Here is a 111,546-nt window from a genome sequence, read left to right as displayed (position 1 = left end):
ATCATTTCCTCGTGCGTGGCGTCCATCGGTATCGGAATGGCGCCTTCCAGAAGTCCACGAAACTTTGCGCGGGTGCCTTCTGACAGGCCGAGAAGGTCGGAGATCACGAGGGCACCGTAAGGGCTGCCGTACTGGCGTACGATATCGACGCGGCCATCCTTGTGGAACCCGTCGATCAGTCCCTCCGCTGTCGCGGCGAGTTGAGGCTGGAGCTGCTTCAACCGGCTGGGCGTGAACAGCCGCGAAAGGATCGAGCGCAGGTCGGCATGGCGAGCGCCCTGCTCCGCCACGATCTGGTCGGCAAACGCGATCTGCTTGCGGTGGGCTTCCAGTTCCGGTCCGATGTCGTCCCCCTCCGGTATGAAAGGCAGTTCGACCATCCCGCCCGTGACCGCGTTGATCTCGGAGAAGTGTTCGGTATCGAGCAGAAGCTGCACCGTTTCCTCGTAGCCGACCACGGCCACCGCCCCCCGGTGAGGCAAGGGAACGACGGAGCCCTTTTGCCGCAGGTGGTCGAAATAGGCGTGTGGATCATCCACAAGCGACACGTCGCTGTACCAGTCGGCAGTCTCGTAGTTCATGCGGCCCGCTCCACTCTTATGATCCGCTGTGTATCGTAAATTGGATGTGGGTCAAGTGCTGCTCGTCATGCTACCAGCCCGGCCATGATCCCGCCCTCGCCCGCCCTGCCACCGGCCCTCGACTTGCTCGGTATCGCTGTCTTTGCATTGACGGGTGCACTTGCGGCGGCACAGCTGCGCCAGACGTTCGTGACGGTCGCCTTCTTTGCACTGATCACGGGCGTGGGTGGTGGATCGCTGCGTGACCTGCTCATCGGCGCCCCGGTGTTCTGGGTTCACGACCCGCTGGTGGCCCCCGTCTGCCTTGCCGTGGCGCTCCTCGCCTGGTTTACGCCTGTTCGCTGGTGGCGCGGGAAGATACTGGAATGGGCGGACGCGCTCGGTCTGGCGGTCTATGCCGTATTCGGCACGATCAAGGCCCTGCACTGGGGCGTACCGCCCGTCCCCGCCGTGTTGATGGGGGTCATCACCGGCTGCATTGGCGGCATCGTGCGCGACGTTCTGGCCGGGCAACCCTCGATCCTGATGCGACCGGAGCTTTACGTCACTGCCGCCGCGCTTGCCGCCAGCCTTGCCAGCCTCGGCATCGCGCTCGGTCTCTCAGCGCAGCTGACGTGGGCCATAGCGGTACTTGCCGGCTTCAGCCTGCGCGGAGCGGCGATACACTGGTCGCTCGGCCTGCCCGCTCACCAGGGCGACGACGACTAGCCGGCGCGTCAGGCTTGACCGTCCTGTCGGTCAAGCCGCTCCGCCAGCATCCGTGCAAGCTCGCGGCGCGCCACCTTGTTGGAATGCAGCAGAGGCACCTCTTCGCGCTCAAGTTCCAGATAGGCGCGAGGGACCTTGAAGCTGGACAGGCGCTGTCGCAACTCGCCCTCGATCACGACGAAGTCCAAACCGGCACCATCCCGCGCGACGACGCCCGCCACAAGGCGATTACCGCGTTCCCGGTCAGGCAGGCCGACGACATAGGCGGCGTGGATGGCGTCGAACGTCTGAAGCTCCATCTCGACCTCCGCCGGAGAGACGTTGGAGCCGGATACCTTGATCATGTCTCCGCTTCGTCCGACGAAATGAACGCGGCGGCCCTGCGGACGATCCTCCACAAGGCACATGTCGCCCGTCCGGTAGTATCCATCCGGCGTGAAGTGCTCTGCCCGCTCGATCTTGTGCAGCCCGAGTGCAACCGGATAGCCGCGCACCTGCATCTCGCCAGTCTCCCCCGGGGTGACCGGCCGGTTATCGGCGTCCGCGATGCGGATATCGTAGCCCGGTGCGAAATGATCCATCGGCGCACAGACCGGCCGGCCGGGCGCCCGGAAATCGTCTCCCCAGGAGTACGGCCCCAGCGTCTCGCTCATGCCGAGGCCCCACCAGGGCTTTGGCCCGCGAATAGCGGCAAGGTCCTCCTCCGCCAGCACCGACCCCATCGCAAAGCGGCTGTCGGAAAGCGTCCGCTCCGTACACACCACGGTCGCGCCGGCTTCGAGCCCGGGCACAAGGTACATCATCAAGCCACCCACCCAGAACATCGGCAGCGGGCATTGCACGCGCTTGCCCGCAACATGCCCCATCATCTTCCGCAACGTGTGGCTGCGCAGGCACACCGCCCCATGGCCGTGCCGCACACCCTTGGGCAGCGCCATTGATCCCGAAGTATAGATCTCGATCATCTGGTCGGTCGGATGCACTTCCGCTTCGACGGAACGAAGCAGGTCGTCGCTCACGCTTCCGGCCGCGTCCGTCAGGAAGGTCGACTTCCCCACGCAGGCGGGCAGTGCTGTGCCTGCCGATACGATCCAGCGCAGGTAAGGCACCGAAGGGAGGCGCAGCCTACCCTGCTCCTGCCCTTCGAGTTCCGGCAGCGCCTCCATCAGCCGCTCGATCAGATCCTTGCCGAGCATCGTGCGCTGCACAACAAGGCCCTGGATGTCCGATTGCCTCAGCACCCGCACCAGTTCATTCGCCCGGATCATCGTGCTGATCGGAATGGCGATCGCTCCAATCCGGCTGATCGCTGCAAGCCACACGGCAAAGCCAGGCCCGTTGCCGTGGATGAACCCCACCCGCGATCCCTTGCCGACCCCCTGCGCCAGCAGCCCTCGTGCAAGGAGCGCGGACCTTTCGCCAAGCTCCCGGTACGTCAAGGACGCAAGCACCTCACCCCCGTCCTCCAGTGTCACGGCAGGCGCATCACCATAGGCTGCGGCCACGGCGTGGATGAATTGCGCAAAGGTCGCCGCAGCCTCCGGAAGACCGGAGCCGCGCTCAGCACATTGCACCTCCCGCGATACGCCCTGGCTGCTCACGTCCTCGCCCTCACCCATCCTCATCTACCCCCGCACGCCGTCAAGCGGCGCCTCCGCTGCCGCAAAGCCGATCGGGAAATAAGGAGAGGCTGCCGGGCCCGCGCAACAGCTATGTCCGCCGCAGCACCGATACCGCTCAGGCGTTTAGGGACTGTGCTCCGCGCGGGCGGCGCGGGCGAACTCCACTTCGGCCTTTCCCACGCAAAAGCGGCCGCGAACCGAAGTTCACGACCGCTTCCGTAGATCCTGTAAGGACGCCGCCGGGCTTAAGCCTCGGCGTATTCCTCGACCTCGTTGTTCACCGGACCCGAGTCCTGGCCCTTGGCCGCAACGTCGCGGTCAACCAGTTCGATGATCGCAACCGGAGCCGCGTCCGAGGCGCGGTAACCGGCCTTGATGATGCGGGTGTAACCACCGTTACGACCAGCATAGCGCTCGGCGAGAACTTCAAACAGCTTCTTTTCCTGCGCTTCGTCCATGAGACGAGCGTGGGCCAGACGGCGGTTCGACAAGCCGCCGTGCTTGGCGAGCGTGATCAGCTTCTCGACATAGGGGCGCAGTTCCTTGGCCTTGGCCGTGGTCGTCTGGATCTGCTCGTGCTTGATGAGCGCGGCCGCGAGGTTGCGCAGCAGGGCGGCGCGGTGGCCAGAGGTGCGCTGCAGCTTGCGCTGGCCATACTTGTGACGCATGTTCTCTTCTCCGTTCGTCAGACAGCCGTTCAAGGTACTGCCTGCCGGGCGATGCAATACGGCCATCGCCCAAAGCCGGTTCACCTATCGTGAAGCGCTGCCCTCAACCCGATTTCGGGCAAGGAGTCAAGCTAAAGAAAAAGGCCCCGCGATCTCTCGCGGAGCCCTCTTCATGTCAGCCTCGGGACGTCCGATCAGCCGAGCAGTTCCTGCTCCAGCTTCTTGGCCATCTCTTCGATGTTTTCGGGCGGCCAGCCCGGGATGTCCATGCCGAGGCGCAGACCCATCGACGAAAGCACTTCCTTGATCTCGTTGAGCGACTTGCGGCCGAAGTTCGGCGTGCGCAGCATCTCGGCTTCGGTCTTCTGGACCAGATCGCCGATGTAGATGATGTTGTCGTTCTTGAGACAGTTCGCCGAACGCACCGACAGCTCCAGTTCGTCGACCTTCTTGAGAAGGTAACGGTTGAGCTGGTTGGTGTCGCTTTCTTCCGCGGTCGTCGTGCCGCCGACAGCGACGCCGATCATCGGCGAGGCGCCAACCGGAGCGATATCCTCGAAGTGGACGAACAGCGCGAGCTGGTCCTGAAGAATGCGGGCGGCGTAAGCAACCGCGTCCTCGGGGGTCACGGTGCCGTCGGTCTCGACAGTCAGGTTCAGCTTGTCGAAGTCGAGTTCCTGACCGATGCGGGCGTTCTCGACCTTGTAGCTCACCTGGCGAACAGGCGAGTACAGCGAGTCGACCGGGATCAGGCCGATGGGCGCGTCAACTGGACGGTTCGACACCGCAGGGACGTAGCCCTTGCCCGTGTCGGCGGTCAGTTCCATGTTGAGCGTCGCGCCCTCGTCGAGGTGGCAGATCACCAGGTCCTTGTTCATGACCTCGATGTCGCCCGAGACGGCAATGTCGCCAGCCGTGACGGCAGCCGGACCGGTCGCCGAAAGCTGAAGACGCTTCGGGCCGTCGCCCTGCATCTTGAGAGCGATCTGCTTGACGTTCAGGACGATGTCCGTGACGTCTTCACGCACGCCGGCAAGCGACGAGAATTCGTGAAGTACGTTCTCGATCTTGATCGAGGTGATCGCCGCACCCTGCAGGGACGAAAGGAGCACGCGACGCAGCGCGTTTCCGAGCGTCAGACCGAAGCCGCGCTCGAGAGGTTCGGCGACGAAGGTCGCCTTCAGCTTGGGGTCTGGTCCCGGCTTGACCTCAAGGCTGTTCGGCTTCTTGAGTTCCTGCCAGTTCTTGATGTTGACAGTCATGGACTTCCCCTGGGAGTGATGGCGGTTACGCCCCGAAGGCCTGGTGGAGAGGCCCGGGACGTTCCGAAGACGGGCGACGACCGGTCGTCGCCCGCATTAGCTCGATCAGACGCGGCGGCGCTTCGAGGGACGAACGCCGTTGTGCGGAATCGGCGTGACGTCGCGGATCGAGGTAATCGTGAAGCCGACAGCCTGGAGGGCGCGCAGCGCGCTCTCACGGCCCGAACCCGGGCCCTTGACTTCGACTTCGAGGGTACGGACGCCGTGTTCGGCGGCCTTCTTGCCGGCGTCGTCCGCGGCCACCTGAGCGGCATACGGCGTCGACTTGCGGCTGCCCTTGAAGCCCATCATGCCTGCCGAGGACCACGAAATCGCGTTGCCCTGGGCGTCGGTGATGGTCACCATGGTGTTGTTGAAGCTTGCATTCACGTGGGCAATGCCGCTCGTGATGTTCTTGCGCTCGCGGCGCTTAATGCGCTGAGGTTCGCGTGCCATGTTCGTCTATCCTGTCGAAATATCGCTGCGGGAAACCGAAAGCCTGTACGGCTCCGCGGCTTACTTCTTCTTGCCGGCGATCGGCTTGGCCTTGCCCTTGCGGGTGCGCGCATTGGTGTGCGTGCGCTGGCCGCGAACCGGGAGACCCTTGCGGTGACGCAGGCCGCGGTAGCAGGCCAGGTCCATCAGACGCTTGATGTTCATCGCGGTCTCGCGACGAAGGTCACCCTCAACGGTGTGATCCGCGTCAATCGTTTCACGGATCTGCAGCACTTCGGCGTCCGACAGGTCCTGCACGCGGCGGGTATGATCGATACCGAGCTTGTCGGCGATTTCGACGGCCTTGGTACGACCGATGCCGTGGATATACGTCAGCGCGATAATAACGCGCTTGTTGGTGGGGAGATTTACCCCTGCAATACGAGCCACTTAATTCTCCTGCTCCACAGGGGCACGACCGCGCACCCCCATCTCAACGCTGTCACACCCGGAAAAGTCAAATGGCAAAAGGTCCGGTGGGCGGTAACTCGCGGGTGCATTGAACACGCGGTATTGGCCTTCCGGACTTGCCGTTGCTGTCGAGTGAAGGGGGCGCATAAGATGATTCGGCGTCAAAGTCAACGCCCGCAGCGCCGACGGCCGGCAGCACCCGGGACCGGTGCGTAACGCCTGACGGAATGCAGTTATGCTTAATACAGATCCGCACAGCCGTCAAAGGCCACCCGCCGATCCTCGACGCCGGAGGTGCGCCGGGACGATCGATCAGCGACCTATAGGCGCGCCGGTCGGCGGAGCGGGGGACTCCGAAAGCGGCAGCAACCCGGGAGGAACGGCCGTATTCAAGCCCGGCGCTTCCTCTTCGGTCGGTTCGACATTCTCGGCGGCTTTCCCGGCGTCGATGCCCGTATCAATGCCTGAAAAAGCCTCCGCGAAACTGCCCCCCAGTTTTTGGGCAAGTCGCTTCATCTGGTTCGCCAGGACGCCGTCGACCGCAGGTGCAAGTTGGTTGAAAGCCGTACGGGCGTACCCGCCGACCACATACTCGAGCAGGATCTGCGTAGAGGTGCCGCTGGGATCAGGCTTGAGCTGGAACGTCAGGGTTCCGGTCAGAGCTTCCGACTGCAACGGACCAAGCGCGCCCATCATTCGCAGGGCCCGCCCGGGCTCCGCGTAGATGACGCGAAGGTGCTCGACACTCCCGCGCCCGCCCGCCTTGTCCCCCGACTTCGCCGGCAGGATCTCGCAGAAGCAGCCCCCTGCCCGCGCGTCCAGCGACAGGTTCGCAGCCTCGCCGGACCATGTGTGTTCGGCGTCCCACCAGACCGAGGGCCTGGTAAGGACCGCCCAGGCCTCTTCGGGGCTGGCGGTGACCTGGACGATATGCCGCACGACGAAGCCGGCGCTCGCCACCTGCGCGACCTTGGCCACCGCCGGCATCGGCTGCAGAGCCAGTCCGGCCGTCAATAACGCGGCAGCTATCGCCATCCTCATAGATACTGCCCCGTTTGTCGCGAGATACCCGTGGGCGTCAGCCCGCCACGATGCTTTCGATGGCGGCGGTCACCTCGTCCATGTCCGCCATGCCATCGACCTTAGCGACGATGCCCCGCGCTTCGTAGATCGGCAGAATCGGTGCGGTCTTCGCGCGATACTCCGCCATGCGGGTGCGCACGGTCTCCGCGTTGTCGTCCGGACGCCGCTTGAACTCGTGGCCGCCGCACCTGTCGCAGGTGCCCTCGACCTTCGGCTGCTCGAAGCTGTCGTGATAGCCCTTGCCGCAGCTGGCGCACGTGAAGCGGCCGGTGATCCGCTCGACAAGAGCGTCCTCGTTCACCTCCAGCTCGATTACGTGGTCAAGCTTGCGGCCGCGCTCGGCGAGGATCGCATCGAGTGAAATCGCCTGCGCCTCAGTCCGGGGATACCCGTCGAAGATAGCGCCCGTGCCGGACCCCATCGCGTCGAGCTCGTCGCCAATGAGGGCAGAAACGATGGTATCGGAGACCAGTTCGCCTCGCTCCATCACGGCCTTTGCCTCGAGCCCGGTCGGCGTTCCCGCACGCACTGCGGCGCGCAGCATGTCGCCGGTCGAAAGCTGCCGCATTCCGTGCTTGTCCACCAGGCGCTGTGCCTGGGTGCCCTTACCTGCCCCGGGCGGCCCCAGAAGGATGATATTCACGCCGTAAACCCCCTCACTACTTCGGTATGGTCAGACCCTAGCGCGCCTCAGCGCAGCCGACCCTTCAGCTTGGCCTTCTTGATGAGATCGCCATACTGGTGCGCCAGCAGGTGCGACTGGATCTGCGTGATCGTGTCGACGGTCACGTTGACCACGATCAGCAGGCTGGTGCCACCCATGAACAGCAGCGGCAAGCCCGTCAGCGACATGAAGTATTCCGGAACCGTGCAGACGATCACCAGGTACGCAGCGCCGAGGACCGTGATGCGGGTCAACACGTAGTCCAGGTACGTTGCGGTGTTCTTGCCGGGCCGGATACCCGGGATGAAGCCGCCGTTCTTCTTCAGGTTCTCGGCCGTCTCCTCGGGATTGAACACAACCGCCGTGTAGAAGAAGCAGAAGAAGATGATGCCGGCCGCGTAGAGCAGCATGTACAGCGGCTTGCCATGCGCAAGGTACTGGTTGAGAGTCACAACGATCTTGCCGATCGTCGAGTCCGGCGTCAGCGAATTGCCCGCGAACTGGCTGATGGTCAGCGGCAGCAGCAGCAGCGAACTGGCGAAGATCGGCGGAATGACGCCTGCCGTATTCAGCTTCAGCGGGAGGTGGCTGCGATCCGCCTGCATCATGCCACGCTGGGTCGCACGCTTGGGATACTGGATCAGGAGGCGGCGGGTCGCGCGCTCCATGAAACAGATCATCAGGATCATCGCTACAACAAGCGCGATCAATGCGATGATGAGGATCGAACCCGTGTCGCCGGCCGCGTAAGCCGCGCCCAGATTGCTGGCGAACGTCGGCATCTGCGCGACGATACCCGCCATGATGATGAGCGAAACGCCGTTGCCGATCCCCCGCGACGTGATCTGCTCACCAAGCCACAGGAGGAACATCGTGCCGCCGATCAGCGAGATCACCGCGCCGATACGAAACATCATGCCCGGATCAACGACAGCCGTCAGGCCGCGCGAGGTCGACAGGGCTTCCAGACCAGTGGCGATCGCATAACCCTGCACGATGCAAAGCAGGACCGTGCCATAGCGCGTGTACTGGTTCAGCTTCTTGCGACCGGCCTCGCCTTCCTTCTTCAGCGCGATGAGCGCCGGGTGAAGGGACGCGGCGAGCTGCACCACGATGGAAGCAGTAATGTACGGCATGACACCCAGAGCGATGAGGCTCATGCGCGACAGAGAACCGCCCGAGAACGTGTTGAAGAGATCGAGAATGCCGCCCTGGGTCTGCAGGTAGAGGTCGCGCAGCGCGATCGGATTGACACCCGGCAGCGGCACGAAGCTCAGGAAACGGAACACGATCAGGGCGCCGATGGTGAACCAGATGCGGTTCTTGAGCTCGGTGGCCTTGGAGAAGTTGGCCAGGCTGAGCGTGCTGGCGATGTTGTCGGCGCGTGAAGCCATGACGTTCTAAAAAGCCTCGAAGAATCTGATCGGATTCGCCCTTAGCCGCTCATGCCGGCGTTGTCGAACCCGGGAAAGGAACTGGCCATATAGACATTGGAACAAGCTCTGAAAGCCCCTGTCCCGCAGCATACGCGCTGGTGTGATGTGCGTGCATCACTTCCCGGCAGCCCCCGAAAGCAAAGAGAGGGCAAAGCGCCCGGCGCCCGCCCTCTCCCTTGATCTGCTCTCCGTACCCCGGAACTTAGGCCGCAGCCTCTTCCTTGGCGGGAACGATCACGGAGCCACCGACCTTCTCGACGGCGGCCACGGCGCCGGCAGATGCGCCGGCAACGTTGAAGGTCACCTTGGAAGTCAGCTCACCCTTGGCGAGAAGGCGCACGCCGTGCTTGCCGCCACGCGCAAGGCCGGCTGCCTTCAGCGCCGCGTGATCGACGACGCCAGCAACGTCGAGCTTGCCGGCGTCGATCGCCTTCTGGACGAGGCCCAGGTTCACTTCTGCGTAGTCCTTGGCGAACTTCTTGTTCGAGAAGCCACGCTTCGGCAGACGCATGTGAAGCGGCATCTGACCGCCTTCGAAGCCGTTGATGGACACGCCCGAACGCGCCTTCGCGCCCTTCTGACCGCGGCCGGCAGTCTTGCCCTTGCCCGAGCCGATACCACGGCCTACGCGGATGCGGCGGTGACGGGCGCCGGCGTTGTCACGGATGTCATTCAGTTTCATGTCTTGCACTCGCTTTCGCTTTGAGTCGCGCTGATAGGAAGTGGCGCCCTTAGAGGACGCGCCGCCGATTGTCACGCCCCAAACCGTACTCCTGCGCTCTGCCCTACCGCATGGCAGAAGGGGCCCTCGATCTGTCGGCCACCGTCAGTTGCCCCCGCCGAAGCCGACAAGCAGCTTCGCGGTTTCCGGCACCCGGGTACCGAAGGCGTCGCGTGCCGGAGCCCAACGCACGATCTCTACGGCCAAGCCGCACAGTTCCCTGTCGAACGCAGGTGAACCCGAGGCGGGTTCCATCACGCACTCCAGTGTGTTGCCCTTTTCGTCGACTTGGAAGTTCAGGTCATGACGGCTGAATCGCTGTCCGCGAAGAACCGTGCGGTAACGCTCCTTCAGCTCCGTCAGCGCATGATTGAACTCGATCAGGCTGGCATCGTCCCAGCGCGGTTTTTGGCGAAGGCTCGCGAACTCTTCCTCGGTCACCAGTGGCCGCATCGCGCGAATGACGCCGTACCACCGCATGATGCGGGCGATCTGCAACGGGGACTGCCGGTCGATCGTCGTCTGGCAGGTGCCGCCCGTCGGGCTTGCCTTCGCGCGCAGCAGGGCCTGCGCAGCGGGCCATCGGTGGTAAGCGACGGCCCAGGCCAGAGGCGTGAGGCCGAAGAGGTCCGGACGATCCAGCGCTGCCGGATCCCGCTTCAGCAGCACCGCGATGTCACGGATGGACCCCCGGCGGGCTGCCGCTCCCAAGCCGTGCTCCATCCGCGCGACGCCGAGTTCCGCGAACCCGAACGGCTGCTCGACCCCCGCATCCGGGCTCTCCGGAAGGCTCGGTGCGGGTCCGGCCTTGTCCACGGCCCGGCACACGTCACCGTAGGGATACCGCGGATCCGCCAGGACGGCCGCGTTGTACCGCCGCCCGAAGCCCGTCACTGTGTCGTCGGGCTTCATCTGACCCTCGTCGATCTTGCCGTCCGGGACGAAAGCCACCGCCCGTACCGACCACGGCGAGAGCCCGCCGAGCACCCGGCACTGTACACCGTACGCTTCAGTCGAGATGCCAGAGGGCGTCGTCGCCGCGATCAGGCGGTAGTCGCCCCTGTCCAGCGCCTTATGCGCCTCGGCCACGGCGTTGGCATCCCCAATCGCGAGCTTGCGGCGCAGCGACTTGTCGCTTTTGCGCAGCGCCGCAAGAAAGCCCGTATCCGCGCGCCGATCGCCGCACTGGCTGACCGCAGCCCCCTCCACTGTCAGGTTCGTCTCAGGAGCCTTCTGCGAGCAGCCAATCACCCCCAGCACTCCGAGAGACAGAAGAGAAGCTGCACAAAGCCGCCTGCCGATCAAGACTAGTCCCCGAATGGAAAAAATGGCGCCGTCATGCGCCCATCATGCCGGCGCGAATAGCACAGCCATGCCTTGTTGGAAGGCCTTTCCTGTAGCCGCCTCCGCCCGCATACGACAAAAGGCCCCGGCGTTTCCACCGGGGCCTTTCGAACTTCGCGGGCAAGGCCCGTGATGCTCAGTCGACGATAGCGACCATGTGGGGCAGCTTGGCAATGGCACCGCGCACTTCGGCGGTGTCTTCCAGCTCCACGACGCGGTGCATCTTGCCGAGGCCAAGACCGATCAGGATCTTCTTCTGGCTCTCGGGACGACGGATCGGCGAACCGATCTGCTTGATCTTGATCTTCGCCATGCCTGTTACTCCGCGATCGCTTCGGCGGCGGCTTCAGCCTCCGCTTCGCTGGCGCCACCGCGACCCAGCAGGTCTGCGACCTTCTTGCCACGACGCTGGGCAACCGACTTCGGCGAAGTCTGGTTGGTCAGCGCGTCGAAGGTGGCGCGGATCATGTTGTACGGGTTCGAAGTGCCGACCGACTTGGTGACGACGTCAGCGACGCCCAGGCTCTCGAACACGGCGCGCATCGGACCGCCGGCGATGATGCCGGTACCCGAAGGAGCGGTACGCACGTTCACGCGGCCCGCACCGAAGTGGCCCTTGCCGTCGTGATGGAGAGTACGACCCTCCTTCAGCGCGACGCGGATCATCTTCTTCTTGGCCGAAGCGGTCGCCTTGGTGATCGCTTCCGGCACTTCGCGTGCCTTGGAGTGACCGAAGCCTACGCGGCCCTTGCCGTCACCCACGACGACCAGAGCTGCGAAGCCGAAGCGCTTACCGCCCTTGACCGTCTTCGACACGCGGTTGATGTGGACGAGCTTCTCGATGAGCTCCTCGCCCTGTTCTTCCTCGTTGTTGCCACGGCCGCGACGGTCGTCGCGGCGGCCACGGCCACCACGATCGCCTCGGTCGTTGCCGCCACGGCCACGGCCGCCACGACCACGACCGCCGCCTTCGCGACCTTCGTGAGGAACGCCACCCTGCGGGTGCTCAGCCGCGATCGGCTGTTCGGTGATGTTTTCGTCGGCCATGATCAGAACTCCAGCCCGCCTTCACGGGCGGCTTCGGCCAGCGCCTTGACGCGACCGTGGTACAGGAAGCCGCCGCGGTCGAACACGACCGAGGTGATGCCCGCCTTCTTGGCGGCCTCGGCGAGTTCCTTGCCAACGCGGGTCGCGGCGTCGAGGTCGGTGCCCTTGGCGCCAAGCGTGTTGGCTGCGGCAACGGTGTGGCCCTGCGCATCGTCGATGATCTGCGCATAGATATGACGGCCGGTGCGGTGCACCGACAGACGGGGACGACCACCCGAACGGGCCTTGAGCGCGGTGCGTACGCGGCGCGCGCGGCGATCGAAGAGAGACAGCTTTGCCATTACTTCTTCTTCCCTTCCTTGCGGAAGATGTACTCGCCACGATAAGCGATACCCTTGCCCTTGTAGGGCTCAGGCTTGCGCCAGCGACGAATCTCGGCCGCGATCTGGCCGACCTTCTGCTTGTCGATGCCCGAAATTTCGACCGTGGTGTTATCCGGGGTCTTGATCTCGATGCCTTCCGGCACTGCGATGTCAACGTCGTGCGAGTAGCCGAGCTGAAGCTTCAGGGTCTTGCCCTGCGAGTTCGCGCGGTAGCCGACGCCCTTGATCTCGAGGACCTTGGTGAAGCCGTTGGTCACGCCTTCGATCAGGTTCGAAACCAGAGTGCGCTGCATGCCCCAGTGGCTGCGGGCCTGCTTCGACTGGTTGACGGGCTGCACGGCGATCGAACCATCTTCCACCGCGTAGGTGACCTGGTCCGACAGGCTGAGGGTAAGCGTGCCCTTAGGGCCCTTTACCGACAGAACGCCGTTGTCGATGTTGGCGGTGACGCCGCTAGGAACGGCCACCGGCTTCTTACCGATGCGGCTCATTAGAACACCTCCGCCAGCACTTCGCCGCCGACGTTCTGCGTGCGGGCTTCGGCATCCGAGAGCACGCCGCGCGGGGTCGAGACGATGGTGATGCCAAGACCGTTGCGCACGATCGGAAGTTCCTTGGAACCCGAATAGACGCGGCGGCCCGGCTTGGAGACGCGAGCGATGTGCTTGATGGCGGGTTCGCCCTCAAAGTACTTCAGCTCGATGCGAAGCTGCGGGTGAGCGCCGGTCGCTTCGTCGGAGTAGCCACGGATGTAGCCCTCCCGCTGAAGCACTTCCAGGACGCGCGCACGCAGCTTCGAGGCCGGCGAAAGAACGGAATCCTTCTTCGCCTGCTGGCCGTTGCGGATGCGGGTGAGCATATCACCCAGGGGATCGGTCAATGCCATTGCTTCTAACCCTTACCAGCTCGACTTGGTCACGCCGGGGATCATGCCCTTGTTGGCAAGATCACGCAGCTCGACGCGGCACAGGCCGAACTTGCGGTAGTAACCGCGCGGACGGCCGGTCGTGGCGCAACGGTTGCGAACCCGGGTCGGGTTGCCGTTGCGCGGGATTTCGGCCAGCTTCAGGCGAGCAATGAGGCGCTCGGTTTCATCGAGCGATTCATCAGCAGCGACCGCCTTGAGGCGCTCGTACTTGCCTGCATACTTCTTGACGAGCTTCTTGCGACGCTCGTTCTTGTTCACGGAACTCAGTTTCGCCATGGACTTAAGCTCTCTTCCTCAGCGGCTCACGCCGCTTCCTTCTGTTCCGACTCTTCAGCCGGGAACGGGAAACCGAACAGACGCAGCAGCTCACGCGCCTCGTCGTCGGTCTTCGCGGTGGTGGTCACGATGATGTCCATGCCACGCACCTTGTCGATCTTGTCGTAGCTGATCTCCGGGAAGATGATCTGCTCCTTCAGGCCCATGGCGTAGTTGCCACGGCCGTCGAACGACTTCGGGTTCAGGCCACGGAAGTCGCGGATGCGGGGCATCGCGATCGTCACGAGGCGATCGAGGAACTCGTACATGCGCTCGCGGCGGAGCGTCACCTTGCAGCCGATCGGCATGCCTTCACGCAGCTTGAACTGCGCAATCGACTTGCGAGCCTTGGTGATGACGGGCTTCTGACCGGCGATGGCTTCCATCTCGGCTGCAGCGGTCTGGACCTTCTTCTTGTCCTGGCTCGCTTCGCCCACACCCATGTTAAGGGTGATCTTCTCGATCTTCGGCACTTCCATCGCGTTCTTGTAGCCGAACTTCTCGGTCATCGCCTTGACGATTTCCGCATCGTACTTCGAACGCAGACGGGGGGTGTACTTGTCAGCCATCGATGGTCTCCCCGGACTTCACGGCCACGCGGACCTTGACGCCGTCCTTGGTTTCGAAGCGAACGCGGGTCGGCTTGCCGTCCTTGTCCGCCACGGCGACCTTGCAGATCGGCATCGCAGCCGGCGTGCGGTCCATGCCACCCTGCGGGTTCTGCTGGGTGGGCTTGCGGTGCTTGGTGGCGACGTTCACGCCTTCGACAACGACCTTGCCGTCCTTCGGCAGGACCTGCAGAACCGTACCGGTGCGACCCTTGTCCTTGCCGGACAGGACGACGACCGAGTCACCCTTCTTGATCTTCGCGGCAGCCATTACAGCACCTCCGGAGCGAGCGAGATGATCTTCATGAAGCCACGGCCGCGCAGTTCGCGCACCACGGGGCCGAAGATACGGGTGCCGATCGGCTCCTCGTTCTTGTTGATCAGCACGGCAGCGTTACTGTCGAAACGGATCACGCTACCATCGGTACGACGCACGTCCTTGCGGGTGCGCACGATAACGGCGCGGTGCACGTCGCCCTTCTTGACGCGAGCGCGGGGCTGCGCCTCCTTGATCGACACCACGATGATGTCGCCGACGCCTGCGAAGCGACGCTTGGAGCCACCCAGTACCTTGATGCACTGGACGCGCTTTGCGCCGCTGTTGTCCGCCACGTCGAGATTGGATTGCATCTGGATCATCGATCCGAGTCCTTCTCATCTGGCTTGCCGGAACCAGTCCGGCAGTTCCTAAAAATACAGGCCCCCGAAGAGGCCCGAGTCGCCCTGCGGGGGCGAAGGCGGCGCTTTGCCGCATTCATCCGCACAGGTCAACACTCGTGTCAGGCAAGGCCAAAGCCGGGAACCGAAGTCCCCGGCTTCGATCTCAGCGGAGGATCAAACCTCGGCCTCGAGTGCCGTACCCTTGCTCGCCTGAAGACGGTCAAGAACCTTCCAGGTCTTGGTCTTCGAGTAAGGAGCCGTCTCCTCGATCCGGACGCGCTCGCCGGTCTTGAAGGCGTTGTCCTCATCGTGAGCGTGGTACTTCTTCGAGCGGCGGATGATCTTCCCGTAGAGCGGGTGCTTCACCTTGCGCTCAACGAGCACGGTCACGGTCTTGTCCGTCTTGTCGGAAACGACGGTACCGGTCAGAATACGCTTGGGCATCGTTGTTTCTCCTTACGCCTTCGCCGCTGCCGAACGCTCAGCCTGGAGCGTCTTGATGCGGGCGATGTCGCGACGGACTTCCTTGATGCGCGCCGGGGCCTCGAGCTGGCTCGTGGCGGCCTGGAAACGCAGGTTGAACTGCTCGCGCTTCAGCTCGACGAGATCAGCGGTGAGCTGGTCGTCGGTCTTGGCGCGAAGGTCTTCGATCTTGTTAGCCATGATGGACTTCCTTACTCGCCGCCAAGGTGCGAGGTATCGCCGAGGCGAGCAACGACCTTGGTCTTGATCGGCAGCTTCATCGCAGCGCGGCTGAAGGCTTCGGCTGCGAGCGGGCCGGCAACGCCGTCCAGCTCGAACAGGATGCGGCCCGGCTTCACGCGAGCTGCCCAGTATTCAACCGAACCCTTGCCCTTACCCTGACGGACTTCAGCAGGCTTCTTCGAAACCGGCACGTCGGGGAAAACGCGGATCCAGAGACGGCCCTGGCGCTTGATGTGACGGGTGATTGCGCGGCGTGCAGCTTCGATCTGACGGGCGGTAACCCGCTCCGGCTCGAGGGCCTTGAGGCCGTACGAGCCGAAGTTCAGATCGGTGCCGCCCTTGGCGTCACCCTTGATCCGGCCCTTGAAGGCCTTGCGGAACTTGGTCTTTTTGGGTTGCAGCATGGTGCTTCTCTAATCCTGGGATCAGCGGGCCGGACGGACGCCGGAGGTCTGAGCCTCCACCATCAGTCGGTCTTGCGCCGTCGGGTCATGGCCCAGGATCTCACCCTTGAAGACCCAGACCTTGATGCCGATGATGCCATAGGCGGTCAGCGCCTCGGCGTCGGCATAGTCGATGTTCGCACGCAGGGTGTGAAGCGGCACGCGGCCTTCGCGGTACTGCTCGACACGGGCGATTTCCGCACCGCCAAGACGGCCGCCGCACATGATCTTGATGCCTTCGGCACCCAGACGCATGGCGGACTGCATGGCGCGCTTCATCGCACGGCGGAACGCCACGCGGCGGATCAGCTGGTCGGCGATACCCTGTGCGATGAGCTTCGCATCGACTTCCGGCTTGCGGATCTCGACGATGTTCAGCTTCACTTCGCTCGAGGTCATGGCCGAAAGCTGCTTGCGCAGCTTCTCGATGTCCGCGCCCTTCTTGCCGATGATGACGCCCGGACGAGCCGCGAAGATCGAGATGCGGCACAGCTTGGCCGGACGCTCGATCACCACCTTCGAGATCGCTGCCTGCGGCACCGTCTCGATGATGAACTTGCGGATCTTGAGGTCTTCCTCAAGCAGCTTGCCGTAGTCCCGGCCTTCCGCGAACCAGCGGCTGTCCCAGGTACGGTTGATCTGCAGACGCAGACCGATCGGATTGCTCTTATGACCCATGGATCAGGCCTCCTCGACTTCGCGAACGACGATCCGCAGGCGCGAAAACGGCTTGAGGATGCGGGTGGACTTGCCGCGGCCACGAGCGTGGAAACGCTTCATGGTCACCGACTTGCCGACCGACGCCTCGGCGACGACGAGAGCGTCGACGTCGAGGTTGTGGTTGTTTTCCGCGTTGGCGATCGCCGAAGCGAGAACCTTGCGGGCATCGACCGCCATGGCCTTCTTAGAGAAGGCCAGGACGTTCATGGCGTCTTCGGCGCGCATGCCGCGGATCAGGGCAGCGACCAGGTTGAGCTTCTGAGCCGAACCACGAATGTTCGTGTTGACCGCGAGAGCTTCCTTGTCACCTACGCGACGGGGTGCTGCTGGCTTGCTCACTTGCGCTTGCCCTTCTTGTCGGCGGCGTGGCCGGGGAACGAGCGGGTGGGCGCGAACTCACCAAGCTTGTGACCGACCATGTCCTCGTTGACAGCAACGGGGATGAACTTGTGCCCGTTGTAGACCTGGAAGGTCAGACCAACGAACTGCGGGAGAATGGTGGAGCGACGCGACCAGGTCTTGATCGGACCAGCGCGGCTGCCGGCATCCTGCGCGACTTCGGCCTTCTTGAGAAGGTAGAGGTCGACGAAGGGGCCTTTCCAGACGGAACGTGCCATCGTGACTTACCTCTTCTTCTTGGCGTGACGCGAACGGATGATGAGCTTGTCCGTCTGCTTGTTGTTGCGAGTGCGGGCGCCCTTGGTCGGCTTGCCCCACGGCGTGACCGGATGACGGCCACCCGAGGTGCGGCCTTCACCACCACCGTGCGGGTGGTCGACCGGGTTCTTGGCGACGCCACGAGTCAGCGGGCGACGACCCAGCCAGCGGCCACGACCGGCCTTGGCGAGGGTCTGGTTCGAGTTGTCGGGGTTCGAGACCGCGCCAACCGTACCCATGCAGTCACCACGCAGGTAGCGCTGCTCACCCGAGTTCAGGCGAACGATCACCATGCCGCGGTCACGACCGACGACCTGGACGTACGTACCGGCCGAACGGGCGATCTGACCGCCCTTTTCAGGCTTCATCTCGACGTTGTGGCAGATCGTGCCGACCGGCATCTGCGACAGAAGCATGGCGTTGCCCGGCTTCACGTCGGTCTTTTCGCCAGCGACGACCACGTCGCCGACAGCCAGACGCTGCGGAGCGATGATGTAAGCCTGTTCACCGTCGGTGTACTTCACCAGCGCGATGAAGGCCGTGCGGTTCGGGTCATACTCGATCCGCTCGACGGTGGCTTCCATGTCCCACTTGCGACGCTTGAAGTCGATGAAGCGGTACTTCTGCTTGTGACCGCCCGCGATGCCGCGCGAGGTCACGTGACCCTTGTTGTTGCGACCGCCGGTCTTGCTCTTGCCTTCGGTCAGCGCCTTGAGGGGCTTGCCCTTCCAGAGCGACGACTTGTCGACGAGGACCAGGCCGCGGCGAGCGGGGCTGGTCGGGTTGTAGTTCTTGAGTGCCATCGGAAATTAACCCCGCGCGCCTTCGGTGATGTCAATCGACTGGCCTTCTGCCAGCGTGACGATCGCCTTCTTCACGTCGCTGCGGCGGTAAGCCTTACCGCGCCAGCGCTTGGTCTTGCCCTTGGTCACGAGCGTGTTCACGCCGGTTACCTTGACATCGAAGAGTGCCTCGACGGCAGCCTTGATCTCGGGCTTGGTCGCCTTGTCGGCAACCTTGAAGACGACCGCATTGTTCTCCGAAAGGAGGGTCGACTTCTCGGTGATATGCGGAGCGAGAATCACGTCGTAGTGACGGATATCCACGGTCTTAGCCATTGAAACGCGCCTCCAGCTTCTCGACCGCGGCGCGCGTCAGCACCAGCGTATCATGCTTCAGGATGTCGTAGACGTTCGCGCCGACAGCCGGGAGCACGTTCACGCCGACGATGTTGCGGGCAGCGCGGGCGAAGCCCTCGTTGACCTGCTCATCATCAACAACGAGCACCTTCTTGCCAAAGCCAGCCTTCGCAAGCTGACCGGCGAGCGCCTTGGTCTTGGCGTCGGCTACGTCGAGGGTGTCGACGATGACGAGGCCGTTCTGTGCCTTCGACGACAGGGCCATCTTCAGGCCAAGCGCACGAATCTTCTTGTTCAGCGAGATGTTGAACTCGCGGCGACGAGCACCGTGAGCCTTACCACCGCCGATGAACACGGGAGCCGCACGGTCGCCGTGACGGGCCGTGCCGCCACCCTTCTGACGACCGAACTTCTTGCCGGTGCGCGCGACGTCCGAACGCTCGCGGGTCGCACGGGCGATGCCGCGACGGTTCTCGAGCTGCCAGGTGACGACGCGGTGCAGGATGTCCGCGCGCGGCTCGAGGCCGAACACGTCGTCCGAAAGCTCGATGTCGCCCGTGCCGGCGGAACCATCGATATTGAGGACCTGAACCTTCATGATTAGCCCTCCTGGCCTTCGGTCGCTTCGGGAGCCGCGGTCTCAGCGGGCGTCTCGGCAGCGGCCGTATCATTGGTGTTGGCCACCGACTTGATGCCGGCGGGGTACGGAGCCTCGGCGTGACGGTTCACCTTGACGGCGTCCGAAACGGTGAGCCACGAGTTCTTCGCACCAGGGACAGAGCCCTTGACGAAGATCAGGCCGCGCTCGTCGTCCACTCGGACGATTTCGAGGTTCTGCTGAGTGCGCTGACGGTCGCCCATGTGGCCGGCCATCTTCTTGTTCTTGAACACCTTGCCCGGATCCTGACGGTTACCCGTCGAACCGTGCGCACGGTGCGAGATCGACACACCGTGAGTGGCGCGCATACCGCCGAAGCCCCAGCGCTTCATAGCGCCCTGGAAGCCCTTGCCCTGCGTGTGGCCACCCACATCGACGAGCTGGCCGGGGACGAAGTGCGAAGCCGCAATCGTCGCGCCAACTTCGAGGAGAGCGTCGTCGGCGACGCGGAATTCCGCGACGCGCATCTTGAGGGGAACCTGAGCCTTCGCGAAGTGCTCACGCTGCGGCTTCGCAACGTTCTTCTGCTTGGCTTCGCCGGCACCGAGCTGAACCGCGACATAACCATCGCGCTCTTCGGTGCGGACAGAGACGACCTGGCAATCCTCCAGCGCCAGGACGGTGACGGGCACGTGGCGGCCGTCCTCCTGGAACAGGCGGGTCATCCCGACTTTCTTTGCGATCACGCCGGTACGCATGACCTTACTCCTTACAGAGGCGTACGCAGGACCATCCCTCGCACGCATGTCCAACCCTATGTGTGATACGCACCCCGTCCGGGTCAGGTGTTCCCTGCAAGGCCTTTGAAGGCCTCGCGGAAACGAGACGGGGGACGCATTCCCGAACAAGGCCCGAAGGCGTTGCCGGAGGTATCCCTTGTGTCCCTTCGGGCTTTTCCCTCAGGGCTCTGTCTCTGCGGGTTTCTCCCCGCAAAGCCGGCGTCATCGAGCCGACAAGATAATCCTCGGTCTAGTTAGGGTCCGACCGGAAAGGACCATCGGGGCAATCGTGCGACTACCCCGGTAAACCAGCTCAAGCGAGCTTGATCTCGACGTTCACGCCAGCAGCCAGGTCCAGCTTCATCAGAGCATCGACAGTGGCAGCATTCGGCTGCACGATGTCAAGCAGGCGCTTGTACGTGCGGACTTCGAACTGCTCACGCGACTTCTTGTCGATGTGCGGACCACGGTTCACCGTGAACTTCTCGATCTTGGTCGGCAGCGGAATGGGGCCACGAATCAGAGCGCCGGTGCGGCGGGCCGTGTCAGCGATCTCGCCAGTGGCCTGGTCGAGCACGCGATGGTCAAACGCCTTCAGGCGGATACGGATGTTCTGAGCTTCCATTACCTACTACCGATGAGAAAGAGCCATAGGACCGAAGCCCCGTCAAATTCGAGCCGCGCCCCTACAACGGCGCGGCGAGTCGATCAACCCCTAGTTTTCCGGGAATCGTCGCCCCTACCCTTTTTACGCGAAAAGCCCGGCCTTCCAAACGGAAGGCCGGGCCAATCACTTCAGCCTGAGATCAGCGAATTACTTCGTGATCGCGCTGACAACGCCCGAACCAACGGTGCGGCCGCCTTCGCGGATTGCAAAGCGCAGACCTTCGTCCATGGCGATCGGAGCGATGAGCTTGACCGACAGGGCAACGTTGTCGCCCGGCATGACCATCTCGGTGCCCTCGGGGAGGATCACTTCGCCGGTCACGTCGGTGGTGCGGAAGTAGAACTGCGGACGGTAGTTCGCGAAGAACGGGGTGTGACGGCCGCCTTCTTCCTTCGACAGAACGTAGACCTCGGCCGAGAACTCGGTGTGCGGAGTCACGGTGCCGGGCTTCGCCAGAACCTGGCCACGCTCGACGTCTTCACGCTTCAGGCCACGAACCAGTGCACCGATGTTGTCGCCGGCTTCACCCTGATCGAGCAGCTTGCGGAACATTTCGACGCCGGTGACGGTGGTCTTCTGGGTGTCGCGGATGCCGATGACTTCGACTTCCTCGCCAACCTTGATGATGCCGGTTTCGACGCGGCCGGTCACAACCGTACCACGGCCCGAGATCGAGAACACGTCTTCGACGGGCATCAGGAAGGGCTTGTCGGTCGGGCGCGGCGGCTGCGGGATGAACTCGTCAACGGCCTTCATCAGCTCAAGGATCTTTTCCTTGCCGATGTTGTCGTCACGACCTTCAAGAGCGGCCAGAGCCGAACCCTTGATGATCGGAATATCGTCGCCCGGGAAGTCGTACGACGACAGCAGTTCGCGAACTTCGAGTTCGACGAGCTCGAGAAGCTCTTCGTCGTCGACCTGGTCAACCTTGTTCATGAACACGACGAGAGCCGGAACGCCGACCTGACGTGCGAGCAGGATGTGCTCGCGGGTCTGCGGCATCGGGCCGTCAGCAGCGTTCACAACCAGGATCGCGCCGTCCATCTGGGCAGCACCGGTGATCATGTTCTTCACGTAGTCGGCGTGACCCGGGCAGTCGACGTGCGCGTAGTGGCGAGCGTCGGTCTCGTATTCGACGTGTGCGGTCGAGATCGTGATGCCGCGCTCGCGCTCTTCGGGAGCCTTGTCGATGTTTGCGAAGTCAACCGCTTCACCACCGAACGTTTCCGACATCACCTTGGTGATGGCGGCGGTCAGCGTGGTCTTGCCGTGGTCAACGTGACCGATGGTGCCGATGTTGCAGTGCGGCTTGTTCCGCTCGAATTTTGCCTTGGCCATTTTCAAACCTTCTTTCGTCTTGAATTTGAATCCGCGGGTATCGGAGCGGCTCCCATGGAATCAGGCGCCGCCCCTAAAACCTTTCTTGCCCTCAGGCAAGCTTCTCCTTGACTTCGGCCGCGACGTTCGCCGGAACCTCATCATAGTGGGAGAAGATCATCGAGTAGTTTGCGCGGCCCTGCGTGAACGAGCGGAGCTGGTTCACGTAACCGAACATGTTCGCCAGCGGCACCATGGCTTCGACGACCTGGGCGTTGCCGCGGCTGTCGGTGCCCTGGATCTGGCCACGACGGCTGTTCATGTCGCCGATGACGTCGCCCAGGTACTCTTCCGGGGTCACGACTTCGACCTTCATGATCGGCTCGAGCAGCTTGATGCCAGCCTTCTGAGCGACTTCGCGCATCGCACCGCGGCCGGCGATTTCGAACGCCAGAGCGGACGAGTCGACGTCGTGGTACGCACCGTCGTAGAGGACGATGTCGAAGTCGATGATCGGGAAGCCGACCAGCGAGCCCGAGGCGGCGGTTTCACGCATGCCCTTCTCAATGGCGGGGATGTATTCCTTCGGAATGTTACCGCCCTTGACTTCGTCCTTGAAGGTGATGCCCGCACCGCGCTCGCCCGGCGTGACCTTGACCTTCACACGGCCGAACTGACCCGTACCACCCGACTGCTTCTTGTGGGTGTAGTCGATGTCAACCGGCTTGCCGAGGTATTCGCGGTAAGCCACCTGCGGCGCACCGACGTTCGCTTCGACCTTGAACTCGCGACGCATACGGTCGACGATGATGTCCAGGTGAAGTTCGCCCATCCCCTTGATGATGGTCTGGCCCGACTCGTGGTCGGTGCTGACGCGGAACGAAGGATCCTCGGCCGAGAGACGGTTGAGCGCGACGCCCATCTTCTCCTGGTCGGCCTTGGTCTTCGGTTCCACCGACAGCTCGATGACCGGCTCGGGGAATTCCATGCGCTCGAGGATGATCGGGGTCTTCTCGACGCAAAGCGTGTCGCCCGTCGTCGTTTCCTTCATGCCCGCCAGAGCAACGATGTCGCCCGCGAAGGCTTCTTCGATGTCCTTGCGCTCGTTGGCATGCATCTCGAGGATGCGGCCGACCTTTTCCTTCTTGTTCTTCACCGAGTTCAGGTAGCTGCCCTTCGAGAGCGTACCCGAGTAGATGCGAATGAAGGTGAGCGAGCCCACGAACGGGTCGTTCATGACCTTGAACGCAAGGGCGCTGAACGGTGCGTCGTCAGCGGTCTTGCGGGTGTCCGGCTCGTCCGTGTCGGGGTTCACGCCCTGGACGTCGGCGATGTCGAGCGGCGACGGCATGAAGTCCACGACCGCGTCGAGGAGCGTCTGCACGCCCTTGTTCTTGAACGACGAACCGCACAGGACCGGAACGAATGCCTGAGCGAGCGTGCCCTTGCGGATCAGCGCCTTCAGTTCGTCGGCCGTGGGGATGGTGCCTTCGAGGTAGGCTTCCATCACAGCGTCGTCCTGCTCGACCGCCAGCTCGATGAGCTTTTCGCGGTACTCGGCAGCCTTTTCCTTCATGTCTTCCGGAATGTCGACGTACTGGAATTCAGCGCCGAGGCTCTCGTCCTTCCAGACGATGCCGCGCTCGTTGATCAGGTCGACGAGGCCGACGAATTCGGACTCTGCACCGATGGGCAGGTAGAGGACAGCCGGAACGGCGCCGAGACGGTCGATGATCGTCTGGACGCAGTAGTAGAAGTTCGCGCCGGTGCGGTCGAGCTTGTTGATGTAGCACATGCGGGGCACGCCGTACTTGTCGGCCTGGCGCCACACGGTTTCCGACTGCGGTTCGACGCCCGCGACGCCGTCGAACGCGGCCACGGCACCGTCGAGGACGCGCAGCGAGCGCTCCACTTCGATGGTGAAGTCGACGTGCCCGGGGGTGTCGATGATGTTGAGGCGGTGGTCGTTCCAGAAGCACGTCGTTGCGGCCGACGTGATGGTGATGCCGCGCTCCTGCTCCTGCTCCATCCAGTCCATGGTAGCAGCGCCGTCATGGACTTCGCCGATCTTGTAGGACTTGCCGGTGTAGTAGAGGATACGCTCGGTCGTGGTGGTCTTGCCGGCGTCGATGTGCGCCATGATACCGAAGTTGCGGTAGCGGTCGAGCGGATGGCTGCGTGCCATGGGATGAGTCCTTAGCGAGGGTTTCGGGAGCGAGAGCGGCCTTCAGATAAGACCTCGCCCCCTGAAATAAAAGTGTGACGCCCGGATGACCTTCCACCCGGGCATCACCACCCACATTACCAGCGGTAGTGCGAGAAGGCGCGGTTCGCGTCCGCCATGCGGTGCGTGTCTTCGCGCTTCTTCACGGCGTTGCCGCGGTTGTTGGCCGCATCGAGCAGTTCGCCCGAGAGACGCGCCGCCATGGTGGTCTCGGGACGGTTGCGCGCGGCGGTGATGAGCCAGCGGATGGCGAGGGCCTGGGCGCGCTCGGGGCGCACTTCGACGGGGACCTGGTAGGTCGCACCGCCGACGCGGCGCGAACGCACTTCGATCTGCGGCTTCACGTTGTTCAGGGCATCGTGGAACAGCTGGACCGGATCGGCCTTGGCGCGCGTTTCCATGGTGGTCATGGCGCCATAGACGATCGATTCCGCGACCGACTTCTTGCCGTCGAGCATGAGGTTGTTCATGAACTTCGACAGGACCAGATCACCGAACTTGGGATCAGGCAGGATTTCCCGCTTCTCGGGACGACGACGACGTGACATCGCTTGTATTCCTTGTTCTTTCGGGCGGGAGCGTGAGCGTCACCGGCCGGTAATTCCATCACCGTGCGAGCCGTGAAGGGTCAGCACCCCCGGCCCGCCACCAGCTTACTTCGGACGCTTGGCGCCGTACTTCGAGCGGCTCTGCTTGCGATCCTTGACGCCCTGCGTGTCGAGCACGCCGCGCAGGATGTGGTAGCGAACGCCCGGAAGGTCGCGAACGCGGCCGCCGCGGATGAGCACGACCGAGTGCTCCTGCAGGTTGTGGCCTTCACCCGGGATGTACGAGATGACTTCGCGCTGGTTCGTCAGACGCACCTTGGCGACCTTGCGGAGAGCCGAGTTCGGCTTCTTCGGGGTCGTGGTGTACACGCGGGTGCAGACGCCGCGCTTCTGCGGGTTCTGCTCCATGGCCGGGACCTTGGACTTGGCCTTCTGCGGCTCGCGGCCCTTGCGGACCAGCTGGTTGATAGTGGGCATCTATACTCTTCTTTCAAATGGGAGTGCGATGGATCGAAACCGACGCATCGGCGTCGACCCGTCGCACCCCGGCAGGATCACCGGGCCGGGAGGGCTGCTGCAGCGATGTTCGGGAGAAGAGTAGTCGATCACGGGGCCTTGCGGCTTGAGGAAGCCCCGAAACCGCCATCCAGGAAAAGGACGGACCGCCGGTGGCTGCCCCGCCCCCTTTTTCACGAAAGGAGGCCGCACCCGTGAGCCGAAAAACACTCCACCCGGTCGCCACAGAAGCGCTGCCGGATTACTTTGCCGCCCGCCCGCCGAATGCCCCCTCGCCCGATTCGGGTAAGGAAAACCGTCCGAGATCACTGGCCCGCCGGGCCTGAAAGCCGCGGAAAAGCCGGAGAAACGCGCTGAAACGGCAATGTTCAGCTCTTTAGTATCCACCGCGAGCACGCCCGCAAGGGATGCGCGCCTTTAGGGGATTGGGGGTTTGGGGTCAAGAGAGAGTAGCAGGGGACGGCTTTGAGCCCATTGTCGCCGTTCGGAAACTAGCAATCCGGACCACGAAGCGGACGCCGCGCGCGTGCCTTGATCGTTTTGCCGTAAGCCTTATGGTGTTTGCGCAACGAGGAGCCGTCATGAAGCCAGAAGACCTACAATTTCAAAATTTCTCAAGTAATCACCTCCGGTATTACGACAACCGCGCTGGAGATTTTTCCGGGAAATTTTTGAGATGGTTTCTCGAACATATTTTTCGGCTCGACCCTCTCGAGGCAGACGATGCAGCAGTAGATGCAAAGCACGACAAAGGGATAGATGCTATATATGTCGATGATGTTTCAGAGATTGTCTATCTGATACAGGCTAAGACGAAGACCAGTGATAAGGCCACTTTAGGCGACGTGGATCTTAAGTCTTTTGTAGGCGCGCTTGCTCAATTTGATAGCGCAGAATCTATTGGGGATTTAATATCCGAGACAAAAAATGAGAGATTGAAACAGGCTCTGACGCGAAATGCGGTCCAACCTAAGGTTGAAGCCGGATATAGTATCAAACCAGTTTTTATAACAAATGTTCCATCCAACTCCGACGCTGACACGTATCTCAAGAAAAAAGATGGAATTGTTTTATATGATGCAGATGTCATAGCGACCGAGTACGTTGACCTTGAGGTGAACGGTGGCATTCAGGCGGATTTCTATTTCGATGTTTCTGATACCGACGTGATCGAATACGATGCGGGTGGCGCTGCGGCCCGGATTTTTCTTGCTCCGGCGCTAAATCTTCTGAAAATGAAGGGCATCTCTGACGGAAGTCTCTTTGAGCAGAATGTAAGATTGTCATTAGGCAACACGAAAGTAAATCGTGGCTTGCGGGAGAGCATCCGGCGCAAAAACGAGCATAGCAACTTTCCTCTTTACCATAATGGAATAAATGTCCTTTGCGAGGAAATCACGAAAGAGACTGACCAAAAAATTAGCATTAGAGATTACGTAGTCGTTAATGGCGCGCAAAGTTTGACGTCTCTTCTGGCTGAAAAATCAAAAATATCTGACGATCTTAAAGTTTTAGTGAAATTAATAGAGGTCAAAGGGGACATAGTTCTTTCCCAGGCCATTACTCGCAACAGCAATAATCAGAATGCGATTAAAGCGCGTGACCTTAAGTCCAATCACAATATTCAGCAGAGACTTAAAGTTGAGATTGAAGAGTGCAGCCATGGTACGTCTGCGTATGAGATTAAGCAGGGTGAAAATAACAAGGGAAAGCGTGTAATATCCAACGAAATGGCTGGACTAGTGATACTTGCGATGGACTTGGAGCAGCCATGGAATTGTCATCAAAAATATAAAGTGATGGATGATCTTCATTCCGACATTTTTGGCAGGCCGAGTGTAACAGGTGGTCGAGTTCTTGCGTTTTGGGAAAGTTTTCAAGCGTTAGGTGCTGCTCTCGAAGAATTGGATAATGAATTATTTGGTCAATATACCCTTACGAGATATTTTCTCGCATACGCTGTAGTGAGCATCATCCGCGCAGATGAGCTGGGTGCAGAGGTTTTAGCCAACCTCGACACGATCGCCGCGAATGGCAAACTGAACAATTTTGTTGCTGGTTTTGAAAATTTAGCAGTGGCCGCAGCCAACGATCTAAATGCTGAGATTTCGGACGATGAAGACGATCATTTCGATTACAAGAATGATCTAAAAAGTTCAAAATGGTGCCGGCAGACTGCGGCGCGGCTTCTTGCTCAATACAAAAAAGATGTACGACGCAAAAAGGCGGATCCGATAGCGGAAATGTTTGACGGTTTGCTGTGATTTTTGCCGAGGGCTGTGCGCCTATTTTGGTTGGCGACTATGCTCTGCAGCACATGACAGCTATCTCGGCTGTGCTCGGATGACCAGACTGTCCGCATTCGGCCAATCCCCTCCCCAACAAACCATTTTCCTACACACCCCGGCCTGCGATACACAGGTCCGCCATGAGGGGCATTCACTCCAACATTCATGGAGTTCCCAGCCATGTCGGACCCGTACGATCCTCCCGCCTTCGGGTGGGACGATGACCCTTTTGCGTCCTCGCCCTCCAGCCTGAACCCTTACGATGCCGCGCCGCAGGGCGCTCCGGACTGGCGGGCGCTTCCGCCCGATGTCGGGGACGGCTTCGGCCGCTTCGACGATCCCTTGCTGCCGCAGCCGGAGGGGTCGGGGGCGGGATGCCGGTCCGCCCGGCCGTCGCGGCGGACCTCGGCGGTGGCCTTCTTCGAGGAAGAGCCGGCGGCGGACGACCCGCTGCTCGGCTTTGCGCCCTATATTCACGCGGTGCCGCGTCGCAATTCGATCACGCCGGAGCGGCAGCGCGCCTTCATCGCCGCGCTGGCCGGGTGCGGCATCGTCACGCAGGCGGCGCGCTCCATCGGGGCGAGTCTGGAAGCGCTCTATCGCCTGCGCCACCGCAAGGGTGCGGAAGGCTTCGCGGCGGCGTGGGAACGCGCGCTCGATCGCGGCGTGCTGCGGCTTGAGGACTGCGCCCTCGAACGCGCGATCCGGGGCGAGGAGCGCCCGGTGGCGAGCCAGGGCAAGGTTGTGGCGACGTACTTGCGCCACGACACCGCGCTCATGCTGTTCCTGCTGCGCCACCGGCGGGCGCAGCGTTATGCCGAGGGCGGCGGCGGCGGGATCGGCGGGCGGCGCGATCCGCAGCCGGGCTCGGCGCTCTACGAACGGATCGTCGCGGACTACAAGGCACGCCAGCCCTCCTCCGAAGAGGTGATCGAAAGCATCAACGCCAAGATCGAACGCATCCGCCAGCGCCGCCTCGCCCATGCCGCCGAACTGGCCGAGGAGCAGGAGCGGATCGCGCAGGAGGAGATGGAGGGCTACTGGGGGACGTGACGCCCCCCTCCCGTTCCCGCGGGCTCAGACGTCCAGCTTGGTCGGCGCGCCGCGCCCTTCCATGAAGTTGGCGAGGTTGCGGTGCAGGTTGATGACCTTCTGCTCCTGGTGCGGGTTGGGCAGCGGGCCGCGAAAGCCGCTGGACTTCATCCCCTTCTGCACGAACTGCATGTTGGAGAAGTCCTGCGCCAGGACCGAGCCCCAGTTCTCCCCGATGGGATCGGCGTAGGTCCACTGCGTCTCCGGCTCCTCCCCTTCGGGGAAGCGTTCAAGGGCGTAGCTTTCGAAGATGCACTTGTCCGGGTCGTCCTTGTAGGGGCGCACGCGGTAGCACAGGGCGAACGTCTCTCCGTGAAGGATGTTCTGGTTGGGGAACAGGCCCCAGGCAAGGCCGCCCTCCTTCTTGACCTCGGGCGGGACCTCGGGCCAGATCACCCCGCGCGCGGCATCGTCGGCCTTGGCGGATTTCAGCCAGTGCGCGATGCACTCCTGCGGCGTCGCGTCCTCGGGCAGCTCGTCCTGGAGGCGGGAGGCGGCCTTCACCAGCGTTTCGGTGGAGGCGGAGTAGTTCACCGTCTCGTAATTCTCGCGGATGAGTTCGTAAGTGGAGACGCGGGGGTCATCTCCCTTTCCGGCGCGGGTGGTGCCGGCGCTCTCGCTCATCGCGAACTTGGCGTCGCGCGTGTCGTAGCTGGAGACGGAGTGCAGGCCGTACTGCTTCGACAGGGCGTAGTAGTCCCCGTAGGCCAGCAGCTGCGTGTGCGTGCCCGCGACGTGGTAGGGTTCGAGGAACGCCTCGATCGCGGTCTTCCAGTTGCAGTCGTAGATCGCCCACTGGCGCCACTTGTAGCGCATCTTCTCCAGCTGGAAGTGATCGAGGATCTCCCCGGCGCGGCCCATCCACTCCTTCAGCGGCACGGCCTCCGGGTCCATGGTGATGTAGATGTACCCGCCCCAGGTATCGACCTGCACTTCGGACAGGCAGGTCATTTCGGGCGTCAGCTTGTTCTGCCAGTCCTGCGGGTCGAGGATATAGGTGTTCTGCCCGTCGAGGTCGAAGGTCCAGCCGTGAAAGCCGCAGATGAAGTTGCGCCGGTTGGAGCCGCGCACGTCGTGGACCTTACCCGGCAGCATGTCCGGCACGGACACGAGCTGGCGGCCCCGATGCGGGCAGACGTTGTGGAACGCCTTGAGCGAGCCGTCGTCCCGGCGCAGCACGATGATCGATTCGTCGGCGACGTCGTAGGTCATCCAGTCCCCGGGGTTTGGCAGGTCGCTCTCCCGCTCGACCATCTGCCAGACCTTCGGCCACAGCAGCCTCTTCTCGGCCTGGAGGTAGTCCTTCGAGAGGAACGCTTCGGTCGGGTATGTGGCGAGCACTTCGGCGTCCATGTCGGCGGCGGTCAGGCGGCCAGTGTCACGGCGGTCGGCCTCGCAGGCTCCGGGCTTGGTCACGCAGTCTCTCCCATGCGCGCTATTCAACAGGCCTGTCTATTAAGCCACCCGGCGCGCAGTTCCAAGGCGCTTGCGCGTGCAACGCGGGAGCGATGAAGCGGCCATAAATCGCATTCTTCACTCACGCAGGCAGCAATCATCGCCTGGAGTGATAACTCTCATCGGTGAAGCGCGCTTCAGCCGCGACAAGACGTGCCGTAACGCCGGTGGGCCCGCCTGAGGGCAGAGATACAACAGGAGGAGGACAGCATGTCCCGCAAGATTTCACGCACGGCCTCCGGCCGCTCCATCATGCTGCTGCTGAGTGCGGCATGCTGCGCGCTCAGCGCCCCCGTCAACGCGGCGGAAGAGGCCAAGGGCAACAAGGGTGCGACCGAGGCCGAGACCGTCACCGAACAGGGCGCCGCTCCCGAGACCAAGCCGGGCGGCATGTCCAACCGCGACTGGTGGCCCAAGAAGCTCGACCTGACCGCGCTGCGCCAGCATGAGGCGCAGTCGAACCCCTATGGCGCCGACTACGACTACGCCAGGGAGTTCGCGAGCCTCGACCTCGAAGCGGTGAAGGCCGACATCCGCAAGGTCCTCACCACGTCGCAGCCGTGGTGGCCCGCTGACTACGGCCACTATGGTCCGTTCTTCATCCGCATGGCCTGGCACAGCGCCGGAACGTACCGCGTGGGCGACGGCCGCGGCGGTTCGGACGGCGGCGAACAGCGCTTCGAACCGCTGAACTCCTGGCCCGACAACGTCAGCCTCGACAAGGCCCGCCGCCTCGTCTGGCCGATCAAGCAGAAGTACGGCCGCAAGATCTCCTGGGGCGACCTCATGGTGCTGACCGGCAACGTCGCACTGGAGGACATGGGCTTCAAGACCATCGGTTTCGCCGGTGGCCGCGTCGACGCCTGGCAGCCGGACCTGGTGTTCTGGGGCCCGGAAACCAAGATGATGACTGACAAGCGCCGCGACGCGAAGGGCAACCTCAAGGGCCCGCTCGCCGCCACGCAGATGGGCCTCATCTACGTCAACCCGGAAGGCCCGAACGGCAACCACGACCCGATTTCGGCAGCCGCCGACATCCGCCGCGCCTTCGGCAACATGGCGATGAACGACGAGGAAACGCTGGCGCTGATCGCGGGCGGCCACACCTTCGGCAAGGCGCACGGCGCGCATGACCCGAACAAGTGCATGGGCGCGGAACCGTCAGCCGCAGGCATCGAGAAGCAGGGCCTGGGCTGGGACAACAAGTGCGGCAAGGGCAACGCCGAGGACACCATCACCAGCGGCCTCGAAGGCGCATGGTCGGCAAACCCCATCAAGTTCACCACGCAGTACCTCGACAACCTGCTCGACATGGACTGGGTGAAGGCCAAGAGCCCGGCCGGTGCGACGCAGTGGATCCCCACCGATCCGGCGGCCGCCAGCCTGGTTCCGGACGCGCACGTAAAGGGCAAGACTCACGCGCCGATCATGTTCACCACGGACATCGCGATCAAGGAAGACCCCGGCTTCCGCAAGATCGCCGATCGCTGGCACGCCAACCCCGAGGAATTCGCACAGGCCTTCGCCCGCGCGTGGTTCAAGCTGACGCACCGCGACCTCGGTCCGCAGGGTCGCTACCTTGGCAAGGATATCCCGAACCAGACGTTCAGCTGGCAGGATCCGCTCCCGCAGGCGACCTTCGCGCCCCTGAACGACGCCGATCAGGCGGCGGTGAAGGCCAAGGTTCTCGCCACCGGCCTGACCACTCCGGAACTGGTGCGCACGGCCTGGGCCTCGGCCGCAAGCTTCCGCGGCACCGACATGCGCGGCGGCGCCAACGGCGCTCGCCTGCGGCTTGAACCGCAGCGCAACTGGGCGGTGAACGACCCGGCCGAACTGGGCAAGGTCCTCACCAGGCTGACGAGCGTGCAGAAGGATTTCGCCAAGGCTGGCAAGCCCGTGTCCATGGCCGACCTCATCGTTCTGGCGGGCAACGCCGGCATCGAGCAGGCCGCCGCCAAGGCCGGCTATCAGGTCAAGGTGCCCTTCACCCCCGGCCGCGTCGACGCCACGCAGGAGCAGACGGACGTCGCCTCCTTCGCCTACCTGGAACCCAAGGCTGACGGCTTCCGCAACTACTACGCGCCCAACGCCGACCTCGATCCCGCTTCGGCGCTGATCGACAAGGCCGACGCGCTGAACCTCACGGTTCCGGAAATGACCGTCCTCGTCGGCGGCATGCGTGCCCTTGGCGCGAACTCCGGCAAGTCCGCCGCCGGTGTGTTCACCGCCAAGCCGGGCCAGCTCGACAACGCCTTCTTCGTCAACCTGCTGTCCATGGACACGGTCTGGGCGAAGAGCGCGACGCCGGGCCTCTACGAAGGCAAGGACCGCGCCACGGGCAAGCTGCGCTGGACCGCCACGCCGGTCGACCTGGCCTTCGGTTCGAACTCCGAACTGCGCGCCGTGTCGGAGGTCTACGCCTCCAACGACGCCGGCCAAAAGTTCGTCGACGACTTCGTCGCCGCCTGGACGAAGGTCATGAACGCGGACCGGTTCTGATCCGCACGGGGTTCTGAGCCGCAAAGGTTCTGATCCCCGGGGGTGGGCGAAAGCCCGCCCCGGTCGGTCCGGCAGCGCGGCCCCGCCCCCTCCGGTCGCGCTGCCGGTACCGCCACAGGATTGACACCAAGACGAAGGGAGGCGCCTGCAAGGCGCCTCCCTTTCGTGTGTCGGCGGCGCAACGCGAAAGGGAGGAGACGCCGCGCGGCGCCCCCTCCCCTGCACTGTTCCGGCGAACGCAGGGCCCGATCAGAGGCCGATCACGCCGCCGTCGTTCTTGGTGATGACCACCAGTGCCGAGCGCGGGCGGGTCGTCGCCGTCGGCGTGGTGCCGTCCTGGCCGGCTGGCCAGTGACCGCCCGGAGCGGCGATGGTGCCGCTGTCACCCGGGTGCTGGACGCCCACGAACATGGTGCGGCCGTCCGGCGTGGTGTCGATGCCGGTGATCTCGCAGTCCACCGGGCCGACGAGGAAGCGCCGCAGGTTGGCGCCGGTCGCCTTGGTGCCGACAATCGTGCCCTGCGTATTGCCGCCGCCGTTGTCGATGGTGACAGCACCGCCGTCACCGACGTGACCCGGAAGCGCGGCCAGCAGCATGCAGTTGGTGCGGTCGGTCATCGCGCCGTCATCGGTCTCGATCCACAGGAGCGGGTTGATCTGCCCGCCCACGTTGGTCGCGCGCGAGAAGAAGGCGCCGTCCGGGCTCGAGAAGTCGTTCGCGGGCGTCAGGCCCGAGACGTTGACGTTCGGGTTGCTCGGGTAGTCGGTCGAATCGACGCCGAACATGTAGATGTCCCACCGGAAGGTCAGTGCGCTGGTCGTGTCGCCGTCCTCGCGGATGCGGACGATATGGCCGTTCGGGTTGCCCTGGCTGCCGGTGCCCGGGTTGTTCTGGTAAGAGCGCGGGTTGGGCGCGTTCGTCGTGGTGGGCGAACGACCGCTGTTGTTGGTGAGGGTGAGATAGATCTCGCCGGTCACCGGGTTGCCGGTCGTCCACTCGGGCCGGTCCATCGGCGTCGCGCCGACGGCGTCACCGGCGAAGCGGGTGTTGACGCAGATGTCGGCCTGATCGGCGAAGGTGTAACCGTCGGGGTAGCTGGTGCTCGGTGCGCGCGGCGGAACCTGGCCATAGACCAGCGGCTTCCACGCACCCGTGCCGTCCGGGTTGAACACGGCGGCATAAAGCGTGCCGTTGTCCATGTACTTGTCACCGATGGCGAGACGGTCGGCGGCGTTGGCGTCGGCGGCGGCCCAGGTGGCGGCCGAGACGAACTTGTAGAGGTACTCGCCGCCTGAATCGTCGCCCATGTAGAAGCCGACCTTCTGGTCGGCAGCCACGCGGACGAAGGCGCCTTCGTGGCCGAAGCGGCCGAGCGCGGTGCGCTTGCGCGGGGTCGAGTTCGGGTTGTACGGGTCGATCTCGACCACCCAGCCCATCTGGTTCATCTCGTAGCGGTAGTCGTCCGCCGAAGTGGCGGTCGCGCTGCTGATGGTGGCGTTCCAGCGCTTGATGGCGGTGTTGGTGGTGTTCGCGCTCGACCACGAATAGCTGCCCGTACGGCTGGCCACGCCGTTGCGGCGCAGCGAGGCCAGCTCACGCGGGGTGCGCAGGGCATCGTCCGAAACGTCGCGGCGGAAGTAGCCGGCGTAGTTCTCCTCGCAGGTGAGGTAGGTGTTCCAGCCGGTCATGCCGTTGGCGCAGTTGTTGATGGTGCCGCGGCCCCGGGTGCCCTCGGGCGAATACTGCGTGCGCAGCATGGCCGAACCGGCTGCCGGCCCGTGAAAGTCCATCGGCGTGAAGGGCGTGATGCGGCGGTTGAAGGCGCTGTTCTGGTTGTAGCTCCACTTGCGGCCGCCCGCGTCGTTGTACTCGACGATGGAGACGCCGTGGCAGTTCATTTCCTTCACGACTTCCGCTTCGAGGCGGGCGCCGGTCGAGGGTGCGGCGGCGTGGAGGTACTTCTGCGTGATGTTCTCGTGGTTCTGCACGAGCAGGCCGCGCGTCGAGCTGGCCGCATCGACGCCGCCCGCTGCCGAAAGGCCGAAGTAGACGAGGCCGTCGTGATGGTCGCCCACGCGCTTGTCGAAGTCGGTGTCGGTGCCGTCGTTCTTGTAGGCGGCAAGGCCTTGCGCCAGCGGGTCGCCGAGGCGGGTCACGACGGTGACGGTGTAGCCTTCCGGAACGACCACGGCGTCGCCCGTGAAGTGCGCGACGGCAGCGAAGCCGAGCGCCGCGGGCGACACGCGAATGGTGGTGGTGGCGCTGGCGCTCTCGCCAAAGGTCGAGACGGCGGTGTAAGTGAAGACAAGGTCAGTCGCGGTGGCGACGGCCGGGGCGATGAAGCTGACGCTGCTGCCGGTGCCCATGAGCGTGGCGCTGGGGCCGGAGGTCTGCTTCCAGGAAGGAGCGGTGTCCCCGACGAGACCGGTGACGGTGCCGGTCAGGTTGACGACGCGGCCCGAACTGGTCGCGGCGTTCTCGCCGGCCGTCACGCTGATCTGGCCACGATCGTCGTCATCGTCACCGCAGGCGGCGAGCAGGCCGGTGCCCATGAAAGCCATCGTCGTGGCGCCCGCACCGCGGAACATCGCCTGGCGGCGCGAATACCGCTCGGCTGCCATGCTCTCCAGAGTGCGCTGGGTGGAATCGTTCACATCAACTTCGCCGTCGGTGTAGGTAACGGCGGGATCTGCTTCATTCATGGTGTAGCCCCTGCGGTTGATCGCGGGGGCGACAGCTAGGGGCGCTTCATGACAGCACCGCGCAAGAACGATGGCGGCTTGATTGCCGTTTCATGACCGAATTCCGACCATCACGCCGAACGGTTCGCCGCATCGGCGGATTACCGCGGGTTGACGGACGACGAGCGCACAGGAGGGCGGAGAACTTTTTTATGTGATGCCGGCGCGTCTGCGAAGGCGAAGCCCCCGCCCCGCCTAGCTTTCGTGCGGGTAGACGCCGCCCAGCACGCGGTGGAAGTGTTCCTCGACCTGGGCGTTGCAGGCGCAGGCGCGGCCCCTCAGCCCCTCGCGGTCCAGCACCTCGATGCCGCCGCGCCGCGTGCGCACCATGCCGTCGCGCTTGAAGCGCTGGAGCACGCGACTGGCGTAGCTGCGGCCGATTCCCATCATCGAGGCCAACTGTTCCTGCGTCATCGTCACGTCGTTGCGGCCGATGCGGTCGACGGCGGCCGAGAGCCACTTGGCCGCGCGCTCCTCGATCGTGTGGACGGCGTTGCAGGCGATGGACTGGAAGACCTGCGCCATCACGCAGTCGGCATAGCGCGCGAAAAGGTGGGAGACGGCCGGGCACCGCTCCTTCACGGCCTCGAGGTCGCGAACCGAGATGCGCAGGAAGGCCCCGTCGTGAAGAACGTTGGCGCGCGCGTAGGCCGGCAGCGAGCCATGGCTGACGATGCCGCCCAGCGCGCCTTCCCGGCCGACGAGGATCGTTTCCACCGCCGTGCCGTCCTCCATCTCCACGAAGTAGGAGCACAGGGCGCCGCCCGTCGGGAAATAGCAGTATTCGACCTCGTCGCCCGGCTGGTAGATGATGTCGCCCGAGGACAGCCGGCATTCGCCGAGCCGGGACTCGAGCAGCGCAAGGTCATCCTGGCGCAGGGCCGACAGCAGTTCGCTGCCCGCGACGGTGGCAGCGGATACCGGGCTTGTCTGCGGGATGGTGCTCATTGTGCGTCCTTGGCCGAGACTGGGGTAAGCGCGCGAACGACGCCGTCGCGAACGACAACCCAGATGAGCCGTTGCGGTTCCATGCTCCTGCGGTCATAAGTGAACAGACCGAACCACACGGACCTGTTACTGTGTGACTCCGGAACATTCCAGGAGCCTAAGTGTTCCCGGATCCAGGCGCACCAGCCGGTTCGCTTGTTACAGCCCAATGGGCCTCTACTGCGGGACCTCATGCAAGCCGACTGCGGATCGCCTGAAATGCCAGACGTGCTGACTCTACTACGCGAAGCAACCGGCCCGTCCCATGAGCGGCTCGACGCGGCATTCGGCTCGCTCGACCTGTCGAAGCGCGCCGACCTCGCGGGCTTCCTGTCGGCCCACGCCATTGGGCTGGAACCCCTCTTCCCCGCCTTCCGCGCGTTCGTCGAGGATGAACTCGGCCTTGAATGCCCCGACTATCCCGCCATGCTGCGGGCGGACCTCGACGCGCTGGGCGTGGGCGCGCTGCCGTCCATCGCCGCGCGCCCCGGCATCGGCGACGAAGCCGGCAGGGCCGGTGTTGCCTACGTTGTCTCCGGCTCGCGGCTCGGCCTCGTGGTTATCCGCCAGCGCGGCTACTGGGGCGAGGCGCAGGGCTTCCGCTCTGCCTACATGAGCGACGGACGCGGGCACGAAGCGTGGAAGGCCCTCGTGCCGGTGCTGCGCAGCCGCACTCGTCCGGGAATGGACGTGGACGCGGTGCGCACGGCCGCTCTTGCCGCCTTCGATACCTTCGCCGATGCCTTCGCCACCGGCGCCGGGGTCAAGGCACCTGCCAATGGCTGATTCCGCCCCCACCGTCGACCTGACGACGTGTGATCTCGAACCGATCCACATCATCGGTCGTATCCAGAGCTTCGGCTGGCTGCTGTCCTTCTCGAGCGACTGGATCATCAACCATGTCTCGCTGAACTGTCAGACGCTGTTCGGCCGCGAGGCGCGGGACCTCATCGGCTTTTCGGCGGTGGAGTTCCTCGCCCCGGAGGCCATGCACGATATCCGGACCCGGCTGCAGATCCTTGGCAGCGCCGACACGGTCGAGCGGCTGTTCGAACTCGACCTGCTCGGCGACGGCCGCCTCTTCGATGTCGCGGTGCATGTCTCGGGCCGCTCGTTCGTGCTGGAGATCGAACAGCACGACGCCACCAGCCGGCGCGACTTCGTCTCCTACGTGCGGCCGATGATCGAACGGCTGCGCCAGTCGGCAAGCGTGGAAAAGCTCTGCGCCAGCGCGGCGCGCCACCTGCGGGGCCTTACCGGGTTCGACCGCGTGATGGTCTACCGCTTCGAAGGTGACGGTGCGGGGGAAGTGATCGCCGAAAGCCTGAACGGCATGGTGGACAGCTTCAAGGGGCTGCACTTCCCCTCATCGGACATCCCGGCCCAGGCCCGCAAGCTCTACACCCGCAACCTCCTGCGCATCATCAGCGACGTCGACGACCCAACGGTCCCGATCTACCCGACCACCGGGCCGAACGGCGATCCGCTCGACCTTTCGATGTCCGGGCTGCGCGCCGTCTCGCCCATCCATATCGAGTACCTGCGCAACATGGGGGTCAAAGCCTCCATGTCCGTGTCGATCATGCGGCGCGGCAAGCTGTGGGGGCTGATGGCCTGCCACCACTATTCGCCATTGACGTTGTCCTATGCGGTCCGCACCGCCAGCGAACTGTTCGGGGAATTCTTCGCCTACCTGCTGGAGCAGAAGGAAACCGACTTCGCGCTGGAGAAGCGGGACCAGTCCACACGCCTCCACGACGAGATCATGGCTCGCGTCGCCAGCGGCGGTTCGCTGCTGGAGGCGTTCGACGAGTTCACCGAATCAATTGGCCACGTCATCCCTTTCGACGGTGTCGTCGGCTGGGTGGACGGCCGCTTCCTGTCGCACGGCTCCACCCCCGGTAAGCAGGAGTTCGCAGGGCTGGCCCGGTTCCTCAACACCGCCGGGGCCAGCGCGATCTGGGCCACCGACAATATTGGCGCGCTTTACGAACCGGCGCGCGAATGGGTGGACAAGGCCGCAGGCCTCCTTGCCCTGCCGGTCAGCCGCAGGCCGCGCGACTACATCGTTCTCTTCCGCAACGAGGCGCTGCGCGAGGTGCGCTGGGCCGGCAACCCTGAAAAGCCGGTCGAGCTCGGCCCCAACGGCGCCCGCCTCACGCCGCGCAAGAGCTTCGAGATCTGGAAGGAAGAACGCCGTGGCCATGCGCGCCCCTGGACGGATGAGGAAATCTCCGCCGCCGAGGCGCTGCGCGTCACCCTGCTCGAAGTAGTCCTGCGGCTCTCGGACGCCGCTCACGTGGAGCGGCAGCAGGCCAGCCAGCAGCAGGACATGCTGATCGCCGAGCTCAACCACCGCGTCCGCAACATCCTTAACCTGATCCGGGGGCTCGTCTCGCAGAGCAAGGAAGGCGCGCGCACCATCGACGAGTTCGCGCAGATCGTGGGCAGCCGCATCCACGCCCTCGCCCGGGCGCACGACCTCGTCACCCGCAAGGACTGGTCGCCGTCACCGGTCTACGAACTGATCCGGACCGAAGCGGCCGCCTACACCACGATCGACATGGACCGCGTCGTCATCGAGGGACCGGACGCTCTTGTCGCGCCCAGCGCCTTCACCACGCTCGCGCTGGTGTTTCACGAACTGATGACCAACTCGTGCAAGTATGGCGCGCTTTCGGTTCCGGAAGGGCACGTGAAGGTCACGCTGGAACGTTCGGACGACGGCTCGCTGGAGATCGACTGGCGCGAGGAAGGCGGCCCGCCGACCCATGAACCGACCAGGCGCGGTTTCGGCTCGACCATCATCGAACGCACGATACCGCACGAACTGAACGGTTCCGCCTCGGTCATCTTCCCGAAAGAGGGGCTTCACGCCCTGTTCCTCATCCCCGGCGATCACGTCTCCGGCTTCGAGACGCCCGGCGTCCCCTTGCACGAACCCGCGGTTGAACCGCCCGCGCCGAGCGACTTCAGGAGCGAACTTGCCTCGGGTGCCGCGCTGATCGTGGAAGACAACGTCATCATAGCCATGGAGGCGGAGGACGTCCTGCGCGGGTTCGGCTTCACCGACTGCCGCATCGCCGGCTCGGTCGCGTCGGCCCTTGGCGTGCTGCAGGATGCCGACGTCACTTTCGCGATGCTGGACGTGAACCTTGGCCAGGGTACGAGCGAGCCTGTGGCGCACGCGCTCAGGGAACGGGGCATTCCGTTCATCTTCGCCAGCGGCTACGGCGACCGCGCCCTTCAGAGCGGCGCCTTCAGCGGGGTTCCGGTGGTGACGAAACCTTATGGCGAGCGCGACGTGCGCTCCGCGATCGGCCGCGTTCTCAAGAAGCCCGCCTGACCTGCGCGGGGGCCCGGAGGCCCCCGCCAGTCAGCAGGCACCTTCCAGCAGGCGCCGGTCAGCGGGCGACGAACTTGCCCGCCTCGCGGTCCTTGCGAACCTTCAGCCCGTCAAAGACGGTGCCGCTCATGGTGATCCACACGCCGGGGCTTGCGGACTGGCAGCAGCCGAACGCCATGCCAAGGTTGAACGCCGCGTCGCTTTCGGCGAAGCGGGCCGGTGCCAGCGCGCCGCACAGCACGATCGTCTTGCCTTCGATATGAGCGAGCGCCGCCGCCGTTTCCGTCATCGTGTCCGTCCCGTGCGTGATGACGACGTGCCTTTCCGGTGCGTTGGCAATGGTCGCGGCGATCAGGGCGCGGTCCTCGTCCGTCAGTTCGAGACTGTCCTTGCGCAGCAGTTCGATGACGCGGAACGGGTGCGCGACGCGTGAAGTCTTGAGCATCTTGTCGATGACACTCTCGGCGATCTGGTATTCGCTGAGAGCGTCGAAGTACTGCTTGTCGATGGTGCCGCCGGTGGTGACGACGAGAATGGGTGCCTGGGTCATGCCCTGCCCATACTGCGCCCGGAGCCGGTTTCCAACACGCTCAGGCACAAGGTTTGCCTTAGCGCTGTTCCCGCCCGCCGATCAGCCGTTCTTCTCCAGGAACAGCAGCAGGCCGCGCTCTTCGCGTGTCATCCAGCGCGTCTTGCGCGGCAGGGTGGCCGGCAGCTGCGGCGCGTCCGCTCCCCCCTTCGCCGCCGCGAGGACGAGGGGGTGGATGTAGGACTTGCGGGCGATCGCCGGCGTGTTGCCGAGGCGCTGGGACACCTCGTCCAGCATCGCCTTCAGCGTGAGCCCCGGGTTGCGGTGCAGCAGCGTAAAGGCCAGCGTGCTCGCCGCCCAGGTGCGAAAGTGCTTGGCGGTGAAGCCCGCCCCCATCGTCTCGGCCAGGTATTCGTTGACGTCATGGCTGTCGACCGGAACGGCCTCACCCGCCTCGTCGACATACTGGAACAGGTGCTGCCCGGGCAGGTCCTGCATCTTGCGCACGCAGCGCACCAGCCCCGGATCGTCGCAGGCGATCTGGTGCAGCTTGCCGGACTTTCCCTTGAAGCGCAGCATCAGCGTGCCGCGCTCGATCTTGGCATGGCGGTTGCGCAGGGTCGTGGCACCGAAGCTCTTGTTGGTCTTTGCATAACATTCGTTACCCACGCGAATGGCGCCCGTGTCCAGCAGAGCGACGACGGAGGCGATCGCTCGCGTCCGGGTCAGCCCGCGCGACTTGATGTCGGCCGCCACCCGCGCCCGCACCGCTGGCAGCGCCTCTCCGAAAGCGATGCAGCGATCGAACTTCATCTCCTCGCGCGACTGGCGCCAGTCGGGGTGGTAGCGGTACTGCTTGCGGCCCTTGGCATCGTACCCGGTGGCCAGCAGATGCACGTCGGGATCCGGTGAAAACCAGCAGTTTACATAAGCGGGCGGCATGGCGATGCGGTTGAGCCGGTCGATCTCGTCGCGTTCGGTAATGCGCTCGCCGTCGGGGTCGAAGTAGGCCCATTTGTTCCCGCGCACCGGTTTGCGAACGATGCCCGGCGCGCTGTCGTCAGCGAACTTGAGGCGCGGTGTCGTGGAACGCGTCATCAGCATTGCGGCTTTCCCGAAAGATCCTGCCCTGTTCAACGCGCGGCCGGTGATCTGGTTGTCGGGGCCGTCAGGAAACCGGAAGCCCCCGGCACCGTTCCTTCAGGCAAGGCAAGACCAATCCACAGGAGCATACCATGGCAGATGCGAAGATCTTCCGGGATCTCAAGGCCGATCACGACACCCATCGCGCGCTTCTGGAGAAGCTGGGCGCGACGGAGGCCAAGGGCGAGGAACGCGCCACTCTCTTCGAGGAGCTGCGCAAGGAGCTTCAGGCCCACGCCGCCGCCGAGGAGGAATCCCTCTATGCCACGATGCTCGGCTGCCCGGAGCTGCGCGACGAGGCCCGGCACTCCGTCTCGGAGCACAAGGAGATCGACGACTTCCTGGGCGAGCTGGTGGAGATCGACACCGCCTCGTCCGAATGGATGACGAAGTTCAAGGAGATGCGCCACCGCTACCTCCACCACATCGACGAGGAGGAAGAGGACATGTTCCCCTCCGCCGCCGAAATCCTTTCGGAAGACGCCGAGAGGAAGCTTGCGGAGATCTTCGAGAACCGCAAGCCGAAGGAACTCGAGATCGCCGAGAAGGAATTGCCCGGCGACGCGCGGGAGTGAGCCCTGCCCGGCCGGTCTTGCGCCGGCCGGGAAAACGCGTCCGGGCGACACGTCGGAACGGGGGAACAGTGAGGCCAGGCGGTGCGTTGCCTCCCAGATAGTCACAACAAGGAGACGGACCATGGATAAGGACATCCGTGAGCACTTCTGGAAGTCATTCCAGGCCAGCCCCTTCATCATGATGAAGCTGCGAGGCGCTTCCGGTCACGCCGAGCCGATGACGGCCCAGCTCGACAAGGACGCCCATCACGCGATCTGGTTCTTCGCCAAGCGCGACAACCGCATCGGCGGCGGCGGCAAGGCGATGGGTCAGGTGATGACCCGAGGGCACGAAGTCTTCGCCTGCATCGAAGGCACGCTGGTCGAGGAAACCGATCCTGCCGTGCGTGACAAGCACTGGGACAACTCCGTGGAAGCGTGGTTCCCGGAAGGGAAGAACGATCCCTCAGTCCTCATGCTGCGTTTCGACATCGAGGATTCCGAGGTCTGGACTTCCGACATGGGCGTGAAAGGCGCGTTCAAGCTGATGACCGGCAAGCCGATGAAGGACCATGATGCGGGAGAGCACGCGCTCGGGCGGGTCTGAACCCTCTAGGACCCGCGACTGGGCAGCGGGGGCGCGGTGGCCATGCCACCGCGCCCTTTTCGCATCGGCGCCCCGTCTGAAGCCTCCCAGGCGTCAGGCGTTTTGGCGAGGTCGCTTGGAGAGAAGGTAGCGCCACACGCCCAGGCAGTTGATCACGAACAGGACCATGTTCTGCACACCGATCCCCTCCGCCTCACCGCTAAGGAAACCCCAGGCGATCAGCGTGATGGAGCTGGTGACGAAGATCACGAACCCGGCCCCCGTCCAGCGCCGCCCAAGGTCCAGCGACACGATGAGCGCCGCCACGGTTCCCGCGGCGGCGCCATAGTACTGCAGACACTGAAGGACGAACTCGCTCATCCGCGAACCGATGCCTCGGGGTGTTCAATCTTCTTCATCGTCATTGCCCTCCGCCTCGCGGCTCTCTCAAGGATATGGACCGCTCAGGCGTGCCGCAGCGGTTCCAGTTCTCTGGGCCGGTCGGTCTCCGGGCAACCGGAGAGGGCGTACGAAATCGCGGAAAGGATGGCCTGTCGCGTGAAAGGCTTCTGAACGATCCCGACCGCAGTCGGCGCGGGAGTGTCAATCTGTCCGGGGTTCGCGGTGACATAGATCACCCGCACGCCGTAGCGGCCGGAAAGATCCCGCGCGATCGCGGGGCCTGTCAGTCCGTCCCGGAGGTTGAGATCCACCAGCGCGATGTCCGGTATCTCGCCCAGATTGCCGAGCGACGCCATGTCGGGAACCGTGCCGATGACGGCGTGCCCGCCATCGGCCAGTATGTCTTCAAGTTGCAGCGCAACCAGGAATTCGTCCTCGACGATGAGGACTTTTCCGGCGCCGTTGGCCTTTACACCCAAGGACGCAGTTCCTGTTCAGGCCGCGAGGCTCTGGTCGGCGTCGACGTTGGCGATCTTCACCAGTTCGGCGAAGAACGCGTCGATAGCCTCGCCACCGAGCACGAAGTTGTGACGGAAATCCGGAAGCTGGCCGGATTCGATGATCTTGGACAGCATGGCGCGGGCCCGGCAGATCCGGCTCTTCACAGTGCCAAGAGCGATGCCGCAGATGTCGGCGATTTCCTCGTACGAGAGGTTGCCGGCGGCAACCAGCACGAGGGCTTCGCGATAGGTCTCGGGAATGGCGGTCAAAGCGCGCAGGACGTCCGCCAGCTCGATGGCACTTTCCTGGCTCGCTTCGGCGCGCAGGATGCGCTCGGCGGCCACTTCGTCATATTCGCCGTGGAAGCGGGCGCGGCGCGCTTCGGAATAGAAGTGGTTGCGCAGGATGGTGAAGGTCCATGCCTTGAAATTGGTGCCGGCGGCATACCGCTCACGAGCAGCCCAGGCGCGCAGCATGGCTTCCTGAGCCAGATCGTCCGCGCGATCGCGGCAGCCGCACAGGCCGCGCGCAAAAGCGCGCAGGTGCGGGGCGACCTCCGCGAGAGCCCGACGAAAATCGCGATCGCTCAGGGCGACTTTTTGTTCGGGCTGGACCCCTTCGACGCGTGCTTCGACCAGAGTCGACATTGCGGTTACCCTCCATAAGAAACCAGTGGGTAGCTAACGGCGCGCGAAGTCATTTAGTTCCCGGACCGCGCCACTTCGTTCCACGGATGCGCATATTTGCGGCGAACCGCGCGCAACGAAGGACCGGATGCCAGATTTTCTCGCCGGTCGGGAACAAACCGGCCTTTAAAAAAATTGAGGCCCCGTCCACCTTTGAAGGTGAGCGGGGCCTCCGGGATCGGATCACCACTGGTTTGCGGGGGGGGTGGGGGAGCCAGTGGTGATACAGTGGGAACGTAGTCGCCCGCCGTTGGTTCCCCGGAAAGCGTCCTGCCGCGAAAAATTTTCCGGTTGCCCTAAACGCGCCACGGAGTCAGACAAACGACACCGGCCTTATGGCGCAAGGGCGCCTATCGACGTACAATCGGGAAGCCCGCTTCCCCATTAGGCCTGAGGAACTTGAATGTCCGTCTCTGATCAGATCGCGATCCAGCTGCCTTACCTGCGCCGCTATGCGCGCGCCCTTACAGGCTCGCAGCACTCGGGCGACGCCTATGTCCGCGCGACGCTGGAAGCCGCGCTGGCCGACCGTTCGCTGCGCGATGCCATAGCCCGCAGCCGCGCCGCGCTCTACGAAGCCTTCACCCGCATCTGGTCCACCAGCCATGTGGAGGAACCGGCAGGCGACATCGACGCAGGCACGCACGAGCAAGCGGCCCAGGAACGCCTCTCGACCATAGCACCCACGCACCGGCAGGCTCTGCTCCTCACCACGGTCGAGGAATTCTCGCGCGAGGACACCGCGACGATCCTTGGCCTTGAGGTGGAGGAGGTCGACGCCCTGGTGAGCCAGGCCATCCGCGAGATCGAAGGCGAAAGCACCACGCGCGTCCTCATCATCGAGGATGAACCGCTGATCTCGATGCAGCTGGAAGGCCTCGTCACCGATCTCGGCCATACCGTCGTCGGCACCGCCGCCACGCGCAAGCAGGCGCTGGAAATCTTCGAGCGTCACCCCGCCGGGCTGGTGCTTGCCGACATCCAGCTGGCCGACGGCAGCTCCGGCATCGATGCGGTCGAAGATCTGCTGAAGTTCGGCGAGGTTCCGGTGATCTTCATCACCGCCTATCCGGAACGCCTGCTTACCGGCGAACGCCCTGAACCCACGTATCTGGTGACGAAGCCGTTCCAGGAAACCACCGTTCGGGCGACGATCAGCCAGGCTCTGTTCTTCAACTCCACCCATCCGCAGGACTGATCCCGCAAGCCACCCGCTCGTCGCCGCTCCTCACCGGAGCGGTGGCTGGGCGGGCCTCGCCCGGGCTATCGCCGCTTCCTGTCCGGGACTGACTCGGACCCGCTGACCGGCTCGAAGCCGGGAACCTGCGGGGCGAAGCCGTGCCGGCGCACCGCCGTTGCGCAGATCGGCACCTCAAAAACAGACTGCCGCAGAGGTCTTCCTGCCAGACGACCTGCCCGCCCATGGCGCGAGCAGCGGCGAGCGCGAACATGCCAGTCGACCTGGCGGCAGATTGCCCGCGGCCCTTCTTCTACCCCTCAAAGTGTCCCGGAGTTGCAACGGCACGCTTCAGTCATCGATGAAGGGAGGGACGGATCCGGCTGCCTGTCGGCGGCGGGTGTCACTTGCGCTCGTTGCGCAGCACGAACTCGCGCGAGGCGCGCACGGGAACCTTGAGCCGGCATTCGACGCCGCCCGGCTCGAACCGCAGGTCGACTTCGGATTTCAGTTCGTGCGCGACGATCTTCTCGATCAGGTCGCGCCCGAAGCCGCGCTTGCTCGGTTCGGCCACGGGCGGGCCGCCCTCTTCGCGCCAGTGGAGTTCGGCGAGGTCGGGCGAGAGCAACTGCCAGTTCACGTGTATCCGCCCCTCGATGGTGCTGAGGGCGCCGTACTTGGCCGCATTGGTCGCCAGTTCGTGTATGGCGAGGCCCAGCGACATCGCATCGTTCGGGGCCAGCTTGATCGTCGGCCCGGACATCGAGACGTGGCTTTCATTGCCGTCCATGTAAGGGGCCAGTTCGGACTGCACGATGTCACCGAGCGCCGCGTTGCCCCAGTCGGACTGCGAGAGCAGATCGTGCGTGGCGGACAGCGCGCGGATGCGTGCGGTCAGGCTCTCGGTGAAATCGTCGATGTCGCGCGAGCGGCGCCGGGTCAGCGCCGCGATCGACAGGACGTTGGCGAGCGTGTTCTTCACGCGGTGATTGAGTTCGCGCGTCAGCGAGTTGCGGATCGAGGCCTGGCTCGTCAGCCACTCCAGCACCATGCGATCCTCTGCCGCGCGCTTGGTAATCAGGCGGCCGATCGCCATGACCATCAGCGAGGCCAGCGCGCCGAAAAACAGAGTGAGGCGTGACAGCGGCGAGAGGGTGTTGGACTTGCGGTCCCGGACCTGCACCACCCAGACGCGGCTGCCCACATCGATGCGCCGCTCCAGCGTGCGACCGTCGGCGGATTCCGCCCGGCGCTCCGCCAGGAGCGTCTCGCTGTCGACATGGTCGTCATATATCGCCATGTCGATACTGTCGTCACGGTACAGCTCGCTTGCGGACTTGAGGAAGGTTCCGGCGCGGAACGGACTATAGACGAAACCGCGGGTGACCCGGCGGCCCTGTTCCATGGCGATGACGGGCATATAGATCAGGAAGCCGGGCGGACCCTCCGCCTCCTGGTCCTGTATCAGCCCGACCTTGCCCGAAACGATCGGCCGGCCGAGCTTTCGCGCCTTGTCGATCGCCTCCCGTCGCACGGGTTCCGAATACATGTCGTAGCCGAAGGCAAGCTGGTTGCCGTTGCCGTGTTCGGGCTCGAGATAGACGATGGGGACCGCCAGATCCCGCTTGGTGCCGGGCTGGGGATGGACGAAGTAGTTCGGCACGCCGGATTCGTAGATCCGCTCTTCCAGATTGGGAATGTCGCGGGCACGCACCAGCGGCGCCCAGCCCATTCCGAGCGACCCGTAAAGCCGTCCATCACCCTGAAGCTCGCTGCTGAGTTCGGCGAACTGCTGGCGGCTGACGGAGGACTGCCCGGCGAACATGGCGGACGCGGCGCGCAGGAGCGCGGTGTTCTCGGTGATGCGGCGCTGAAGGGCGGACGCCGCCTCGGTGAGACTGCGGTCCAGTTCAACCGCGCGCGTCTGCTTGTCGGCGCGCTCGATCGCCATGACCGATACCGCCGTCGTTATGCTCGCGATCAGGAACAGCAGGAACGGCCAGCCACGCGGATACTTATGGAACCACGCCTGCTTCTGCACCCTGTCGAGCAGCGCCTGGTTAATCACCCCGCAACGTCCTGTACCCTCAAAATCCGTGACTTGCGATCACATCTGACCACAGGCACCGCGCTATGCCAACACTTTCAGAAAAGGGGAACTATGCATTGCGTCGATTGTTCCAGTTTTCAAAGGACGTCCGTTTCGCTTGCAGATCGGACGGGGCCCGTGCAGCGCCGTGACTTAGGCTGTTAGCCATAAGGATAATCGCCGCGCTCCGGGCTTGACCGGCTTCCGGTCTCGCCGCAAGTGTACTCGGGAAAGGGAGTTCGTGTTGAGTCAGCCCAATGGACGTGGTGCACCCGGCCAGATGATGCCGGGCCTACCGCCTGAAGTCCGCAAGGACGGTGAGCCCGGCTGGGCCGGGGGGTTGAGGAAGCTCTATAACTCCGTGGTGGAAGAACCGCTGCCGGACAGCTTCAAGGATCTCCTGAAGAAGCTGGATGACAGCGACGATGCCTGAGCGGATCACGCCGAACTCCACTGATGAAGGTTTCCGCAAGGAACTTCTCGCCGTCCTCCCTCACCTTCGCGCCTTCGCCCGCGGTCTCTCCGGCCGCTCCGACTTTGCAGACGACCTCGTACAAGAGGCCGCGATCAAGGCGTGGACCGCGCGGGAGCGTTACCAGGCCGGCACGAACATGCGCGCCTGGACCTTCGCGATCCTGCGCAACCACTACCTCTCCGAGCTGCGCCGGTCCAAGCGCCAGACGGACCTTGACGAAGGCGCGGTCGAGCGAATGCTTGTCATGGAAGCCGACCAGGAAGGCCCGTTGCACCTGGGCGACATGGAATCCGCGCTGCAGAAGCTCGCTCCGGAGCGCAGGGAGGCTGTGCTGCTCGTCGGCGCCTCCGGCTTCAGCTACGAGGAAGCGGCGGAGATCGCCGGCTGTCCGATCGGCACCATGAAGAGCCGCGTTGCCCGCGCCCGCGCCGATCTGGCCCGGATGCTCGATGGCGACCAGCCGCCGCAGCCCGTCGAAGTCCAGGCACGCAAGGCGGGCTGACCACCGGCTGCTCCTGCTGGAACGGGAGAGCGGCCGCCACGATCCTCGCACAAACGAATGAAGCACAGGCGCCGCGCCCGCGAGGATGCGGCGCCTTGCCTTGCACGCGGCGCCTTTACGCGAAAGCCCCCGCAGCCTTGCGGCCGCGGGGGCTTCAACGATCTTCAGGCCATCCGGCTTACGAAGGGTAGACCCAGTCGGTGCCGCGGTCGAAGTTCTCGGACGCGAACTTCCAGTTCAGAATGTTCTCGAGAACGGCCTTCACGTAGGCGGGGCGCTTGTTCATCTGGTCGATGTAGTAGGCGTGCTCCCACACGTCCACGGTCAGCAGCGGGTTCACGTCCTTGACGAGAGCGCTGTCGGCGTCGTGGGTGGAAATGACCTTGAGCTTGCCGCCATCCACGACGAGCCAGGCCCAGCCGTTCGAAAAGTGATTGATCGCCTCGTTGGAGAGCGCTTCGAGCAGCGCGTCCATCGAACCGAAGTCGGCCGTGATGGCACCGGCAAGCGCCTCGCTCGGCTCGGTCTTCTCGGGGCTGAGCGAGTGCCAGTAGAAGCCGTGGTTCCAGGTCTGCGCAGAGTTGTTGAACAGCGGGCCCGACGAGTTCCTGGCGATTTCCTCGACCGGCTTGCCTTCGTTCTCGGTTCCCGCGATCGCGGCGTTCAGCTTGTCGACGTACGTCTTGTGGTGCGCGCCGTGGTGGATTTCCAGCGTCTTGCTCGAAACGTGCGGTTCGAGCGCGTCCTGCGCGTAGGGCAGCGGCATCAGGGCAATGGTCATGGCTTGTTTTCCTGTTCAGGTTATCGAAGCTTGGCTGCACCCCCGGCCTGCGCCGGAGCTGGAGAACGTACGCGCCTATTTCTGACGAGCGGCCCCACAATTCAAGCGTGCAATAGTGCCATTTTCACATTGGGCACAATTAGTCAGGCGGCAGACGCGAAAAAGGATGGCGGGGTTACCGCCATCCTCTCCCGTGGTCGTCCTCGTTCTGCAAGGGGGTGGCGAACGAGGGCAAGCCAACCTTGGCCGGCGTTGAAGCGCAGCCTTGGCAGGATCAGGGGTTCTGCTTAGCCTCGTCGGCCGCTTCCTCGAGGGCGTCAGCCTTGGCTTCGCCGGCATCCTCAACGGCATCAGCCTGGTTCTCGAGGGTATCAGCGGCAGCACCACTGGTGGCGGCGGCCTGGGTCTCAAGCGCGTCCGCAGCAGCGTCCGACCGTGCCTCCACCGCGTCTGCGGCCTGTTCCGTGGCGTCGTCCGTGGGATTGTTGCAGGCGGCGAGTCCGAGAGCCGCCGACGCGACCGCGATCATGGCCAGACGCGAGGTGGTATTGGCTTTCATGGCTAGAGATCCTTTGTCCCTGTTACAGTTTCAGACGCGTTCATTCAGATCAAGGGCAACGCGCGTACCCCAATAGGCCGGGCAGCGATGCTGCCCGGCCCTTGCCGTGGGGCTCTTAGCGAACCGAGCCGCGACGGAAGAGGTTGACGATCGCCAGCAGGATCACGGCGCCGAGGAAAGAGGCAAAGAGCGACAGGATGTCGAACGAGCCACTGGTGATCGGCGCGCCGCCGATGAGCGGAGTGATGATGAAGCCGGCGATCACGGCGCCGACGATGCCGACGACGATGTTCAGGAAAACGCCCTGCTGGGCGTCGGTGCGCATCAGAATGGATGCGAGCCAGCCGATGATACCGCCGACAAGCAGAATAAGAAGGAGGGTCATGGGTTCGTCTCCGGGATAGCGTGTTCTGAACCCATAACAAGCAGTGGAACGCAAGGTTCCGCCCTCCCCTCCACCGCTTGTCGCAACGCAGTTCCATTACGCTGCGGCGATTGAGCGTATGGCGATTGAAACCCTGAAGGTGCTTAAAAGGCCGAAGGAAAGCTGAAGGTGGGCAGGAGACGCGGAAATTACCAGTAGCGGTGGAAACGACAAAGGTGTTAAAATACACTCGCGCCGCGCAAAGGTCCCGCCCAAGAGGAGACCGGCAGGCTGGAGAAGATGCGTCTATGCTCGATAACACTCCCCGAAAGTGGGACGCCGAAACCGATTTCGTGTCGATTGGGTCCGGAATCGCCGGTCTCTCCGCTGCCATAACGGCCCGCGACCAAGGCCTGGAGGCGATGGTGCTGGAGAAATCCGCACTCCTTGGCGGCGTGACGGCCCTGTCGATGGGTGAGGTCTGGGTGGCCGGCAACCACCACGCCGCCGATCTTGGTCTGGAGGACAGCGCGGAAAGCGGCTTCCGCTACCTCCAGCGGCTTTCGATGGGATACGGCGCCGGCCTCGCGATCCTCAACAAAGTCGTTCACGCCCGCGAGGCGCTCTCCTATTTCGAGGACCGCATCGGCCTCAGGATGGAGGTGATCCGCGACTGTCCGGATTACTACTACGGCCACAGCAACGATGCCGTGGCCGAGGGCCGAATGCTGGAGGTGGAGCCGTTCCCGGCCGCAACGCTGGGGGAGTGGCAGGCAGGCACCCGTATTTCCCCGCAGATGCCCTATGGCCTGACCCACTGCGACATGTTCGCCGCAGGCGGTACGGCCAATATCGTGAAGTGGGATTTCGGCCGTATGGCGGACCGCCTGACGAAGGATGAGCGCTGCCTCGGACCCGGCCTGGCCGCCTACTTCGTCAAGGGCGCCATCGATCATGGCGTCACGCTTATGACCGAGACCGGCGTGGAGGAACTGATCGCCGACGGCTCGCGCGTCGTCGGTGTGCGGGCGGTGCGCGACGGGCGGGACATCTTCGTCAGGGCACGGCGGGGGGTTCTCGTCTCGGTTTCCAGCTACGAACGCCATCAGGGATTCAACCGCACGCTGGGACAGCAGCTGGAGCTTGGATCGATGGTGTTCTCGACGGTGGACGGCGCGAACTTCCGGCTTACCGGCCCGCTCGGCGCCCGCATCGCGCGCGTGCCGGACATCACTTCGTTGGGTTTCACCATCCCCGGGACGGAGGGGGAGGATGGCCAGCCCCTCTGGAACAGCGCGCTGCCCGTAATCGGCCAGCCGCACACGATCGTCGTCAACCGGGCGGGAAAACGCTTCGGCAACGAGGCGTTCTACCGCAGCTTCTACTACACCATCGACCAGATCGACGGCTCGGACCAGACGCACCCCAACTTCCCCTGCTGGGCGATCATCGACAGCCAGGCGCGGGAGAAGTACCCCTTCGGCTCGATCATGCCGGGCTCGGACTGGCCGGAAGGATTCGGAGCGCAGGCCGATACGCTGCGCGAGCTGGCACAGGTCATCGGCGTCGATCCCGACGGGCTGGAAGAGACCGTGGCGCGGTTCAACCCGAATGCCGAGCGCGGGGTCGATCCGGACTACGGGCGCGGCACGCATCCATGGAGCACCTGGATGTGCGGCGATCCCTACCACAAGCCCAGCCCCGTGCTCGCTCCGCTGCAAAAGGGCCCGTTCCACGCCGTCCGGCTGGAGCGGATGGGCGGAACCGCGATCAGTTCGTCGGGCATCCTCACTGACATGCACGGGCAGGCGCTCGACTGGAACGATGCGCCGATACCGGGCCTCTACGTCGCCGGGAACTCGCAGGCCCGGATGGAAACGGGCGCGGTCATGCAGTCGGGCATCTCCAACGCCCGGGGCATGACCTACGGCTGGCTGGCGGCGCAGCACGCGGCCGGCAGACCCAGCGACCGGCTGGCGCGCGAGGCGGAGCGAATGGGCCTGTGATCGAGACAAGCCAGAGCGTCCGGGTCGCCGCCCCCCTCGTGCTCGCCTGGAACTATGCTCGCGACGTAGATCGCTGGGCGCAGATCATGCCGGGCTACCAGGCCTGCGAGATCACCGATGCGGACAACTCTGTCTGGGCGCTCAAGGTCGGGGTCGGCGGGCTCGTGCGGACGGTGAAGGTGGCGGTCCACGTCACCCGCTGGGCGGGCCCGCAGGAGGTGGACTTCGCGTTCCGCCTGCTGGGCGATCCGGTCGAGGGGGCCGGCTCCTACCGTGCGGCGGCCGACGGAGACGGCACGGCGATCACGCTGGCCGTGCAGGTGCGCGGGTCGGGGCCGATGGCGCCGATGTGGGAAGCGATGGGCGGCCCCGTGCTTCCCCGTTTCGCCCGCAGCTTCGCCGAGGACCTGAAGGCGCGCATCGAGGCGGAGACAGGCGCAGCCGGAGCCGCCCCGCGATCAGCCGGTGACGATGCGCGGGCCAGCGCCTCCGGGCCTTCGGTTTCCCTGATCGCGCGCATGCTGGCCTGGCTGCGTCGGCTCTTCCGGTAGCGCGCAACCAACCCGCCGTTCTTCGGGTTCTCCTGCCGAGGAGACCCGAGAAGTGTACACGTCCGCCCGCGACCGCGTGGTATCCGCGCTCGCATCACTGCTGATCGTGGCAGGCGGCGTGGCCGCGCTGGTGGCCGGGCTTGCCGCTCAGATGACGCCGAAAGAACGGCGCGAGGCGCTCGCCGCCGTGCTGCCGCTGCGCAACGAACCGGAGGAGCCTCGCCCGAAGGAGACCCCGGCCAAGGCGCGCTCCACCGCCGCGAAAGGGCGCCCTTCGCCCCCGAACCTGCGCAACAAGGCCACGCAGGTCGTCGCCCCTCCGGCCAGGGTGCCCCCGCTCATCGTGCCGCCGCCCGTCGTCACCGCGCCCAGGGCCGGAACCGGCGCAGCCGCGCAGAGCGGCGCCGCGGATCGCGCCGGCCCGGGACAGGGGGCCGGCGGCATCGGCGACGGCGATGGTGGCGGGGGTGACGGGAACGGCGACGGCGAGGGTGACGACGCCCTCACCCGCCCGGAGCAGATCCGCGGACGCCTGCGCTTCTCCGACCTTCCGCGCGACCTGCGCGAGGGCAAGACCGGCGGCGAACTCAAGCTGCGCTACCGCATCGGCGTCGACGGCCGGGTGAGCGACTGCCGCATCCTGGTGTCCAGCGGACGCCCCTCGCTCGACGCCACGACCTGCCGGCTCATCACCGAACGCTTCCGCTTCAGGCCATCCCGGAACAGCCGCGGAGAGCCGGTGCCGGCGATTATGGTGGAAACGCACGGCTGGTACTTCGATCCGGAGGAAGATCTGCCCTGAGGCGCCGTGCACCGCACTGTTGACGGTTTACACAGGTTCGGGATTGGCGCACACTGTACACCTGTACAGCACCCGGCAATCGGGGCCTGCGGAGAGGAGCCTTTCGTGACCATCAGCGTGAACGCCATCAAGCCGCACATCGGCGGCATTATCGACGTTTCCCCCGATCGCCTTCTTGACGACGAGACAATCGAGGCCGTTCGCCGGGAACTGGAAATGCGCGGCGTGCTGGTGTTCCCGCAGATCAACGTGTCGGACGAATTGCAGCTCGCCTTCACCGACCGGCTGGGAGACCGGGTGAACTTCACGCGTCAGGTGCCCGGTTCGGACGCGGAAACGCCCGACGTCTACAAGATCACGCTGGACCGCAGGCTCAATTCGGAGCCGGACTACGTGCTCGGCACTTTCTTCTGGCATATCGACGGCATCACGATCGACCAGCCGCTGCCCAAGGCCACCGTGCTGTCGGCGCGCAGGCTGTCGGACACAGGCGGTGCCACCGAGTTCGCCAATCTCTACGCCGCGTGGGACCACCTGCCCGACGACGAGAAGCGCGAGTACGAAGGGCTGACGGTCATCCACTGCGTCGAGGCTGCTGTCCGCCCGGTCCACGGCCACCCGAGCGAGGAGCGCCGCGCCCGCTACAAGGCCATGGCCGCGGTCATGGAACAGCCGCTCGTCTGGACGCATGACGACGGACGCAAGTCGCTCCTGCTCGGCACCCATGCGGACGGGATCGTCGGCATGCCCGGCGCGCATGGACGTGCCCTCCTCGCCCGGCTTCAGCAGTGGGCCGCGCAGCCGGACTTCGTCTACACGCACAAGTGGCAGGAGGGCGACCTCGTGATCTGGAACAACCAGGGCCTGATGCACCGCGTCGTCCCTTACACGGACGAGGGCCGGGTCATGCACCGCACCACCATCGCGGGCAAGGAGCGCCCCGGCGTCGCCGCCGACCCCGCAAAGGTCGATCGCATCTATCAGGTGGCGTGAGCCAGACCGCCTGAAGGGCAGGCGGCCGGCGGCGGCACAATCCACCGGCCGCCGCCCGGACCGGCGGCGGTCCGGGTTGACGGCGCGACGGAGATTGGAGCAAGTGAGGGCCCCCCACCCTTGCGAGTGATGCGCCGATGCTTTCGCAGAAGACCCGATATGCGATCCGCGCCATGCAGCACCTCGCGGACAAGTACGGCCAGGGGCCCATACCCCTGACAGACATTGCCGAGACGCAGAACATCCCGGCCAAGTTCCTCACCGTCATCCTTTCCGAACTGTCGCGCTTCGGCATCGTCGCCTCGCAGCGCGGCAAGGATGGCGGATACTGGCTGGGGGTTCCGCCGATCGACATCACGTATGGCGACCTCATCCGGATCATGCGCGGCTCGCTCGCGCTGGTGCCCTGCGCCAGCCGCTTCGCTCACGAGACATGCAAGAACTGCGTCGAGGAGAAGGACTGCCGCACCCGCGCCCTGATGCTTCAGGTGCGCGACGCCACCGCCAGCCTGCTCGACGGCGTGCGCCTGTCCGACCGCATCGACCCCGTGCCGGCGGCCGAAGGGCTGGAAAGCGCCACGGGCCCGGACATGGGCTGAACTTTCGGACCTGAAAGTAAAGCTTCGTGCTTCTCCCCATTGTCAACCTCCCAACTTGACAATAGGCATGGGGCATTCGTCCCGCAGGAGAGGAGATGCGCATGCGAATAGCAAAGCCGAACGAGCCGAACGTCACTGAGCATCCGCTGCTCAACGAAGGCGTGCAGCACGTCATCGAGGCGCTGCAGCAGCTACGCTTCGGTGTCATCCAGCTCACCGTCCACGATGGCAAGCTCATGCAGGTCGATGTGACCGAGCGCCGCCGCTTCAACCACTGAGCCGTTGCAGGGGTGCCGATACCGCCGGTCCACCGGCGGATCCTGCCCCGGTTGGCGGCTTGCCGCTCGCCTCGCCATCGAATGCACCGGCCGGCGCCTTCTGCTCGGCAACAGCCAGGCCACCAAGGTCGAGACCTGATCCAACCCTGCCCCGGGAGGAGTACGAATGCTAGATTCGCTGCCGACACTGGCTGAAATCGCCCCCTTCATCGCCATCGGTTTTGCCGCACAGATCGTTGACGGTGCCCTTGGCATGGCCTTCGGGGTGATCACCCAGACCCTGCTGGTCAGCGTCGTCGGCGTGCCCCCGGCCGCCGCATCGGCAAGCGTCCACCTGGTCGAGCTTTTCACCACCGGCACATCGGGCATCAGCCATATCCTGCACCGCAACGTGAACTGGGGGCTGTTCCTGCGGCTCGTTCCGACCGGGATCGTCGGGGGCGTGACCGGGGCTTACGTGCTTTCCAGCATCGACGCCTCGATCGCCAAGCCCTACGTGATGATCTATCTCACCGGGATCGGCATTTACCTGATGATCCGCGCGATCCGCATGCGCAAGCCGAGCTTCGAGGACCCCCGCTACACGGCGCCCCTTGCGCTGGCCGGAGGCTTCCTCGACGCGGCGGGCGGCGGCGGCTGGGGTCCGGTCGTCACCTCCAACCTGCTTGTCCAGGGCGGGGAACCGGCCAAGACCATCGGTACGGTCAATACCGCCGAGTTCCTGCTGACCCTCTCGATCTCCGTCGCCTTCATCTCCACCATCGGCCTCTCCGCCTTCACGGCGGCAACGGTGGGCCTCATCATCGGCGGCGTCGTGGCCGCGCCTTTCGGTGCCCTGTTTGCCAAGCGCATCAAGCCGCGCGCGCTGCTGATCGCCGTCTCTGCGGTGCTGATCGCCACCAGCCTGTTCAGCATCTGGAAGGCCTGGCCGGTCTTCTGATCCCGCGGACGACGCCCGCGACCCCTGCCGTTTTTCAACCGCCACGGCGGCAGGAGAACCTCGTCCCGCACACGTAACCGCCGTGGCGATCTTACGCCTGGCTCGTCCCGAAACGGCGGTGTTCCGGCGCCGACCCGCTTTGACCGGGGGCGCCGGGGTGGCAAGCTGCACGCACAGACAAAAAGCCGTGCGGAGAGAAGAAGCCTTGCGTTATCTGTCGGAAATCCTCGCGGCCTGGCGCCCCTTGCTGGCTGCCGGCCTGGGCATGGGCACGGGCATGTCCATCATCGGCACCATCACCAGCGCCATCGCACCCTCGCTTGTCGCGGACGTAGGCTGGTCCAAGGCGCAGTTCGCGATGACCGGGATGCTGGGCATGCTGACCGCCCTTGCAATGCCCTTCATCGGGCGACTGGCCGATGTCGCGGGCGTGAAGCTCACCGCGCTGATCGGCATCGTCGCCATGCCGCTCGCTCTGCTCGGCTTCAGCTTCAACGGCGGCTCCTTCGGCGTCTACGTCGCCGTCTTCGTGTTTCAGAGCATCGTCTGCGTCACCACCACCGCAACCGTCTACACCCGCCTTGTCGTCCAGCACGTGATCCACGCAAGGGGCCTCGCCCTGGCCATCGTCGCCTGCGGCCCCGCGCTCTTCAGCGCGATCGGCGGGCCGGTCATCAACGCCTACGTCGAGGCGAACGGCTGGATGGCGACATACCAGATGCTTGCGGTGTTCACGGCGATCGCGGGCGCGGTCACCTTCCTGCTGATCCCGTCGTCGCACGCGGCAGCGACCGTGAACGCCCCTGCAGGCGCCCCCGCCCGGCGAGAACCGAAACGCTCCGCGCGTGAGGATTACCCGCTGATCTTCCGCGAACCCGCATTCTGGGTGCTGCTCGGCGCCATGTACCTGTGCAACCTGCCGCTCACGCTGATCCTCGTGCAGCTCAAGATGCTCGTGCTTGACCAGGGCATCACGGGCGAAGGCGCGTCGATCATGTTCACGGCGCTGGCAGCCGGCATGCTGCTGGGCCGCTTCATCACCGGCGTCGCTCTCGACCGCTTCGCCCCGCAAGTGGTCTCCTTCTTCACGCTTGGCCTTCCCGGGCTCGGCCTCTTCGTGCTGGCAACGGACCTTGACGCCGCCTGGATCGTGACCGCCTCCATCTTCAGCCTGGGCTTCGCTGTCGGTGCAGAGGGCGACATCCTCGCCTTCCTCGTCGCGCGGCACTTCCGGCCCGCCATCTACTCGAGCGTCCTTGGACTGCTTACCGGAGTCTGTTCACTGGCGGCGGCATCGGGCGCGGCGCTGCTGAGCTGGACCCTCGCCAGCACAGGCACCTTCAACACCTTCCTGGTGACCACCGGGACAGCCGTGTTCGTCGGGTCGCTACTGTTGCTCATGCTGCGCGGAGCGCCGCATGAAGAAGCGGCGGGAGAGCCGGTCCCGGCCTGAGCCTCACTCAGGCCAGAGAGGCACGTTCAAGCAGGTCGTAACGCGCGATGTAGTCCCCGAACGGCGCGCGCGCTTCGTCTGCCGTCATGCCGTAGTCCTCGATGGCGTAGCGATGGACCCCGTGCCCGAGCTCCGGCTTTTCCTCTATCCGGCGGAGCAGTGCGGCGCGTGTGGCTTCCGGGATGTCCATGCCGATGAAGCGGTAGATCGCCTCCACCGTCTCCATGGGCCGCGCGTGGAAATCGGCGTGGACGACGTCCAGCACCTGCCCCGGGTGGCGGGCGCGCACGGCCTCGCACTTGCGGACCGCCTGCGCCCACTTCGCCACTTCGCGCCGCAGGAGATTCTCTGCCCGCTGCTGCGTGCGGTCGGGCTCCGTCAGCCCGTTCAGGTTCATCAGCAGGGACACGAGGCTGGGGATCGCCTTCCCCGGATCGCGGTGCGTCTGGATCACGCGGGCATCGGGGAATACCGCCAGCAGCAGATCCAGATGCTCGATGTGCCCGGGGTTCTTGAGGAGCCAGCGCCGATCGGGATCGTTGAGCCCGATCAACTGCACGCAGCGCGCGTAATGACGGTACGCCTCGGCCTCGCTCTGGCACTGCCACCAGGCGTCGTAAGTGGCCGCCGACCACGCGCAGGACCAGAGGTTCGACACGAACGACTGGCGCAGCACCATGCAGCATTCGTGCACCTCCTCCGCCGCACGGAAGTGAGCCGCCTTCGCACCGGGCACGGCCGCATACTGCGCGTCAAGCGCGGCGACGGTGCTGCGGTACTGTGGGTAGCGCGCCCACTCCTCCCTCGGCGGACGCGGCATGGGGCTGTCGAGCAGCCATGTCTGCAACCCCTGGAAGCGCGGGTCCACCGCCAGCAGCCGGTGCAGCGCCGTGGTCCCGGTACGCGGCACGCCGGTGATGACGACCGGCGAAAGCACCGGCTTTGCATCGAACCCGGGGTTGGCCTTCATCGAGGCGATGGCCTGTGCCCGCCCGCGCAACACGCCCACGACCATGCCCCAGGCGATGCGCCGCCCCTGGTCCGAGAAGCGGGGATCGTAGTCCATCGACTGCAGCAGCACGGTGAGGCCGGACAGGTAGTCAGCCGGACCGAAATCGTGCAGCCCCGTTTCCGCGCTGACCAGATCGTGGAGCTGGTCGCGGGAATGGCGGAACGCGGCGGGCGGATCGTAGCGCAGGTCCATCGGATCGCTCCCTTACCACCGGCGCCGGCGCTGGCAGGCGACGGCGCGGCGACGGATCTCTTCGGCCCGCTGCCCGGGCGTGACGACCGGCGTGTCGGCGGGCAGATGCGCAGGCAACTCGGCAAGCTTGACGCGGGTGATCGTCGGGACCGGCTCACTGTCGCAGTCGTACCAGCGGCCATAGATGCCACCCTCATTGTACCCGGCCGGATCAAGCCAGTTCGGCACCCCGGGGTCGGTCAGCGCAATAACGCCGCGAAACTTCCCGTCGCTCGAAAGCGTGGCCATGGCACCGTTCGTGCTGCTCAGTCGGTACACGTATTCGAGCGCGTTGAAGTAGGGGTCGTTGAGCTGGACATTCCAGTACGGCGCCCGCGACGGGATTTCTGTTTCAATGATGAGCGCCTCGTCGTCATCCAGCTGGAAGCAGGCGGGCCAGTAGGTCTGCTTCACCAGCGCGCCGGGATAGCGCACAGGCTCGAACACGTTGAAGCCCACCCGGTCCTTCACGCCGTTCTGCATGGGATAGTAGAGATCGGTCTTGCGGCGCGGCAGCTTCGCCATTTCGGTGATGCGGTGCAGGATCTCCTCCTGCGAAAGGCGCGGCTTGGGGGGGACCGGATCCAGGCACTCGATGGACAGCACCGGGTCCACCTCCGTTTCCCAGTCGTACATGCGGTACCGGGTGAAGAGCCCACGCGCGGATCGGTCAATGGGCGCCCAGTGCCCTTCGTAACCCGCCGGACGCTCCGCACTGAAGATGATCGAGAAGTTTTCACCCAGCCCGATCCCCAGGTCGTTGGTGTCGCACTCCCGGTGGCCGCTGGGCTGCGGCATCGTATCGACCGTGCCGGAAAGCGCCGCCTGCGAGGTGAACGAGAGGATGCGGCAGGTGCCCCGGTTTCCCGAGACACGGTAAGTGAGATCGCCTCGGATGGGGGACTGCACGTAGATGTCGTCGGGGTTGGGCTGGAGCGTGTAGACGGGGTTCCACAGCGGCGCCCAGTCCGGATGTTCCGCATCGGCATGGAAGTACATGAAGTAGGCGTAGGACAGGCTCATCATCGTCTGTCGGCACACGTCGGCGCGATAGGCCGGGTCCTCGGGTCGCCAGGTGTTCCGCAGGTTGCCGATGGCCCCTTCGAGATCCGCGAGATACGGGAGGAGATCGCGCTCTGTCTGCATGGAAGCCTCGGCAGTGAAGGTCGTTGATGCCGTTATGGTAGTTAGCACTATCTAGGTTCGCCATCCCCGGGAATATCGCTCCGGCGAAAAAGGCTCCTTCGCTTGTCGGTTGGCGACAGCGATTGTGCCGGTACACTGTGAGCCAGTGAGTCTCGCTAAGAGACCGCCCGGAGAGAGGACCACCGCCATGGCCACCACGGCACAGCGCATCGAAGATCTCACGCTGTTTCACCTTCCCGTCGAAACGGCCGCGTTCGCCGAGGCCCCCGATCCGTGGCTGGCCAAGGCGCGGGAGCAGCATCCCTGGCTCGCGACGAGCACCATCGGCCCGGTGCTCACCTCCTACCGCGCCATCGACGAGATCATGCGGATGGACGACGCGCTGGCGATGCCCGGCGCTGAAATCGCCGAGATCATGGGTGCGAAGGGAACTGGCTGGGGGGACTTCGCGGAGGAGATGCTGCTGGTGCGCCACGGGGCTGACCACCAGCGCCTGCGGTCAAGCGTGAGCGGCGCGTTCGGCCCTAACAACGTCAAGCGCATGCGGCCGGTCATGCGTGAAACGATCGCTGCCCTCCTCGACGAGTGGGCACCCCGGGGCACGTTCGACTTCACCAAGTTCGCCGCCAACTTCCCGGTCCGCATCATGTTCGCGCTCATCGGCGGCGACATCGCGAAGCTCCCGGCGATCATCTCCTCGCTCGAAGTGCAGGGCACCAGCTTCAACATGGTTGTCGAGGATACGCCCCGGATCGAAGCCGCCTACCAAGTGCTCTGGCGCTTCGTGGACGACCTCATCGCCGAGCGTGGACCGGAGGGAGGACACGGCGACCTCCTCGACGATCTCATTGCCGCGAACACCGGGGGGAACATCACGGACAAGGAACTGCGGCAGATGCTCGTATTCCTGTTCGGCGCGGGTTACGACACCTCGAAGAACCTGCTGACCCTGCTCATGGACTCCATGATCGCACACCCCGCCATCTGGAAGCGGTGCGGGCAGGACTTTGACTACTGCCGCAAGGTCGTGCGCGAGCAGCTGCGCCTCACCAGCCCTTCCAATACGTACCGGGTCACTACCCGGGACGTGACGTGGCAGGACGTCACTATCCCGGCGGGCACCATGCTGCTGTTCCCGCTCGGCATCTCCGGGCGCGACCCGGAGCTTTTCGCACGTCCGCTGGAATTCGACCCGGACCGGACAGACCGCACGGCGCCGCTGGCTTTCGGACGAGGCATGCACATCTGCCTCGGCCAGTTCCTCGCCCAGGCCAACGTCGAAGAGGCGACGCACCTCATCGCCCAACGCATCACCAACCCGCGCCACGCAGGCCCGCCCAGCTGGCGCAGCTTTTGCGGCGTCTGGGGCATCAAGTCCCTGCCGATCGCGTTCGATCCCGCTCCCGCAAGGGCGCACCAGCCCGCCTGACCCAGGGTCAGGCGGGTGCGGTTCCCTGCTCCGCCGCCTCCCCGGTCGTCGCGGCGAAACGGCGCGCCAGGACAGCGCAAACCATGAGCTGGATCTGGTGGAAGAACATCAGCGGCAGGATGACCGCGCCCACCTGCGCGGCTGGAAAGAGCACGCCCGCCAGAGGCACCCCCGTCGCCATGCTTTTCTTGGAGCCGCAGAACAGGAGCACGATCCGGTCTTCCCGCGAGAAGCCAAGCGCCTTGCCGATGGCCACCGCCGCGCCCATCACCACCGCCAGGAGGGCAAGCGAAAGAACCGCGATCAGCGCCAGCTCCTGCAGCGTCACCTTCTGCCAGAGGCCGTCGAGGACCGCCGCTCCGAATGCGGTATAGACGACCAGCAGGATCGATCCACGGTCGACGTAGCCCAACATCGCCTTCCGCCGCGTCACGAAATCGGCGATCCACGGCCGCAGGAGATGGCCCGCCAGGAACGGCAGGAGCAGCTGAACCGCGATGCTGACGATCGGATCGGTGGAGAAGCCCTGGCTCTTGCCGGTGATGAACAGCGCGGTGAGGAGGGGCGTGATGAAGATGCCCGCGAGGTTGGAGAAGGAGGCGCTGCACACGGCCGCCGCTACGTTGCCGCCGGCGATCGCCGTGAAGGCGATGGAGGATTGCACGGTGGAGGGGAGCAGCGTCAGGAACAGGATGCCCGTCCCCAGCGAAGGCTCGATGCCGGGAATGGCCTGCACGATCAGCCCGAGGACGGGGAACAGCACGAAGGTCGTGGCGGCAACCGTCAGGTGCAGCTTCCACGCCTTCGCCCCGGCCACGATGGCCTCGCGCGAAAGCTTGGCGCCATGCAGGAAGAACAGGAGGGCAATGCCCAGGTCGGCCGCCCGATCGACCACCCCGGCCCACACGCCCTGCGCCGGCAGCACCGTCGCCAGCACCACCATACCGATCAGCAGCAGCAGATAGGGATCGAGATAGAACCGGTCGAGCAGGCGCTTCATGCGGGGATCACGCTCCTACAGCCACTTATGCTCGCGATACCACTGCGCCGTGGCCTTCAACCCCTCGCGCGTTTCCACCCGTGGTCGCCAGAGCGTCGCAGGTGGTGCCGCTTCCGGCGATACCACCCAGTCGGGGTGGCTGAAGTACGCCGCCCGGTCGAGCGTCATCTTCGCGCGGGAGCCACGGAAGAAGCCGTCGATCCGTGCGCTGCGCTCCAGCATGGAGGGTGACAGGCCGATCACGCGGGGGCGCCTGCCCATGGCCCAGCCGATGGCGAGGCCCAGCTCGAAATGCTCCCATCCCTGCGGCTTGCCGTCGTCCGGCTCGAAGACCTTGCCGGTCACGGCGAGTCCGCCAGGCTCCAGTGCGACGAGCAAGCGGGCCAGATCCTCGACATGGATCATCGAGGCCCGGCCCTCCCGCGGCATCGGGATGAACCCCCAGCGCGCCGCGCGGAACAGCTCGAACATTTCCTTGTCGCGCGGCCCGTAGATCGCGGGTGGGCGAACGATCGTCCAGTCCAGCGGGCTGGCCATGACGATCTTCTCCGCCCGTGCCTTCGAGGCGCCATAGGCCGACAGGTCCGGCTCACGCGCCGAGAGGGAAGAGACATGCACGAAACGCCGCACGCCCATGCGGACAGCCGCCTCCACAAGGTTGAGCGTGCCGGTGACGTTGCCCTCCTCGAACGCGGCCGCATCCGGAGCATTGACGACGCCGGCGACGTGGATGACCGCTTCGGCACCGCCCACCAGCTCGACGAGCGAGGCCGCGTTGCCCAGTTCGCCACCGATCCACTCGACATGCGGGCACTCGGGCTGAGTGCGCCGCGTCAGGGCGCGGATCGAAAAGCCCGCATCCACCGCCGCATCGAGCACCGCTTGCCCGACGAAACCGGTCGCACCGGTCAGCGCGATGACCGGCCTGTGCCTCAGGGATGGCCGACCGCTCATTTCAACACCATCTGGTCGCGGTGAATCACGGCGGAGCGCGGTGCATAGCCCAGCACGTCCTCCTGTTCACGCGAATGCAGGCCAAGGATCGCGACGCACTCACCGGCCGCGTATTCGGAAAGGCCATGCCCCAGCACCCTGCCCTCCCGATCCACGATCGCGACCGCGTCACCGCGTGCGAAGATGCCTTCCACCGCCGTCACGCCCTTGGCGAGAAGGCTGGATCCCCGCTCCAGTGCCGCGGCAGCGCCGTCATCCACCATGATCTCCCCCTTAAGGCGCAGACGCCCGCCCAGCCATGCCTTGCGCGCCGCGGCCTTGCGCCGGGGCACGAAGAGCGTCCCGATACCCTGGTCGATGATCCGGGCCACGGGCCGCTCATGCTGGCCGTTACCGATAACGAGGCAGATGCCTGCAAGCTCCGCGATTTCGGCTGCCTGCAGCTTCGACACCATACCGCCGGACCCCATGCCGGAGCTGGACTCGGGACTGGCCATGGCGCGCACCTCTTCTGTCACACCCTCCACCACCGGGATCATCCGCGCGCCCGGGAGCCTGGGATGCCGGTCGTAAAGGCCGTCGATGTCCGACAGCAGGACGACCGCGCTGGCCCCGGCGGCCTGCGCGACCCGTGCCGCGAGACGGTCGTTGTCGCCGAAGCGGATCTCCTCGGTCGCGACCGAGTCGTTCTCGTTGATGACGGGAACCGCGCCCGCATCCAGAAGCCGTGTCAGGGTCGCGGTGACATTGAGGTAGCGGCGGCGATCCTCCAGATCCTCCAGCGTCAGCAGCATCTGCGCCGCCGTCAGGCCGTGCCGGCCCAGCAGCTCCGCCCAGAGACCCGATAGCGCGATCTGCCCCACGGCGGCGCTTGCCTGCGCGTCGGCGAGGCTGCCGCGCCCCCCTCTCTCAAGCCCGAGAGTCGCCGCGCCCAGCGCGATTGCGCCCGAAGATACGACGATGACGTCCTGGCCGCGCGCACGCGCCTCCGCGATTTCGCCGACCAGCTGCGTGATCCAGGCGCGGCGCACGCCATCCGCGCCGACCAGCAACGCGGACCCCACCTTGATGACAAGGCGCGGGGCGAGAGCGGGATCGGCGAGGTCGGAGATTCGGGCTATGGGCATGGGAACGCCAGCCTCTAAGGGAAAGCGCAAGTTGAGGAAAGCGCAAGGTTGGTCGGTCCAGGCCGCGCCCGGCCCGCCTCGCCGTCACAGCAGGACGCGCGGCAGGCCGACGACGCGACGGACCCGGCCGATCAGATCGGCGACCAGGGCTTGTCGTCCGCGTCCTCGCGCTCGCCCTCAGGGCGTTCGGTGACGGTCGCGGCGGGCAGGTAGTCGATTACCGCGTCCAGCAGCTTCGAGATACCCTTGCCCGTAGCGCCGGAAATCGGGAACACCTCGTCCGCACCCGCCTTCAGCAGTTCGCGCGCGTAGTCTTCCGCCAGTGCGTCATCGACGAGGTCGATCTTGTTCAGCGCGACGAGGCGCGGCTTGTCTTCAAGCCCGCCACCGTAGGCTTCGAGTTCCTCCTCCACGATCTGCATCGCTTCCACCGGATCGGTGTTCGAGATGTCGATCAGGTGGACAAGGACACGGCAGCGCTCGATGTGACCGAGGAAGCGGTCGCCGATGCCCGCGCCATCCGCCGCGCCTGCGATCAGGCCGGGAATGTCGGCGAGGACGAACTCGCGGTGCTTGTGCGTGACCACGCCCAGCTGCGGGCGCAAGGTGGTGAAGGCGTAGTCGCCGACCTTCGCCTTGGTGTTGGACAGCTTGTTGATGAAGGTAGACTTGCCCGCGTTGGGCATACCCACAAGGCCGACGTCGGCAAGCAGCTTGAGCCGCAGCCACACCCACATTTCCTCCGCAGGCATGCCCGGCTGGTGCTGGCGCGGTGCGCGGTTGGTGCTGGTCTTGTAGCTGGCGTTACCCCGGCCGCCGAGTCCGCCTTCGAGCAGGACGACGCGCTGGCCCGCCTCGGTCAGGTCGGCGAGCACCGTTTCGCGATCCTCGTCCGAAATGATCTGGGTGCCGACGGGAACCTTGATGACAAGGTCCTTGCCCGCAGCGCCGTTGCGGTTCTTGCCCATGCCATGCCCGCCGCGCGGCGCCTTGAAGTGCTGGGTGTAGCGGAAGTCGATGAGGGTGTTGAGACCGGCGACTGCTTCGACCACGATGTCCGCGCCCTTGCCGCCGTTGCCGCCGTCGGGGCCGCCGTATTCGACGTACTTCTCACGCCGGAAGCTGACGGCACCCGGGCCACCGGCGCCGGCGCGAATGTAGATCTTGGCTTGGTCGAGAAAATGCATGGTCCGTCGCCTTTGGCGCTGTTCCTGGCGCCCTGATCGCGACCGGTCCCGGTCGCTGGTGACGATTTCCCCGTCGAGCGCCGCTGGCCGCAGATAAACAAAAAACCCGGCCGTGTCGCGGGCCGGGTGGTGCCCGGCTCTTCCGGACATGCCTGAAATTCTGATATACTGGTGGTGGAGCCGAGGGGGATCGAACCCCTGACCTCGTCATTGCGAACGACGCGCTCTCCCAGCTGAGCTACGGCCCCGTTCCAGTACTCAAGCCCGCCGCGTCACCGCACCGGGAGCGCTCCTTTAGCGAACAGCGGCGGCGCGCGGAAGTCCAAAAATGCATGGCGCGAGAATCGACATTCCCGCGCCACGCGGTCTTGTCACGTGCTCACTGCACCGTCGGCAGCGTGATCGTCGGCTGGACGGCCTGTGGCTGCGCCGGCGCCTGCGTCACCGTCTGGGCCTGCGACAGTGGCTGCGGCTGCGGCAAGGTTTGCGTCGCCACCGGGGTCGGCACCGGACCGGCGGAGGCCTGTCCCGAGGTAGGCCGCACGATGATCAGCCCGTTCGACCCGTACCGCGACTGCCAGGCGGCGAGATCGGCGCGGTACTGGTCGTAAGCGTCGAAGAACGCCTTGAACGGCGCTTCGAGCTTGGCCAGCCCGGTGTAGGACCACGCCTCGAACTGAGTGGGATCGACCGTCATCAGTTCGGCGCTGACTTCCATCGCAGCCTTGCAGAAGCCGGAATCCACCGGCGGCAGCGAGAAGAAGTTGTAGACCTGCGTCTGATAGGTTTCGCGCGCCACGATGGCGGCACGGCCCGTGTGCTGCGTGCGGAAGCTGGCGTCGATCTCGTTGCTCGCGCGGTCGAGCGACTGGTCGTAAACCGTGAGGAAGCGCTTGTAGCCGTCAAGAATCGGCGTGTATTCCGCTTCGACGCAGTTCAGCGCGGCGACGTTGTAGGCCGACCGGAAGTTCCACACCGTCTGCGATGTGGAGATGCCACGGTTCACGGTCTGGCGCGTGCCGTCTTCCGCCTTGGGCGGCGTCACCATGTTGAGCGGCGCGCCCATCGGCGGCGCCGGCATGGGTGGAATGACCACCACGGGCGGCGGCGGCGGCGGGGGTGGCGGCGGCTTGGCGCACCCGGCCAGAGCCGCGAGCGTAACGGCGACCGCCGAGCCCGCCAGCAAAGAAAGGCGGCGGCGCCCCTGCTCGATCACCGTCATCTCATTCCCTTGGTTCACCGATCGTTCTCCATCAGGTGGACCACGAGGTCTAGCGTCACGCCGGCACAAAGAAAATGCCCGGTGCGATGAAACGCACCGGGCATCGCAGCTATCCCCGAACTGGACTGTGGATTACTCCGCCAGCCCATCGTTTCCGGGTCAGTCCCGCTGGCCGAGGAAGCTCAGCAGGAACTGGAACATGTTGATGAAGTCAAGGTACAGGCTCAGTGCGCCCAGCACGACCGCCTTGCCCACGAAGTCCGTTCCGCGAAGGTGGAAGTACTGGTTCTTCAGCATCTGCGTGTCATAGGCGGTCAGGCCTGCAAAGATCAGCACGCCCAGCACCGAGATCACCATCTGCAGCACGCCCGAACCCACGAAGAGGTTGATAAGCGAGGCGACGAGGATGCCCACGACACCCATGATCAGGAACGTGCCGAAGCCCGACAGGTCCTTCTTCGTGGTGTAGCCGTAGAGGCTGAGACCGGCAAAAGCTGCGGCCGTCGCGAAGAACGTAGTTGCGATCGACGTCATCGTGAAGACCACGAAGATCGTCGAGAGCGACACGCCCATGATTGCGGCGAACGACCAGTAGAGAGCCTTGAGAGTGCCTTCGCTGAAGCGCTGCGCACCGCCGCTGATCGCGAAGACGAAGCCGAGGGGGGCCAGCATGACCACCCACTTGATCGGCGACTGCATCATCTGCAGCGCGTAAGGCGCGAAGAGCAGCGCGACGATGCCCGAAAGCAGCACGCCCGAGGCCATGTAGTTGTAGATCGACAGCATGTGCCGACGCAGACCCGCATCGTAGGTGGTCCGGCCGGCGGTACGCCCGTCGAGGCTCGGAGACGCACCGAAGCCCGAACGGGGCTGGGGGTCGTTCCAATTCGCCATTTCTAACTCCCTTCAGCGGAAAGCCTGCACAATGCGGTTCCGCTCTGAAGTGAATATCGCGCCGCCCCCCGAAAGTTTCAAGAAGAACCGGACCCAGTCATTTGTGACAAAGTGTATAAGACGCAGGGGCGCTGCTTACCCCTTTCGCGCCTCGGCGGCCATTTCGGCGTTCCGGTCGCGCGAAGCGGCCATGGCCGCAGCCACCAACTCCGCCAGCGCCCCGTCGGCGTCGAGCACGTTCATCCCCGCCCGCGTCGAGCCACCCGGACTTGCCACGCGGTCCGCCAGTTGGCCGGGGGTCGCGTCGGATGCGGCGGCGAGAAGCGAGGCACCCTCCACCATCGCCAGCGCCAGCCGGCGCGACTGCTCCTCGTCGAGGCCGAGGCGGATCGCGCCTGCCGCCAGCGAATCGATGAACCGGTAGACGAAAGCAGGCCCACAACCGGCAAGCGCCGTCACCGCGTCGAACTCGTGCTCGTCCGCCAGCCATTCCGGTGTGCCAAGCGGCTCCATCAGCGCGGTCACGGCTGCCCGCCCGGTTTCGTCAAGGCCCCGCGCGTCGAGAGCGATGGGGGACTTGCCGATCGCGACCGCCAGGTTCGGCATGATCCGCACCAGGGCGCCTGCGTTCGGGAACCGGGCGGCAAGGCTGTTGAACTCCACACCTGCGAGGATAGAGAACAGCACCGTCTCCCGCCCGACGAGCGGAGCCAGCGCGGGCGCCACGCCATCGAGCCCCTGCGGCTTCACCCCGAGGAGCACGGCATCGAAGCGACCATCCCGGGGCAGCTGGCGCAGGAGCCGCACGCCGTCCGGCAACCCCTCACGCGCAGGGTCGACGACCGTGAACCGAGCGGCAGGAATGCCCGCGGCCAGCCATCCGGTCAGCATGGCCCCGGCCATGTTGCCGCAGCCCACAAGCAGGATGTTCTGAAACCGCTCCATGTCCGTCCTTTCCGGATAGCCGAGGGCCGCGGCTTAGGCGAGCGATGCCGTTCTGCCAAGGCCCTCGCCCGCAGGCCGCGCCGCCGCTCAGGCTTCCCCGGCCGCGTCCACGAGCGCCGCGGCAAGCGCCTCGGCCGGCGTCTTGTCGCCCCAGAGGATGAACTGGAACACGGGGTAGAAGCGATCGCACTCCTCGACCGCCGCTTCGACGACCATCTGCGCCTGACCGGGGCCGAGCAGACCGTCCGGCCCCAGCATCAGCCCGTGGCGGTACAGCACTACGCCGCCGTTCGACCAGACGTCGAAGTGGCCGAGCCACAGCTGTTCGTTGATCAGCGCCAGCGCCTCGAACACGGCCGGACGCTTGGCCTCGGCGATGCGGATGTCGGGAAGACACAGGAGCTGAAGCACGCGGTCTTCCGAGCGCCAGATGGCCTGCAGCTGGTACGTGGCCCAGGCCCCCTTGATCTCGGCGGAGATTTCATCCTCGCCGGAGAATTCGAAAGGCCAGTCCCGCGCCTCGAACAGCGAGGCAAGCATCTCCACGGGTGCGGCCTCGTCGTCCCGGTCGATATCGTCCTCAACGGTCCTCATAGTATACGACATCAGCCCTCCGCGAATACGCGTGCATGGATGCTGCCTGGCGACGGGTAAGCACAATCCGTGTTCCGCGTTCCCCTGCGCATAACTGCACAAGCCTGTTTACAGCGTGTGGATAAACGTCGCCTCACGGGACTTGTCCGCCACCTGGAATGACCTGCGCGGCCGCCGGCACTACTTCGCCGCTAGCGGTTCCACCGCCTCGCCGTCCTCGCTGACCCATGGGAGAACGTTCGTGAAGCCCTGCTTGCGCGCGTCGGCGATGAACGCGTTTGCCGCCGTGCGGGACGCGAAAGGCCCCACCACCACGCGGTTCGTGTGCCCCATATCACTGACGTAAGGTTCACGTGATTTGAAGAGAGAGCCGTACTCCCGCACGTTGCGACGCCAGTCAAAAGCGATGGCAGCCTTGTCCCGGCCGACGCCGATCTGCACCCAGGTCCGGCTGGGATGAGCGGGCTTCTTCTTCGCCGTGTCCGCCTTTGCCTTGCCCTTTGCCGGGGCTTCGCTCGCCTTCGCGGTCCGGCTCCGGGGCTCGGCCTTGGCTTCCGGCTCTGCGACCTTCGTCCTGGCCTCCACGGGCTTCATGTCTTCAGGCGTGGGCAGCTGAACGCGCGGCGGCGGGGGCGGCGCAGCCGGCGTGATCAGCCGCATGTCGACCGCTCCTGAGACAGGCAGGGCTTCCACGGTAGGCCGACCGAGATCGGCGAAGATGTCCGAAAGCGACAGCTGACCGGGGCCGGGCGGAGGACCGCTCGGCGTGGAAGCAGCCGCGATAGGCGAAGCGGTACGCGCGGGGGCAGGCGCAGGCGCCGCCGCAGCCAGAGCCGGCGCTGACGACGTGGCCCCCGTCCCGGAAGGCGCCGAGGCGCCCTGCACCACCTGCGGAAGCGTCACGCGCGGCGTGGCTGCAGGCGTGGGCGAAGGGGCCTGCGTGACCGGAGGAAGGCTAAGACGCGGCGGCGCTGCGGGTGTCGGCTGCCCCGCACCCGAAAGGGCGAGCGTGCTGGACGATGGTGCCGCCGCACCCCAAAGGCCGGGCGCGGCAGTCTGCGTCGGCGCGAGGGTGGCCGTGGAGGCCGTTGTTGCCTGCACCGGCGCGAGGGTTGCGACCGTCGTGGCAGCCGTGCTCGGCGCAGGGGTGCTCCGCGCCAGCGGCGGCAATTCGCCCGTCGCGCGTTCGATCGCCGGTTTGGGTTCAGGAGGAGCCACGCGCTCCGGATCGGCAGCGGCAACCTGCGCCGCGCGGGTGGCGTTCGCGCCGGTCCTCTGCCGCCCCCCTGTCGCCGCGGAACGCGCGCTGCGCGTCCGGCGCGTCGTCGCTGCGGCGCGGCCCGCCGCCGTCGTCGCAGCCAGCGGCCGACCGAGCGGCGCGCCTTTGGGAACGAGGGCGCCCCCTGCCCCGACCGTTGCGGGCGGGGTGTAGGCGGCTATGCGCGGATCGTCGCGTCCGATTTCCGAAGCCTTGGGAAAGCGCCCGAGGTTTGCCGCCGCAGCCTGCTGTGCGGGTGTGAGCCGGGGCATGTACCGCAGGTAGGGCGCGATATTCGCGGCGAGCGGCGAGGGCAGGATCTTGCCCGCCACGTCCACGGCCTCACTCGTCTCCCCGGCGATGGCAAGCGTGAAAGCCCGCGTGCGCCAGCCCGGCTTGTCCTGCTTGTTAAGCAGCGGCAGCAGCGTCTTGTAAGCTGCATCCGCGTTGCCGGCGATCGCCTGGCTGACCGCGAGTCGGCTGCGGACCTCGTCCGCCTGCGCGGAGGGCACCGCGGACAGGGCCTGCGTGTAGTACTTCTGTGCGGAAGCGTTGTCGCCCAGCAAGTCGTAGGCGAGGCCACGATCGGCCGCCATAAGTGCAGGCGTGCCTCCCGCCCGCTCGGCGGCATCGAAATGCGGGAGCGCGGAAAGGGGATCGCCCTTCAGCACGAAGGCGCTGCCGAGGCCGGCCTTAACACGGGCGTTGGACGCGCTCACCTCTTCCGCGCGGCGGTAGAAGCCGATGGCCGCATCGTAGTCCTGAAGCGCCCTTGCGGCATCGCCGGCATCGATCAGAGCCGCGAGGTCGCGCGAATCACGCCCGAGCCGCGCCAGCGCGGCGGTGAGCTTCCGGTTGTCCTCACCCGGGATAGCCTGAACGACGGGATGCGACGCCCCTTGCGCCGATGCGGTGGGAGCCGAGGCAAGCGCCGCTACCGAGGCGACGCCGCCGAGCAAGCCCGCAAGCAACTGTTTCACCGGTAAGTCCTCATCTCATTCCGACCGAAGGGCAAGGCACGGCCACGGCGGGTTGCCTGCATCTCGTGAATTGCTGAATGACCGCCGGCCGGTCGGAAGCCGCGCGGCGCGCACTTCTGTCAAGGCGCGGGGCGCTTATGCACCGTGACAGATGAACCGGAAACGAACGTGTCGCCTTCCGAAGGACCGAAGGGGAAGCCAGTCCACCCGGCCTCCCCTTTCTGTAGTCTTACTGGTTGTTCTGGCGGCCCAGGAAACGCGGGATGCTGATGGAGCCTCCCTCGCCCTCGTCCTCGCCGCCCGACGGAGCGTCCGCGCCCGGACGGGGCCGCGAAAGACTGGTCATCCGTTCAAAAAGCGTGCTGCCACCGCCTGCGGGCTTCGGACGAGCCGCCGCCGGCACGGGTGCGGGCGCAGCCTGTCCGCCGTCGAGCAGAAGTTCATCCTGCGCCTTCGGCGCAGGTGCCGGTGCAGCCGTCGGAGCGGGCGCCGCTTCCTGGTTGAGGTGCAGCGCATCCTTCTGGAAACCGCGCAGCCCTGCAAAACCGGTGGGAGCCGGGGTTGCCTGAGCCTCTTCCTCGGCGCCGAGCTCGAGCTCGGCCGAAGGTTCGTATGCCGCCGGACGGGGGGCGGGTTGCGGCGCGGGCGCCGCCACGGGCTGCGGCGGGACGACCGGCGCCGGTGCCGGGGCCGGAGCGGGCGCCTGGTAGGACGGCACGACAGGAGCCTGGACCGCCGGGCGCACCGGACCGCGCGAGGCGCCCAGGTTCAACGGACGCGAGGCGATTTCCGCCATTTCGGTCGTCTGTTCGATGCCGGTGGCCACGACCGAGACGCGGATCTTGCCTTGGAGGTCAGGGTTGAACGCCGAACCCCAGATGATGTTCGCATCGGGATCGACCAGTTCGCGGATGTGGTTGGCGGCCTCGTCGACTTCGAGCAGCTTCATGTCGTCGCCGCCGATGATCGAAATGATGACGCCCTTGGCGCCCTGCATCGACACTCCGTCAAGCAGCGGGTTGGCGATCGCGCGCTCCGCCGCTTCGAGCGCGCGGTTCGGGCCTTCGCCCTCGCCCGTGCCCATCATGGCCTTGCCCATCTCGCCCATGACCGAACGGACGTCCGCGAAGTCAAGGTTGATGAGGCCCGGCATGATCATCAGGTCGGTGATCGACCGCACACCCTGCTGCAGCACCTCGTCCGCAAGCTCGAACGCTTCCTTGAAGGTTGTCTCCGCCTTCGCCACCAGGAACAGGTTCTGGTTCGGAATGACGATCAGGGTGTCGACGTGCTTCTGCAGCTCATCAATGCCGGAGTCGGCTGCGCGCATGCGGCGCGTGCCTTCGAACATGAACGGCTTGGACACGACACCGACCGTCAGGACGCCCTTCTCACGGGCGGCCTGCGCGATGATCGGCGCGGCGCCCGTGCCGGTGCCACCGCCCATGCCGGCGGCGATAAAGACCATGTGGACACCGTCCAGCAGGCGCTCGAGATCCTCGCGCGTTTCCTCTGCCGCCGCGCGACCCACTTCCGGGCGGGCGCCGGCGCCCAGCCCCTGTGTAATCTCAGGCCCCAGCTGAATGCGCGTTTCCGCGATCGAGTTGTTCAGTGCCTGGGCGTCGGTATTCGCGACCACGAAGTCGACACCTTCGACCTGGGCGCGGATCATGTTGGCGATCGCGTTGCCGCCGGCTCCGCCTACACCGATCACGAGGATACGCGGACGAAGCTCGTCGATCGCCGGCGGTCCGATGTTAATGCTCATTTCGCTCTCCTGCAGACACGTCGCGCGAAAAATCTCTTGACCACTCTGATTGCACGCTTCGATTCGTCTAGGCAAAGGATCATAGACCTTTGTCCACAGCCAAAGCAGGGAATTCCGCCACTTTGCGCGCGTTGGTCGCCCGGGTTGCACGGCTGGTCCGCAGCGCTCCCGAACACGGTTCGTTCCGGTGGGCGCGCGGCATGTGAATGAAAGAAAAAGAAAGAACGGCGCCGCCGGTGCGGCTGCCCGCGCGGCGCTGCGGCAACGGCCGTTACGGCGAAGGGCGCAGGACCGTTCATCGCGCTCAGAAATACTCCCGCAACGCCTGATAGACGCGGCCCACCATGCCAAACTTGCCCAGCCGGATCGTGCGGGTGTGGTTGCGCCCCATCGCGCGGATGTCGACCGGATCCGCGGCGGCGTAGAGGACGAGCCCGGCAAGGGTCGAGAAGCCCGGCTTGACGTGCGCCTCGGCGAGCCCGGAAAGGTGCGGCACCCGGCCGATGCGCACGGGCTTGCCGATAGCCGCCTGGGCGTAGTCGGCAAGGCCCACAAGCTCCGCGCCGCCGCCGGTGAACACCACCTGCTTGGCGCGCTGGCCGGTGAAGCGCATCGTCTTGAGCGCCTTGTTCACCTCCTCCATCAGTGTGCCCAGCTGACCGGTGATGACGCCGATCAGCTCGGCACGGGGGATGCGGTTCTTGTCGTCCGCATGCCGGGCGATGGGGCCAGTGCCCTCCTCGCCCGGAGCGTTGACGGGGATCATCTCGCGGTGGTCGTGCGGGCTGGCGATGGCGGAGCCGTTGACGCACTTCAGCCGCTCGGCCTGAAAGCGGCGAATGCCGAACGCCGAGGCGATGGCGTCGGTAATGTCGGCCGATCCCATCGGGATCGACATCATGTCCTTGAGCATGCCCTGCTCGTAGATGGCGACGTTGGTCACCTCTCCGCCGAATTCGACAAGCGCGACGCCAAGGTCGCGCTCCTCCGGCGAAAGGCAGGCCTGGCCTGCGGCGATCGGAGAGCCGACCACCGCCTCGACCTCCAGGTGGGCCGACTGCACCGCTTCGGTGAGGTTGCGGATAGGCGCGCCGTCCGCCAGCATGATGTGGATGTCGACGCCAAGTCGCTCGGCATGAAGGCCCTTCGGGTTGCCCACGCCATGCGCGCCGTCGAGCCGGTATTGCGCGGGTTGGGCGTGCAGCACCATGCGCCCGTCGGGCTGGATCACGTCCTTGGCCGAGATCAGGAGCTGGTCGATGTCCTCCTGCTCGATCCGGCGGCCGCCGATCTCCGCGTCGAACTGGTCGATGCGGCTGGCAAGCCCGGCGCCGGAGCAGCCGATCCACACCTTCTGCACGGCGGTGTCGGCCATCTTCTCAGCCCGATCAATTGCGTCGCGCACGGCGTAAGTCGCTGCCGCCATGTCCGTGACGTAGCCGCGCTTGATGCCCTGGCTGGCGCGGTGGCCGGAGCCCAGCACCACCATGTCCCCCACCTCGTTGATCCCGGCGACGATCGCGGAGATCCGGAACGAGCCAATATTCACCGCCCCGAACACGCGGGTAATGCGTTGGTTGGCCATCAGCGCGTGCCCCTCATCACTGTTCTTCCCCACCACTGCTTGCGCTCGCCCCCGTGCGCGGGACGGCGCCGGCCTTGAGCGCCAGTTCCTGCCCGTCCTGCTCCGGCACGCGCAGGTAGATGCGGTCCTTGGCCCGCATGTCGAACGCCGTCACCTTGCCGCCGATGAGGCGGTTGGTGCCGTCAAGCCGCGCAAACGTGACGAGTGCGCTGGCCGAAGCGCTCTCGCCCTCCGGCAGGGCCAGGACCTGCCCGGACTGGAACGTCAGGTTCCACCGGCGATTGCCGATCCATTCCGCCTCGGCCACCCGGGGCTTCATGGCGGGCGCGGCCTCCAGCATCTTGCCCAGTGCAATGACCTGCTGTCCCGCGCCGGGACCGGAAACGATCAGTTTGCCACCCGCATTCTTGCGGCTGACGGCTTCCAGCTCATGCCCGGTCTCGTCGATCAGCACGAAGCGATCCGCCTTGCGCAGGACGGCGTGGGGTTCACGCTCCACGATGTCGATGACGAGTGTGTCAGGCAGCTGGCGCGACACGCGTGCATCCTTGACCCAGGACAGGCCGAGCAGGTCCTGCCGCAGCCCTTCGATATCCACCAGCGGCATTGCCCGGTCGCGTTCGGCCAGAGCCTTCTCGTAGACCTTGAGCTCATTGATGTTCTTGACGCCGCGCACTTCGACGCGTTTCACCTCGAAGCCGGTCTGGCCGGCGACGAGGGCCATCTGGTGCCCCGCAAGGGTCGGCAGGCCGGCGAAACTCGCCACGACGCAGACCAGTGCCGCCGCCCCGCCGAGGATCGCGACAAGGAAGATCCTGTGCAGCTGGCTTTCCGAAAACGGCAGCCACGCCATGATCATGTCCATCGCCGAGCCCGTCCGTGCCTTCGCGGCGCGCACTTTGCGCTGCGCCCCTTGCGCGGCGGCGGCCTTGCGTGCGGTGGTGGCCTTGCGCCGGATGGTCTGGCTCATGAGGTCTCGGCCTTTGCCTGGGCATCCGCGAGCGCTTCTGCGATGATCGCCTCGACGAGTTCCGGATACTCCATGCCGCAGGCGCGTGCCTGTTCGGGAACGAGGCTCAGGGGTGTCATGCCGGGCTGGGTGTTCACTTCCAGCAGGAACAGCCCTTCGATACCCTGCGTGTCATCCCAGCGAAAGTCCGAGCGGCTGGTGCCCTTGCAACCCAGCAACTGGTGCGCACGAAGGGCGACGTCCTTGCAGGCCTGGGTGATCGCGTCCGGGATCTCGGCCGGGCAGACGTGCTCCGTCATCCCGTCCGTATACTTGGAATCGAAATCGTAGAAGCCGGACTTGGGCTTGAGCTCGGTCACCAGCAAGGCCCGGTCGCCAATCACCGCCGTCGTCAGTTCGCGCCCGCGGATGTAAGGCTCGGCCAGCAGTTCGTCGAACTCCTGCCACGGCCCCTTTGCGCCGCGCGCGATGGGATTGCCGTAGTTGCCTTCGGCCGTGACGATGGCGACGCCGACGGACGAGCCCTCGTTCACGGGCTTGAGCACATAGGGGCGCGGCAGGGGATCGCGCTCGTGAATGTCCGCGCTTTTGACCACACGCCCGCCAGGCATCGGCACGCCATGCGGCACGAGCGCCTGCTTGGTCAGTTCCTTGTCGATCGCGATCACCGAAGTCGCCAGACCGGAATGGGTGTAAGTGAGACCCATCAGGTCCATCATGCCCTGCACCGTACCGTCTTCACCGGGCGCGCCGTGCAGCGCGTTGAACACGACGTCCGGCTTCGCCTCGGCCAGGCGCAGCGCGACTTCGCGATCCATGTCGATGCGCGTGACCCTGTGGCCCTTGGACTCCAGAGCCTTGGCCACGCCTTCGCCGCTCATCAGCGACACGGGGCGTTCGCTCGACCAACCGCCCATCAGGACCGCGACGTGAAGGGGCTTGAGGCTCATGAATTCAGACTCGTTCGGTAAAGCGGGGTTTGCAGGTCACGGACCGCTTGGGAGCAGCCCTTGTCCCAGGGGAAGAGGCCGTCGTCGACGCCGGGCCAGACGATCTGCATCGCCCGCGTCATCACGTCGCCCTCATGCTCGGCGAACCACATCGCCGAATTGAAATAGTGCGGGATCAGGCAGTCCGGCTCGACTTCGCGAACCATGCAGCGATGCCCCTTCAGCAGGCCGTCGATGACCTTCCAGTCCTCCAGCACCAGGCCTTCGCGGCACATGTCGAGGACGCCGTTGATGACGGCCGCCGAAAGTTCGGTCGAGAAGCCGAACACGATCACTTCGGGCTGGTCGACCGTCAGCGGAAAGCCGACGGAATAGGCAAACCGCTCCTCGCCCTCGTCCTCATCCAGTTCGTCGGGCGGGGTGACGACGGTGATGTGACAGCCGAACTCCTCGACGTTGTCGATGATCTGCTGCTCAAGGCGGGAGAGGCGGTCGTCCCTCATGGGCGGCGGCCTACCCGCTGGATTTCCCATTCGAGTTCGACACCGGAATGGTCCTTGACCCGGCGCCGCACTTCTTCGCCGAGGCCTTCGATATCGTCGCTCGTGGCATCACCGGTGTTGAGGAGGAAGTTGGTGTGCTTCTCGCTCACCTGCGCGCCGCCCAGCGTCAGGCCACGGCAGCCCGCCTCGTCCACCAGCTTCCACGCGGCATGGCCTTCGGGATTCTTGAAGGTCGACCCGCCCGTCTTCGACCGCAGCGGCTGGCTTGCCTCGCGGGCGGCGGAGATGCGATCCATCTCGGCCTGGATGGCGGCGGGCTCTCCGGGGCGCCCTTTGAAGCGTGCAGCCACGACGACCGCGCCTTCGGGCAGTTCCGAATGGCGGTAGGTGTAGCCGAGATCCGCGTTGCCCAGCGTCACAAGTTCGCCCGAACGCAGCACCACGTCGCAGTCCACCAGGATGTCCTTGACCTCACCCCCGTAAGCGCCGCCGTTCATCCGCACGAAGCCGCCGACGGTGCCCGGGATCGAGCGCAGGAACTCCAGCCCCGCGATGCCTGCGTCCCGCGCCGTGGAGGAGACGAGGATGCCTGAGGCGCCGCCGCCGCAGTCCAGCGTCTCGCCGTCCAGACGGTCCACCTTCGCGAAGGCCTTGCCCAGCCGGATCACCACGCCGGGCACACCGCCCTCGCGCACGATCATGTTGGAGCCAAGGCCAAGCGCCATGACCGGCACCGCCGGGTCCAGGGCGCCCAGGAAGTCCTGCAGGTCAGCGAGATCCTTCGGTTCGAACAGCCACTCCGCATGGCCGCCGGCCTTGAACCAGACGAGCGGGGCCAGCGGCGCGTCGGCCGTCAGCTTGCCCCGGACAGCCGCCTGATCGAACGTAAGGCTCACCCGACCCTCCGCGCCCGGATCGCGTCGGCAAGACCCGCCGCCCACTTCGTGATGTCACCGGCGCCGAGGCAGACGACCATGTCGCCCGGCTGGATCGAGGTCGCCAGAACCTCGGCCAGCTCTTCGGGACCGGCAACGACCTGGGCCGAACGATGACCGCGCGCCTTCATCCCGGCGACCATGGCCGCGCTGTCGATGCCCTCGATCGGCTGCTCGCCAGCGGTATAGACGGGCGCGGCATAGACCACGTCGGCGTCGTTGAAGGCAGCCTGGAAGTCTTCCATGTGATCGCGCAGGCGCGTGAAGCGGTGCGGCTGCACCACCGCGATGACCCGGCCCTTCACGCCTTCGCGCGCCGCGGCGAGTACCGCGCGGATCTCGACCGGGTGATGCCCGTAGTCGTCGATCACACTGGCGGTGCCGCCGTCCACCTCCACCTCGCCGACCTTGGTGAACCGGCGCTTCACACCGCCGAACTTGGAGAAGCCGGTGCGGATGCACGCGTCCGAGCAGCCCATCTCCACCGCGACGCCGACGGCGGCCAGCGCGTTCTGCACGTTATGGCGGCCGGGCATCGGCAGTTCGATGCCTTCGATGCGGCGGAATGAGCCGTCACGCTGGCGCAGCGCCACATCGAAGCGGTTGCCGCCCGGGATCGGCGTCACGTTCTCGCCCCGGATGTCGGCCTGCGCCGAGAAGCCGTAGGTCACGACGCGGCGGTCGCGCACCTTGGGGATGATCGCCTGAACTTCCGGGTGGTCGATGCACAGGAGCGCCGCGCCGTAGAACGGCACGTTCTCGATGAACTCGACGAAGCTCTCCTTCACGCGATCGAACGAACCGTAGTGATCGAGATGCTCGGGGTCGATGTTAGTGACGACAGCGATGGTGCCGTCGAGACGAAGGAACGAACCGTCGCTTTCGTCCGCCTCGACCACCATCCAGTCGGACGCGCCCAGGCGGGCGTTCGAGCCGTAGGAGTTGATGATCCCGCCGTTGATGACCGTCGGATCGACGCCGCCCGCGTCCAGCAGCGCGGCCACCATCGAAGTCGTCGTGGTCTTGCCGTGCGTGCCGGCCACCGCGACGGTGTTCTTCAGGCGCATCAGTTCGGCCAGCATCTCGGCCCGGCGGACCACCGGGATGCGGTGCTCCAGGGCATAGACCACTTCGGGATTTTCACGCTTCACCGCCGTGGAGGTGACGACGACCGCCGCGCCTTCCACGTTCTCGGCCGCATGGCCGATCATGACCTTGATGCCCCGCTGGCGCAGGCCTTCGATGACATAGCCTTCCGCGATGTCGCTGCCCTGCACCGAATAGCCGAGGTTGTGCATGACTTCGGCGATGCCGGACATGCCGATGCCGCCGATGCCGACAAAGTGAATCGTCCCGATTTCGGTGCCGACACCCTTCACTTCGCGGTCCCCACGGCAAGCGCTTCGCCGCTCTTGGGAGCGGGCTTCTTTTCCATTCTGATTACATCCATGATCGGAGCCGCGCCGAAGCTCTCCACGAGATCGGCCAGATCTTTCGCGGCATTGGGATAGCCGCAGTTCCACGAGGCGTGCGCCGCATTGGCCAGCGTCTCGGGACGCTGCGCGATGGCCTGGATCTGCAGGCACAGGTCCTTGGCCATCTTCTGGTGAATTTCGCCCTGCTCCTTCAGCAGGGCGTTGCGCTTGTCGCCCTTGTAGGCGTGCGGATCCTCCGTGGTGATCGCCGGCTGACGGATCACGCGCGCGCCCCCGCCCGCCACCATCTCGCGCGCGTTCGCGCTCTGGTGGTCGTCCGTGGCGTAGGGAAGGGGGATGAGGATCGCCGGACGGCCGACCGCAGTCAGCTCCGCGATCGTGGACGCGCCGGAGCGGCCGATGAACAGGTGCGCACTGGCAAGTCGCTCGGCCATGTTCTCGAAGTAAGTCGCCAGCTCGGCCGGGATGCCGTGCGCCGCATAGCGCTCGCGCACGCGCTCGATGTCCTCGGCGCGAGCCTGCTGGATCACCTGCAGGCGTGAGCGCAGGGCGGGCGGAAGCATAGCCAGGCCATCGGGCACCACTTCCGAGAGCACCCGCGCGCCCTGGCTGCCGCCCGTGACGAGGATGCGGAACAGGCTGTCCTCGGTGAACTCGGGAAAAGGCTGGTCGCGCAGCTTCAGCACGTCGTCCCGCACCGGATTGCCGACGAGGGTCACCTTGCCCGCCAGCGCGGGATCGAGACGCTCGGTTCGCTCGGCGGAGGTGGCGATCGCATCGACCTTGGCGGCGAAGAAGCGGTTCACCCGGCCCAGGACCGAGTTCTGCTCGTGCAGGATCGTCGGCAGCTTGGCGGATCGCGCCGCCAGGAGCGTCGGCAAAGCGGGGTAGCCGCCGAAGCCGATCACCGCCGAGGGCTGGAAGCTTTCGAACAGGCGCAGCGCCATGCGCCGCCCGTCGTACACGCCTTTGGCACCCTTGAGCCAGTTCAACGGGTTCTTGCCCGCGATGCGGCCCGGCGGCAGGACGTGCGTGGTGAGGTAGGAAGGCTTGCCCGGAATGGCGGCGCCGCGCTGGTCCGTCACCAGCGCGACATGATGGCCCCGCGCGTGGAGTTCGGCGGCAAGGGCGAAGGCCGGGATGAGGTGTCCGCCCGTTCCGCCCGCAGCCAGAACGTAATGGCGCGAAACCTGGCTCATGGAAGGTCTCCGATGGCGCGCAGCGTGAACTTCTCGCGCTGGATGAACGGATTGCGCCGGGTCACAGCCAGCAGCAGGCCCATGCTGAGGCACATCGCCACCGTCGACGATCCGCCGTAGCTGATCAGCGGCAGGGTCATGCCCTTCGACGGAAAGAGCTGCAGGTTAACCAGGATGTTGATGAACGCCTGCGCGCCGAACTGCGCCGCGAACCCGGACGCGGCGAGGACGGTGAACAGGTCTTCCTCTTCCACCAGGCGCAGGATCACTCTCACGAGGATCGCGATGTAGACCATGACGATCACCATGCACGACAGCAGACCGAACTCTTCACCGATGACTGAGAAGATGTAGTCGGTGTGCGCTTCGGGGAGCGCCATCTTGCGGGTGCCCATCCAAAAGCCGAGCCCCGTCCAGCCGCCGTTCAGCAGGGTGCGCTGAGCAAGGTCGACCTGATCGAAGGCGGAGCCGCCGAACAGGAAGTTGTCGATGCGGTTCCGGCCGTTGTCGTACGTGAAGTACATCAGGACGATGCCCAGCACGCCTCCGCCGACGAACATCGCGATGCGCTTCACGTCGATGCCAGACAGCAGGATGAGAACCATGAAGGCGCAGCCGAACAGCATGGTCGATCCGAAATCCGGCTGTAACATGAGCAGGAGCCCAAGGACGCCCATCAGGCCGAAACAGATGCCGACCACCGGGATCTGCGGATCGCGGGTCCGCCAGGACACGATCCACGCCAGCAGTATCGGAAATCCGCACTTCAGGAATTCGGAAGGCTGCAGCGAGAAACCGAAACGCAGCCAGCGGCGCGCACCGTTCACTTCCGAGCCGACGACGGGCACCAGCACCAGGGCGAACAGCATCGCTCCCGCCAGGAGGATGCCGAAGCGCCGCGCGTTCTCCTTGGTGAGGCTGGCAGCCCAGAACAGCGCCACCAGGCCAAGAAGCTGCCAGCGCATGTGCAGGTAGAAAAAGTGCAGCGAACGCAACGTCTCCGCCGACGTGGAGAGGCGCTTGGCGCTTGCGGGGGAGCCGGCCGCCACGGCAACCGCGCCGATCGCCATCAGGATCAGCACGAGGACCAGCGTGGTCCGGTCTATCTCCTGCCACCATATGGCAAGCTGGCTGCGGCGATTGCGGCTGTAGCGCTGCGTGCTGCCCGGATTGGGTGCGAGTGTCGCCATCAGGGCCGTCCCTCCGGTTCGAGCAGCGCCTCGACGATCTGGCGGAAAGCCTGGCCCCGCGCCTCGTAGTCACGGAACTGGTCGAAGCTGGCGCAGGCGGGGGACAGCATCACGATGTCGCCCGGCCGGGCTTCCGTCATGGCCTGACGAATGGCCTCGGCCATCATTTCGGAACGGTGCACCCGGGTGTGCGGCGCGAGGATTTCGGCAAACAGCGGCCCCGCGTCGCCGATGGTGTAAGCCGCTGCGATGTTCCCGAAGAACGGCGCGCATTCGTCCAGGTTGTCGCCCTTGGGAAGGCCGCCGACGATCCAGTGAATACGGGGTTCCGGATCGGGCGGGAAAGCCGCGATGGCAGGCGCGGTCGATGCGGGATTCGTGGCCTTGCTGTCGTTGATGTAAGTGACGCCATTCGCCACTGCGACACGCTCCATCCGGTGCGGCAGGCCGCTGAAGGTGCGCATCCCCTTGCGCCACTGCGCCTTTTTGACGCCCAGCGCCTCCACGATGGCGACCGCGATGGCGGCGTTCTGCAGGTTGTGCGGTCCCTGGAGCGAAGGCCATTCCTTCTGCAGGCCCGCCAGATCCGTTCCGTCGACAAGGCGCACGAGCCCGGGCGCACGGCGCGCCGCCTCGATATGCGCGATGGCGCGCGTTTCCTTGTCGCTTGTGCCGAAGACGGCGGATCGCTCACGCGTCTGCATCTCGAAGAGGCGCGCCTTGGACGCCGCGTAGGCTTCGAAGCTCGCGTAGCGGTCCAGGTGATCCGGCGTGATGTTGAGCAGCGCCGCCACGTCGCAATCGAGGCTCTCGGTGATGTCGATCTGGTAGCTCGACAGCTCGAGCACGTAGACCCCGCCGGCAGGCAGCGGATCCGTGCCGAGCACCGGCACCCCGATGTTGCCGCTGGCGCGCGCGATCACGCCCGCCGTCTCGAGCAGATGACAGACGAGCGAGGTCGTGGTCGATTTGCCGTTGGTACCGGTAATGCCGACCACGCGGTGCGCCGGCAGGCTCTCCCGCGCCAGCGCGAACAGTTCGATGTCGCCGATAAGAGGAACCCCGGCGCGGGCGGCGGCTTCGGAAATGGGGTGGCGGTTGAGCGGGATGCCCGGCGATACGACGATGCCGTCATAGCCGGTCAGGTCGGCGGTGGCGGGATCCGCCAGTTCCACCTTGCCACACTGCGTCCACTCGCAAAGCTGCTGGCGCGCTTCGTCCCTGCTGTCCCAGGCCATGACATGGGCCCCGCTCTCGACCAGCGCGGAGGCCGCAGCCAGGCCCGACCGCGCGAGGCCCAGAACCGCGTACCGCTTGCCGGCGAATACAGGGGAGACGATCACGCGCCCGCCCCCTTATCGCAGCTTCAGAGTGGCAAGGCCGAGTACCGCGAGGACGATGGAGATGATCCAGAAACGGATCACAACCGTCGATTCGCGCCAGCCTTTCTGCTCGAAGTGGTGGTGGATCGGCGCCATGCGGAAGACGCGACGCCCGGTGCGCTTGAACCAGAACACCTGAATGATGACGGAGGCCGCTTCCAGCACGAACAGGCCGCCGACGATGGCGAGCACAATCTCGTGGTGCGCGGCAACCGCGATGCAGCCGAGCGCGCCGCCGAGCGCGAGGCTCCCGGTGTCACCCATGAACACGGCGGCGGGCGGCGCGTTGAACCACAGGAAGGCGAGCCCTGCACCCATGATTCCCGCGCAGAAGATCGCCAGTTCGCCCGCGCGCGGCACGTGGGGGATGCCGAGGTAGTTCGCGTAGTCGACGCGGCCGGCGAGATAACAGATGATCGCGAACGTACCGGCTGCGATGATGACTGGCATCGTGGCCAGGCCGTCGAGGCCGTCCGTCAGGTTGACGGCGTTACCCGCCCCTACGATCACCACGGCTGCGAAGACGTAATATAGCCACCCCAGCGGGATATAGCGCCCGGAGAGGAACGGGACGTAAAGGTTGGTGCTGATCTGGCTGACGATGATGTAGGCGGCAATGCCCGCGACCACGAATTCCAGCAACAGCCGCACCTTGCTCGACAGACCGGCGTGGTGGCGCTTGGTCACCTTGTCGTAGTCGTCCATGAAGCCGATCAGACCGAAGCCCACTGTCACCGCGATGCAGGCCCAGACGAACGGGTTCGTCACGTCCATGAACAGCACCATCGAACCGATCAGCGCAGTCAGGATCATGAGGCCGCCCATGGTCGGCGTCCCGCGCTTCGCCAGGTGGCTTTGCGGACCGTCCTCGCGGATCGGCTGCCCCTTGCCCTGACGCACACGCAGCATGTTGATGAACTTGGGGCCGATGATCAGCCCGATGACAAGCGCCGTCATGAAGGCCGCGCCCGAGCGGAACGTCTGGTAGCGGAAGAGGTTGGACAGTCCCTCGTACTGGAACCATTCTGCGATGAGATACAGCATCTTGCGGGCTTTCGCCCCTACCCTTCCTGCTTGCCGAACGCGCTTACGAGCGCTGCGAGACCCACTGAATTCGAACCCTTGACGAGAATCGCATCGTCCCGCTGGAGCCCGAAAGCCCGCAAGGTTTCGACAGCTTCCCGCACGCTCGGGCAATGAGCGAAGGCAACCCTTTTGCCAAGCGCCGCCGCGTCCGATTTCCCCAACTCCACGGCGAGCGCGGCCATTTCGTCGCCCACCAGAAGCGCATAGTCGACACCGGCGTCACGCAGCGGACCGGCAAGGGCGGCATGGTAGTCCGGACCATGGCTGCCCAGTTCCTTCATCGCGCCCAGAACCGCAATACGGCGGTTCGCCGGGGTGCGCCCCAGCTGCGCCAGCGTCGCCCGCATCGAAGCCGGGTTCGCGTTGTAGCTCTCATCGATCAGGAGCGCGGTTTCGCCGTCCCCTCCCACCGGGATCTGCATCCTCGCGCCGCGTCCGGCGAGCCCGCCCATTTCGGCAAGCGCCACCCCGGCCGCGCCGAGATCGCCCTTGACGGCCCGGACGGCCGCCATGACCGCGAGCGAATTGATCACCTGATGTTCGCCGGGCGCCGCTACCGTATAGCACACGCGCCGGTCGCCCATATCGGCCGTGACGAGGGAGCCTCCATCGGCGGAGGGCACTGCGTCCAGAAGCCGCACGTCGGCATCGGCGGCCTTGCCGAAGGACACGACCCTGGCACCGCAGGCGGCCGCGGCATCCCGAAGCCGCAGGAAATGCTCGCTGTCGGCGGGAATGATGGCCGTGCCGCCCTCCTCCAGCCCCTCGAAGATCTCGGCCTTCGCGTCGGCGATCGCCTCCTCTGAGCCGAGCATCTCGATGTGGGCGGGCGCGATCGTGGTGATCAGCGCCACGTCCGGGCGGACCTGCCGGGTGAGCGCGGCGATCTCACCGGCATGGTTCATGCCCATCTCGAACACGCCGAAACGTGCCCGGGCCGGCATGCGGGCAAGGCTCAGCGGCACGCCCACGTGGTTGTTGTAGCTTTTGACCGAGCGATGCGCGTCGCCACGGCTCGCCCGGTCCAGCGCGGCGAACAGCATCTCCTTCACGCCCGTCTTGCCGACCGAGCCGGTGACGCCGATGATCGGGCCACGGGCGCGCAGGCGGGCGGCGGCGCCGAGCCGCTCCAGCGCCTGCATGGTGTCTTCGACAAGGATGTGCGGGCCGTTGACGGGACGATCGACGACAGCGGCAACCGCGCCTTTCGCGAAGGCGGCTTCGACAAAGCGGTGGCCGTCCATCGCCTCACCCTTGAGCGCGAAGAACAGGTCGCCGGGCTGGACGTCCCGGCTGTCGATCTCCACCCCGGACACGGTGAAGTCGGAACTCGCCACCCCGCCGACCACGCGCGCGATGGTGACGGCGTCCCAGAGGACCAGCGGGCTCTCCTCAAGCGGCGTTGCGGGCCAGTCGAGGATCCGGGTGACAGCGTTCATATCCTACCTCCCCAGTGAGCCAGCCATTTCCCTGGCCACCGTGACGTCGTCGAATGGCAGGACGCGCACGTTGTCGCCGCTGCCGATGATCTGCCCCTGTTCGTGCCCCTTGCCCGCGATGAGGACGATGTCCCCAGCCCCGGCTTCTGCGACGGCGAGCCCGATGGCCTTGCGCCGGTCGCCCACTTCACGCGCGGCTGGCCCCATGCCCGCCAACACCATTGCCCGTATCGCGGCCGGATCCTCGCCGCGCGGGTTGTCGTCGGTGACGATAGCGAGGTCTGCCCCCTCGTCCGCCACCCGGCCCATTTCCGGCCGCTTGCCCTGGTCGCGATCGCCGCCGGCGCCGAATACCACGATCAGCCGGCCGCTGACGTGCGGGCGCAGGGCCGCCATCGCGGCTTCCAGCGCGTCCGGCGTGTGCGCGTAATCCACATAGACGGGAGCGCCGGCCGGCGTGATCGCCGCCCGCTCAATGCGGCCCCGCACGGTCACGAGCCGCTTCATCGCATCGAACGTGGCATCCACGTCCCCGCCCGTCGCCAGCACCAGCCCCGCCGCGACGAGCGCGTTGGCGGCCTGGTAAGCGCCGATCAGCGGCAGGTCGATGATCCGCGCGCGGCCCGCGTGCTCGATCTCCAGCTTCTGGCCCAGCCCGCTGGGCGTGCGGCCGACGAGGCGAATGTCCGCGCCTTTTTCGCCGACGGTGAAAAGCCTGAGCCCGCGCAGACGGGCATGTTCCATCGCTTTGTCCGACCACGCGTCGTCAGCCCAGACGACAGCCGTCCCACCCTCGGCGACGACCTCATCGAAGAGGCGCATCTTCGCGGCGAAATATTCATCCATCGTCGCGTGATAGTCGAGATGATCGCGGCTGAGGTTGGTGAAGGCGCCCGCCGCCACCTGCGGCCCCTCGATGCGGAACTGCGAAAGACCGTGGCTCGACGCCTCGTAGGCGACATGCGTCACCCCTTCCCGGGCGAGACCGGCAAGGTTCGCCAGGAACGTTGCGATATCCGGCGTCGTCAGCCCGGTGGAGACGGTTTCGTCGCTGGTGGTGACGCCAAGGGTGCCGATCGAGGCCGCGCGATGCCCCCCCATGCGCCAGAGCTGCCGGGTAAGCTCGACGGTCGAGGTCTTGCCGTTGGTTCCGGTGACGGCGACCAGAGTTTCGGGCACGGGCGCGAAAAACGGCGCGGCAAGGCGCGCGAAGAGGCGGCGCGGTTCGGGGTCGGCGAAATGAAGCGCGCCTTCCACCACGGCGTCAGGATGTGCGACGATCGCGACCGCACCGGCCTGGATCGCGGCGGGAATGAAATCCTCGCCGTTGAAGCGGGCACCGCGAAAGGCGCCGAAGATGGTGCCCGGCGCAACCTTGCGGTTGTCGATCGCAAAGCCGGTGACGGTGACGTCGTCCACCGGGTCCTTGGTTGCCGGAGAGACCCCGGCGGCGCTGCACAGGACGGAGAGTTTCATTATTCGGCGTCTCCCCCGGGGACCAGCGGCCTGAGGTCGCTGGTGTCGATGTCGCGCGTTTCATCGGGCATGATGCCGAGCAGCGGTCCGATCCGGGGCACCACCCGCTGGATCACGGGAGCGGCGTTCCACGCGGCCGTGCGCTGGTAGGACGTGGCCGCCGTACCCTGTGGCTCATCCATCATCGAGATCACCACGTAGCGCGGCTTGTCCATCGGAAAGGCGGCCGCGAAGGTCGAGATCAGCGAGTGGCGCCGATAACCGCCCGCGCCCGGCTTCTCGGCCGAACCCGTCTTGCCCCCGACCCGGAAGCCCGGAGCGTCCGCCTTGCGGCCGGTGCCGTACTGCACGATCATCCGCAGCAGCTGGCGCATCCGCGCGCTGGTGGAGGCCTTGAACACCCGGCGGCCTTCGGGAACATCCGAGGGCGCCAACTTCTTGAGGGTCGCCGGACGCCAGATCCCGCCGTTGACGAGCGCGGCGTAGGCAGAGGCGAGGTGGAGCGGCGTGACGGCGATGCCGTGGCCATAGGCGACGGTCATGGTCCGCAGGCGCGGCCATTCACCCCGCGCCCAGATCGGGAAACCGCGTGCGGGCAGCTCCACGTACGGCCGCTCGTTCATGCCCAGCGACTCCATCGTCTTCTTGAGCCTGACGCCGCCGAGTTCGTCGGCGATATGAGCGGTGACGATGTTGGAGGAGTGGATCAGCGTTTCAGGCACGTTGAGCGTGGCGCCGTAGCGGTGCGTGTCGTTGATGGTGAAGCGCCCGACCCGCAGCGGGCTGGCCGGGAATCGGCGGCCAAGATCGGTGATCGTGCCCGCGTCCAGCGCCGCTGCGACCGTGAGCGGCTTGAAGGTGGAGCCGAGTTCGTAGACCTGGTTGGTCACGCGGTTGAAGCCGTGCGGGACTTCGCCCTGGGCGGCCTGCTCTGGTGTGACGACCATGTCGTTGGGCTTGACGTGGTTGGGATCGAACGAGGGCAGCGACGCGAGAGCCAGGATCTCGCCCGTATCGACGTCGAGAATGACACCCGCCGCGCCCTTGGCCTGGCTGAGCTGTATGGCGCGGGCCAGTTCGTCCTCCAGCGCGCTCTGCACGCGAAAGTCGATCGACAGGACGGACGGGTTCATGCGCCCTTCGGGGCTGATCAACTGGTCGTTGAACGCCTCCTCCATGCCGACCTTGCCCTTGCCGTAGCTGTCGACATAGCCCAGCACGTGCGCCGCCATCGATCCTTGCGGATAGAAGCGGGTCGCCTCCAGCGGGAACTCCAGCGCCGGTTCGCCCAGCGCGTGCACCTTGTTGGCGTCCTCGGGCAGCAGCGACTTGCGCAGGTAGCTCGGACGGCCCGCGCGCAGACGCGCCAGGATGTCGTCATGATCAAGGTCGGGGAAGATCGCCACGAGCTTGGCGGTCACTTCCTCGGGACTGTGGATCAGCGAGGAGCCCTCAGTCATAGCCTTGGGATTGAACCAGAGCGAGTAGACGCGAAAATCGCGCGCCAGCGGCACGCCGTTGCGGTCCACGATCTCGCCCCGATCCGGAACGAGCAGCCCCGCCAGATCGATCTGACGCGGCGTCGCGCCCGTGAAGCCAAGATAGATGATGCGCAAGAGCGCCAGGACCGTGATCAGCACGAACACGCCCAGCACCCACAGGGTGCGCATCTTGGCGACCAGCAGCGAGCGCTGGCGCACGTTCACCAACCGCCGACGCCCGACCGAGACCGTGGTGGGGATCGTGCCGAGGGGAAAGGCAGGGGCGTTCACTGTTTGGCCGCCTCGGCGACCTCGATGTGAGCGAGGCGCTTGCTGAGAGCCGCGGCATCACGCGCAAGCGCAGCGCGTTCCGGATCGCGACCGTCGTCGCGCGAGGCGGCCGTGGCCTTCGAACTCTCCGCGAGGGCTGCCGCCGTCGCGCCCGCCACCGGGGAAACCATCGCCAGCAGCGATCCCTCTCCCGCAGCGCTGCCCGGAGCGTCGGCATTGGCGTAGCGGATCGGCGCGGGGGCACCCGGTCCGGCAGGCACGCCGAGGGCGGCAAGCTGGCGTTCGCCTTCGATATACTGCGCGGCCGTCGGGGCCTTGTAGCCGAACTCAAGCTCGTTGAGGTCGCTCAATGCCTGCTGGTTGGAGCGGGTCTGGAATTCCGTTTCCAGAAAGTCGATGTCCTGCTTCACCCAGACGATCTTCTTTTCGGTGTCGTGCACCTGGCTCTTCACCGCGTTGACGCGCAGCGTGAGGCCCACGGTCACGGCGCCGCAGATCACCAGCGCGGAAACCCAGCCGATCGATCGGATGCGGTCACTGGTCAGGTTCATGCGGCATTCCTTCGACCGGGGGCGCCATCAGGCATTCGAGGGGGAGCATCGGTTCGTACCGCGCTGCGCAGGGTGGCCGAGCGCGAGCGGGGGTTGGCTTCCAGTTCCGCCTCCCCCGGCCGAATTCCCTTCGACACCTGAGTGAAGGGCGCGGGCGCGGTGGCGGTCTGCGGCAGGTGGCGCGAGGTCGCACGCGCCGCGCTGCCCGCATCGCGCAGGAAGCGCTTGACCTTGCGATCCTCAAGACTGTGGAAGGTCACGACCGCCAGCCGTCCACCTTCGCGCAGCAGCGTCTCGGCACCGCCGAGCGCCGCTTCAAGCTCGTCCAGTTCCCCGTTCACGTGGATGCGCACAGCCTGGAAGCTGCGGATCGCGGGATCCTTTTGCGCCGCGTTTCCTTTGTAGGCCGGGTTGTAGCCCAGCGCCTTGCGCACCACGCGGGCGAGATCGCCAGTGGTGGCAAGCGGGCGCGCGGCGACAATGGCCCGCGCCACGCGGCGGGACTGGCGCTCCTCTCCATACAGGTAAAGCACGTCGGCGATCTCGGCCTCGTCGGCCCCGTTCAGAAAGTCTGCAGCGGAAGGGCCGTCCTGGCTCATGCGCATGTCCAGCGGGCCATCGGCGCCGAACGCAAAGCCGCGCTCCGCCTGATCGAGCTGCATGGAGGATACGCCGATGTCCATGACGACGCCATCAACCTTGTCGATACCCCGTTCACCGAGACCCTCGACCATTTCGGAGAAGCGGCGCGGGTGCAACACGAGGCGCGGTGGATTGCTGGCAAGCTCCGGCCATTTCCCCGGATTGTTTTCCACCGCGGCGATCGCGTCGGGATCGCGGTCGAACGCGTGCACCGTCGCACCGGCGTCCAGCAGGCGGCGGGTGTAGCCGCCGGCTCCGAGGGTGGCATCGACGATCACGTCGCCCTCGCGCGGGGCGAGGGCGGCGACCACTTCCTCGAGAAGGACCGGGATATGCGGCTGACCGGGGGCACTCACGACTTCTTCGCCTTTGCGAGTTCCGCTTCCTGGAGAGAGCGGCAGGTTGCGATCGCCGCCTCGAAGGCGGGATCGTCGGCATGTTTGTAGAGCTCGTCGGGATTCCAGATCAGGATGCCGGTGCGGCCGATCCCCTGGAAGAAGAGCTGGTCACCAACGGCGGCCAGCCCGGCCAAAGCCTCGGGCATCGTGAAGCGGCCACTGCCGTCGAAGGGCACCTGCTGAAAGTTGTAGAGCTGCATGGCCCGACTGTCGCGATTGAAAGGCTTCCCGGCGCCATCAGCGCGGGTCTGCTCGGCGTCGAGCTGCGCTTCGAAATCATCGACGCGGGAGAGGCCGAACCCGACAAGGCATTTCCATTCGGCATGCTTGGCAAGGCAAAGCACGTCCTTGCCACTGGAATCGCGGACGGGGGAGCGAAGCTCCTTGGGCAGCACGAAACGGTTCTTGTCGCGCAGAAGCGAGAAGCCCGGTCCGCTGTAGATGTATGGCTGCCCCGCCATTCCCGTTTGTGATGCCCCTGTGTTGCCATCCCGGACGATAATGAGCCCCGCACCCGGCGGCGCGCGCGCCGGGGGTCCACACCTGAATCAGGCGCGGCGAGACTCAGTCTTTCCGATTGACGGTGTTCTATAACGGGAAGATCGGGGATAAAAGGGAAATGTGGGGAAACGAGGGTATTTCTACGGTGAACTGCCCTTGGATAGACGAGGCCTTTACTCTGCACTGACATTTCGGAAGCAAAAAACCGCGTCTATTCAGACGAATAGGGGGGCCAGCAGGCGCACCTGCGCCGTTCCGCGTCATCCCCGGTATTACGAAATCTTCACCGCGGACGGGCTTCAGCGGGGCGCGGCGGTCAGCCGAGAAAGTAGCGCAGCAAGGGCATCGCGACGTGCCGTTATGATCCCCGGATTTTCAGGGCTCTCAAGCAAGGCCGCATCGGCAAAAGCGATAATCCGGCCGCGGCCGGAGAGGCACTCCGCCAGCAGCCCTTGCGCGGAAATGTCGCAGGACGCGACCGCATCCCCGGTTTTCCCGGAAGCCCCTTCCCCAGCTTTCCCCAAGGCCCGGAAGCGCCCCGCGAGATTGACCGGCACCGAACCGGCGGCGAGCTCGGCCTCGTGCTCCCCGGCGGGCTGCGCCTCGTCGAACTCGAGCCCCAGACCCCACCGCGCGAGGATCGGGGACATCATGGCGACGTCCTGCGGCCGGCGCGGGTCACCGGGGCCGAAGAGGGAATGGGCGGTGAGAAGGGGATCGACGAACAGCAGCACCCGCCCTCCCTGGCGCACCCAGGCGTCAAGGGCGACATTCTCCTGCGGCGTGAGGGGCCGGGGCTGCGCAAGAACGAGGACGGCGGAGAGCGGCAGCGGCAGCTTTCCAGTCGCATCGGCAAGCGAATCGAGCGGCACTACCTTTCCTCTGTCGCGCAACAGCCGAAGAGCCCAGTGCGGAGGATGGTCATCCGCAAGCAGACCGCGGATATCGCTGCTCTCGTTCCAGGCTATCGGCAGGCTGGAATAGAGCCCGATCGTTTGCTGCCTGGCCGTCTCCAGGTTCTCCGCGCCACCGGATCCGCAGGCGGCCAGCAAGGGTCCCAGCAGGAAGCCCGGCAGGAGAACACGACGGCTACGGCGCGACAGGCGCACCTGGCTCATCCGTCATCTCCGCGTCGGGGATGGGTGACGGCTTGGAACGGGTGGTCGTATCGGCAGACGGCACGACGCCGATGTCGGCCAGCGGATCGCTGGCAGCCTTCGTCGGCTTCGCGTCGACGGCAACGACCTGCTGGATGGGGTCGGCGCTTTCCGAAAGCCGCAGACGGTCGCGGATGACGTTGGCGAGGCCGACGATCAGCAGCATCGCACAAAGGCCGAACAGGCCCACCTGCAGCCGGTACACGGCCTGCGAGCGCAGTTCACGCGCGGACCGCGGCGTATAATGCTGCGCCGTTTTCAGAGGTTCGAGGATACTTTGCGACTCAATCATAGTGCATGTTGGCGGAAGAACACCTGCCGTTCGTTCCCGGCTTACATCACCGCGCCAGCCAAGGGAAGACCGGCAGGCCTTTCGCTTCAAGCCACTCCGGGTTGTACAGCGAGGACAGGTATCGGAAGCCCGTATCGCACAAGATCGTCACGACGCGTGGATCCTCCCGCCCTTCGGCAACGAGCTGGCGACCGAGCGCCACGGCGCCCGCCACATTGATCCCCGAGGAAAGGCCAAGGCACAGCCCCTCCTCGCTGAGGAGGCGGCGCACCCATTCCAGGCCCTCCTGGTCGGAGACACGGAACTGGGTGTCGATGGGCGCACCTTCGAGGTTAGCGGTGATGCGCCCCTGCCCGATCCCTTCGGCGACCGAGTTGCCCTCGGCCTTCAGTTCGCCATGGGCGTAATAGTTGTAGAGGGCGGCGCCGTGAGGGTCTGTCAGAGCCACGACGATGTTCTCGTCGAACGCCTTCAGCCCCATGCCGGTGCCCGCGATCGTCCCGCCGGTGCCCGCCGCACAGGTGAAACCGTCGATGCGACCATTCATCTGCTCCCAGAGCTCGGGAGCGGTGGATTCGATGTGCGACTTGCGGTTCGCGATGTTGTCGAACTGGTTCGCCCAGATCGCACCTTCGGTCTCCTCGGCAAGACGGCGGGAGGTGTGAACGAAATGGCCGGGGTTCGAGAAGGGCGCGGCCGGGACCAGCACCAGTTCCGCGCCGAGCGCGCGCAAGGTGTCCATCTTCTCCCGCGACTGTGTCTCGGGCATGACGATGACGGTGCGATAACCCAGGGCATTCGCCACCAGCGCCAGGCCGATGCCTGTATTGCCCGCCGTACCTTCGACGATGGTGCCGCCGGGCTTGAGCAGGCCCTTTTCCTCGGCATCGCGCACGATCCACAGGGCGGCACGGTCCTTCACCGAGGCGCCGGGATTGGCGAACTCGCACTTGCCCCAGATCTCGCAGCCGGCGGCTTCGCTCGGCCCCTCGAGCAGCACCAGAGGGGTGTTGCCGATAAGATCGAGAGTCGAGGGCCTGGAGAGCGGGGCGCTTGGCATTGTCGCGGTCATGGCGCGACAGTTAGGAAGCCAAGGCGCTGCGCGCAAATGTTTTGATCGACAAATTTGTGCCCCCGGGATCCTTCCGGAGGTGAGCGACGCCGGCACAGGCCGGCGCCGTCGCGCAGTTCCGCCCAGAGTCGCGCTTAGTCTTCCGGAGCGATCGTGACCTTCAGGCCTTCCAGATCGGCGGTCACCGGCACCTGGCACGACAGGCGCGAGTATTCGTTGCGATGATCCGAACTGTCGAGCAGGTCGTTCTCGTCCTCGCTCATCGCGGGCAGCTTGCCGATGAAAGCGGGGTCGATATGGACGTGACAGGTCGCGCACGAGCAGCAGCCGCCACACAGCGCCAGCAGTTCATCGAAGCCGTTGTCGCGGATGACTTCCATCAAGGTGCGACCTTCCGGAGCCTCTACGTTCGACTCTTCGCCCGACTGATTCACAACGATGATCTGCGGCATATCTCTCGAGTCCCCTTCTGATACATCCTGTATCATATCTGCATTTCTATGCGCACTTGCCGCAGGCTGCTAAAGGCTGCAACCTTGTTTTGCAAGGTTACGACAACGCATGGGTTTGACGGCACACGAACTTCGCACCAGGCTGGACGCGATTGCCCGGACAGAGCCCGCTATCGCGCGGGCGATCGAGCGGGCCGGCTACCCTGAACCGCGCATCCGCGCCACGGGCTACGCGACGCTGTTGCGCACGATCGTGGGCCAGCAGGTCAGCGTGGCCGCCGCCGCGTCGGTCTGGAACCGGCTCGAAGCCCTGCTGGGCGAAACGATGGCACCCGAAGCCCTGCTTGCGGCCGAGTTCGACGCCCTGCGAGGCTGTGGCCTTTCCCGCCAGAAGCAGGGCTATGCCCGCTCGCTCTGCGAACTGGTGGTGGCAGGGAGCCTGGACCTCGATAACCTGCCGCGCGACGATGAGGAGGCCATAGCCCAGCTGGTGCAGATCAAGGGCATCGGGCGTTGGTCCGCCGAGATCTACCTCCTCTTCGCCGAGGGCCGCCCAGACATCTGGCCTGCCGGCGACCTTGCCGTGCAGGTCGGGCTGCAGAAGCTGCTGACTCTCGGGGAACGGCCGAGCGAGAAGCAGACCCGCCAACTGGCAGAGGGCTGGCGCCCGCACCGGGGCGCCGCAGCCATCTTCACGTGGCACTGCTACAACAATCCAGCGCTTTGATCGGCCCGCCCTTTGACCGGCCGATGTTTCTTCAGCCCGGCAGCAGCGTTTCGACGAACCGCGCCATGTCCGCGTCCCGCTGGCTGAGGCCGCCAGCGTCGTGGGTCGTCAGCGTCATGTGCACCGTGCTGTAGACGTTGAACCATTCGGGATGATGATCGGCCTTGTCAGCATAGAGGGCGACCCGGGTCATGAAGCCGAACGCCTCGTTGAAGTCGGCGAACTTCAGTTCGGCCTCGATCGCAAGGCCGTCGCTCCGCAGCCGCCAGCGCGGCAATTCCGCGAGGATGGCGTCACGCTGGTCGGCGGTCAGGCGGGAAATGGTCACTGGCGTCTCCTTGGCAGGCCGCGAGGTTTCCCCTATCGCTCCGCGCCATGCAAGGGGCACCCTTACGAACCGCAGCCATCACCGCCCGGAACATTGCCTGCCGGCGTGGGGATCGGGTGCTTTTCGCCGAGCTCTCGCTCAGCCTCTCTTCAGGAGAGGCGGTGCAGATCGCGGGGCACAACGGCATCGGCAAGTCCAGCCTCCTGCGCATCCTCGCGGGGCTGGCCCCCGCCTACACCGGGACCGTCACCGTGGAAGGCTCCGTTGGCCTGCTGGACGAGCGCCCCGCCCTTGACCCTGCCCTGCCGCTCGGCCGGGCTCTGGCGTTCTGGCAGCGGATGGACGGTGCCCCGACCGAAGCGGTTCAGCGCAACCTTGAGCGGCTCGGCCTGGCCGCTCTTGTAGACGTGCCGGTACGCTACCTCTCGACCGGCCAGAAGAAGCGCGCCGCTTTCGCCCGCCTCCTCGCACAGGAGGCGACGGTTTGGCTGCTCGACGAACCGCTCAACGGGCTGGACTCGCGGGCTGTCGAACTGGCCGAGACCCTCACGGCCGAGCATTGCGCGGCCGGAGGCGTGGCGATCGTCGCCTCGCACCAGTCCTTTCGCCTGACCGGCCTTGCGCGCCTCACGCTCGCGGACTTCGGGGCATGAGCCGGGCCGCCGCGCTGCTGCGCCGGGATCTGGGACGGCTGCTGCTTGGCGGCCGGGGCGGCGGGCCGCTCCTTCCCGTGCTGTTCTTCCTTTCCGTCGCGATGCTCTATCCTTTCGCCGTCGGCCCTGATGCGCCGTTGCTGGCCCGCACGGGCGGCGGCGTGATCTGGGTTGCCGCGCTGCTGGCTGCGATCCTCCCGCTCGACCGGCTGGTGGAGCCTGACATCGAGCTCGGCGCCTTCGACCAGTGGGCCCTGCGCGGGATCTCGGAAGAGCTCGTCATCGCCGTGCGCGTCCTGGCGCACTGGCTCAGCTTCGGCCCGCCCCTGATGCTTGCCGCGTTTCCCGCCGCCGCCCTGCTGGGACTGGATGGTGCCACCCTGCGTATGGTCGAGCTCGGCCTCCTGGCGGGTACACCGGGACTCGCCGCGCTTGGTGTCACCGTGGCGGCGCTGACGGCGGGCCTTCGCGGCGGAGCGGCTCTCGCCGGCCTGCTCGTCATTCCGATGGCAGTACCGGTGCTGATCTTCGGGGCCGGCAGTCTGGGCACGGGCGGCGAGAGCGGCCTCGCCCTTGCTGGAGCCAGCAGCCTCGTCCTCATCGCCATAGCGCCCTTCGCCGGAGCTGCGGCGGTCAGGGCCGCGCGGGGGTAGCCCCCTCTCCACGCGCCAGTATCGCCGCGGCGTTTGGCGCCCCGCCCGCGCCCGCGCATACTGGTGCGCAAGACCGGACGAACCGGGCGGGGAGAGGCATGGAAGACAGCAAGGCCCTGATGGCGGCGGCGCAAGCGGAGACCGGCCTGTCCGACTTTGGCGACGATGGCTTCCAAGAGGGGCTGGAACGTCTCGTCCGGGCGCTGAACACCGAAGCGCGCCTGAATGCCGCCGGCGACCACGCCTTGCGCGACCGCATCCTGCTCCACCTGCGCCAGCGCCTGATGGTGGAGGACTGGTATCGTCGCTTCCCGCAAATCGAGGACGAGCGGATCCGCTCCCCCCTCTTCGGCGTCGGCCTGCCGCGGACGGGATCGTCGGCCCTGTCGTTCCTGCTCTCCAGTGACCCGGAAATCCGCTATCTGCGGGTCTGGGAAAGCGCGCAGCCCTGTCCGCCACCCTCCACCGTAAAGGCCGCCGACCCCCGTCGCGGCGCCTCGGCCAGCGCCGTCGACGAGACGCTGAAGGGTGGTCGCCGCACGCCCACCGGCATCGACGGCGCGATGGAATGCCAGGACCTCATGGCGCTCGATTTCCGCAGCCAGATCTTCCAGGCCTTCGCCCAGATACCCAGCTATTCCGAATGGCTGATCGAAGCTGATCTGGCCGGTACCTACCGCTACGAAAGACGCGTGCTCAAGCTGCTGCAATGGGGGGAGCCGGCGCGGCCGTGGCGTCTCAAGGCTCCTACTCACATGCTTTACCTCGACGCGCTGGATGCCGCTTTTCCCGATGCCCGCTTCGTGATGACGCACCGCGATCCGGCCGAGGTCATGCTTTCCGTCGCCACCGTCTATGCCGACATCATCGGCAAGTTCACCGACCATCCGGACCCGGTCTACATCGGCGAACTCAACGTGCAGTGCTGGTCCGAAGCGATGAAGCGCGCCATGGCTTTCCGCGCGGCAGGGCAGGACAATCGTTTCTTCGACATTCACTTCCGGACCATGGAAGCCGATCCGATCGGTGAAGTTCGCCGCCTTTACGATTGGCTGGGAGAGGACGTTTCCCCCGCCTTCGCCCGAGCCATGAGCCAGTGGTGGGCCGGCAACGAACAGGCCGAGCGCATGGTCAAGCCCGACCCCGCCCGCTTCGGCCTCGACCTGGAGGCGGTGCGCGCGCGCTTCACCGATTACTTGCATCACATGGACCGCTGGGCGGCCTGACGACGAAGGAACCCGAATGCCCGAACCGATCACCGGCACGTACGATTTCGATGCTGCCGCCCGCATGAAGCAGACCGTGGACAAGGGCCCGCGCTACGCCCCGCTGCGGCTGGAGGACGTCAGCCCCGAAGGCATGGAGCAGGTCGCCGTCATCCGCGCCGCCTTCTCCATCCCCGAAAGTCGGCCGTTTCCCGACGTCAGCCTCATCACCCTGCGTCATCCCGGGATGTTCAAGGGGCAAATGGTTCTTGGCATCGAACTGGCGAAGGGGGCGATCCCCGGTCGGGAGCGGGAACTGGCGATCCTGCGCCTTGCCCGCCTCGCCCGCGCGCCGTTCGAATGGTGTGAGCATGTCGACATCGGCAAGGCGTTCGGCGTCACCGCCGAGGAAATCGAGCGCGTGCTCGAAGGGTCGCAGGCGCCCGGCTGGACGGAGCACGAATCGGCCATTCTGCGCGGGGTGGAGGAACTGCTTTCCGACCACTGCCTGAGCGACGCGACGTGGGACACGCTTGCAAGGACCTGGGACGAGAAACAGATGCTCGAATTCCCGATGCTGGTCGGATCGTACCTGATGACGGCACTCCAGCAGAATTCCCTGAAGGTGCAGCCGAAGGGCGGCTTCGACTACCGCTGATCGGCAAGCCCCTTATTGCCGCACGATCTGTCGGCAAGCTTGTGGATAAGCTGTTCGCAGGCTGCGCATGGAGCGTGGGCAACCTGGGGAGAAGGTAGAGAGAAGGGCCCTCTGCAGGGCGCCTGCGATTACCCGGTCGGGATGTAAGTCGCTCCTCCTTGTGAAAAGAAGGCCGGGGCGGGCAAGGCAAGGAGCCGCCCCGGCCAAGGTCACAGGATGGGAGGAGTGCCCCATGACAAGCAGTCCTCCAGGCTGCGGGCTTGACGAGAGGAGCAAGCCGCGTAACACTAGCTAATGATAATCATTCGCATGTGCAAGCCTTAAAAGGAGACCTCGCATGTACCAGTACGTCGACCGTCCGCTCACTTCTCTGGACGAAGGTTGCCGGTTCCTTGTCTGGTCCATGCGGGCATGGGTGACGGCCATCGCCCAACGGCGCTGCCCTGCGCACGTCCTTGCCCCGGCCTTCGCCCGGTGGCGCATGATCGGCGGCCTGCAGCCGTTCAACCGGGTGATGGTGCTGCTCAACCGGGATGCGCTGGAGACGCTCGCCTTCTGCCCGATGGGCTGCAGCCATGTCTCGGAGCACGAGGCGGTGATTCTCGAACTCGTCACGTCCCTGCGGGATCGCGGCCCCCTCCCCACGCGCGAGACGCTCAACCTGCTGGTCGCCGAGGAAAGCGTGGGCGACGTGCTCGACACGCTTTCCCGCATCGGCGCCGCGCTTGCCATCGCAGGCATATTCCCCGGCGAGCCGGTGACCGATCCAAGCCGCAAGTCCTGAGCGTCGCCCGGTCTTCCAGCCGGCCCTGACCGTATGCGGCCTGGATCGCCGGGAACAAATCGCCTTACCAGCTGTATGGGGGCGCTCCCCCTTTCCACAATTGCAGCAATTGTGTCATCCTGCCGTGCCAGAGGCGCTTGAGTGAATACCATGGACATGCCGAGCACGAGCGAACCACCCGAGACTGTCGACGAACTGACGGTCCAACCCGCACGCTATTTCAACCGCGAACTGAGCTGGCTTGCGTTCAACGAGCGCGTCCTTGCGGAAGCCAGCAACCCGAACTACCCGCTGCTGGAGCGACTGCGCTTCCTGTCCATCTCTGGCAACAACATCGACGAATTCCTGATGGTGCGCGTGGCCGGTTTTCACGCACAGGTCCGCAGCCAGATCGAGGAGATCTCCATCGACGGGCTCACCCCGTCGCAGGCGATCGCCATCACGCACGAAAAGGTGCTGGAGCTCGAGCAGATCCAGCAGCAGACCTGGACGACGCTCAAGGCGCAGCTTGCCGAAGCGGGCATCGTGGTCGTGGGCGAGGATGACGAGATCAGCCCCGAGCGCGACACCTGGCTGCGGGAATACTTCACCGAACACGTCATGCCGGTCATCACCCCCCAGGCGATCGATCCGGCGCACCCGTTCCCCTTCGTGGCCAACCAGGGCATCGGCGTCCTGTTCTCCCTCTCCCGAATCGCGGACAACGCGCCGGTCATGGAGATGGTGCTCATCCCCTCCCCGCTGCCGCGCTTCGTGCGCATCCCGGGCGAGGAAGCCGCCTGGATTTCGATGGAGGATCTGATCTGCCGCGCGACGGCCGAACTGTTCCCCGGCTTCCGCCTCAACGGCCACGGCGTGTTCCGCATCCTGCGCGACAGCGACCTCGAGATCGAGGAGGACGCGGAAGACCTCGTCCGGTATTTCCGTACCGCGATCCAGCGCCGCCGCCGGGGAATCGTGATCGTGCTGCAATTGCAGGGACGGTTCGACCCGGCCGCCGAAGAGCTGCTCCGAACGCAGCTGGGGCTCGACCAGGCGCTGGTCATGAAGACAGAGGGCATCATCGGCCTCTCCGGGCTTTCCGCGATCTGCGACGAGGATCGTCCTGAACTGAAGTTCGAGCCTTACAGCCCCCGCTACCCCGAACGCATCCTCGAGCACGATGGCGATATCTTCGCCGCCATCCGTGAGAAGGACATCGTCGTCCAGCATCCCTACGAAAGCTTCGAGGTGGTGATTGACTTCCTCAAGCAGGCAGCGCGCGACCCCGACGTGGTCGCCATCAAGCAGACGCTGTACCGTGCCGGCAAGCAGTCCGCGATCATCTCGGCCCTGATCCAGGCCGCCGAGCAGGGCAAGTCCGTGACGGCGGTCGTCGAACTGAAGGCCCGCTTCGATGAGGAGCAGAATCTGCTCTGGGCCAGCCAACTGGAACGCGCGGGCGTGCAGGTGATCTACGGCTTCGTCGACTGGAAAACTCACGCCAAGGTTTCCGCCGTGGTGCGGCGCGAGGGCGGAGCATACCGAACGTATTGCCACTTCGGAACGGGCAACTATCACCCGATCACGGCGCGGATCTACACGGACCTGTCGTACTTCACCGCAGACCCCGCCGCCGGGCGCGACGTCGTGCGGCTGTTCAACTTCATCACTGGCTATGTCGAGCCCAAGAGCACGGACATGCTCTCCATCTCTCCCATCTCGCTGCGCGCGACGCTGAACGCGTGCATCGATGCGGAGATCGCCAATGCCGAGGCAGGCAGGCCCGCAGCGATCTGGGCCAAGCTCAATTCGCTCACCGACCCGGACCTCATCGACCGGCTCTATGCGGCAAGCCGCGCGGGCGTCGACATCGAGTTGGTCGTGCGCGGCATCTGCTGCCTGAGGCCAGGGGTACCCGGCCTGTCCGACAACATCGCGGTCAAGTCGATCATCGGTCGCTTCCTGGAACATGCACGCATCTGGGCTTTCGCCAACGGTGCGGACCTGCCCAACCGCCATGCGAAGGTGTTCATAACATCGGCCGACGGCATGAGCCGCAACCTCGACCGGCGTGTCGAAATTCTCCTGCCGATCCGCAACGAGACGGTTCATGACCAGGTGCTCGACCAGGTCATGCTCGCCAACCTGCTCGACAGCGAACAATCCTGGGACCTGGCGCCGGACGGCACCTATACCCGGGTGGGAGAGGTGGAGAACGCCTTCAACCTGCATCGGTACTTCATGACCAACCCGTCCCTGTCCGGTCGCGGCGCCGCACTCGACAGTGGACGAAAGGTTCCCAAGCTCTCGCTCAGGCGGGGGCACATCTGACATAGAGCGGTCTAAACCGGGGCCTTTTCAAGACTATGCGGAAATTCGTTCGCGGCGGGCCTCGGAACCTTCGGGCCTTGTGGTAAGTATTGATCAGAATGATCGGCATCAGCCAGTCCGGCGCCAGGCGCGCAATCATCGACATCGGCTCGAACACGGTGCGTCTCGTCGTTTACAACGGGACGCCGCGCGCACCCTCGGTCGTGCTCAACGAGAAGGTCAACGCGCGGCTGGGCAAGGATCTTGGCCGCAGCGGGGCGATCTCCGAAAAATCCATGCGGCTCGCGCTCGCCGCCCTGTCGCGGTACGCCACGCTGCTGCGCCTGCTAGAGGTCGAGGACGTGCAGTGCGTCGCGACGGCGGCGGCGCGCGACGCCTCGAACGGCCCGGAATTCCTCGAGGCGGTCAGGGGCTTCGGCCTTTCCCCACGCCTGCTTTCGGGGAATGAGGAAGCGCTGGCCAGTGCCACGGGCGTGATCGCGGCCTTTCCAGGGGCCAGCGGCGTTGCCGCGGACCTTGGCGGGGGCAGCCTGGAACTGGTCGAGATCGAAGCGGCTGCCGACGCCGGAACGCCGGCCACCATCGGCGGCGGCATCACGCTGCCGTTCGGAACGCTGCTTCTTCCCGATCTTCGCGCAGGCGGTGAGGCGAAGTTCGCCGCTGCCGTGCGCGGCGGTCTGGCCAAGCGCGGATGGGGCGTCGGCCCGCATGAAGGGGGACGTGGAAAGCCCCTCTACATCGTGGGCGGATCGTGGCGGGCCCTCGCCCTCCAGGCCATGCGCGTGCTCGAATGGCCGGTCGACGATCCTCACGGGTTCGAGCTTGCGCCGTCCGAAGCCATGCGGCTTGCCCGGCAGTTCGCGAAGGGCAGGATCGAAGACCCCGACCCGCGCATTTCAAGCTCCCGCCTCGCGACGCTTCCGGACGCCGCAGCGCTGATGGCGCAGATCGTCGGTCAGCTTCACCCCTCGCGGGTGGTCTTTTCCTCGTGGGGGCTGCGCGAAGGGCTGCTGCACATGCAGTTGCCCGCGAGCGTGCAGCAGGAAAGCCCGATGCTCGCCAGCGTCGCGGACTTCGCGCAGGGTGCCCGCGTCTGCGCCACCGACGCCATGCGGATCGCGGCGTGGACGGCACCGGTCTGCGTCCAGTCCGATGCCGATGCGGACCTGCGCAAGGCGGCCAGCCTGCTGGCGCTCGCCGCAATGCGGACGGAGCCGAACATGCGCACCGAGGAGGCGCTGGCCTGGGCCCTCCGCAAGCGCTGGATCGGCCTCGACATGCGCGGACGCGGGATGATGGCAATGACCGTGTTCGCCAACTCGGGCATGACGGAGGTGCCCGCGCAGTTCACCCGCCTCGCCAGCAAGACCGACCTGGAGCGGGCGATCGGCTGGGGCCTTGCCGTGCGTCTCTGCCGCCGCCTGACGGGCGGTGTGCCCGGCGGGCTCGATGCGACGTCACTCGCGGTCAGGGACGGCACCCTTGTCCTGACGCTGGAGGAGCGTGTGCGGCCGCTCTACGGGGCCAGCAACGGCAAGGACATCAAGGCGCTGGCGGAATGGCTCGGCCTCAGCTGGCGCGTCGAGACGGCGGGCGGAACCCTGATCGAGGCCTGACCCGTCCCCCGGCCCTGCGCTCAAAGCAGGGTCGCGCTTTCCGCTATCGCCGAGATGCCGCGCTTGCCGCCGCTGCGGTCAAGCTGCACGACAATGTCGATGACCGACGCCGCATATTCCAGCGTTTCGCTGCGGGTGAGCCCGATGCCCGTCTGCATGGCCATGAGCGCGATCTGTTCCAGCGCACCACGCGGGGTGTTCGCATGGACGGTGGAGAACGATCCTGGATGGCCCGTATTGATCGCCCGCAGAAAGCTGACGGTCTCCGTGCCGCGCAGCTCACCCAGAACGATGCGGTCGGGCCGAAGCCGCAGGGCCGCCTGAAGAAGATCATTGGCGGAGACCTTCGCCTCGCCCAGCTCACCCTTCACCGCGATGAGTCCGACACCGTTGGCACCGGGCAGCCGCAGTTCCGCGGTGTCCTCCACGAGCACCACCCGCTCGTGCGCCGGGATCTCGGACAGCATCGCGTTCAGGAACGTGGTCTTGCCGGTGGATGTGCCGCCCGAAATGAGGATCGTGCGCCGGCGGCGGATCGCCTCGCGCAGGAAGCCGACCGGCTGCACCCGCGGATCGGGCCCGGGCTCCTCGGCCACGGGGGCGATCGGGCCCCGATCATAGGCGTCGAGCGGCAGGTCCAGCAGACGGTGGCGGCGGATCGCCAGCGCCCAGTTGGCACGCGTCGCCGGGGGGCCGACCAGCTGGATGCGCGCGCCGGAGCGTCCCGCATCGGCCGGAAGTGTGGCGGAAAGCAGCGGATGCTCGCGGTTGATGCCCTGATGGCTGATCCGCGCCACCTGCTCTGCAAGCCGCTGCAGCAGGCGGTCGTCCATTTCCGGCAGCTCCACGCGCTGCATCCCGGGCAGCGCGGCGTCCTCCACCCACAGTTCGCCGGGGCGGTTGACGAGAATCTCGGTCACAGTTTCACGCTCCAGCCACGGACGCAGGGGCGCGAGATAGGCATCGAGATAGACGCTGCGCGGCGCGACCGGCGGCGCTTCGGCCATGACGGCGCTCGACGGCAGGGGCTGGAGAGGCAGAACGTCGGCCATAATGCTTCACTTCACTGTGCTGAAGTCTAGGTCCTTGGCGGTGAAGACGCGGATGGGTTCACCTTGCCGCACCCGGATCGTCGGTCCGATCTGCGCGCCGTTCTGGACGGCGGCCGAGGCGGCCGAGCCGCCCCCGCCGATCACCACGTTCGACCCGCTCGACGCGAGCGTGGTCAGTCCGCTCACCACCGACAGCAGCATGGCCGAGCCGAAGCGCTCGAAAAAATGGCTGTTGACCTTGCCCGGCAAGCCCGTCTCGCCGCCGAAGGCGATAGCGGGCGAGCCGAGGTTTACCGAAACGCCGTCCGGCCGGATCAGCCTGCTCCAGATGACGTAGGCGCGCTTCTGTCCGGCGGTGAGGCCGCTCTTGTACTGCCCGATCAGCCGGGACGAACGCGGCACCAGGACATGCCGTCCGTCGAAGCTGCGCACGTCCGTCGAGACCACGGCGCGCACGTAGCCGGGGACATCCGTGTCGATCGCGGTCTCCAGCACCGCCGGGATCAGGGTGCCCTGAGTGACCGTCGTCGCAGGATCGAAGGAGCGCGCGGCGGACGCGGTGGACCCGGTGCCACCGATCCGCGCCGCGAAGTCGTCGTTCGCGTTGCCACCCTTCACGGCTTCCCCGGCGGCGGGCGCGGGAACAGGAACTCCGCTCGCGCTGCCGACGTCGAAGACCACCGTGGGACTGGCATAGCGGCCAGTCGCCGGGGCTGCAGCTGCTCCGGCATTCGGAGCCGCCGCCAGGACAGGTGCCGGAGCGGGCGCGGGCAGAGGCGCGGGTGCGGCGGCTGGAGCCGGGACAACCGCCGGCGCGGCAGCAGCGATTGCGGGCTGCCCGCTGGCCGGTTGCGTCGAGTGCGCGCCGGGGTCGGGCGCCGCAGGGCCGTTGCGCGCCGAGTCCATCGACCACAGCGTGACGCCGCCCAGCGCCGCCACGATCAGCACGCCCGCCGCGAGGCCGAGGCCGTCGGATTTCTTGCGCTGCGACACCTGCGGCAGGACATTGCGGGTCGCAAGGTCGATGACCTGCGCGCCCTCCCCGTCACGGGGATCGGTCGCATCGTGAGTCAGAAGGTCGCGCGGAAGGGAGCTCAGCGCCATCGGTCAGTTTCCTTGTGCAGTGGGCACGGCCGCAGCCGGAGCGGCGGATGCATTGGCCAGAGCCGCCGAGGCGGGACGGGCAGTGGCGCGCACAGGCACCGGTCGCGAAGCCAAGGGTCGTGCGTTCACCAGCTGTGCCTTCGCTTTGCCGGAGCGCAGCACGATGAGGTCGGGCACGGCGTCGATGACGATGGTCGCGTCGCGCACGGCGTAGTTGACTGGCCCCTCGTCGCCCTTCTCGTTGGTGACGAGGATGGCGGGAACCGGCATCTTTTCGGGCCAGAGCAGGTACGTGGACGATCCGTCGTCATACACTTGCGCGGGCAACAGGCGGGCGCTGCCTTCCCGCTTCCAGTCGCGGTTAAGGTCCGCCGCATCGGACGGCAGTGCCATGGGATCGTTCGCCGCCAGGGCCTGCTCGGCCGGGTTCAGCGCGCCGGGAACCGTCGAAGGCCCTGCTTGGGGCTTCGGCTCGTCCCTGTAGGTGAAACGCAGCATGTAAAGCGGCTTCGCGCGGGGGCTGGCGACAAGGTCGAAGAAGTAGGTGTGGCGGTTCGTCACGACGGTCATGTTCGTGCGTGCGGCAACCTCCAGCGGCTTTACGAAAAGCAGGTCGGCGCGCTTGTTCGGTGTGATCTGCCAGGCCTGGGAATCGCCGACCGCGACGTTCTCTATCGCCTCGCCATCCCCGAAGGCGATCGTAGCCTGCACGCCCGCCTTGCCATCTATCCGCACGACTTCGTGGTCGTTGTACAAACGGGCGACGAGCCGGTCATCGGCGCTGGCGGGCTGGGGCAAAGCGCTCCCCAGAAGGCTTGCCGCAAGGCTCAACATGCAGGCGGCGCTGCGCAGTGTCGCGCGGTTCATCGTGTTCTCTCCTTCGCGGGCAGCCTGCCGCTTTCGTTCGCGGCGCTGCGGAAGCGCGATCCTATGCCTTTTGCCCGGTCCGCTGCTGGCCCCGGGCGAACGCTTTCGATGCTGCCGCCCATGACCTGAGTGACGACAGTCCTGCGGTCCCCTGGGCGGGACGGCGCGTCGGCAGTGTGCAAAGAGCCGGCTCCGGCCGCGGCGGCGGCGGACGATACCGCCGCACTGCGGCTCTGGTAGGCCGATGCGGAAGGCGTCGCGGCCGTCACCACGGCGGGGGCGGCAGCCTGACCCGCCGAGGCGCCGCTTTCGCGGTCGGGACCAGCAAGGCCGAACACCTGCCAGCCCGAAACCATGGTGGCGGCGACCTTGACGACCATGACCATCAGCGCGACATGCACCGATGCGACAAGGAACAGCGCCATCGCACCACGCCCGTCGATCGCGCCGGCGTTGACGCTCTGGACCAGGCCCGAAATGATCGGCACCAGCAGCTCGAGCGTGATCCCTCCGCCGAGCACGACGAACAGCGGCGTCACGGCGGTGAGCGCCACGCCGCGCAGCCAGCCGGCGGTCAGCCCGCGCGTACCGCCGAACAGCGCCATCACGACGAAGATCGGGCCAAGCGCAAGCAGCACCGCAAGCGCGATGCGGGCCGTCAGCAGGACGCCCACGGTGCCCAGCAGCAGCAGCAGCGCGCCCATCCACATGACGCTTTCCGGCGTGAACAGGCCGCCCGCGCCCTTGCTGGCGATGGCTGCGCCGGGGCTCTCCTGTGCCGCGCCGCCCTGTGCCGCCTCGGAGATTTCGTTGATGGCGGAAAAGACGATGTCGATGCGATCCCCGAAGAGCTGTGTCGCCGAACCCTTGGCGCCCATCAGGACGCCCGCGATCCAGTCCGGGCCGCCGACGGCGAGGTTCCAGACCACGCCCTGGTAGGCGATCCAGCTCGTCGCGAAGGTCAGGACGACGCCCAGGCGCATCATGCGGGGCGAGAGGGCGGAGATGCCGAGGCTTGAACGGCCGGTCAGCAGCGAGAACGCGAAGAAGGCAATGTAGAGCGTCAGCAGTATCGTCAGGACCGGCGCCATCGCGCCGCCCGCGCCGAACAGGCGGCCGAAGGCGCCAGCCGCCATTTCATTCGCCACGCAGTCGACCGCCCGCAGGGCCGGGGCAACCCCGGCGGAGGCGACTTCGGTCAGCTGGTCACAGGTGGAGGAGGCCATCGGACTACTCCGCCGCCTCGATCCAGACGCCCTCGTCAAGCTCCTCCTCACCCGGCCAGGGCATGCCGGTCAGGGCCGGATACCAGGCCTGCGGGGCGTCGCCATGCCGCTCGCGCAGGGCGTCGAGCCGGCGAACGGTGCTCTCGCGACCGGACAGGACGGTGAGGACCTCCGGCATTCCGGAAAGGTCCAGCCGCACCACCACCGAAGCGTCGGATTGCCGGATGAGGAAACAGCGCGAATGAGCGGGCAGCGTGCGGATGACGTCGAGTTCATGCTGCGAAAGGCCAAAGCCTTCGCAGTAATCCTCGGCCCGGGCGCGGGCGTTGGGCATGAAGATCATGGTCGCGGTCTGCTCTACCAGAGCGGTCGCGATCCGGCTGTCGAGCGCATCGCGCGCGGACTGGGTCGCAAAGCCCACCAGCGCGTTGCGCTTGCGCAGCGTCTTGAGCCAGTCGCGGATACGAGCCGCGAACACCTCGTCGTCGAGCGCTTTCCAGCCCTCGTCAATGAGGATCATCGTGGGCTCGCCGTCGAGGCGTTCCTCGATGCGATGAAACAGGTACATCATGACCGGCGTACGCAGGCGCGGGCTCTCGAGCAGTGCCGTCATGTCGAAGCCGAGCACGCGGCGGGTCAGGTCGAGCCGGTCATGCTGGTTGTCAAACAGCCAGCCATGCTCGCCGCCCTGCAGCCATGCATCGAGCCGGCTGGCCAGGTCGCCGGGCTCCGGACGGCGGGCGCCGGCCAGCAGCTCACGGAAGTGCGAAAGGCGTCGCAAGGCCGGATCGTTATGGTACGCGGCATCGACGGCGTTCGCGATCGTCGCCAGCTCCTCCGCGCCGCTTGCCGAAAGCAGGACACCCAGCCAGTCACGCAGGAACGCGCGGTTTGCGGCCGTGTCGGGAAGCGCCAGCGGGTTGAAACCGGTGGGATGCCCGGCCGCGATGCGGCTGTACGTGCCTCCGATCCCGCGCAGGAACACCTCGGCACCGCGGTCCTTGTCGAACAGGATGGTCCTCGGCGCGAACTTCTGCGCCTGAGCGGCCAGGAAGTTCATGACCACCGTCTTGCCGGAACCCGACGGGCCGATGACGGTGAAGTTGCCGAGATCGCCCTGGTGGAAGTTGAAGAAGAACGGGGTTGAACTGGTGGTGGCGAGCAGCGTCACCGCGTCGCCCCAATGGTTCCCGCTCGCCTGTCCCATCGCGAAGCCGTGGAGCGACCCGAAGCAGGCCATGTTGGCGCTGGAAATGAGCGAGCGCCGTACGACAAAGCTTTCGTTGCCGGGCATCTGGCCCCAGAAAGCGGGCTCCAGGTTCACGTCCTCGCGCACCGCGACGGCGCCTGCATCGGCCAGTGCGGCCGCGCACATCGCCGTCACCTCGTCCAAGCCGTCGAGCGAATCCGCCCGCACCAGTACCGAAAGGTGATGGTCGCCGAAGCTGACGGAGCCGGTGCCCAGAGAGTCGCGGGCCGAGGCCATCTCGCGCCGCTCGGCCACGGCCTCCTCGTCCGCGCTGCGCAGGCGGCGGATGGCAAGGTCGATCCGCTCGCGCGCGATCTGGCGATCCGACGGGGCATAGCTCTCGGTCAGCACGAGTTCGCAGGGGAGGCGCAGCAACCCGTCGGTAAGGCCGGGCGCGGTGGCGTCCGGATAGTCCTTGAGACTGACGATCGACCCAAAGGAGGCGCCGCGCGCGCCGCGCAGTTCCAGCGCATCCATCCCGAAGCTGGCGCGCCGGTAGGGAAGCATGTGGCCGATGTCCGTCTCGTCCGAAGGACGGCGCACCGGGCGCATCTCGCCGTTGTAAAGCGCCGAGAGCAGTTCCAGCACCTCCGAGCATCGGCCTGCTGCGGTGTGGTAGTCACCCAGCAGCCGCGCCCCATAGGCGCCAAGCGAGGCGGCCATCGCCGAGGCAGCCGCCCTCAGGGCCCGCACGTCGGCCGGATCGGCCTGCGCCGCTTCGCCGTTCCGGCCGCCGACGGCACGGCGGAGCCTCTCCGCCCAGCCCGCCTTGCCCCGCGCCGGACGACGCACGAGCGTGACGAACTGGTCGTTGACGAACAGCGCCCCCGAACCGGTGCGCTCCCGCCAGCGCGCGTCGATATGCGCCGCCACGGGATCCTCGAAGGGCGCATCCATCTCGATCTCGACGCGCCGCCGAATCACGTGATGGTAAAGCACGAAGCGGGCGTCGAGCGTGGAGCGCAGCAAAACTTCCCGCGTGGCGACATGCGCGTTCAGTTCATCGCTGTCGGCGGTCTCGAATGCCAGGCCGGGAACTGCCAGCGCCAGCATGACAGACCCGTCGCGCAGGCGCACCACGTTCTCGTCGACGAGACCTGCGTACGGCAGGCGGTCGCCCGAGAAAACTTCCTTCCCCCGGAAACGGGCCATCCTGCCTTTGAGAGGCGATTTGGAGCTCTTGGCCATCACGGTCATCCCCCGCGCAGAAGTTAGGGTGCGTAGCTGTTGCAGCCCCAGCGCTGCCAGTTGGCGACGCGCGGGCATTTGCTGACTTTGGCGATCCACAGGTCGAACACCCGCGGTTCCCGCAGGCACGCCAGATATCCGGTCCCATGGATCGCCAACGCCACGGGAAGCGCCCAGAAGCTTTTGCTGATGAGGAACACCTCCGTCGTCACCGCTGCGTTGATGATGAAGAAGCTGTAGGTAACACCCGCGAACATCTGCGGGCGGGTCAGCGCGCGATGAACGGGATAACGGGCGAGCGCCATGGGACCCCTCCCGTCAGCCCATCGCCGCCGACTGGATGCCGGTTACGATGGCGCCCGCGCCGAAGAGGATGAACACGCCGATGATGACCGTTGCGCCAAAGCGCCAGTTCATCCGTCCGGTGAGCATCATGAAGCCCACTGCGGCAACTGCCATGACCGCCACGGCGGTCGCCACGTTGCCCAGCAAGGTGCCCTGCAACCAGCCGAGCGCGGCGACGATCGGGCCCGATCCGGCCGGATCGGTGGCGACGGCCTGCGCCATGGCGAGCGATGGGAACAGCGTCGCCATGGCGGCCGCGGCGGCGGGGAGAAAACCGCCGGTGAAGCGGTTGCGAAGATGTGCGTATCGAATCACTGTGCCCTCCGTACGAGGGCCGAAGTGTACGAACTGGATGACACGTATATGACGATGCGGCGGCAGGATCGTCATGGATCGCTCACCGCCACGGCCATACCGCAACTAGGACGCCACTATGCCGGCGGTCTGTTTTCTTCCGGAAGACCGGGCGCGCGCAAGGGCTGCGGAGAGTGGACGCCTTGCGCGCGATCCGAAGGCGACCCGGTCAGCGCACCGCCACGGCCGTCGCTGCGAGCATTCCCTTGAGCGCTTGCCGCGCGGCAACGCGCGAGTCGGCCCAGGAACCATCCGCCAGCTGAAGATCGTAGCGTTCGGGACTGGCGACGGCGGCGCGGTACGCCAGCACGGCCTTGCCCGTCATCCCGGCCTGCGCGTAGGCGGCACCAAGGTTGATGAGCGTTGCGGGGTCTTTCGATACCGCCGCGCCGGCAGCTTCGAGCTTGCGCACGGCCGCCTGCGGCTGCCCGGCGGCGAGTTCGGCGTAAGCGACGTCCGGCGCTTCGGCTGCGGGCTGGTCGACGGCGAGCGAGAAGGCTGCCTGTCCGAGAAGGACGGATGCGGTGAGTGCGGACAGAGACATGGCGGATCTCCCATTGAAATCATTCGTGATGGGATCATCCTCCGCCCCAAAACGCCGTTCATCAACAAAATGACGCGACTGTCATAAAACTGCAATCTGCATGCGCCTGCAGAGCTTCTCCCGCGAGTCGCGCGATCGTAGCGCTCCACCGTCCGCCGGCTGTCATGCCGCCGTCGTATAACTGCAGATTTCTGTCATCGTAATGCCAACAAAGCGTCACCCCGCCCGCCTAGACGGCCCGGACAACGAGAGCGGAATCGTCGCTCCGTTCGATC

Annotated in this window: 116 protein-coding genes and 1 tRNA gene (1 of these 117 cut by a window edge); 28 read left to right on the top strand and 89 right to left on the bottom strand. The window is 65.7% G+C overall.

Going from position 1 to position 111,546, the window contains the following annotated elements; all coding sequences use genetic code 11:
* Positions 1–581, bottom strand: partial view of a cytochrome P450 gene (locus QOL62_RS00800; RefSeq protein ID WP_283404828.1) — the 5' portion only. Its footprint begins 721 nt before the window's first position; 581 of the gene's 1,302 nt are visible here — the first part of the coding sequence; it begins with the start codon at positions 579–581; the stop codon falls past the left edge of the window.
* An 84-nt stretch (positions 582–665) separates the two neighbouring features.
* Here QOL62_RS00800 and QOL62_RS00795 point away from each other — a divergent pair, with 84 nt between their 5' ends.
* Positions 666–1,289 carry a trimeric intracellular cation channel family protein gene (locus QOL62_RS00795; RefSeq protein ID WP_283404827.1) on the top strand — a complete coding sequence of 208 codons (624 nt, stop codon included), beginning with the start codon at positions 666–668 and terminating at the stop codon, positions 1,287–1,289.
* A gap of 8 nt (positions 1,290–1,297) precedes the next feature.
* Here QOL62_RS00795 and QOL62_RS00790 read toward each other — a convergent pair whose 3' ends face one another.
* From QOL62_RS00790 to rpsL, 34 genes are all read right to left on the bottom strand, one after another.
* A complete protein-coding gene (locus QOL62_RS00790; protein WP_283404826.1) occupies positions 1,298–2,914 on the bottom strand; it encodes a class I adenylate-forming enzyme family protein in 1,617 nt (538 codons plus the stop codon).
* Positions 2,915–3,156: 242 nt separating this feature from the next.
* The gene (gene rplQ, locus QOL62_RS00785) at positions 3,157–3,579 is read right to left on the bottom strand and encodes a 50S ribosomal protein L17 (RefSeq protein ID WP_283404825.1); all 423 of its coding nucleotides are present in this window, start codon (positions 3,577–3,579) and stop codon (positions 3,157–3,159) included.
* Between the two features lie 194 nt (positions 3,580–3,773).
* Positions 3,774–4,841, bottom strand: coding sequence for a DNA-directed RNA polymerase subunit alpha (locus QOL62_RS00780; protein WP_103728323.1), 1,068 nt, complete (start codon positions 4,839–4,841; stop codon positions 3,774–3,776).
* A 105-nt stretch (positions 4,842–4,946) separates the two neighbouring features.
* Complete coding sequence (gene rpsK, locus QOL62_RS00775; RefSeq protein ID WP_007011846.1) at positions 4,947–5,336, bottom strand: 30S ribosomal protein S11; 390 nt, start codon at positions 5,334–5,336, stop codon at positions 4,947–4,949.
* A 60-nt stretch (positions 5,337–5,396) separates the two neighbouring features.
* Positions 5,397–5,765, bottom strand: a complete 369-nt coding sequence (gene rpsM / locus QOL62_RS00770; RefSeq protein ID WP_103728322.1) for a 30S ribosomal protein S13 — start codon at positions 5,763–5,765, stop codon at positions 5,397–5,399.
* A gap of 333 nt (positions 5,766–6,098) precedes the next feature.
* Positions 6,099–6,827 carry an SRPBCC family protein gene (locus QOL62_RS00765; RefSeq protein WP_283404824.1) on the bottom strand — a complete coding sequence of 243 codons (729 nt, stop codon included), beginning with the start codon at positions 6,825–6,827 and terminating at the stop codon, positions 6,099–6,101.
* Positions 6,828–6,864: 37 nt separating this feature from the next.
* On the bottom strand, positions 6,865–7,512 hold the full coding sequence (locus QOL62_RS00760) for an adenylate kinase (protein WP_283404823.1): 648 nt from the start codon (positions 7,510–7,512) through the stop codon (positions 6,865–6,867).
* A 47-nt stretch (positions 7,513–7,559) separates the two neighbouring features.
* Entirely contained in the window at positions 7,560–8,927 is a 1,368-nt protein-coding gene (secY, locus tag QOL62_RS00755) for a preprotein translocase subunit SecY (RefSeq protein WP_103728319.1), read from the bottom strand.
* A gap of 244 nt (positions 8,928–9,171) precedes the next feature.
* Positions 9,172–9,651 (bottom strand): 50S ribosomal protein L15, encoded by a 480-nt coding sequence (gene rplO, locus QOL62_RS00750; protein ID WP_103728318.1) that lies wholly within the window; start codon positions 9,649–9,651, stop codon positions 9,172–9,174.
* 144 nt (positions 9,652–9,795) lie between these two features.
* On the bottom strand, positions 9,796–10,941 hold the full coding sequence (locus QOL62_RS00745; RefSeq protein WP_283404822.1) for an ankyrin repeat domain-containing protein: 1,146 nt from the start codon (positions 10,939–10,941) through the stop codon (positions 9,796–9,798).
* 229 nt (positions 10,942–11,170) lie between these two features.
* Positions 11,171–11,347, bottom strand: coding sequence for a 50S ribosomal protein L30 (rpmD, locus tag QOL62_RS00740; protein ID WP_103099210.1), 177 nt, complete (start codon positions 11,345–11,347; stop codon positions 11,171–11,173).
* Positions 11,348–11,352: 5 nt separating this feature from the next.
* Complete coding sequence (rpsE, locus tag QOL62_RS00735; RefSeq protein WP_103728316.1) at positions 11,353–12,081, bottom strand: 30S ribosomal protein S5; 729 nt, start codon at positions 12,079–12,081, stop codon at positions 11,353–11,355.
* A gap of 2 nt (positions 12,082–12,083) precedes the next feature.
* A complete protein-coding gene (rplR, locus tag QOL62_RS00730; RefSeq protein WP_103728315.1) occupies positions 12,084–12,422 on the bottom strand; it encodes a 50S ribosomal protein L18 in 339 nt (112 codons plus the stop codon).
* Complete coding sequence (rplF, locus tag QOL62_RS00725) at positions 12,422–12,955, bottom strand: 50S ribosomal protein L6 (RefSeq protein WP_103728314.1); 534 nt, start codon at positions 12,953–12,955, stop codon at positions 12,422–12,424. Before rplF ends, rplR begins: the two co-directional genes overlap by 1 nt.
* Positions 12,955–13,350 carry a 30S ribosomal protein S8 gene (rpsH, locus tag QOL62_RS00720; protein WP_103728313.1) on the bottom strand — a complete coding sequence of 132 codons (396 nt, stop codon included), beginning with the start codon at positions 13,348–13,350 and terminating at the stop codon, positions 12,955–12,957. Before rpsH ends, rplF begins: the two co-directional genes overlap by 1 nt.
* A 12-nt stretch (positions 13,351–13,362) precedes the next feature.
* A complete protein-coding gene (gene rpsN / locus QOL62_RS00715) occupies positions 13,363–13,668 on the bottom strand; it encodes a 30S ribosomal protein S14 (protein WP_086490047.1) in 306 nt (101 codons plus the stop codon).
* Positions 13,669–13,694: 26 nt separating this feature from the next.
* Positions 13,695–14,276 carry a 50S ribosomal protein L5 gene (gene rplE, locus QOL62_RS00710; protein WP_103728312.1) on the bottom strand — a complete coding sequence of 194 codons (582 nt, stop codon included), beginning with the start codon at positions 14,274–14,276 and terminating at the stop codon, positions 13,695–13,697.
* The gene (gene rplX / locus QOL62_RS00705) at positions 14,269–14,586 is read right to left on the bottom strand and encodes a 50S ribosomal protein L24 (protein ID WP_283404821.1); all 318 of its coding nucleotides are present in this window, start codon (positions 14,584–14,586) and stop codon (positions 14,269–14,271) included. Before rplX ends, rplE begins: the two co-directional genes overlap by 8 nt.
* A complete protein-coding gene (gene rplN / locus QOL62_RS00700; protein WP_008828228.1) occupies positions 14,586–14,954 on the bottom strand; it encodes a 50S ribosomal protein L14 in 369 nt (122 codons plus the stop codon). Before rplN ends, rplX begins: the two co-directional genes overlap by 1 nt.
* Positions 14,955–15,149: 195 nt before the next feature.
* Positions 15,150–15,419: a 30S ribosomal protein S17 gene (gene rpsQ / locus QOL62_RS00695; protein WP_103728310.1), complete on the bottom strand. Its 270-nt coding sequence runs from the start codon at positions 15,417–15,419 to the stop codon at positions 15,150–15,152.
* Between the two features lie 12 nt (positions 15,420–15,431).
* The gene (gene rpmC, locus QOL62_RS00690; RefSeq protein ID WP_103728309.1) at positions 15,432–15,638 is read right to left on the bottom strand and encodes a 50S ribosomal protein L29; all 207 of its coding nucleotides are present in this window, start codon (positions 15,636–15,638) and stop codon (positions 15,432–15,434) included.
* Between the two features lie 11 nt (positions 15,639–15,649).
* A complete protein-coding gene (rplP, locus tag QOL62_RS00685; protein ID WP_103728308.1) occupies positions 15,650–16,084 on the bottom strand; it encodes a 50S ribosomal protein L16 in 435 nt (144 codons plus the stop codon).
* 21 nt (positions 16,085–16,105) lie between these two features.
* The gene (rpsC, locus tag QOL62_RS00680; protein ID WP_103728307.1) at positions 16,106–16,801 is read right to left on the bottom strand and encodes a 30S ribosomal protein S3; all 696 of its coding nucleotides are present in this window, start codon (positions 16,799–16,801) and stop codon (positions 16,106–16,108) included.
* 3 nt (positions 16,802–16,804) lie between these two features.
* Complete coding sequence (gene rplV / locus QOL62_RS00675; protein ID WP_103099200.1) at positions 16,805–17,182, bottom strand: 50S ribosomal protein L22; 378 nt, start codon at positions 17,180–17,182, stop codon at positions 16,805–16,807.
* Positions 17,179–17,460, bottom strand: a complete 282-nt coding sequence (gene rpsS, locus QOL62_RS00670) for a 30S ribosomal protein S19 (protein WP_008828234.1) — start codon at positions 17,458–17,460, stop codon at positions 17,179–17,181. Before rpsS ends, rplV begins: the two co-directional genes overlap by 4 nt.
* Positions 17,461–17,466: 6 nt before the next feature.
* The gene (gene rplB, locus QOL62_RS00665) at positions 17,467–18,303 is read right to left on the bottom strand and encodes a 50S ribosomal protein L2 (protein ID WP_103728306.1); all 837 of its coding nucleotides are present in this window, start codon (positions 18,301–18,303) and stop codon (positions 17,467–17,469) included.
* Between the two features lie 6 nt (positions 18,304–18,309).
* Positions 18,310–18,618 carry a 50S ribosomal protein L23 gene (locus tag QOL62_RS00660; RefSeq protein WP_103728305.1) on the bottom strand — a complete coding sequence of 103 codons (309 nt, stop codon included), beginning with the start codon at positions 18,616–18,618 and terminating at the stop codon, positions 18,310–18,312.
* The gene (gene rplD, locus QOL62_RS00655; RefSeq protein ID WP_283404820.1) at positions 18,611–19,237 is read right to left on the bottom strand and encodes a 50S ribosomal protein L4; all 627 of its coding nucleotides are present in this window, start codon (positions 19,235–19,237) and stop codon (positions 18,611–18,613) included. Before rplD ends, QOL62_RS00660 begins: the two co-directional genes overlap by 8 nt.
* Before the next feature lie 2 nt (positions 19,238–19,239).
* A complete protein-coding gene (rplC, locus tag QOL62_RS00650) occupies positions 19,240–19,995 on the bottom strand; it encodes a 50S ribosomal protein L3 (RefSeq protein WP_103728303.1) in 756 nt (251 codons plus the stop codon).
* Positions 19,996–20,329: 334 nt separating this feature from the next.
* Positions 20,330–20,641 (bottom strand): 30S ribosomal protein S10, encoded by a 312-nt coding sequence (gene rpsJ, locus QOL62_RS00645; protein ID WP_007011873.1) that lies wholly within the window; start codon positions 20,639–20,641, stop codon positions 20,330–20,332.
* Positions 20,642–20,830: 189 nt separating this feature from the next.
* On the bottom strand, positions 20,831–22,021 hold the full coding sequence (gene tuf / locus QOL62_RS00640) for an elongation factor Tu (RefSeq protein ID WP_103728302.1): 1,191 nt from the start codon (positions 22,019–22,021) through the stop codon (positions 20,831–20,833).
* Between the two features lie 91 nt (positions 22,022–22,112).
* On the bottom strand, positions 22,113–24,185 hold the full coding sequence (gene fusA, locus QOL62_RS00635; RefSeq protein WP_103728301.1) for an elongation factor G: 2,073 nt from the start codon (positions 24,183–24,185) through the stop codon (positions 22,113–22,115).
* Positions 24,186–24,301: 116 nt separating this feature from the next.
* On the bottom strand, positions 24,302–24,772 hold the full coding sequence (gene rpsG / locus QOL62_RS00630) for a 30S ribosomal protein S7 (RefSeq protein ID WP_103099192.1): 471 nt from the start codon (positions 24,770–24,772) through the stop codon (positions 24,302–24,304).
* 105 nt (positions 24,773–24,877) lie between these two features.
* Positions 24,878–25,249 (bottom strand): 30S ribosomal protein S12, encoded by a 372-nt coding sequence (gene rpsL / locus QOL62_RS00625; RefSeq protein WP_103728300.1) that lies wholly within the window; start codon positions 25,247–25,249, stop codon positions 24,878–24,880.
* A 620-nt stretch (positions 25,250–25,869) separates the two neighbouring features.
* Between rpsL and QOL62_RS00620 the strand changes: the two genes are divergently transcribed.
* Together QOL62_RS00620 and QOL62_RS00615 are read left to right on the top strand one after the other, a co-directional pair.
* Positions 25,870–27,552, top strand: coding sequence for an AIPR family protein (locus QOL62_RS00620; protein ID WP_283404819.1), 1,683 nt, complete (start codon positions 25,870–25,872; stop codon positions 27,550–27,552).
* A 204-nt stretch (positions 27,553–27,756) separates the two neighbouring features.
* Positions 27,757–28,629, top strand: a complete 873-nt coding sequence (locus tag QOL62_RS00615; protein WP_283404818.1) for a hypothetical protein — start codon at positions 27,757–27,759, stop codon at positions 28,627–28,629.
* Positions 28,630–28,653: 24 nt separating this feature from the next.
* On the opposite strand, the gene QOL62_RS00610 is transcribed toward QOL62_RS00615, so the two are convergent.
* Positions 28,654–30,021 carry an aromatic ring-hydroxylating oxygenase subunit alpha gene (locus QOL62_RS00610; RefSeq protein ID WP_379511657.1) on the bottom strand — a complete coding sequence of 456 codons (1,368 nt, stop codon included), beginning with the start codon at positions 30,019–30,021 and terminating at the stop codon, positions 28,654–28,656.
* A 492-nt stretch (positions 30,022–30,513) separates the two neighbouring features.
* Between QOL62_RS00610 and katG the strand changes: the two genes are divergently transcribed.
* A complete protein-coding gene (gene katG, locus QOL62_RS00605) occupies positions 30,514–32,625 on the top strand; it encodes a catalase/peroxidase HPI (RefSeq protein WP_233203812.1) in 2,112 nt (703 codons plus the stop codon).
* Between the two features lie 249 nt (positions 32,626–32,874).
* On the opposite strand, the gene QOL62_RS00600 is transcribed toward katG, so the two are convergent.
* Positions 32,875–35,328 (bottom strand): PhoX family protein, encoded by a 2,454-nt coding sequence (locus QOL62_RS00600; RefSeq protein ID WP_283404815.1) that lies wholly within the window; start codon positions 35,326–35,328, stop codon positions 32,875–32,877.
* A 234-nt stretch (positions 35,329–35,562) separates the two neighbouring features.
* Positions 35,563–36,315 (bottom strand): Crp/Fnr family transcriptional regulator, encoded by a 753-nt coding sequence (locus tag QOL62_RS00595; protein ID WP_283404814.1) that lies wholly within the window; start codon positions 36,313–36,315, stop codon positions 35,563–35,565.
* Between the two features lie 258 nt (positions 36,316–36,573).
* On the opposite strand from QOL62_RS00595, the gene QOL62_RS00590 reads away from it, so the two are divergent.
* The gene (locus tag QOL62_RS00590; protein ID WP_103728296.1) at positions 36,574–37,140 is read left to right on the top strand and encodes a biliverdin-producing heme oxygenase; all 567 of its coding nucleotides are present in this window, start codon (positions 36,574–36,576) and stop codon (positions 37,138–37,140) included.
* Positions 37,133–39,700: an HWE histidine kinase domain-containing protein gene (locus QOL62_RS00585; protein ID WP_283404813.1), complete on the top strand. Its 2,568-nt coding sequence runs from the start codon at positions 37,133–37,135 to the stop codon at positions 39,698–39,700. Before QOL62_RS00590 ends, QOL62_RS00585 begins: the two co-directional genes overlap by 8 nt.
* A gap of 58 nt (positions 39,701–39,758) precedes the next feature.
* Here the strand turns inward: QOL62_RS00585 and QOL62_RS00580 are convergent, their stop codons facing one another.
* Together QOL62_RS00580 and QOL62_RS00575 are read right to left on the bottom strand one after the other, a co-directional pair.
* Positions 39,759–40,250: an asparaginase domain-containing protein gene (locus QOL62_RS00580; RefSeq protein ID WP_283404812.1), complete on the bottom strand. Its 492-nt coding sequence runs from the start codon at positions 40,248–40,250 to the stop codon at positions 39,759–39,761.
* 81 nt (positions 40,251–40,331) lie between these two features.
* The gene (locus QOL62_RS00575) at positions 40,332–41,333 is read right to left on the bottom strand and encodes a DNA topoisomerase IB (RefSeq protein WP_283404811.1); all 1,002 of its coding nucleotides are present in this window, start codon (positions 41,331–41,333) and stop codon (positions 40,332–40,334) included.
* Between the two features lie 131 nt (positions 41,334–41,464).
* Between QOL62_RS00575 and QOL62_RS00570 the strand changes: the two genes are divergently transcribed.
* Positions 41,465–41,947 (top strand): hemerythrin domain-containing protein, encoded by a 483-nt coding sequence (locus tag QOL62_RS00570; RefSeq protein ID WP_283404810.1) that lies wholly within the window; start codon positions 41,465–41,467, stop codon positions 41,945–41,947.
* A 121-nt stretch (positions 41,948–42,068) separates the two neighbouring features.
* Positions 42,069–42,533 carry a pyridoxamine 5'-phosphate oxidase family protein gene (locus QOL62_RS00565; RefSeq protein ID WP_283404809.1) on the top strand — a complete coding sequence of 155 codons (465 nt, stop codon included), beginning with the start codon at positions 42,069–42,071 and terminating at the stop codon, positions 42,531–42,533.
* Positions 42,534–42,626: 93 nt separating this feature from the next.
* On the opposite strand, the gene QOL62_RS00560 is transcribed toward QOL62_RS00565, so the two are convergent.
* The 3 genes from QOL62_RS00560 to QOL62_RS00550 form a co-directional block, all read right to left on the bottom strand.
* Complete coding sequence (locus QOL62_RS00560; RefSeq protein WP_103728290.1) at positions 42,627–42,893, bottom strand: hypothetical protein; 267 nt, start codon at positions 42,891–42,893, stop codon at positions 42,627–42,629.
* An 83-nt stretch (positions 42,894–42,976) separates the two neighbouring features.
* Positions 42,977–43,393, bottom strand: coding sequence for a response regulator (locus QOL62_RS00555; protein ID WP_283404808.1), 417 nt, complete (start codon positions 43,391–43,393; stop codon positions 42,977–42,979).
* A gap of 15 nt (positions 43,394–43,408) precedes the next feature.
* A complete protein-coding gene (locus tag QOL62_RS00550) occupies positions 43,409–44,062 on the bottom strand; it encodes a sigma-70 family RNA polymerase sigma factor (RefSeq protein WP_103728288.1) in 654 nt (217 codons plus the stop codon).
* A 442-nt stretch (positions 44,063–44,504) separates the two neighbouring features.
* Here QOL62_RS00550 and QOL62_RS00545 point away from each other — a divergent pair, with 442 nt between their 5' ends.
* A complete protein-coding gene (locus QOL62_RS00545; RefSeq protein ID WP_103728287.1) occupies positions 44,505–45,299 on the top strand; it encodes a response regulator in 795 nt (264 codons plus the stop codon).
* 382 nt (positions 45,300–45,681) lie between these two features.
* On the opposite strand, the gene QOL62_RS00540 is transcribed toward QOL62_RS00545, so the two are convergent.
* Positions 45,682–47,346, bottom strand: a complete 1,665-nt coding sequence (locus QOL62_RS00540) for a CHASE domain-containing protein (RefSeq protein WP_283404807.1) — start codon at positions 47,344–47,346, stop codon at positions 45,682–45,684.
* Positions 47,347–47,611: 265 nt separating this feature from the next.
* Here QOL62_RS00540 and QOL62_RS00535 point away from each other — a divergent pair, with 265 nt between their 5' ends.
* The gene (locus tag QOL62_RS00535) at positions 47,612–47,800 is read left to right on the top strand and encodes a NepR family anti-sigma factor (protein ID WP_103728285.1); all 189 of its coding nucleotides are present in this window, start codon (positions 47,612–47,614) and stop codon (positions 47,798–47,800) included.
* Positions 47,793–48,344: a sigma-70 family RNA polymerase sigma factor gene (locus QOL62_RS00530; protein WP_283404806.1), complete on the top strand. Its 552-nt coding sequence runs from the start codon at positions 47,793–47,795 to the stop codon at positions 48,342–48,344. The genes QOL62_RS00535 and QOL62_RS00530 overlap by 8 nt, the downstream gene beginning before the upstream one ends.
* Positions 48,345–48,522: 178 nt before the next feature.
* Here the strand turns inward: QOL62_RS00530 and QOL62_RS00525 are convergent, their stop codons facing one another.
* The 3 genes from QOL62_RS00525 to QOL62_RS00515 form a co-directional block, all read right to left on the bottom strand.
* Entirely contained in the window at positions 48,523–49,125 is a 603-nt protein-coding gene (locus QOL62_RS00525) for a superoxide dismutase (RefSeq protein ID WP_283404805.1), read from the bottom strand.
* Positions 49,126–49,399: 274 nt separating this feature from the next.
* Positions 49,400–49,684 (bottom strand): hypothetical protein, encoded by a 285-nt coding sequence (locus QOL62_RS00520; RefSeq protein ID WP_283404804.1) that lies wholly within the window; start codon positions 49,682–49,684, stop codon positions 49,400–49,402.
* A 115-nt stretch (positions 49,685–49,799) separates the two neighbouring features.
* Positions 49,800–50,069 carry a GlsB/YeaQ/YmgE family stress response membrane protein gene (locus QOL62_RS00515; RefSeq protein WP_103728281.1) on the bottom strand — a complete coding sequence of 90 codons (270 nt, stop codon included), beginning with the start codon at positions 50,067–50,069 and terminating at the stop codon, positions 49,800–49,802.
* Positions 50,070–50,356: 287 nt separating this feature from the next.
* On the opposite strand from QOL62_RS00515, the gene QOL62_RS00510 reads away from it, so the two are divergent.
* The 8 genes from QOL62_RS00510 to QOL62_RS00475 all read left to right on the top strand — a co-directional run bounded on the left by QOL62_RS00510 (position 50,357) and on the right by QOL62_RS00475 (position 57,670).
* On the top strand, positions 50,357–52,054 hold the full coding sequence (locus QOL62_RS00510) for an FAD-binding protein (protein ID WP_283404803.1): 1,698 nt from the start codon (positions 50,357–50,359) through the stop codon (positions 52,052–52,054).
* Positions 52,051–52,605 carry an SRPBCC family protein gene (locus tag QOL62_RS00505; RefSeq protein ID WP_283404802.1) on the top strand — a complete coding sequence of 185 codons (555 nt, stop codon included), beginning with the start codon at positions 52,051–52,053 and terminating at the stop codon, positions 52,603–52,605. Before QOL62_RS00510 ends, QOL62_RS00505 begins: the two co-directional genes overlap by 4 nt.
* A 52-nt stretch (positions 52,606–52,657) precedes the next feature.
* Positions 52,658–53,407, top strand: a complete 750-nt coding sequence (locus tag QOL62_RS00500; RefSeq protein WP_283404801.1) for an energy transducer TonB — start codon at positions 52,658–52,660, stop codon at positions 53,405–53,407.
* A gap of 105 nt (positions 53,408–53,512) precedes the next feature.
* The gene (locus tag QOL62_RS00495; RefSeq protein ID WP_283404800.1) at positions 53,513–54,400 is read left to right on the top strand and encodes a TauD/TfdA dioxygenase family protein; all 888 of its coding nucleotides are present in this window, start codon (positions 53,513–53,515) and stop codon (positions 54,398–54,400) included.
* A 137-nt stretch (positions 54,401–54,537) separates the two neighbouring features.
* Positions 54,538–54,999 carry an RrF2 family transcriptional regulator gene (locus tag QOL62_RS00490; RefSeq protein ID WP_103728276.1) on the top strand — a complete coding sequence of 154 codons (462 nt, stop codon included), beginning with the start codon at positions 54,538–54,540 and terminating at the stop codon, positions 54,997–54,999.
* Between the two features lie 101 nt (positions 55,000–55,100).
* Positions 55,101–55,277 carry a YezD family protein gene (locus QOL62_RS00485; protein WP_103728607.1) on the top strand — a complete coding sequence of 59 codons (177 nt, stop codon included), beginning with the start codon at positions 55,101–55,103 and terminating at the stop codon, positions 55,275–55,277.
* A gap of 166 nt (positions 55,278–55,443) precedes the next feature.
* The gene (locus QOL62_RS00480) at positions 55,444–56,217 is read left to right on the top strand and encodes a sulfite exporter TauE/SafE family protein (RefSeq protein WP_283404799.1); all 774 of its coding nucleotides are present in this window, start codon (positions 55,444–55,446) and stop codon (positions 56,215–56,217) included.
* A 205-nt stretch (positions 56,218–56,422) separates the two neighbouring features.
* Complete coding sequence (locus tag QOL62_RS00475) at positions 56,423–57,670, top strand: MFS transporter (protein WP_283404798.1); 1,248 nt, start codon at positions 56,423–56,425, stop codon at positions 57,668–57,670.
* Positions 57,671–57,677: 7 nt separating this feature from the next.
* Here the strand turns inward: QOL62_RS00475 and QOL62_RS00470 are convergent, their stop codons facing one another.
* Complete coding sequence (locus QOL62_RS00470) at positions 57,678–58,874, bottom strand: sulfotransferase family protein (RefSeq protein ID WP_283404797.1); 1,197 nt, start codon at positions 58,872–58,874, stop codon at positions 57,678–57,680.
* A 12-nt stretch (positions 58,875–58,886) separates the two neighbouring features.
* On the bottom strand, positions 58,887–60,059 hold the full coding sequence (locus QOL62_RS00465; RefSeq protein WP_283404796.1) for a hypothetical protein: 1,173 nt from the start codon (positions 60,057–60,059) through the stop codon (positions 58,887–58,889).
* Positions 60,060–60,246: 187 nt separating this feature from the next.
* Between QOL62_RS00465 and QOL62_RS00460 the strand changes: the two genes are divergently transcribed.
* Positions 60,247–61,488, top strand: coding sequence for a cytochrome P450 (locus tag QOL62_RS00460; RefSeq protein ID WP_283404795.1), 1,242 nt, complete (start codon positions 60,247–60,249; stop codon positions 61,486–61,488).
* A gap of 7 nt (positions 61,489–61,495) precedes the next feature.
* On the opposite strand, the gene QOL62_RS00455 is transcribed toward QOL62_RS00460, so the two are convergent.
* The 31 genes from QOL62_RS00455 to QOL62_RS00305 all read right to left on the bottom strand — a co-directional run bounded on the left by QOL62_RS00455 (position 61,496) and on the right by QOL62_RS00305 (position 94,405).
* A complete protein-coding gene (locus QOL62_RS00455) occupies positions 61,496–62,488 on the bottom strand; it encodes a bile acid:sodium symporter family protein (protein ID WP_283404794.1) in 993 nt (330 codons plus the stop codon).
* Positions 62,489–62,503: 15 nt separating this feature from the next.
* The gene (locus tag QOL62_RS00450; RefSeq protein ID WP_283404793.1) at positions 62,504–63,442 is read right to left on the bottom strand and encodes an NAD-dependent epimerase/dehydratase family protein; all 939 of its coding nucleotides are present in this window, start codon (positions 63,440–63,442) and stop codon (positions 62,504–62,506) included.
* Positions 63,439–64,569, bottom strand: a complete 1,131-nt coding sequence (proB, locus tag QOL62_RS00445; protein WP_283404792.1) for a glutamate 5-kinase — start codon at positions 64,567–64,569, stop codon at positions 63,439–63,441. Before proB ends, QOL62_RS00450 begins: the two co-directional genes overlap by 4 nt.
* 131 nt (positions 64,570–64,700) lie before the next feature.
* On the bottom strand, positions 64,701–65,756 hold the full coding sequence (gene obgE, locus QOL62_RS00440) for a GTPase ObgE (RefSeq protein WP_103728267.1): 1,056 nt from the start codon (positions 65,754–65,756) through the stop codon (positions 64,701–64,703).
* Positions 65,757–65,928: 172 nt separating this feature from the next.
* Positions 65,929–66,004, bottom strand: a tRNA-Ala gene (locus tag QOL62_RS00435).
* Between the two features lie 131 nt (positions 66,005–66,135).
* Complete coding sequence (locus QOL62_RS00430) at positions 66,136–66,996, bottom strand: hypothetical protein (protein ID WP_283404791.1); 861 nt, start codon at positions 66,994–66,996, stop codon at positions 66,136–66,138.
* A 141-nt stretch (positions 66,997–67,137) separates the two neighbouring features.
* The gene (locus QOL62_RS00425; RefSeq protein WP_103728266.1) at positions 67,138–67,872 is read right to left on the bottom strand and encodes a Bax inhibitor-1/YccA family protein; all 735 of its coding nucleotides are present in this window, start codon (positions 67,870–67,872) and stop codon (positions 67,138–67,140) included.
* Between the two features lie 135 nt (positions 67,873–68,007).
* Positions 68,008–68,817 (bottom strand): pyrroline-5-carboxylate reductase family protein, encoded by an 810-nt coding sequence (locus QOL62_RS00420; protein ID WP_283404790.1) that lies wholly within the window; start codon positions 68,815–68,817, stop codon positions 68,008–68,010.
* An 87-nt stretch (positions 68,818–68,904) separates the two neighbouring features.
* A complete protein-coding gene (locus QOL62_RS00415; protein ID WP_103728264.1) occupies positions 68,905–69,423 on the bottom strand; it encodes a type III secretion system chaperone family protein in 519 nt (172 codons plus the stop codon).
* A gap of 168 nt (positions 69,424–69,591) precedes the next feature.
* The gene (locus tag QOL62_RS00410) at positions 69,592–71,649 is read right to left on the bottom strand and encodes an SPOR domain-containing protein (protein ID WP_283404789.1); all 2,058 of its coding nucleotides are present in this window, start codon (positions 71,647–71,649) and stop codon (positions 69,592–69,594) included.
* Between the two features lie 229 nt (positions 71,650–71,878).
* Positions 71,879–73,417, bottom strand: a complete 1,539-nt coding sequence (gene ftsZ, locus QOL62_RS00405) for a cell division protein FtsZ (protein ID WP_283404788.1) — start codon at positions 73,415–73,417, stop codon at positions 71,879–71,881.
* A gap of 304 nt (positions 73,418–73,721) precedes the next feature.
* Entirely contained in the window at positions 73,722–75,002 is a 1,281-nt protein-coding gene (gene ftsA / locus QOL62_RS00400) for a cell division protein FtsA (RefSeq protein WP_103728261.1), read from the bottom strand.
* A 16-nt stretch (positions 75,003–75,018) separates the two neighbouring features.
* Positions 75,019–75,972 carry a cell division protein FtsQ/DivIB gene (locus QOL62_RS00395; protein ID WP_283404787.1) on the bottom strand — a complete coding sequence of 318 codons (954 nt, stop codon included), beginning with the start codon at positions 75,970–75,972 and terminating at the stop codon, positions 75,019–75,021.
* Positions 75,969–76,922 (bottom strand): D-alanine--D-alanine ligase, encoded by a 954-nt coding sequence (locus QOL62_RS00390; RefSeq protein WP_283404786.1) that lies wholly within the window; start codon positions 76,920–76,922, stop codon positions 75,969–75,971. The genes QOL62_RS00395 and QOL62_RS00390 overlap by 4 nt, the downstream gene beginning before the upstream one ends.
* On the bottom strand, positions 76,919–77,425 hold the full coding sequence (locus tag QOL62_RS00385; protein WP_283404785.1) for a DUF4262 domain-containing protein: 507 nt from the start codon (positions 77,423–77,425) through the stop codon (positions 76,919–76,921). The genes QOL62_RS00390 and QOL62_RS00385 overlap by 4 nt, the downstream gene beginning before the upstream one ends.
* On the bottom strand, positions 77,422–78,321 hold the full coding sequence (gene murB, locus QOL62_RS00380) for a UDP-N-acetylmuramate dehydrogenase (RefSeq protein ID WP_283404784.1): 900 nt from the start codon (positions 78,319–78,321) through the stop codon (positions 77,422–77,424). Before murB ends, QOL62_RS00385 begins: the two co-directional genes overlap by 4 nt.
* Positions 78,318–79,739: a UDP-N-acetylmuramate--L-alanine ligase gene (murC, locus tag QOL62_RS00375; protein WP_283404783.1), complete on the bottom strand. Its 1,422-nt coding sequence runs from the start codon at positions 79,737–79,739 to the stop codon at positions 78,318–78,320. The genes murB and murC overlap by 4 nt, the downstream gene beginning before the upstream one ends.
* On the bottom strand, positions 79,736–80,995 hold the full coding sequence (gene murG / locus QOL62_RS00370; protein ID WP_103728255.1) for an undecaprenyldiphospho-muramoylpentapeptide beta-N-acetylglucosaminyltransferase: 1,260 nt from the start codon (positions 80,993–80,995) through the stop codon (positions 79,736–79,738). Before murG ends, murC begins: the two co-directional genes overlap by 4 nt.
* Entirely contained in the window at positions 80,992–82,185 is a 1,194-nt protein-coding gene (locus QOL62_RS00365; RefSeq protein ID WP_103728254.1) for an FtsW/RodA/SpoVE family cell cycle protein, read from the bottom strand. The genes murG and QOL62_RS00365 overlap by 4 nt, the downstream gene beginning before the upstream one ends.
* Complete coding sequence (gene murD, locus QOL62_RS00360) at positions 82,185–83,528, bottom strand: UDP-N-acetylmuramoyl-L-alanine--D-glutamate ligase (protein ID WP_103728253.1); 1,344 nt, start codon at positions 83,526–83,528, stop codon at positions 82,185–82,187. Before murD ends, QOL62_RS00365 begins: the two co-directional genes overlap by 1 nt.
* A 12-nt stretch (positions 83,529–83,540) precedes the next feature.
* Entirely contained in the window at positions 83,541–84,611 is a 1,071-nt protein-coding gene (gene mraY, locus QOL62_RS00355; protein ID WP_103728252.1) for a phospho-N-acetylmuramoyl-pentapeptide-transferase, read from the bottom strand.
* Positions 84,612–84,628: 17 nt separating this feature from the next.
* On the bottom strand, positions 84,629–86,092 hold the full coding sequence (locus tag QOL62_RS00350) for a UDP-N-acetylmuramoyl-tripeptide--D-alanyl-D-alanine ligase (RefSeq protein ID WP_283404782.1): 1,464 nt from the start codon (positions 86,090–86,092) through the stop codon (positions 84,629–84,631).
* 3 nt (positions 86,093–86,095) lie between these two features.
* Positions 86,096–87,568 carry a UDP-N-acetylmuramoyl-L-alanyl-D-glutamate--2,6-diaminopimelate ligase gene (locus tag QOL62_RS00345; RefSeq protein ID WP_283404781.1) on the bottom strand — a complete coding sequence of 491 codons (1,473 nt, stop codon included), beginning with the start codon at positions 87,566–87,568 and terminating at the stop codon, positions 86,096–86,098.
* Entirely contained in the window at positions 87,568–89,340 is a 1,773-nt protein-coding gene (locus QOL62_RS00340) for a peptidoglycan D,D-transpeptidase FtsI family protein (protein ID WP_283404780.1), read from the bottom strand. Before QOL62_RS00340 ends, QOL62_RS00345 begins: the two co-directional genes overlap by 1 nt.
* The gene (locus QOL62_RS00335; protein ID WP_103728248.1) at positions 89,337–89,891 is read right to left on the bottom strand and encodes a hypothetical protein; all 555 of its coding nucleotides are present in this window, start codon (positions 89,889–89,891) and stop codon (positions 89,337–89,339) included. The genes QOL62_RS00340 and QOL62_RS00335 overlap by 4 nt, the downstream gene beginning before the upstream one ends.
* Positions 89,888–90,889 (bottom strand): 16S rRNA (cytosine(1402)-N(4))-methyltransferase RsmH, encoded by a 1,002-nt coding sequence (rsmH, locus tag QOL62_RS00330; protein WP_103728247.1) that lies wholly within the window; start codon positions 90,887–90,889, stop codon positions 89,888–89,890. The genes QOL62_RS00335 and rsmH overlap by 4 nt, the downstream gene beginning before the upstream one ends.
* Positions 90,886–91,392 (bottom strand): division/cell wall cluster transcriptional repressor MraZ, encoded by a 507-nt coding sequence (locus QOL62_RS00325; protein ID WP_103728246.1) that lies wholly within the window; start codon positions 91,390–91,392, stop codon positions 90,886–90,888. The genes rsmH and QOL62_RS00325 overlap by 4 nt, the downstream gene beginning before the upstream one ends.
* A 339-nt stretch (positions 91,393–91,731) precedes the next feature.
* On the bottom strand, positions 91,732–92,550 hold the full coding sequence (locus QOL62_RS00320; RefSeq protein WP_283404779.1) for a DUF4350 domain-containing protein: 819 nt from the start codon (positions 92,548–92,550) through the stop codon (positions 91,732–91,734).
* Positions 92,522–92,881 (bottom strand): hypothetical protein, encoded by a 360-nt coding sequence (locus QOL62_RS00315; protein WP_103728244.1) that lies wholly within the window; start codon positions 92,879–92,881, stop codon positions 92,522–92,524. Before QOL62_RS00315 ends, QOL62_RS00320 begins: the two co-directional genes overlap by 29 nt.
* Before the next feature lie 46 nt (positions 92,882–92,927).
* Positions 92,928–93,953 carry a cysteine synthase A gene (locus tag QOL62_RS00310; RefSeq protein WP_103728243.1) on the bottom strand — a complete coding sequence of 342 codons (1,026 nt, stop codon included), beginning with the start codon at positions 93,951–93,953 and terminating at the stop codon, positions 92,928–92,930.
* A 134-nt stretch (positions 93,954–94,087) separates the two neighbouring features.
* Positions 94,088–94,405 (bottom strand): 2Fe-2S iron-sulfur cluster-binding protein, encoded by a 318-nt coding sequence (locus QOL62_RS00305; protein ID WP_103728242.1) that lies wholly within the window; start codon positions 94,403–94,405, stop codon positions 94,088–94,090.
* 109 nt (positions 94,406–94,514) lie between these two features.
* Between QOL62_RS00305 and QOL62_RS00300 the strand changes: the two genes are divergently transcribed.
* Positions 94,515–95,132, top strand: a complete 618-nt coding sequence (locus QOL62_RS00300) for a DNA-3-methyladenine glycosylase family protein (RefSeq protein WP_283404778.1) — start codon at positions 94,515–94,517, stop codon at positions 95,130–95,132.
* Positions 95,133–95,163: 31 nt separating this feature from the next.
* Here the strand turns inward: QOL62_RS00300 and QOL62_RS00295 are convergent, their stop codons facing one another.
* On the bottom strand, positions 95,164–95,460 hold the full coding sequence (locus QOL62_RS00295; RefSeq protein ID WP_283404777.1) for a 4a-hydroxytetrahydrobiopterin dehydratase: 297 nt from the start codon (positions 95,458–95,460) through the stop codon (positions 95,164–95,166).
* Positions 95,461–95,507: 47 nt separating this feature from the next.
* Between QOL62_RS00295 and ccmA the strand changes: the two genes are divergently transcribed.
* From ccmA to QOL62_RS00260, 7 genes are all read left to right on the top strand, one after another.
* A complete protein-coding gene (ccmA, locus tag QOL62_RS00290; RefSeq protein WP_283404776.1) occupies positions 95,508–96,113 on the top strand; it encodes a heme ABC exporter ATP-binding protein CcmA in 606 nt (201 codons plus the stop codon).
* Positions 96,110–96,766: a heme exporter protein CcmB gene (locus QOL62_RS00285; protein WP_283404775.1), complete on the top strand. Its 657-nt coding sequence runs from the start codon at positions 96,110–96,112 to the stop codon at positions 96,764–96,766. Before ccmA ends, QOL62_RS00285 begins: the two co-directional genes overlap by 4 nt.
* Positions 96,767–96,864: 98 nt before the next feature.
* A complete protein-coding gene (locus QOL62_RS00280) occupies positions 96,865–97,992 on the top strand; it encodes a sulfotransferase family protein (protein ID WP_283404774.1) in 1,128 nt (375 codons plus the stop codon).
* Between the two features lie 16 nt (positions 97,993–98,008).
* Complete coding sequence (locus QOL62_RS00275; protein ID WP_103728236.1) at positions 98,009–98,629, top strand: carboxymuconolactone decarboxylase family protein; 621 nt, start codon at positions 98,009–98,011, stop codon at positions 98,627–98,629.
* Between the two features lie 337 nt (positions 98,630–98,966).
* A complete protein-coding gene (locus QOL62_RS00270; protein ID WP_103728235.1) occupies positions 98,967–99,413 on the top strand; it encodes a hypothetical protein in 447 nt (148 codons plus the stop codon).
* Positions 99,414–99,563: 150 nt separating this feature from the next.
* Complete coding sequence (locus QOL62_RS00265; protein ID WP_283405106.1) at positions 99,564–101,726, top strand: RNA degradosome polyphosphate kinase; 2,163 nt, start codon at positions 99,564–99,566, stop codon at positions 101,724–101,726.
* Between the two features lie 98 nt (positions 101,727–101,824).
* A complete protein-coding gene (locus tag QOL62_RS00260) occupies positions 101,825–103,342 on the top strand; it encodes a Ppx/GppA phosphatase family protein (protein ID WP_283404773.1) in 1,518 nt (505 codons plus the stop codon).
* A 20-nt stretch (positions 103,343–103,362) separates the two neighbouring features.
* Here QOL62_RS00260 and QOL62_RS00255 read toward each other — a convergent pair whose 3' ends face one another.
* The 8 genes from QOL62_RS00255 to QOL62_RS00220 all read right to left on the bottom strand — a co-directional run bounded on the left by QOL62_RS00255 (position 103,363) and on the right by QOL62_RS00220 (position 111,271).
* Positions 103,363–104,394: an ATPase, T2SS/T4P/T4SS family gene (locus tag QOL62_RS00255; protein WP_283404772.1), complete on the bottom strand. Its 1,032-nt coding sequence runs from the start codon at positions 104,392–104,394 to the stop codon at positions 103,363–103,365.
* Between the two features lie 6 nt (positions 104,395–104,400).
* Positions 104,401–105,498, bottom strand: coding sequence for a TrbI/VirB10 family protein (locus QOL62_RS00250; protein ID WP_283404771.1), 1,098 nt, complete (start codon positions 105,496–105,498; stop codon positions 104,401–104,403).
* 3 nt (positions 105,499–105,501) lie between these two features.
* Complete coding sequence (locus tag QOL62_RS00245) at positions 105,502–106,365, bottom strand: TrbG/VirB9 family P-type conjugative transfer protein (RefSeq protein WP_103728230.1); 864 nt, start codon at positions 106,363–106,365, stop codon at positions 105,502–105,504.
* Entirely contained in the window at positions 106,362–107,591 is a 1,230-nt protein-coding gene (locus QOL62_RS00240) for a TrbL/VirB6 family protein (protein WP_283404770.1), read from the bottom strand. Before QOL62_RS00240 ends, QOL62_RS00245 begins: the two co-directional genes overlap by 4 nt.
* A gap of 4 nt (positions 107,592–107,595) precedes the next feature.
* Positions 107,596–110,028 carry a VirB4 family type IV secretion/conjugal transfer ATPase gene (locus tag QOL62_RS00235; RefSeq protein ID WP_283404769.1) on the bottom strand — a complete coding sequence of 811 codons (2,433 nt, stop codon included), beginning with the start codon at positions 110,026–110,028 and terminating at the stop codon, positions 107,596–107,598.
* Positions 110,029–110,051: 23 nt separating this feature from the next.
* Complete coding sequence (locus tag QOL62_RS00230; protein ID WP_103728228.1) at positions 110,052–110,333, bottom strand: VirB3 family type IV secretion system protein; 282 nt, start codon at positions 110,331–110,333, stop codon at positions 110,052–110,054.
* A 13-nt stretch (positions 110,334–110,346) separates the two neighbouring features.
* Complete coding sequence (locus QOL62_RS00225; RefSeq protein ID WP_103728605.1) at positions 110,347–110,688, bottom strand: TrbC/VirB2 family protein; 342 nt, start codon at positions 110,686–110,688, stop codon at positions 110,347–110,349.
* A 208-nt stretch (positions 110,689–110,896) separates the two neighbouring features.
* Positions 110,897–111,271, bottom strand: coding sequence for a hypothetical protein (locus QOL62_RS00220; protein ID WP_283404768.1), 375 nt, complete (start codon positions 111,269–111,271; stop codon positions 110,897–110,899).
* Positions 111,272–111,546 lie beyond the last annotated feature (275 nt).

Source organism: Novosphingobium panipatense, assembly GCF_900182875.1.
In the GTDB taxonomy this organism is placed as follows: domain Bacteria; phylum Pseudomonadota; class Alphaproteobacteria; order Sphingomonadales; family Sphingomonadaceae; genus Novosphingobium; species Novosphingobium panipatense.
This window is presented reverse-complemented; position numbering and strand designations above follow the sequence as displayed.

Coding starts and splice junctions, on each gene's coding strand:
- QOL62_RS00795 (WP_283404827.1), top strand. CDS start 666: ATGATCCCGCCCTCGCCCGCCCTGCCACCGGCCCTCGACTTGCTCGGT.
- QOL62_RS00790 (WP_283404826.1), bottom strand. CDS start 2,914: ATGAGGATGGGTGAGGGCGAGGACGTGAGCAGCCAGGGCGTATCGCGG.
- rplQ (WP_283404825.1), bottom strand. CDS start 3,579: ATGCGTCACAAGTATGGCCAGCGCAAGCTGCAGCGCACCTCTGGCCAC.
- QOL62_RS00780 (WP_103728323.1), bottom strand. CDS start 4,841: ATGACTGTCAACATCAAGAACTGGCAGGAACTCAAGAAGCCGAACAGC.
- rpsK (WP_007011846.1), bottom strand. CDS start 5,336: ATGGCACGCGAACCTCAGCGCATTAAGCGCCGCGAGCGCAAGAACATC.
- QOL62_RS00765 (WP_283404824.1), bottom strand. CDS start 6,827: ATGAGGATGGCGATAGCTGCCGCGTTATTGACGGCCGGACTGGCTCTG.
- secY (WP_103728319.1), bottom strand. CDS start 8,927: ATGGCTTCACGCGCCGACAACATCGCCAGCACGCTCAGCCTGGCCAAC.
- rplO (WP_103728318.1), bottom strand. CDS start 9,651: ATGAAACTGAATGACATCCGTGACAACGCCGGCGCCCGTCACCGCCGC.
- rpmD (WP_103099210.1), bottom strand. CDS start 11,347: ATGGCGAAGATCAAGATCAAGCAGATCGGTTCGCCGATCCGTCGTCCC.
- rpsE (WP_103728316.1), bottom strand. CDS start 12,081: ATGGCCGACGAAAACATCACCGAACAGCCGATCGCGGCTGAGCACCCG.
- rplR (WP_103728315.1), bottom strand. CDS start 12,422: ATGGCAAAGCTGTCTCTCTTCGATCGCCGCGCGCGCCGCGTACGCACC.
- rplF (WP_103728314.1), bottom strand. CDS start 12,955: ATGAGCCGCATCGGTAAGAAGCCGGTGGCCGTTCCTAGCGGCGTCACC.
- rpsH (WP_103728313.1), bottom strand. CDS start 13,350: ATGGCATTGACCGATCCCCTGGGTGATATGCTCACCCGCATCCGCAAC.
- rpsN (WP_086490047.1), bottom strand. CDS start 13,668: ATGGCGAAACTGAGTTCCGTGAACAAGAACGAGCGTCGCAAGAAGCTC.
- rplE (WP_103728312.1), bottom strand. CDS start 14,276: ATGGCTGACAAGTACACCCCCCGTCTGCGTTCGAAGTACGATGCGGAA.
- rplX (WP_283404821.1), bottom strand. CDS start 14,586: ATGGCTGCCGCGAAGATCAAGAAGGGTGACTCGGTCGTCGTCCTGTCC.
- rplN (WP_008828228.1), bottom strand. CDS start 14,954: ATGATCCAGATGCAATCCAATCTCGACGTGGCGGACAACAGCGGCGCA.
- rpsQ (WP_103728310.1), bottom strand. CDS start 15,419: ATGCCCAAGCGTATTCTGACCGGTACCGTCGTTTCCGACAAGACGGAC.
- rpmC (WP_103728309.1), bottom strand. CDS start 15,638: ATGGCTAACAAGATCGAAGACCTTCGCGCCAAGACCGACGACCAGCTC.
- rplP (WP_103728308.1), bottom strand. CDS start 16,084: ATGCTGCAACCCAAAAAGACCAAGTTCCGCAAGGCCTTCAAGGGCCGG.
- rpsC (WP_103728307.1), bottom strand. CDS start 16,801: ATGGGTCATAAGAGCAATCCGATCGGTCTGCGTCTGCAGATCAACCGT.
- rpsS (WP_008828234.1), bottom strand. CDS start 17,460: ATGGCACGTTCCGTCTGGAAAGGCCCCTTCGTCGACCTCTACCTTCTC.
- rplB (WP_103728306.1), bottom strand. CDS start 18,303: ATGGCACTCAAGAACTACAACCCGACCAGCCCCGCTCGCCGCGGCCTG.
- QOL62_RS00660 (WP_103728305.1), bottom strand. CDS start 18,618: ATGGCTAAGACCGTGGATATCCGTCACTACGACGTGATTCTCGCTCCG.
- rplD (WP_283404820.1), bottom strand. CDS start 19,237: ATGAAGGTTCAGGTCCTCAATATCGATGGTTCCGCCGGCACGGGCGAC.
- rplC (WP_103728303.1), bottom strand. CDS start 19,995: ATGCGTACCGGCGTGATCGCAAAGAAAGTCGGGATGACCCGCCTGTTC.
- rpsJ (WP_007011873.1), bottom strand. CDS start 20,641: ATGGAAGCTCAGAACATCCGTATCCGCCTGAAGGCGTTTGACCATCGC.
- tuf (WP_103728302.1), bottom strand. CDS start 22,021: ATGGCCAAGGCAAAATTCGAGCGGAACAAGCCGCACTGCAACATCGGC.
- fusA (WP_103728301.1), bottom strand. CDS start 24,185: ATGGCACGCAGCCATCCGCTCGACCGCTACCGCAACTTCGGTATCATG.
- rpsG (WP_103099192.1), bottom strand. CDS start 24,772: ATGTCACGTCGTCGTCGTCCCGAGAAGCGGGAAATCCTGCCTGATCCC.
- rpsL (WP_103728300.1), bottom strand. CDS start 25,249: ATGCCCACTATCAACCAGCTGGTCCGCAAGGGCCGCGAGCCGCAGAAG.
- QOL62_RS00620 (WP_283404819.1), top strand. CDS start 25,870: ATGAAGCCAGAAGACCTACAATTTCAAAATTTCTCAAGTAATCACCTC.
- QOL62_RS00615 (WP_283404818.1), top strand. CDS start 27,757: ATGTCGGACCCGTACGATCCTCCCGCCTTCGGGTGGGACGATGACCCT.
- QOL62_RS00610 (WP_379511657.1), bottom strand. CDS start 30,021: ATGGACGCCGAAGTGCTCGCCACATACCCGACCGAAGCGTTCCTCTCG.
- katG (WP_233203812.1), top strand. CDS start 30,514: ATGTCCAACCGCGACTGGTGGCCCAAGAAGCTCGACCTGACCGCGCTG.
- QOL62_RS00600 (WP_283404815.1), bottom strand. CDS start 35,328: ATGAATGAAGCAGATCCCGCCGTTACCTACACCGACGGCGAAGTTGAT.
- QOL62_RS00595 (WP_283404814.1), bottom strand. CDS start 36,315: ATGAGCACCATCCCGCAGACAAGCCCGGTATCCGCTGCCACCGTCGCG.
- QOL62_RS00590 (WP_103728296.1), top strand. CDS start 36,574: ATGCCAGACGTGCTGACTCTACTACGCGAAGCAACCGGCCCGTCCCAT.
- QOL62_RS00585 (WP_283404813.1), top strand. CDS start 37,133: ATGGCTGATTCCGCCCCCACCGTCGACCTGACGACGTGTGATCTCGAA.
- QOL62_RS00580 (WP_283404812.1), bottom strand. CDS start 40,250: ATGACCCAGGCACCCATTCTCGTCGTCACCACCGGCGGCACCATCGAC.
- QOL62_RS00575 (WP_283404811.1), bottom strand. CDS start 41,333: ATGCTGATGACGCGTTCCACGACACCGCGCCTCAAGTTCGCTGACGAC.
- QOL62_RS00570 (WP_283404810.1), top strand. CDS start 41,465: ATGGCAGATGCGAAGATCTTCCGGGATCTCAAGGCCGATCACGACACC.
- QOL62_RS00565 (WP_283404809.1), top strand. CDS start 42,069: ATGGATAAGGACATCCGTGAGCACTTCTGGAAGTCATTCCAGGCCAGC.
- QOL62_RS00560 (WP_103728290.1), bottom strand. CDS start 42,893: ATGAGCGAGTTCGTCCTTCAGTGTCTGCAGTACTATGGCGCCGCCGCG.
- QOL62_RS00550 (WP_103728288.1), bottom strand. CDS start 44,062: ATGTCGACTCTGGTCGAAGCACGCGTCGAAGGGGTCCAGCCCGAACAA.
- QOL62_RS00545 (WP_103728287.1), top strand. CDS start 44,505: ATGTCCGTCTCTGATCAGATCGCGATCCAGCTGCCTTACCTGCGCCGC.
- QOL62_RS00530 (WP_283404806.1), top strand. CDS start 47,793: ATGCCTGAGCGGATCACGCCGAACTCCACTGATGAAGGTTTCCGCAAG.
- QOL62_RS00525 (WP_283404805.1), bottom strand. CDS start 49,125: ATGACCATTGCCCTGATGCCGCTGCCCTACGCGCAGGACGCGCTCGAA.
- QOL62_RS00520 (WP_283404804.1), bottom strand. CDS start 49,684: ATGAAAGCCAATACCACCTCGCGTCTGGCCATGATCGCGGTCGCGTCG.
- QOL62_RS00515 (WP_103728281.1), bottom strand. CDS start 50,069: ATGACCCTCCTTCTTATTCTGCTTGTCGGCGGTATCATCGGCTGGCTC.
- QOL62_RS00510 (WP_283404803.1), top strand. CDS start 50,357: ATGCTCGATAACACTCCCCGAAAGTGGGACGCCGAAACCGATTTCGTG.
- QOL62_RS00490 (WP_103728276.1), top strand. CDS start 54,538: ATGCTTTCGCAGAAGACCCGATATGCGATCCGCGCCATGCAGCACCTC.
- QOL62_RS00485 (WP_103728607.1), top strand. CDS start 55,101: ATGCGAATAGCAAAGCCGAACGAGCCGAACGTCACTGAGCATCCGCTG.
- QOL62_RS00480 (WP_283404799.1), top strand. CDS start 55,444: ATGCTAGATTCGCTGCCGACACTGGCTGAAATCGCCCCCTTCATCGCC.
- QOL62_RS00470 (WP_283404797.1), bottom strand. CDS start 58,874: ATGGACCTGCGCTACGATCCGCCCGCCGCGTTCCGCCATTCCCGCGAC.
- QOL62_RS00465 (WP_283404796.1), bottom strand. CDS start 60,059: ATGCAGACAGAGCGCGATCTCCTCCCGTATCTCGCGGATCTCGAAGGG.
- QOL62_RS00460 (WP_283404795.1), top strand. CDS start 60,247: ATGGCCACCACGGCACAGCGCATCGAAGATCTCACGCTGTTTCACCTT.
- QOL62_RS00455 (WP_283404794.1), bottom strand. CDS start 62,488: ATGAAGCGCCTGCTCGACCGGTTCTATCTCGATCCCTATCTGCTGCTG.
- QOL62_RS00450 (WP_283404793.1), bottom strand. CDS start 63,442: ATGAGCGGTCGGCCATCCCTGAGGCACAGGCCGGTCATCGCGCTGACC.
- proB (WP_283404792.1), bottom strand. CDS start 64,569: ATGCCCATAGCCCGAATCTCCGACCTCGCCGATCCCGCTCTCGCCCCG.
- obgE (WP_103728267.1), bottom strand. CDS start 65,756: ATGCATTTTCTCGACCAAGCCAAGATCTACATTCGCGCCGGCGCCGGT.
- QOL62_RS00425 (WP_103728266.1), bottom strand. CDS start 67,872: ATGGCGAATTGGAACGACCCCCAGCCCCGTTCGGGCTTCGGTGCGTCT.
- QOL62_RS00420 (WP_283404790.1), bottom strand. CDS start 68,817: ATGGAGCGGTTTCAGAACATCCTGCTTGTGGGCTGCGGCAACATGGCC.
- QOL62_RS00415 (WP_103728264.1), bottom strand. CDS start 69,423: ATGTCGTATACTATGAGGACCGTTGAGGACGATATCGACCGGGACGAC.
- ftsZ (WP_283404788.1), bottom strand. CDS start 73,417: ATGAGCATTAACATCGGACCGCCGGCGATCGACGAGCTTCGTCCGCGT.
- ftsA (WP_103728261.1), bottom strand. CDS start 75,002: ATGGCCAACCAACGCATTACCCGCGTGTTCGGGGCGGTGAATATTGGC.
- QOL62_RS00395 (WP_283404787.1), bottom strand. CDS start 75,972: ATGAGCCAGACCATCCGGCGCAAGGCCACCACCGCACGCAAGGCCGCC.
- QOL62_RS00390 (WP_283404786.1), bottom strand. CDS start 76,922: ATGAGCCTCAAGCCCCTTCACGTCGCGGTCCTGATGGGCGGTTGGTCG.
- QOL62_RS00385 (WP_283404785.1), bottom strand. CDS start 77,425: ATGAGGGACGACCGCCTCTCCCGCCTTGAGCAGCAGATCATCGACAAC.
- murG (WP_103728255.1), bottom strand. CDS start 80,995: ATGAGCCAGGTTTCGCGCCATTACGTTCTGGCTGCGGGCGGAACGGGC.
- QOL62_RS00365 (WP_103728254.1), bottom strand. CDS start 82,185: ATGGCGACACTCGCACCCAATCCGGGCAGCACGCAGCGCTACAGCCGC.
- mraY (WP_103728252.1), bottom strand. CDS start 84,611: ATGCTGTATCTCATCGCAGAATGGTTCCAGTACGAGGGACTGTCCAAC.
- QOL62_RS00350 (WP_283404782.1), bottom strand. CDS start 86,092: ATGAACGCTGTCACCCGGATCCTCGACTGGCCCGCAACGCCGCTTGAG.
- QOL62_RS00345 (WP_283404781.1), bottom strand. CDS start 87,568: ATGAAACTCTCCGTCCTGTGCAGCGCCGCCGGGGTCTCTCCGGCAACC.
- QOL62_RS00335 (WP_103728248.1), bottom strand. CDS start 89,891: ATGAACCTGACCAGTGACCGCATCCGATCGATCGGCTGGGTTTCCGCG.
- QOL62_RS00325 (WP_103728246.1), bottom strand. CDS start 91,392: ATGGCGGGGCAGCCATACATCTACAGCGGACCGGGCTTCTCGCTTCTG.
- QOL62_RS00320 (WP_283404779.1), bottom strand. CDS start 92,550: ATGAGCCAGGTGCGCCTGTCGCGCCGTAGCCGTCGTGTTCTCCTGCCG.
- QOL62_RS00315 (WP_103728244.1), bottom strand. CDS start 92,881: ATGATTGAGTCGCAAAGTATCCTCGAACCTCTGAAAACGGCGCAGCAT.
- QOL62_RS00310 (WP_103728243.1), bottom strand. CDS start 93,953: ATGACCGCGACAATGCCAAGCGCCCCGCTCTCCAGGCCCTCGACTCTC.
- QOL62_RS00305 (WP_103728242.1), bottom strand. CDS start 94,405: ATGCCGCAGATCATCGTTGTGAATCAGTCGGGCGAAGAGTCGAACGTA.
- QOL62_RS00300 (WP_283404778.1), top strand. CDS start 94,515: ATGGGTTTGACGGCACACGAACTTCGCACCAGGCTGGACGCGATTGCC.
- ccmA (WP_283404776.1), top strand. CDS start 95,508: ATGCAAGGGGCACCCTTACGAACCGCAGCCATCACCGCCCGGAACATT.
- QOL62_RS00285 (WP_283404775.1), top strand. CDS start 96,110: ATGAGCCGGGCCGCCGCGCTGCTGCGCCGGGATCTGGGACGGCTGCTG.
- QOL62_RS00280 (WP_283404774.1), top strand. CDS start 96,865: ATGGAAGACAGCAAGGCCCTGATGGCGGCGGCGCAAGCGGAGACCGGC.
- QOL62_RS00275 (WP_103728236.1), top strand. CDS start 98,009: ATGCCCGAACCGATCACCGGCACGTACGATTTCGATGCTGCCGCCCGC.
- QOL62_RS00270 (WP_103728235.1), top strand. CDS start 98,967: ATGTACCAGTACGTCGACCGTCCGCTCACTTCTCTGGACGAAGGTTGC.
- QOL62_RS00265 (WP_283405106.1), top strand. CDS start 99,564: ATGGACATGCCGAGCACGAGCGAACCACCCGAGACTGTCGACGAACTG.
- QOL62_RS00260 (WP_283404773.1), top strand. CDS start 101,825: ATGATCGGCATCAGCCAGTCCGGCGCCAGGCGCGCAATCATCGACATC.
- QOL62_RS00255 (WP_283404772.1), bottom strand. CDS start 104,394: ATGGCCGACGTTCTGCCTCTCCAGCCCCTGCCGTCGAGCGCCGTCATG.
- QOL62_RS00250 (WP_283404771.1), bottom strand. CDS start 105,498: ATGGCGCTGAGCTCCCTTCCGCGCGACCTTCTGACTCACGATGCGACC.
- QOL62_RS00245 (WP_103728230.1), bottom strand. CDS start 106,365: ATGAACCGCGCGACACTGCGCAGCGCCGCCTGCATGTTGAGCCTTGCG.
- QOL62_RS00240 (WP_283404770.1), bottom strand. CDS start 107,591: ATGGCCTCCTCCACCTGTGACCAGCTGACCGAAGTCGCCTCCGCCGGG.
- QOL62_RS00235 (WP_283404769.1), bottom strand. CDS start 110,028: ATGGCCAAGAGCTCCAAATCGCCTCTCAAAGGCAGGATGGCCCGTTTC.
- QOL62_RS00230 (WP_103728228.1), bottom strand. CDS start 110,333: ATGGCGCTCGCCCGTTATCCCGTTCATCGCGCGCTGACCCGCCCGCAG.
- QOL62_RS00220 (WP_283404768.1), bottom strand. CDS start 111,271: ATGTCTCTGTCCGCACTCACCGCATCCGTCCTTCTCGGACAGGCAGCC.